This is a genomic window from Paenibacillus sp. FSL H8-0048, from assembly GCF_038002825.1.
Taxonomy (GTDB): domain Bacteria; phylum Bacillota; class Bacilli; order Paenibacillales; family Paenibacillaceae; genus Paenibacillus_AQ.
This window is the reverse complement of record NZ_JBBODF010000001.1, coordinates 3,629,306-3,744,648: the sequence shown is the minus strand read 5'-3', so window position 1 is coordinate 3,744,648 and position 115,343 is coordinate 3,629,306. Positions and strand designations below refer to the sequence as shown.

Here is a 115,343-nt window from a genome sequence, read left to right as displayed (position 1 = left end):
AATCGCGGATTCCGCTCTCCCCCTGCAAGGGAGTCGGACGTTCGAAATGCTGGACCAGCGTGACAAGGAAGCCATGGGCCTCCAGCACTGCCGCATACTCTCCGGCAGTAGGGAAATACCACGGATTGCGGCCCTGCGGCTCATAGCCATACGCGGCCAGAGCAGTCTCGGTCGCATTCACTAGCGCGGCAACGTTGCGGTAGCCGCCGAATTCGGCAACGAACCGCCCGCCGGGCCGCAGTGCACTTGCTACCGTTACCGCGACTGCGTGCGCGTCCCTCATCCAGTGCAGCGCAGCGTTGGAGAACACGGCATCGAAAGGCTGACCAGTCCGGTAAGTGTAGGCATTCTGGGCGCTGAGATTCAGCTGCGGATACTTGCTGCGGCCGCGCGCGATCATCTCGGGTGACAGATCGATGCCCACTGTATCCGCTCCAGCTTCCGCGATCTTAGCCGTCAGATCGGCTGTCCCGCAGCCGATATCCAGCACGCGTTCACCGGGCTGCGGCTGGAGCAGCGAGAGGACATCGCCGCCCAGCCTGGAGACGAAATCCAGTTTGTGATCATAAGTGTCTGCCTGCCATTGGTTATTGGAAGCCGGTTGATTCATATACTTCCCCTCCTTATGAGTTCAGTATAGGGCTGTATGGCTTATAAATGAAATATATAGTTGCTATACGATTAATAAGTATTTCCTATAAGCATGCTGCCAACAAAAATAGACCGCAAGCCTCTGTAAGGAGGGCGGTCTATTCTCTCATATCATAGTAGCGGAAATTAATATACAAGCACGCCTGCATCCAGCACGGACTTGTTCGCCACGGAATTGCCAGTCAGGAATACCTGCTGCAGCTTGGGCAGCTTACTCAGAAGCTCTATATTGGAAATTGCATTGTTCTCCAGATGAAGCTCCTCGATAGCCTGCCATTTGCCCATGAACGCAAGAGAAGCCAGGTTGTTGTCCTGCAGAGTGAAGGAACGCAGGGCAGACAGGTTCGCGAAGTAAGGCATGATCTGGTCAACCTCACTAACGGAGTCGTTGTTCATGGAGAAGTATGGGCGGTCCAAGGTCAAATGCTCAAGCACGCTGTTCGCTGCCGCTGCGGTCTGCTTGAAATTCAGACGGCATTCCGAGCACACCAGCGTGTTCACCTGGTTCAGGCCGAATAAGGCATCGCTCTCTGAATACAGCGAAGAATCATAGATGCTTAGTGTATTCAGACGGGGCAAGCTGTCCAGTGCACGAAGCTGGATGATGTCGTCGCTCCCCCAGAGGGACAGCTGTGCAAGCTCCGGGAATTTCTTCAGCTCAGTCATGCCCAGCTCCCCGCTTCCTCCCCGGAGCGTCAGGTCCGTTACCGCTGGCGCCTTCAGTCCGGAGAGGAAGGAGGTTGGAATATCCAACCGTTTGACGCCCGGTAAGGTAAGTGCGTCTGGTTGCTCGTAATAACCGTACAAGGTGAATTCCCGCAGCGAGGACAGGCTATTCACGGCCTTTACCGAGCCAAGCTTGCTTAAGGAAGCCAGCCGGAGGCTGGTAATGGAGGTTTTCCCGGCCAGACGCTCCAGGCTGGAGAAATTCAGATTCTCGATATCCAGCATCTGCAGAGCAGGCATGTTCTGCACGAAGTCGATTGACTTCACATTGGACAAATAGGAAAGCTTAAGCTCCTTAAGCCCGGTTAGCGCATAGAGCGGCTGCAAGTCTGTGGCCTCACTGTGATAGATAGCCAGAGAAGACAGCCCGGTCATGGACGACAACCACCCGAGGTCATTGACGAAGGTAAGGGACAGGGACTTCAGCGGCAGCTTGCTCAGCAGATGCAAATCCGTTATAGACTCATCCACATAAGTAATGGACAAAGAGCTTAGGCTAGGGAATTCCAGAAGCAGGGCCACTTCCTGATTACTGCGCAATTGAGTGGACAGCTCCGTAATCTTGGATTTATCGCCGAAGTAGCCGGAGAAGGCGCTGAAGGATTCGTTGAAGGCGCCGCCATAGCTTTTTAATCCGGGAATATGGGCAAAACTGATTTGATCCGTCTGGTCAATTTCGTAGGTCCCGTTCAAGTCCAGTGCCGTCAGCCCCGTGAAGGCTTCGAAGTCCCGCTGATCGATCCGCTGGGTATTGAGCCGCTTATCCTGGATCACATAAGTGAGCTTCTCGGCCTGTGCATCGCTGAAGGGATCGGAAAAGCTGTAGGTGAACTGCCAATGGTCATTGTCTGAATGCTTCACCGATAAATACCGCAGTCGGGCAATCTCCTCTTCGGTCGGCATGGCAGAGCCTTTGCCCAGGGTCTCCCGCAGGAAGGTAAGCAGGACCTCGCTTTCGGGCATCGTCCGCGCAGACAGATCAGCCTTGGTTGCCTGCTGCGGGGAGCCGAGGCTGTAATACAGATATGTACCGATAGCGCCCCCCAGCACCAGCAGCAGGATCAGCATCAGCCTAATGGGGATAGAGACGGAGACGGGTGGCTTCGGCGCGGCCGCAGGAGGGGGTGTCCCGTGATAATGGTTAATGGTCTGATCTACATAGTAGACATTATTTTGCTTGAGCAGAAGCTCGGTCTGGCAATAGGGGCACTTGAGAATCGTACCTTCCTTGTATTCAATTCGTCCGCTGCAATTGGGACAGTTCAACGGAATAAATGCCATGGGCAGCCGCCTCCTTCATGATGTAATGAACTTATGGGAATTTACGTGGGTTTGATTGATTTGTTCCAACATTCTCCGGCTCAGCCTATCGCGCAGGTGACGTTTGAAGGAAGTAATGCCTTTGTTGTCTTCCACAGCGTAGCAGCTTTCGAACCATTGCGCCATCTGCATTTCGATGCATTGATCGAGCAACTCGTATTTGTCCCCGTAATGCGAATATTAAGATGCCAGAGCGCCAAAAAAATGCCTCTTACAGAATGTAAGAAGCAATCTCAGGTTTATCCTGAGTCAATCTGTGTTCCCGATCATATCGCGAAGAATATCGTAGGCAATAGGTAGGGTAGTAAAGCCGTCGCTATCCAGAAAATGTCCGCCGTGTTCCACCTCGTGGAAAGCGGCATGAATGACTTGTGCTAATTCCTTGCTGAGTGCGACTGGCACAATGGGATCATCTTTGGAGGCAATCACTGCACGTCTGGAGGCCAGCGCAGCGGCCTCGCTGTAGTCGATCTGCTCCTGTGTGAACTCATCAAGCATTGGCAGGCCGGGTAACGGCTTAGTGAAGCCGGACACGAGAACCCTGCCACATCTAAAAGTAACACTGTTCCTAGTAGGATGGCATACACGATCCATAAGCTCGGCTCCCCCCCATAAATAATAAGCACCCAGAGTCAGACTGGTTAGTGCAATGGCGCTGTCTGCGGCGATCATGGTGAGCTTGCGGTTCCACCGGTCAAGCCAGACGCCGATGAACGGCCCCAAGAGAGCCTGCGGCAGGAACCCGGCCAGACCGGCAAGCATCAGTACACGGGCCGACCCCGTCGTCTCGGTCAGATGCCAGATGATGGAGAATTGAGCCATCGCAGAAGTTAGTATCGAGAAGATCTGTCCGCTGAAGATGAAGGCGAACGTCTTTTTCCATTGCGAATTCATAAGTTTGTACCCTCCCTAATAAAGACAGACCCAAGTCCGCATAGGGGCTTGGGTCTGCAACAATTACATGATGGGACAGTGCCAAACCGTGCATAGTGAAACAAGCCGTAGCGGATCGCAACCGATGTCCTTTGCATCAATGTACCCGTCTTCTCGTAAACAGCCACCCGCCAGCTACAAAAACAAGATATAGCAGCAGGTTGAAGCCGATGCCCAGCAACAGAGAATCGTTCAGCAGCAGGGTACGGAAGAAGGAGGCCACGTGAACCCGGAGCTCCGGGATGGCTGTTCCGACCGGAATGGCGGCAACAACCAGTACAGACAGCAGCCAGCCTGCGGGGGTGAAGAATCCCGAGACCAGCATACACAGCAAGGCCATAGCCATCAGGTAAAAGGCTGTTTGATACAGAAAGGAACCGGCAAAGCCATAGTCGTTCCAATGAAAGGCGGCGATCAGATCCGTGACGTTATCGTAATTGTGAAAGACAAGGACCTGCAGGGCGAGCCATAGAGAGTTCATCAAGGCAACGCCTGCCGCCCAGACGGCAAACACGGTATGTATCCCCCTATAATATTGCATCCGGCTGGCGCCCAGATGAACAATCCGTTGGTAATAGCTCAGCGGCAGCGTGATGGCGAACAAGGGCAATAGAAGAATAAGCAAGTTGCTCTCCGATAGACGGGAGGCACCCATCGTATCTGTCAGGAAGGTAATTATCAGTTCTGTCGTCCGGCCAAGCACGATAATCACCGGAACCAGCCAGATATATAGTCTAAGCAGTCTGTAGGTTGCTTTAAGATGAACGGTCAACGCACTCAATCTAGAGACCTCCCTCGATCAAATACAGGAATAGCTTTTGCAGACTCAGCGCTTCGAGCGATATGTCCTGCTCACGGGCCAGCTTTTTATCCTTGTCACTCAGCTTCTCGTACAGAGCGGCAAGCGTGCCTCTTCCATAGTCCTCGCGGTAGATCACCCGTTTGCCGGATGTATAAGAAGCTACAGCCTCCGAATGTCCCCGGATCAGATAAGCCGACTGGAGGCATTGCTCCATATCCTCCTGAAGCAGGAGGGAGCCTGACTCAAGGATAATGACCCTCTCTGCGACCGGCGCGATCTCGTCAATCAAATGCGTGGACAGCAGAATCGTGCGCGGATGATTGGCGTAATCCTCCATAAGTGCCTTGTAGAACCGTTCCCTCATCAATACGTCCAGGCTTAGTACAGGCTCATCGTATAAGGTTAACTGCGCCCGGCTGGCCAGTCCGATTACATTCTGGAGCAGCGACCGGTTCCCGCTGGAGAGCTGCCGGATCTTCTGGTCCTTATTGATTAGGAAGAGGTCAAGGAGCTCGCGGGCATACGACCCATCCCACCTGGGATAAAAGGCTGCTGCGGTCTCCAAGGCTTCGATGACTCTCGCTCCCCCGAAGTGCCGGTAGTGATCGCGCACATAACACAGATCCTTCGGTAATTCTCCCCTGCGCAGCCGCTGTCCGCCGACCTCAATCGTGCCGGAGTCTGCGGCAATTCCGCCCGCAATTGTATTCAGTAAAGTGGTTTTGCCAGCCCCATTGCGTCCAAGTAACGCGTAAATGACGCCGTCTTCCAGCTGTAAATCGAGCGCCCGCAGAGCCGGAGCAGAGCCGAAGGATTTGGTTAGACGGCCGCAAGCTAATGCTATACTCACGGATTTCAGTCCTTTCTCAGTTGTGTGATCATGTCGATGATATCGCCGGTGGTCAGCCCAAGCTTGTCGGCTTCGTTCAGCAGCTCAGACAAGAGCTCTTTGGTGAACCGCTCTCTTCGTTTTAAATGAATTTTCTCTTTGGCATCGGCCGCGACGAACATGCCGAGCCCTCTTTTTTTGTACAGAATCTCTTCGTTGACTAATATGCCAATCCCCTTAACCACCGTGGCCGGATTAATCTGAAACAGCTGGGAGAACTGGGCAACCGAAAGAATCTGCTCGTCCACCTGAAAGGTGCCGTTCAGAATATCATCCTCAATGATATGGGCGACTTGCTGGAATATCGGTAGATTATCGTCAAAAGTGATGGTCATGGCTTCACCATTCGTCCTCTTAGTATGTTACTCATATAACATACCACCATAAAGGATGGACAACCAATTGTCAATCCACAGAATTATAGCTCGAGATGAGCCGTGGAGGCTCATATTGACAGCTTGAACTTTCATGTATTACAGTATGCTACATGAGTAACATACTAACATACTGAAGGCGTAAATAACAGCCCCAGTCATGCGGTTGTAGACCTTTCAGAGAAGCAGAGGGGATGGAAGCAGCAGTGAATAAGCTGATAGAGTTCAAGAATGTAGCCAAAGAGTATCAAGTAGGGGAGGTGACCATCCGGGCACTTGACGGTGTAGACTTCTCCATATCGGAAGGGGAGTTCGTCGTTGTACTGGGAGCCAGCGGAGCCGGCAAAAGCACCATTCTTAACATTCTGGGAGGTATGGACACGGCTACATCAGGCCAGGTTCTTGTCGGCGGCCAGGAGGTCACAAAATACAGCGAGAAGAAGTTAACCCGCTACCGGGGGGAGAAGGTCGGCTTTGTGTTCCAGTTCTACAACCTCATTCCCAACCTGAATGCACTGGAGAATGTCGAATTTGCTGCTGAGGTGTGCAAGGATCATCTGGATGCCAAGGAGATACTGCACAAGGTGGGGTTAAGCAGCCGGGAACGAAACTTCCCGTCCCAGCTGTCCGGGGGCGAGCAGCAGCGGGTAGCGATCGCCAGAGCCGTTGCCAAGAATCCGCTGCTGCTGCTCTGTGATGAACCCACCGGGGCACTTGATTATGTGACGGGCAAGGCCGTATTGAAGCTTCTGGAGGACTTGAACAGGGAGACGCATAAATGCGTCGTGCTGGTCACACATAATTCGGCGATTGCCCAGATGGCGGACAAGATTATAAAGGTGAAGAGCGGCAGAATCGAAAGTATTACGATGAATGAACACAGACAAAGTGCTGAAGGGATTGAGTGGTGAGATGAAGCTTCTGTTCAAGCTGTTCCGGGATATCAGACAGTCGTTCGGGCAGTTTTTCTCCTTCGTGCTGATTGTCGCAGTAGGTGCTTTTTTCTATACAGGACTGGCGTCCTTAAGCAATCATTTGAATGATTATACGAAGGCTTATTTTGCAGAACACACATTAAGCGATTTGAAACTTTATTACGCCAAGCTTCCGCCGGAGAGAATCGCCGCGCTCAGCCAAGTGGAGGGCATCCATAAGCTGGAGGGACGGTATACCTTCAATGCCACGGAGGCTTTTGACGGTTACCGTTCGACACTTAGGATTCACTCCATCCCTGAGAATAATGAAATCAACACGCTGGCGATGCTGGAGGGAGGACTTCCGTCCGGGACAAACGGGATTGTACTGGATTCCCGTTATGCCGCCGAGCATGACTACGGAGTTGGAGACCAAGTGACGATTCGCGTTCAAGACCAAGAGCTGACCCTCAGGATCAGCGGCTTAGGGGAGAATGTGGAGCATGCCAAAAAGAATGAGACACAGGATCATAAGCATGAGGGGATTGCTTACGTCAGCGAGGCGGTTATCCCAGAGGTTACAGGCACCTTCTTCTATAATGAACTGCTGGTGGATGCCAAGGAAGGCTACGATGTGGATCAAATCGGCAAGTCCATAGAGGAGAAGTCCAAAGGACTGCAATATCTGAGCCAAGAGAGCAAGGAACGTTCGTTCAGCTATTCGCGCCTGAAGGCCACGCTCCACAATAACGGGTTAATGAGCAAGGTCATTCCTCTGGTGCTCTTCCTGATCGAAGCGATAATCTTATTCCTTGCTATGTCGAGAATAATCGATTCCCAGCGGAATCAGGTCGGGATCATGAAGGCACTCGGTGTAAGCCGGAGCAGTATCATGCTTCATTATATGGGTTATCCCGTGCTGGTCGGGGCTGCAGGCTCGATTCTGGGATATATCCTGTCGGCGGCTGTATTTGTGCCTCTTATTGCGGTATCGAATGCCAGGTCCTTCACCCTGCCGGGTATACAATTTGACCTGTCGGTCGGATTGATCTTTCCGCCCATGCTCGTCTCCAGTTTGTTCGGGATGCTCGCTTGCTATTTCAGCGGAAGGAGCCTGTTGAAGGAAAGTGCGTCACGGGCCATGCGCCCCAAGCCGCCCAGATCCATACGGCCTATACTCATCGAGCGGATTCCGGGGCTCTGGGGGCGGCTGCCGTACAGGTACAAGCTGATTTTGCGGAATATTTGTCTGAACAAGGTTAAGGTGCTGGCAAGCTCGGCCGGGGTGATGGTCAGTACGGTGCTGTTAATAACCGCCTTCGGCACTCAAGTCTCCCTGCAAAAGGTAGCCGGCCAGTTTCAGCAAGTGTACACCTATGATCTTCGTGTCGATTATAAAGCAGGGGAGGTCTTGGCAGGACAGCCTCTTCCTTCAGGCATCAAAAGTCATTATGCGTTATCCTCTTTCCCGATTGAACTGAACAAGAACCAGCAGTCCGAGAAAGCGGAGCTGATTGTCACGGAGCGGGATAACCGGCTCATTCATTTCTATGATGACAAAGACCTTCCCCTGCAGCTGGAGGACCATGGTGTACTGGTGCCCAAATCGTATGCCGACCACTATAGTATTGCGAAAGGGGATACCATAAACATTGCATTTTCGGCGCCAGAGCTGGGGAACAAGGCGGTAGAGATGAAGGTGCTTGGCATTTCTACACAATACTCCAGCCCGGCCTTTTATATCACGCCAGACTACTTGGCAAGCTTTGGGATCGTGTACAAACCATCCACCCTGCTGGTGGAGGCTGATTCTCCGGGAGGTCTAATCGATATTCGGAGTGAGTTCGGCAAAGATCCAAGAGTGGAAGCAATATCAGGCAAGGATGAGCTGGAGAAGGAAGGCCGTTATATTTTGCAGCAGAACAGCTTTGTCTTCATTATGTTTATTGTTTGCGCAGTGATCCTGTCCTTTGGCGCGATCTACACGATCTCGTCGATCAATATGTATGAGCGGAACCGCGAGCTGGCGACGCTCAAGGTATTAGGCTATTACAGGAATCAGATCAACCGGCTTATTTTTCGCGAAAATATAATCATTACCACGGTAGCCGTCATGTTCGCCCTGCTTATCTGCGGCTATGTGTATGAACTGGTGGTACAAGCGTTATCCAGCACTCACCAGCAAATCCCGGATCAATTAGGCCTTGCCAGTCTCTTGATGTCGGTTGCGGTTGCGTTCACGCTTACCCTTATGGCTAACCTGCTGCTTAGACGCAAGGTGACCCGGATTAACATGATCGAATCGCTTAAGGGCCTGGAATAGCGGAGTTACGAACCCCAAGCCGGATATGCTATAGTGGGGGGAATGAAGCGGCAATTGAAACCTAAGAGTTAACGGAGGGCGTACAAGATTATGGCGAATCCACTCTCGAATAAGAAGAGAATACGCGGCTGGAAGCGCAGGGTGAAGCAGATTGACCAGTGGAAAAAATGGTTCATGCATCTCGACCTGGAGGAGCTGCAAACCACGCAGCGGGATTATGTGAAGCTGTGGATTGACCCCTTCTACCGGTTGAACCGGCGCAATCCGCCGGTGTGGTACTCCCGCCTGCTGCTGGAGGCGATGATCGAGGTGTATCATTCCTGGTCCCGGCAGATGGCGAGTCTCAATGAACCCTTTTATCTGCGAATCTGGTTCTATCATCCGAACTTCATCCAGTCGCAGATTGTGGTCGCCTTCCGGGATGCGCTGCATTTCTACGATACTACCTTCGAGGCCGGAAGCGGGAGCCAGACGTTCCCCTGGGAGTTATACGGGACAGTGCCTGGTCTCCAGGATTTCATCTGGGAGCCTGCCGTTGAGCCGGAGCCCTACTGTCTGCCCGGACAGCCACAAGCGAAGGCGGCACAGGTGTGGTTAGGCAGGGTGGGCAGCTACCAATCCCCCGGAGTTATGATATAATTTAGCTTTATTACGGCCGGATAAGGATGATCCCGGCATGCATAGAGAGGTATTTCATATGATAAATAATTTCTGGCGTGAATTGCCACGCCCTTTCTTTATACTGGCCCCGATGGAGGATGTGACGGATGTGGTGTTTCGTCATGTGGTGAGCGCGGCGGGCCGGCCGGATGTGTTTTTTACGGAGTTCGTCAATACAGAGAGCTATGCTCACCCGGAGGGGAAGCAGGCGGTGCGGGGGCGGTTGACCTTCACCGAGGATGAACAGCCGATGGTCGCGCATATCTGGGGGGACAAGCCGGAGTACTTCCGGAAGATGAGCATCAGTATGGCGGAGGAAGGCTTCAAGGGCATCGATCTGAACATGGGCTGTCCGGTAGCGAATGTAGCCGAGAATGGCAAGGGCAGCGGACTGATCTGCCGCCCGGACACCGCTGCGGAGATCATTCAGGCGGCGAAGGCCGGAGGACTGCCTGTCAGCGTCAAGACCCGGCTCGGGTTCACGGAGGTGGATGAATGGCGGGGCTGGCTGACTCATATTTTGCAGCAGGACATTGTGAATCTGTCGATCCATCTGCGTACGCGGGAGGAAATGAGTAAGGTGGAGGCCCACTGGGAGCTCATTCCTGAAATCAAGAAGCTGCGGGATGAGATCGCGCCGCACACCCTGCTGACGATCAACGGCGATATCCCGGACCGGGAGACTGGCCTTAAGCTGGCCGCAGAGTATGGGGTGGACGGGATTATGATCGGGCGCGGGATTTTTCATAATCCGTATGCGTTCGAGCAGGAGCCAAGGGAGCACAGCAGCAAGGAACTCCTGGATCTGCTTAGGCTGCATCTGGATCTCCATGACCATTATTCAGCGCTAGAATCACGTTCCTTCAAGCCGCTGCCCCGCTTCTTCAAAATTTACGTCCGCGGCTTCCGCGGCGCGAGTGAACTCCGCAACCAGCTGATGAACACGAAGTCCACTGGGGAGGCGCGTGCACTGCTGGATGAGTTCGCCAGCAAAGAGCAGGATGGGGGCGAGGAGCTTGGGAGTTAAGGGAGGGCATATGCGGAACTTTATGATTTTTGGAGCAAGCAAAGGCTTGGGAGAGGCCTTTGTCAAGGCGCTGCCGGTGCCGGGCGATCAGGTCTGGGTGGTCTCCAGAACCTGCCCGGACAGCCTGAAGCTGGAGGATGGGGTGCAGCGGACCTGGATTGAGGCTGACTTGGCGAAGCCGGATGCTGCGGGGCGGATTGCAGAATCATTGAACGGCGTTCCCCTGGACGTATTCATCTATAATGTTGGCGTCTGGGAGAGCAAGGGCTTCAGCGATGACTATGATTTTGAACAGGACGATCCGGCTGAGATTGCCAGCATCATTAACATCAATGTGACTTCTGCGATAACATGCATACAGAAGCTTTTGCCGAATCTGAAGCAGTCTGCGCACGCCAACATCTTCTTCATCGGTTCCACGGCAGGCCTCGATCATAATGACTATACCCAGGTCTCGTTCACCGCGTCCAAGTTCGCTCTGCGCGGGATCGCCAATGCGGTCAGGGAGCATGTGAAGCCTTACGGCATCGGTGTGACTGTCATCAATCCCGGTGAGATAGCCACGCAGATTCCATTGGAGGCTGGGGTGGAGCCCGTCTTGTCCGCCTATAACGGCGCGCAGATTCCGCTTCAGGATGTCGTGTCCCTGGTGCAATGCGTCATGAACCTGTCCAAAGCTTCCTGTGTGAAGGAGATTAATATTCCGGCGATGCTGGATTCGAATGCGTAGGAATGCACTCAAGCCTATCATCATCAACGGAAACACGATGGTTCCGTTTCGTAAAATATTCGAAGCTTTAAATATGAATGTCCAATGGGATTCCAAAACCGGAAGAGTTACGGCCCAAACCACAGAAATAACGATTAAAATGACGGTGGATAGCCTATAAGCTGGATAATGTGAACAAGATTGCAACTATAGATACTAAATAAAATCTTGTGTGATAGTAAATAGGCCGTTTCCTTTAGGGGGCGGTCTATTTATGTTCTTGAATTCCGGCAAGTTATGCTACATTGTTAGATATCCCCAGTTCGTAATACTTCCGCCATGGTCGGTACTTCCAATTTGGGCGATTATAGACACAGAAGCTTAAGAGGGCATGGAGGACGCTGCAGCACCATCGCGGTGATCCCGATCATAGGAGGTTGAACGATAATGGCTTATCAGAATATTGACGGTGTGCGGGTGTGGGGGAAGCCGGACGAAGGAGCCCTGGTGCAGGCCCGGATGTGTGCGGAGAATGGCAACGTGGTGCAGACCCTGCTCATGGCGGATCACCATAAAGGCTACAGCCAGCCAATTGGCGGGGTTGTTGTGTACGATGGACAGATCTCTCCGTCTGGCGTGGGTTACGATATCGGATGCGGGAATAAGGCGGTGCGGACCGGCTTGAAGATAGAGGAGCTGCGGCCGCGACTCTCAGGGGTCATGGACGAGATTGCCCGCAGAATCTCCTTCGGTGTAGGGCGGGTTAATAACGAGAGGGTGGACCATGAGCTGTTCGATGACCCGGATTGGGCGGTGTTCAAGGCGGTGGGCAGCGGAGTACATGATAAGCTCAAGGTCCTGGCGCAGAATCAGCTCGGTACCGTCGGCAGCGGCAACCACTTCGTAGACATACTAGAAGAAGACGCAACCGGCCGGGTGTGGATCGCCAACCATTTCGGCAGCAGAGGGTTCGGGCATAAGACAGCGAGCGGGTTCCTTAACCTGGCAGCAGGCAGAGATTTTCTGGCGAATGCCCCCGGGGAAAAGATGGATCAGCCGCCCGTCCTGCTCGACCTGAACAGTGAGCTGGGCGATATGTATTACAGAGCGATGAAGCTGGCCGGGCGTTACGCCTATGCCGGAAGAGACTATGTCATCCAGCAGGTCTTGGCGATTCTGGGAACGGAAGCAGACCTTGCGGTGCACAATCATCATAACTATGCCTGGAAAGAGACGCATGACGGCAAGGAAGTCATCGTTGTCCGCAAAGGAGCTACTCCTTCCGCACCCGGCCAGATGGGCTTCATTGGCGGCAGCATGGGAGATATCTCCGTGATCGTTCAAGGCAAGGACAGCGTGGAGAACCGGGAGGCCTACTACAGCACCGTTCACGGAGCGGGCCGAATCATGAGCCGGACCCAGGCCGCAGGCCGGATGAACTGGAAGACCCGCACCCGCAGCGGCGGCCAGATCACAACAGCGCAGATGTTAGCTGCGGTCCGGGAGTTCGGCGTAGAGCTGCGCGGCGCGGGGACGGACGAGAGTCCTTTTGTCTACCGGAAGCTGCAAGAGGTGCTGGACGCGCACGCCGGGACTATTGAGGTTATGCATGTCCTGAAGCCGGTGGGCGTATGTATGGCTGGCGCGGATGAATTTGATCCGTATAAGGATTGAGAGGAGATTCATGTGCGTCATAATAAGGAAGATGAACAGCTTATCATCAAGCCGAATTCGGCTACACTGGATGAAATCTTATCCCGTATTACCCCGGATAATATCCATAAAGAGGTCTCCACAGGCGGGCAACAAGGACGGGAAGTATGGTAACATAGAATTTCAGGAAGAGGCCGGCAGGCCTTTTCCCATTTTTACGGAGGTGAATACATGTCCTGGAGCAAACTCAAACAACAATTGGAGGGCTTCCTCAGCCCATCCTTAGAAGGACGGGTAGAGTACCGGGCGCCCGCTTACCGCTATTCGCCGGATAAATCAGGCACCTGTTATATTACGGTGGACAAGAAGAACATCCTCAGCATGACCGACAAGTCCAGCCCCATCCGCTGGTACTCGTCCGAGCTGGAGGTCAAGAATGACCCGGAGCTGCATATTTCCGTCACCCATGAGGATATTGAAGCAGTCAGACTGACGGCCAAGGGGCCGATCCCTGAGGACCGCCTAGTCATTATGGCCCGAAGCCGCTTAACCACTGAACATGCCAAGGCACTGATGTTGGCCCAGGCTGGCCTGACGAAATCGAATTTCATTGTGGTGGCGAATAAGTTCCTGGTTACTCCCATTGAGGAGAGCCTGGAGAGCAGTGATATAGTACTGAATATCCTGGCTCTGATGGACCGGAGAGTCGGGCGGAAGCGGATCGAGGGGATGGCCGGGAAGATGCAGCGGAGGCATCCGGCGGTAGAGTATTTCTATTGTTTGCGGCGCGGGGCACGATGATGGTTATAGCCGCAGCCGTTAGCGCGATTCGCTGGTTCAGCGTTTCCCGGCAACCAGCATATATCCGGCCCCCCGGACGGTAATGATCCGCTCGGGATGGATAGGGTCGTCCTCGATTTTTTTGCGCAGATTACTGATGTGGACCGCCACCGTTCGCGTATCCTCCAGGCTCTTCATCCCCCAGATGAGGTGAAACAGCTTATCGACAGTGACCACTTGATTCACGTTCTGTGCCATGTAGGAGAGCAGGCTGAATTCTTTTTTCGACAGAAAAATCGTTCTGCTGCCCATATGGACAGACTGTGCATAGAAATCCAGCGTTAGTCCCGGCAGCTCCAGCAGCTGTTCTCTTCTGCCTGAGGATATCCTGCGGAGATGGGCCTTGATCTTGGCCATGAGTACGCCCGGACTGAACGGCTTGGTTACATAATCGTCCCCGCCATACGATAAGGCGCTGATCTTCACCTCATCCTCCTCTTGACTGCTTAGGAACACAATCGGCGCATTCGTGTAATTGCGTGCGTTCTTGCACCAGTCAATGCCGTTCTCATTCGCCAGCAGCACATCCAGCACAATCAGGTCCGGGTTAAAGGATGCCAGCAGCATCATAGCATCGGCCCCGTTGTGGCAGGATGAGGAGTCGAAGCCCTCCCGCTGGCAGTATAGCTGAACAATCTCGCAGATATGGGGATCGTCGTCAACGATCATAATTCGGTATGTGTCCATTCTATTGTCACCTTCCTGCATCTCAGATCAACGGCAATATGACCCGGAAAATCGACCCCGTCTTCCCGTCGCTCTCCGCCCGGACACTCCCGCCATGCGCTTGCACAATTTCCCGGCATATCGCGAGCCCCAGCCCGCTGCCCTCCACGCCCATGTCCACCCCCGGCCGGTCCACCCGGTAATTGCGGTCGAAGATCTGCTCCAGCTGCGCTGGAGGAATACCTATACCGGAGTCTTGTACGCTGATTACCGCAGAGCGGGTATCATTCACCTCGTCCACGGTTAAGGCAAGACGCACCAATCCGCCGTCAGGCGTGAACTTCATCGCGTTCGACACCAGATTGAATAACGCCTGTTCTAAGCGTTGTGTATCGATCCGGGCAACAGGCTGGTCCGCGCTTGAAGCTTCCGTATCCCCGATGTTCAGAGCGAAATCCAGCCCCGCATCCCGCACCACCAGCTCATATTGCTCATAGAAGCCGCGCAGGAACTGCATCACCTGAACCGGCTCTATCCGGTATTCCACTTGCCCTGTCTCCAGATGGGACAAGAAGCTCAGCTCCCCGATCATGCGGTTGATCCTTATCGTGTTATCACGGATATACCTCAGGTATTGTTCATTGTGCTCCGGCTTCACCCTGTCTATCACCGCCTCGACATAACCGAGCATACTGGACAGCGGCATCCGCAGATCATGCGTGATGTAGGCCAGCAGCTTCTTCCGGCCTTCCTCGGAATGCAGTAACCGCTCATACGACAGGCGGAGGTCCTCATGGGCGACGGATAAGGCACGGGTGCGCTCCAGCACAATCTGCTCCAGGTTGGCATTCATCCCGGTCAGCTTGTGGTTGGCCTCCTGCAGCTCCCGTGCAATCCGCTCTTCATTCGTTGCTGCCCGCGTGAATCTGGAAGAGAGCAGCAGCATCTGGGCAACCGTGAAGATGAGCAGTCCGAACGGGGAGGTATTTTCGATGGGCGACCATTCGTTGTAATACAGGAAATCGTTGACCACCGTAGCCAGAGCCACCACCGACACCAGCAGGAAGATCAGCGCTCCCTCCATCCGCCGCAAGGCCGCATGAGCCAGCCCCACCATCAGATACACCATATGGAGAACCACGACGACACCGATCAGCACCAGCATCCGGGAATAGACGAGGGCAGGGGTCACCACAACCACCAGACAGAGTGCGCCGGTGACGATCCGGGAGCCATAGCGGAACCACCGCGACACGTAATCCGGGAAAATGCACTCAAAATACATCGTGATCACCCATCCGCCGAGGCATAGGATCAGATACTCCAGCTTGAACTGCAATTCCCATGGAAAGTGAGGCAGCCACTGGGTAAGCATAAGCTCGCCGTTCAGCAGGGAGCGGATCGCGAACATCACAGTGAACAGGCCGAAGTATAGCGGGGCCCGGTCCTTACGGCGTAGCATGAACAGCAGGAGATGATACACGCCGATCACCAGCAGGCTGGCCGTGATGAACATATCGGCAGCAATCTTCAGATGGGTCCGGACCGTTAACACATTACTGCCGCCCAGCTCGATATCCTTGGTGATGCCGCCCCGCTTATGATGGAAGTTCGCTACTTGCATCACCAGCTCCACCGTGTCGCCTTCAGGCTGGAAGAACACCAGTCTCGTCGCCAGAATCGGTGTCATGCCCTCCTTGTCCTGATCCACCACACCGACCTCTGTCAGCAGCTCTCCGTTCACCCATAATTTATACGCATGAAAAATAGTAGGCAGCCGCAGAGCCAACCGCTCCTTACTATCCTGCTCACTAAGCCGGATCACCAGCCGGAAGGTGGCATAGCCTTCGCCCTTCAGCGCATTACCGTCCATCGGGTAGCCTAGCCAGGAGCTGGGGATGTTGATATACCGGTCTTGGTCGGCTGGTTGTCCGCCTGCCATCTGGCCTCGTATATCCTCGGGTGAGAGCAGCTTGTGCCAATAGAAGGCCCATTCTCCCTGTAGCTTCAGCGGATTCTGATAGATAGAGTTGTGCGTTAGATCCAGAAGGCCTTCTTTGCTTCGGGGCTTGGGGGCATCCGGCGTTGCAGACAGGATGGCATAGCTTGCGATCAGCCCGATAACTACGACCACAGTGATTTGTAACCAGATATTACGAGAACCGGACCTTAGTATACCCCTCATCATGAAGCCGACCCCAATCTACAAAATTCGTCATTCTTAAGCTCATTGCCTTAATGATAGCATCATTGCCGAAAATTGTGTGAAATTGCACTATTTAAAGTTTTCTTTTCTTGCCTGAACAGGCTGAATTCCCGTGTAGAATGCGAGGTAAGGAGACGGGAATGTCGAAAATTGTAAGGTTCTCGGGGTGTTTTGAAAGATACATGATTTATGGAATGAATTAGAAAATCGGTAATAAAATATAGTACCCTGTGGATGGCCCTTGAAGGGGCCTTTTTATATTATGTTTTGGGGGCCCCCGCAAAGTACCTGAGTAAGCATCGAAGCTTAGCATCACTTTGTGGGGCAGTTTGCGGGGAAACGATCTGAGGAGGCTTGGCTATTGTATACCAAAGTGTCAGCTAGAGCTGTATCCCTGTTAGCCGCATTCGTATTACTGCTCTCCGTGTTCTTCACCGCCTTACCGAACGCAGATGCAGCCGCGAGAGGAGCGTGGTCGCCAAACACGGCCTATGCGGTGAATGACACCGTAACCTATGGCGGAGGTACATATACCTGTCTGCAGGCGCATACGTCCCTCACCGGCTGGGAGCCGCCGAATGTTCCTGCACTATGGAAAAGCGGCAGCACCACCACACCGACACCAACGCCCACAACGCCACCGGCAACGAATGGGGCCATCTTCTATGCAGACAGGGATTATGGCGGCAAGGCTGTTACCCTGGGAATAGGCAATTATGTGCTGTCCCAGCTGAACAATGCAGGCATTCCGAATGACTGGATGTCCTCGCTCAAGGTACCCAGCGGCTGGACGGTAGAGGTGTATGCAGACGATAACTTCGGGGGCACGAAGTGGACCTATACCTCAAGCTCCTCCTGGGTCGGCGACAGTGTGAATGACAAGATGTCTTCGGTCAAAATCTACACCGGTTCACCGCCCGCAACCGGCGTCACCCGCCCCTCCGAGGTGCCCAGCCAGATCTGGACGTATGCCATGAATGTAGACAATAAATTCGGCAAAGGGGGAGATTTCGCTCTACTTCTGAGCGCGGTGATCAAGAAAGAGAGCAGCTTCGGAGCAGGTCTGCCGGGCAGCCCGTCCGCCGGTGACGGCTTGATGCAGGTCGAGCCGAATACACGTGCCGCGTATGCCTCCCAATTCAGCGCCAAATTCGGCCGCACCTATAATCACAGCAGCGAGCAGGATCAGGTAGCCTTGGGCGGACTGATTCTCGATGAGAAGATCTCCAGATTCGGCAACATCTACAACGGACTTTTACACTACAACGGAGGCGACAACTGGTATCCAGGCGCCACCGATTCTTACGGCCGCCCGATTCTGGCGGATCAGTATGCCAATGCTGTGTACGGGACGTATAAGGGGTATGGCGGGAAGAACTGAGGGAGTACCTTTCTTCCTTTATACATCAACAAAGACGCTCGGGAATTTCCCCGCAGCGTCTTTGTTATTGTATAGGCGAATACAATGGGCTGCTGCGATGAGGAATGGGCCCCGTGCCCCGCAGCCAGCAACATTTTTAGAGAAATCCTGCAAAAATTGCAACAATACTCCTCAATAGAAGTGGTCTACGTCGAAATCCTGCACGAAATGTAACAAAGTCAGCGCTAACTTGCTCTCTGCACCAGAATTCCTGCAAATCATGCAACATTGTACCCACAGCTAGTGATAGTTATAGAAAATCCTGCAAGATGTGCAACAATGCTCTTGCCCTTAGAAGGAAATAAGACACCCGAGGGCTTCACCAGCTTATGATATACTTGGGGGTGAATGTCAAAACGATATCATGATGAATGAGCAGACAAGGAGGTTAACCTTATATGCGTAACCGGAAGGTTTTTTTAACACTTAGAATTATAATTACCGTTCTTCCTATTGTCCTGTTGATCCAAAATTATGGTACCACCATTCGCATCTGGCTCCATCCTGTAACCACAACGGTAGGGCAGGTAGCCCCCATTTTGCCTAACAAGGAGATTACTACCCTGACCTTCATTCCTGGAAATGACGCAGAGAGGGAATTCGAGATTACCCGCGATGATGATCTTAGCGATCTCATAACCCGTCTTTCCAGCCTGCAAATCAAGGAAAAGAACAAAAGTAACCAAAAAGAGCCGGATCAATTCGACTCCATATTTTTAAGCGTCCAAGGCGGCCTAAGAGTGATTCTGGATGTCTCCGAAGATAAGAAGGAGCTGCTTCTGCTGAGAGTTAGCAAGGATAACACCACCACCCGATGGTATTCTGTCCTTAACCAGGAGGAGATGGAGCAGATCGTCAGCTTAATTATGGAGAAGAAAACAAATTGAGCATGAGCTAATATAGCCTTGCTATTCCCAATAAGACACGCCGCTGAAGAGGAACGATTCATTGTTTAAGTAGGCCTTAACCTCTCTACTGGCTAATTTACCAATATGTCCAGGCAGCCATTCCTGCCAGTCCGGCAGACCCAACCAGAAATTCATCGTCACCAGTTGTGCTGCAATGAAGAAGCCCTCTAACCGCTGGGTATAGTTATCCGGTAACGGATGGTGCTTGGAATAAGACTGAAGCAGCTGTTCTCTGAACGAAGGATGGATGTAGGAGAACGTCCAGCCCAAATCCACTAAGTAATAACCGAACCCGCAAGCGCCGAAATCAATGGGCCGTACTTCTTGTTCAAGGAACACCAAATTACTTGGAATCAGATCAGCATGAATCATTCCCCAATTACTGGCGGTCCGCTCCATAGAATTCATCATGTGAATGACCCGCTCCCCGGCTAGCCGCAGCAGCTCCACATCACCCGCACTAAGCAGTCCGGCAGCCGCATGTTCCTTCAGCGTATCAAGGGCTTGCAAGATCCGGGAGCCGTCGAAGGCCGGGCGTTCAAAAGCATCGGGGATGCTCCAGTTCGAGGCTTGCTTATGTAGCTTGCCGATCAATTCACCTATGGCTCAGGCATCTTCTATAGTAGGAATGAAAGGCTTCTGCTCACTCTCCACCCATCGTAACAAAGTACAGTGAGTATGGTTCACATCCGTAATGAATTCTCCGCGAGTATTCTTGCAGGGTGAAGGCAGAGTCACATCGGTATCCAAGGTTAAGGCTTCCAGCCAGACCTTCTCGGATTGAAGGACTTCCCGCTCCCTCATATATCAAAGTATATAGGAACGATAACATAGCTGTGCACAGGCGGGAATGGAACGGTTGATTCTATTCGTTTTTTATTGATAGGATGAGAATGAAGTTTAGTTGAAGGTAGTGAGGACGCAATGATTGATTTTCTTAGAGATAAGAGTATAAAGGCCTTTCACGAAATATCTGAGATCGCAGAGCGTCCAGATTTACTTTTTTCCAATGACAAACAGCAGTACCAAGCCGAGGCCCGTTATAACTTCTACACCATTCAGAGATTGAACAAGCTGATCCGAAAAGACAAGCTCTCGCTAAATGAATTCAAGCAGCTCATAAGCTTCATTGAAGATTCCTGGTCCAGCTATTTGAGCCGTCTCTATCCAGGGAAGCCGTTTGTGTTCTATTGTTGGGGGGATTATCAGATTCCCGCGTTCCGGGTCTCGGTCGTGTCCTTTTATGAAGGGGTTGACCTGCCTTTCGGATGTGTACTGGAGAAGGTGAATGACATCAGCCAAGTGCTATCGCATTATGTGGATATAGTGAAAGCTGGGAGCATCGAAGTGTCAGAGGCAGAAGAGGAAATGAGCAGTCCAGAGTCAGACAACAACGATTATAAGCTTATGGTGTATTCCAAGAGAATGATATGTTGAACTGGAAAAGGGGACGGTGATGATCTGATGGACATCCATAACTGCAACCTGAATATCTGGGCCCATCTGCCGGATGAGATTTGGACGAAAGTAGCTAATATATATGAGTCGATGCCTGGTTGGCTGGGGTACACAGACGGAATTCCGTATTGGTACGGGCAGGAAACGGACGAGAGGTTCATAACGGCGTCCGTTGAGCCGAGCGGCTTGTCGTTCTACGCCCAGATGCAGACGAGCGAGTGGGATTCGTGGATCGGAAAGTTCAAGGCGGAAGCGACGAGGGTGCTGGGGTTTGCAGTGGGGGAGCCGGAGGATGAGGGATTTCATGTGAATTTCGAATAATTCTGCTCGGCCAAAATATTAAGGTCCCCCATAAGGAGGATAATGACATGTCTGTTCCCTCAGTCTCTAAGCCATTCCTGTGGTGGTGCACCGTTTTGACGGTCATTATCCTCTTGGGTGTTATTGCCTACCGGACAGGGTCCGCATGGTATCACAACCACCAGCTACGCAAGGATTTCTCGGCTACGGCAGCAGCCAGTCCCTATCAACAAGGCATTCCGCTGGAGCAGATGGATCTGGGCGCGTAAGCTCCTATTTTCCCGGTATCTCTGGAGAGCCTGCCTATGTGATAACGCATTTCATACAAGCGCCTGTGTCTCTGCAATAGTGAGATTCCAAGCAAGGATACGGCGGTGGCTCTACATATCCCCAAGGGGACGGTCATTGAAGCCATTCCGCAGCATTCCCCGGGGTCCTCATTCTATGAGTTAGGGTACGGGTATACCAGCTATCCTGCGTATGAGAACGGATGGCGGTATGTCCGGCCGTTCAAGACGGAAGAGGCGGCAAGTTCGTAGATAGCATGAGAGTGTTCGCAACATAGCCCCTCCAGGCAGATTAGACTTGGAATCTCATGAGTTCATGGTTCCGGTTACGTCTGCTGAAGGGGCTATTTGTTGTTAGTGTGAATGATCTTACTGCCTGCCGCTTATTTCAGCGCCCCTTCAGTCAGGCCAGCCACGATATAGCGGTGGAAGAAGAGGTAGACGATAATCATCGGGAGCGTAATCATCGCCAGTGCGGAGAACAGCAGCTTATAGTCGGTCATATAGCGGCTGGAGAAGGCCAGCAGACCTACCGGAATCGTCTTCAGGGAGTCGTCCTGGATATACAGCATAGCCAGCAGCAGCTCATTCCAGGCATTCAGCGCAGAGAAGATCCCCACGGTAGCCATATTCGGAATCAAGAGCGGAAGGATGATTCTGCCGTACATCCGCCAGTCGCCGCAGCCGTCAATCCGGGCAGCCTCCAGCAGCTCTTTCGGGATCGAGTCCAAGTACGCCTTGAGCAGGAAGATGGCCAGCGGCAGTCCGGTGCCGATATAAGGGAGAATTAAGCCCATATAAGAATCCTTCAGATTCAGCTGCTCAAAAATATAGCTCTGCGCGATGAAAAAGGATTGCAGCGGCATGAACAGTCCGAAGACGAACAGCAGCATCAGCAGGCTGCTGCCGCGGAAGCGCAGCTTGCTGAAGGCGAAGGCTGCGAGGCTGGCGAAGAGCAGAATACCCGCAACGGTGACCGAGGTGACAATTACACTGTTGCTGGCGTAGGTGCTCATATTGCCGACCGTCCAGGCTTTGGACCAGTTTTGCAGATGAATCTGCTCCGGCAGCGCGAACGGAGAGGAGAAGATCTCCCGGTTCTCCCGGAAGGAAGAGAGAATAAGCCAGAGAATCGGGTAGGCATAGAAGCAGGAGATGACGATCATGAACAGATAATACAGGATATGCGGGAACGGTCTGCGGCGGGCGGCTTCCCCGCTGTTATAGGATTGTTTCTTGATATCCAGGGCCGTGGTCGTCAAGGGATACACCTCACTTTCTCATAATGTCGCAGTTTACATGCTCCGGGTTCCCCGCTAATACTCTAGGACACCGTCGTCCTTCTTCTTCATTTTTCCGGCCACCAGCCCGATCACCGCGATTACAATCGTCATAATGACGGCCAGCGCGGAGCCGTAGCCGATGCTCATATGGGTGAAGACGACCTTGACCAGATAGGTGGTCACGATCTCGGTTGAATTGTAAGGCCCCCCGTTAGTCATGACATAGAACAGATCGAAGGACTGGAAGCCGGTGAGCACACACAGCATGATGCCTGTCTCCACCAGATTGCGGATCATGGGAACTTTGATTTTGAAGAAGATCTGTGCTTCCCCTGCGCCGTCCAGATAGGCCGATTCGTAGACTTCTTTGGAGATGCGCTGGATTCCGGAATAGAAGATGGTCATATAAAAGCCTGCATACACCCAGCCGGAGACGATACAGATGGCATACAGCGCGGTATCGGGGTTGCCAAGCCAGACACGGGTCCAGCTCTCCAGGCCGATTTTCTCCAGCAGGATATTAATGAGGCCAAAATCGGAATTATAGACGAACTTCCACAGGTAGGAGACGACAATCATCGGCAGCATGACGGGGACGAAGAAGGCTAGCCGGAATATTCCGCTGCCCTTGCGGCCCATCGTGATTAAGCCTGCGAGTCCGAGTCCGGCAATGACCTCGACCAGGACCGTAGCAACAATATAGATCAGCGTGTGTCCGTAGGAGTTAATGTAGACCTGGTCCTGAAAAGCGCGGATGTAATTGTCGAAGCCGGTGAAACGCATCGTGCCGATCCCGTTCCAGTCGTAGAAGCTGAAGACGAAGGTCATCAGCACGGGGACCAGGACAACGAAGCCAAACAGCAGGAGGGCGGGAGAGATGAACAGGTAGGGAGAGAGCTTATTGCTTCGGCCGGACATGGGGCCACCTCCAATTCTTTATGTACAAGGTAGTACATAATTTCCGTTTTCGGGATGAAGCCGCCTTGCGGGCGGATTCACCGTTATTTTTTCAGAGGGGCAATGGTGGTCTCCAGCTCAGCCAGAGCAGCTTCAGGGGACTCCGCGCCTCCGATAACCTTAGAGGTGGCCATATTAAGCGCGTTGGCGACCTCAATGGAATAGCCGGTATCGGGCGGCGACACAAGCACCGGGGCATTCTCCATCAGATCGTTCAACTCCAGCGAGAGCGGAAGCATGGTCTCCTTGTCGATCCCGTCCTTGGTAATCGGCACAGCACCGGCGTCAGAGAGCTTTTTGGAGGATTCGGGGGAGCTGTACAGCTTCATGAATTCGATGGCCTCGTCGATCAGCTTGGAGTTCTTATTGACCACCATTCCGTTCAACACGCCGATGACGCTCTCCTGATTGCCCTTGCCGTCCGGCATGGCCGGCGTATTGAAGTAGCCCAGCTCAAGGTCGGGGGTTTCTTCCACTGCGGTTGCAGCCAGCCAGCTGCCGATCGGATGCATGGCACCGCTGCCGTTCAGGAACAGCATATCCGCTTCACTGTCGCTTGCGGCAGTAATGTTCTCATTAATATAGCCCTTATCCCAGAGCTCCTTCACATAACCATAGGCTTTGGCGAAATCAGGGGAATTGAACGGCTGCTTGAGCTGCATAGCCTCGCTGTAGGCGTCCTCGCCCGCAACGCGTGAGAGGATATGGGCAACCCAGTTGCCTGCTGTCCACAGATCGGAGTTGCCAATCACGAGCGGGGTGATGCCTGCCTGCTTAATAGTCTCGCATACCTTCAGGAATTCCTCCCAGGTGGCTGGCGGCTGAAGGCCCAGATCATTGAACACCTTTTTACTGTAAAAGATTACGTTCGTCACATCGCCCGCAGTAGGAATCATATATGTCTTGCCGTCGATCACCATCCCATTGAAGGTCCCTTCGGCGAACATATCCTTCAGTCCTGAGCTCTCGAGCTGGTCTGTAATATCTGCGGCATACCCGTCCGTGACTCTGGTCTGCAGACGCTGTCCGGCCCATTCGAAGTACAAGTCAGGAGCGTTCTTGCCGCTTAGTAGATTGGGCAATCCAATCGTCTGATACGTGTCATCGTCCTGATAGTTGAATTCCACCTTAATCCCCTGATGCTGTGCCTCGAACTCCTTGCCGATCGTCTCCCAGACCTTGATCAGGCCTTCGCCGGGCGAGCCCATAGCAATCCGGAGGGTTTCCTGCTTAGCACCGGACTCGCCGGTATTGGCTGAGCTGTCATTAGAGGCTGCAGAAGAGCAGCCCGTCAAGGCGGTAACCAGCATCGTTGAGACCAGTGCAATCTTCCTTTTGTTCATTCGTTCATCGCTCCTTCGATTTGTATGGGCCAATAAGCTGATGCGACTACGCGATTCCCTCTTCTTCCTGTTTTTCCTTTCGCATTCACACTCCCGTATGTAATATTACTTGACTCAATAGAGTGAGGTATCCCCGGTTTGGTCTAAGATTTGTTCGGAATAAGTAATTTGTAGTAACAATATAATTTTCATTATTAAGTATAGCCAAGGACCTGTCAATTGTTTTTTAGGCGAAAAGACAGAGGGAATTCATTTTTAAGCGAAAGTGAAGTAGGATAGAACTCTTCCTTCGAAAATTATGTAAGCGTAAACAACGTTGATATCACAAAGAAATATACGATGTTATGGGAGGATGTGGAAAATGGGATCGGCTGCAGATCACCATTTCATAAATGTGTTGACAATTTGTTATGATTAAAAATAGAATGTGTGTAAATGTTACTACAACAACATCGGTAACCTTACATGGGGGTGACATTGGTTAGGGCTATTCTGGAGCTGGCTTTATCGCGTTAACGATTACACTTTGAGGAGGAATGCATATGAAGTTCAGATGGAAGCAGATGCTCGGAGTATTCGCCGTCGTCTCGTCCGTGGCATGTACAGTTGTATCCACGGTATCGGCAGAAGCCGCCGAGAAGATTCCTGCATGGGCCGCTGAGGAAATGGCCTCGTGGAAGGAGATGGGGCTACTGAAGGGGAATCCCGATGGCCTTGTGCTCCCGAACGAGGGAATCCGCAAAACAGAATTCGCCGCGTTGATTAACCGGATCTTTAATTTCAGTGAGGAGAGCGGCCAGAGCTTCAGCGATGTTCCTAAAACGGCCTGGTACGCCTCTGACATCAGCAAGGCAGTCGCAGCCGGTGCTCTTGTCGGCGATGGCGGAGGGAAGATCCAGCCGCTGGAGATCCTGACCCGGGAGCAGGCGGCGCTGATGCTCAGCAGAGTATTCCATGTTACAGCATCAGGAAATTCATATGCCCCGTTCACAGATGACGCCCTTATTGCCGGCTGGTCCAAGGGGGCGGTCTATGCGATGAAGGAGGCCGGTTATGTAGCGGGCACACCGCAAGGCGCATTCCAGCCCAAGAAGGCATTGACGCGGGCCGAGGCAGTGAAGATGATGAACAATGCCATGGGAACCCTGGTGGCAGACGGGGGAGAGCATTCAGGCATCTCCGGCAGCAACCTGATCGTTAACACAGCGGGAGGTACGTTATCTAATCTGAAATTATCTGGGAATGTATATATTACTCCCGGCGTTGGCGAAGGGAATCTGAGCCTCAACAACGCAGCAGTTGAAGGCGTCGTCTACATCAACGGCGGCGGTGTGAACAGCATTACGCTGACAGACAGTCAAGTGGGCAGCATTGTGATCAGCAAGCCTGCTTCTCCGGTAAGAGTAATCCTCAAGGGGAAGACCACTGCCGGGAAGATGGATGTAACCTCGGGTGCCAGAATTGTTAATGAATCCGGCCAGCCGGTTAGTACCATGAACTTGCTTACGCGGGCTTCCGATGCTGTCTCCGTGTCAGGGGATGTCAATGAATTGAATGTAACTGCACCGGCGGGCTTCACGCTGGAGAGCGGCCGGATTGGCAGCTTCAACCTCTCCCTTAAGGCAGGCGGCTCAGCGATCAAGCTGAACAAAGGCAGTGTTGTCACGAAAATGACCTTGAACGGTGCCGCAGTGATCACCGGTGAAGGGACAATCGCCGAAGCGGTGGTCAATGGAGAAGGGGTGTCTTTCCCGGTCAAGCCGGACAAGCTGACGGTCAATGCTGCCAAGGTAACGATAGGCGGACAAGATTATGACGCTTCAGGACAGCTCGTCAATTCTGCGGCCGGCAATCCGGGAGGATCGGGTTCAAGCGGCGGCACAGGAACTCCAACTCCGACCCCAACCTCATCTCCGAATCCAACCCCTAGCCCGGGTACGGGGAATCCAACGCCGACACCAACACCAACGCCGACACCAACGCCGACATCAACGCCAACACCAACACCGACGCCGACGCCAACGCCAACGCCAAAACCAACACCGACACCAACACCGACACCAGAGCCCAAAGCTGTCGAGCTGTACACCTATACGGAAGCATTAAGCTCGTTCAGCTCCACAGGAGCAGAAGGGCTGGCCAAGCAATACCTGACCTTCCTTCAGGACCCTTCCTACAATCCTCCGATCGCTAACAAGGATGTGGTCATGCCGGACCTTGTGAATGCCGTGACTTTTGTTAACTATGAATTTAATATCAAGCCTTCCATATTCGCTTCGATGCGGGGGATTAATACCTCTGTTCTAGACAAGACCCGGACTTATTTATGGATTGGAACAGACAGCGGAGTCACCAGAATTAATCTCGCCACGAATGAAATGACCACTTATACCGCTCAAGGCAAGCAATTGTACGATGACAAGGTGCTGCTGCTTTTGCCGGATGAGAATACGGGGGTACTGGTGATCACACGAACCGGCGTATCGCATATCTACCAATAAGGAAAGGGGAGCTTACCATGGACAAGATGAAAAGAACGGGCATGAAGATCACGGGTGGACTGCTTGCTCTAACATTATTCGTATTGCCGGCGGCGCCCGTGCTTGCGGAGAAGCTGCCTGGCTCGGCGTACTCTCCGGTTCAGCTGGAGGCTGTGCAGACCAAAGAAATGACCTATTACAAAGCCGGATCGGCTTCTATCCCGGGCAACATTGAATGGGTCACCGATGCTTCAGCACTCAAATTCCTGCCGCTCTCGGTCATCGGCGATGTAACCAGTGTGGTTCTGGACGGGGGAGTCTACTGGATTGGAACGGAGACCGGCTTACAGCGGGTGGACTTCAGCGCAAGCGACACCAAGGATATTGTGCAGTATATGGCTGGACCAAGGTATCTGTATGGCGGAGACGATCATGTGACGGGACTGGCCAGTGACGGTAAGAACGGCATTTGGGTCCGTACGGCGAGCGGGGTCACGCATATTGCGATGCCGGAGAAGACGCTACATGATAAATCGTTTATCTATGAGGATCTCGTGCAGTCGATTCTGGACCGGCGCGGCATGGTTCATGGCGCGGGCTTCACCTTCACAGAGACGGACAGCACGCTGGATGCGGTCAATTACAACTCCGCGACCGGAGTGTTCACATCCACGCCTACCACCAGCGATAATGACGGTCTATGGACCGCGATGTATGCGATGGGCGAAATTTTCCGCTATAAGGCATTGCAGGAGCAGTACGGAACGAGCCCGGCTTCAGAGGAGCAGGCCGAGATTGCCGCGGCCAGAGCGGCAACGCTTAGAGCGACCAAGGCTGTACTGCTGCTCGATTATGTCTCCGGCCGCGGCAACGGGTTCCCGGCACGCTCGTATATGCTGACCAGTGAAGCCAGTGCGGCTACAGTGGATAATTCAGTGTATGGCTACCAGTCCCAGAACGGCTTCTGGTTCCAGAACTTCGTCGGGCCGGACATGATCAACCCGAATGGAATCATTCCAAGCATGCAGCGTGGCGACGGAGTTGCGCCGATCGGCTATTCCATGGTCAGAGTAACCAAAGACGCAGAGAACAAAAAAGGCTCCACCCTGTTCCCGAGCGGAGGCACGGATGTGCTGAACTACAATGGACTTGGCCTTAGCCAAGCTGCCATTGACGAGCTGAACCTGACACGTCCCGAAGGCCAGAAGCTGGGGATTGATATCAAGACCCGGGTTGGAACGTCCGTAACCGGCGCAGTGTATCAGGTGCTGCCAGTCATTACGGCTGCCACGAACAATAATGACGCCAAGGAAGACAAAACAACAGGCCTTCATAATAAGCCGTTGTTCCAGCTGACAGCTCCCGTATATGAGCAGATTCCGTCATTCTTCAATGATCTGTTCCCGGAGAGCGCCATTGTGGACGGCCATATCGACATGAACCAGATTGTGTATAAGGCCGATACTTCGGCAGATGAGGTGGATGGCCATTATGCCATGTTCTATACCGCCTATAAATATCTGATCGGGGACAGCACCGATCCTGAGCTGCTTGAGCTGAAGGCCCTCATTGAAGAAACGACGCACCGCATGACCGAGCTGATCCTGAAGGACGACCACTATTACATTGAGGACGCTACCGGCAAATCAACACAGTGGTCCAGATGGTTCGCCAAATACTTCAACGACAGTGTTGGGACCATGGAGCGGCAGGAACAGTGGAAGTCCAAGATTGGGGTCGATGAGAATGGGGATGATGCGCTGTCCTACGGCTACGAGGACGGTCCGCTCAACGCACTGCAAGTCATGGCTGCACTGAAATCGGCAAGCTATATTGTCGCAGAGAGTTATCCGGCTGATTCAGCCAAGTATGAGCTGGCGTATGAGCAGGCTTTTGAAGGCAGCTACAGCAAGGAAGAGCCATATATCAACGGTAAGGGCTACATGGCGATGGCGCAGGAATATATTGAGCGCAGGCTCGTCCGCCAGGCAACCAATGCTTACAGCGAGAACGATAACCAGCCGGTAACGATGGACAATGTGGGAGCCGACACTAATACCAATGCTACGCTGCATAATGACTGGACCCAATATATCAATTATTCGGATGAAGAGCTGGGCTGGTTCCCGGTGTTCATCCTGGTGACTCTTGAACAGGATGCAGACCGGCATGCGCAGATTGTAGCCGCCTATGACCAGTGGTACTCCAATGAGGTGCGGGAGGAGAATCCGTTCTACACCTTCCTCTACCAGCTTGCGCACCCGGATAAGACCGATGTCGATCTGCAATCGGCGGTCCGCTTCCTGTACCGCTTCCCGGAATTCCAGATTGAATTCCCGGTGCAATGGGACCGCCAGGATGTCCTCTATATTGAACCGGGTGACCGCGATGATTATAAACAGACGAATTACGCACTGGCTCCGGATGAGCGGCGGATCATTAAGCATAACTCGAATCCGTTCGAGAATGACAGCCAGACGACCGGTGCCAATCCGGGGTATAACTACCGTTCGGGCAGCATTGAGGCGGGTTCGGTGTTCACGCTGCCCTACTGGCTGGGGAGATATTTCGAGATTATTAAAGAGTAACAGGGGTTACTGAACTGGAGGTAACGGAGCCGGAGTGCCCCATGCAGGGGTGCTCCGTATGCTCTCTGCGCTAATGCCCGTCCGTTCCTGCTTCATCCAAACTGCCGCTCAATCGTATAGCTGGGGAAGTCTCCCCGGAATACGCCGAAGCTGTACTCCAGCGGCGAGCCGTCAGCCAGATAAGTAAAAGTTCTCACTTGCAGGCAAGGAGAGCCTTCTTTGACACCCAGCAGCTTGCTGGCGGTTTTGTCCGCGAGGACCGGCTTCAGCTGCTCCACAGAGCGGTGGGCCTTCAGGTTGTACTCTGACTCCAGGAAGGAGAAGAGCGAGCCGTCCTTATAATCATTGATGAGCCCGGGTGCCAGATCCCAGGCGATATAAGTGGTCTCGTACAGGAGCGGTTCATGATCGGCGTAGCGGAGCCGCAGTAACTGATTGACCGGAGCTTTGATAGGAATATTCAGGAATTCATTGAGCGGGATCTCGGCAGGCGTCACCTTGGCTTCGATAATCTTACTGGTGGGCTCCTTGCCGCTCATCAGCACATCCTCGGTGAAGCTGCGCTTCTGGTTAAGCTGGAGCTCCTTGCGTTTGACGAAGGTGCCCTTGCCCTGGTGCCGCTCCAGAATATCCTGCATCTCAAGCTCGCTGAGCGCGAGGCGGATGGTGGTCCGGCTGGCGGAGAACATCTCGCATAATTCAGCCTCGGTGGGAAGCTTCTCTCCGACGGCATAGTGGCCGGATTGAATCTGTTTAAGCAGTTGTTCTTTAATATTGAAATATAATGTATTATTAGTTCTCTTTGTCATTACAAGTGTCCTCCGATGGCAATTTGTTATATTATATCACGGAACAAGAGCCGGAGAAACTATTGTGTAACAACTGAGATTTCAAGCTGAAGGAAAGCTATACGTGCAATGTCAGCGGAACAAAGAGAGGGCATTTGTAGGAACAATGTCTGCAATTATGACTATTAAAATAACAATGGACCAATCAGGAGTGGAAGCTATGTATCTAGCAGGTGTAGACGGCGGCGGAAGCAAGACCATCGCTGTTATCGCCGATCATAACGGCAGGATTCTGGGGTCGGCAGTGACCGGCTGCGGTAACCATCAGATTATTGGAGTGCGGGCGGCGGTGCTCAACATTCGCGGAGCGCTGTTCGGTGCACTTGCAAAGGCAGGGGTAGGCATCGACCAGCTCGATCATGTGCAGTTCGGTCTTGCGGGCGCTGACCGCAGGCCGGATATGGACAAGCTATATCCTGAAATCAGCAGTCAATTAGAGCTGCGGAGCTGGGATATCGTCTGCGATACGTTCGAGGGGCTTCGTGCCGGGAGCCCGGATAACACAGGGGTGGTGCTTGTCTGCGGTAGCAATACGAACGCGGCCGGCCGCAACCGGCTTGGGCAGACGGTGCAGATAGGCGGCTTCGATACCTTGTTCGGTGACCGGGCCGGCGGCTTCTATCTCGCGGCGCAGGCGTTCAGCAGAGCGGTGCGCTGCTGGGACGGAAGGGAGCCCTACAGCGAGCTGGTGGAGCGGATACCGCAGAGGCTGGGTTTTACAAGCTTCGAAGAGATGGTGGAGCGTTACCTCGATGACGAGGTGACTGCGGCTCCGCTGGAGCTATCACTGGTCGTTCATGAAGCGGCAGCGGCGGGGGATTGGCTCTCCCGCCAGCTGCTTACGGATATGGGCAGAGAGCTGGGGATCGCTGCGGCGGCTGTCATCCGCAGGCTGGGCGGCTTCGAAGACGAAGCGGTGCCGGTCGTCCTGACCGGGAGCATCCTGCAATCGGGCAGAAGTCCGCTGCTGCTGGATGCACTGCTTGAGGCAGTGTGGGCGGAGCATCCCCGCTGCACACTGGTCATTCCGGAGCTGCCGCCTGTGTTCGGTGCCGTGATGCTGGCGATGGACCGGCTGGGTATCTCTGTAACCGGTGCAATACTAGAGCAATTCAAGAGAGACGGAGGAAATCACAGATGAAGAAGAAGCACTTGAAGCTTGCAGTGATCGGAGGCGGTTCCTCCTATACGCCGGAGCTGGTGGAGGGCCTGATCCGGTATTATGATGAATTTCCCGTTGCGGAGCTGTATCTCGCCGATATTGAGGCAGGGGCGGCTAAGCTGAACATCATAGGTGAACTCGCCCAGCGGATGATTGATGCCAGCGGCAAGCCGATCCGGCTACATACCACACTGGACCGGCGCGAAGCGATCCGCGGTGCGGATTTCGTGGCCACACAGATCCGTGTCGGCATGCTGGATGCACGCTCCAGAGATGAGAAAATCCCGCTGGCCCATCATCTCATCGGCCAGGAGACCACCGGAGCGGGCGGCTTCGCCAAGGCGCTGCGCACCATTCCGGTCATCCTGGACATCTGCCGGGATATCGAGGAGCTGGCGCCGGAGGCGTTCATGATTAACTTCACCAATCCGGCCGGTATCATTACGGAAGCGGTCTCCAAGCATTCCCGGGTCAATTCTGTGGGGCTATGCAATCTGCCGATCAGCACCAAGATGCAGATCGCTGAGCTGTACGGAGTTCCGCAAGCAGAGATGTTCATTGAGATTGTCGGCATCAATCACCTCAACTGGACGACCCGGGTGATGATGCAGGGGGAGGATGTGACGGAGGACTTCCTGAACAAGCTGGCCGGAGCCAAGGGGCCATCCATGGCCAACATCCCTGACCTGGAGTGGGATTCTGAATTCATTCAGTCCGTGGGTGCACTGCCTTGCCCGTATCACCGTTACTATTATATGAAGGAAGAGATGTACCGGGAGATCTCAGAGCATTATCAGGAGACGGGCAAGACACGCGCCGATGACGTGAAGGAAGTGGAAGCCGAGCTGTTCGAGATCTACAAGCAGCCTGAAGTCAACAGCAAGCCGGCGCAACTAGAGAAGCGCGGCGGCGCCTACTATTCAGAAGCCGCAGTTCAATTGATGAAGTCGATCTATAACGACACCGGCGACATCCAGACCGTCAATGTACGCAATCAGGGGATCATTCCTGAGCTGCCCGCCGATGTCTCCATCGAGATCAACTGCGTCATCAAATCCGACGGCCCGCACGCACTCGCCCCCACCAAGCCCCTCCCTCCCCAGATCCGGGGCCTGCTCCAGGTCGTGAAGGCGTATGAGGAGCTGACGATCGAGGCCGCCGTCAGAGGAGATTACGCCTCTGCCCTGCAAGCCCTCACCATCCACCCCCTCGTAGGCGACGAGCACCTCGCCAAGGAAGTGCTGGCCGACATTCTGGAGCAGAATGCTGATTACCTGCCGCAGTTTCGGGTGCGGGTGAGATAGAGGATTAGCTTAAAAAAAGGAACAAAGACGCTCGGGCATCCCCCGCAGCGTCTTTGTTTATGGGTTAGTATTTAATAATATACCACCCGCTGAATGTTGAATAATTCAGACCGTTACCATAATTGCGATCAGCAGTTTGTGGATTGCGAACCGAGTTGCCGCTTGCATCTCTGAAATCAATGGCAGTCAGGCCGCGTTTGTGTGACCAGCCTCCGTCAGCATCTTGTCTATACCAGTGATAATCATAATTCGGTGCAATGACTAAGGCTACTTTGTATTCCCTATAACCTGGGACCTCGCTATAAGAAGAACTACGAAGAGATTTACTCATATAAGGCATGTCAGCTTTTGCTGCAGTAATTATGCTGTTTGTTGTTAAACTTGAAAAAATATTTCCTGCCTTTTCACCCGGTTGTAACTTATGGCCTGAATAGGTTGAGGTATTCAACATATACGCATAGCAATTCGCCTTATCTGTCAATGGGGCCCAAACACTTGTATTATAAGGATGTTCGTATCCGCCAGTTACCATGGTTTCAAGTCGTTGAACCTCTGCGGATTTATTGGAGTCCTGTTTAGGCTCAGAAGCATTCTGAGGGTATTGTGTTTCATTCATTGGTATTTCACTGGCTGGTAAAGCTGTTTTGCTGAATGTGGAGGTAAATCCAGCAGGTCTGTAATTGACTTGCAGTTGTACTTCTTCAGGCAAGCTGTTAAACCACTCTAACCATTCTTTTGGATCAGGATTAAAAGATGCTAAAGGGTCAACAGATGATTCAAGCTGATGTATTGAAACATTTTGGGAATTGATTTCGTTAGTATTAGTGCTTGCTAATACTGGGGTCGTAAGCAGAAATACCATTACAACAGCTGTGAGCAAGGAAAGTAGTTTTTTCATTCAGAAACCTCCTGATTTTTTAACACACTTGACTTGCAGTTGTTTACCATGCCCCCTTTGTTCTATTATTAGTGTGTTTTACATAAATATGGTATAATGATTACCAAAATATATCCAGTAAAATTATGGAAGAAACGAGGATCGATATGAACATATCCAGATGCTTTAAGCTTTCGATGACATTGTTGTTCGTATTAATGTTCTGTGCAGCCTGCCAAAATAAAGAGAAAGAAGATGTAAGGGAATATATTTCATTGCATGAATTAAAGAGCTTGTCTGAGAAGGGCTCCTCACTAAGCTGGAATGATTTCGACAAATATCCGTTCGAAGATATCGGCTCAGGATTGTATATTAGAAAGTACAAAATCGAAGGGGAACGGCAGTTGCTGGTCAGGGGGAAGAGTCTTGATAACCCGCCTGAGCAAATTACCATTATTGAATCAAATGGTACAGAGCGGGAGTTCACACCAGAGATTGTGAGCGAAATGGAAGATGTGAAGTGAAATTCTATAAGGAGTATGGGAGATGAAGGACAAAGACGCTCGGGCATTCCCGCAGCGTCTTTATTTTTGCGCTTGTGCCAAGCCCAGGTGAAAGGTCATTCCCAATACGGCCCAGCTAGAAATTCATGGTCTCCAGCTGTGATACAATGAAGAAGACTTCTAACCGTTCAATATAGTTATTCGGTAATCTATGAGTTGCACAATTCATTAATTGGGTTGTAGAAGGAAGCGATATAGGAGGTTAAGATGGCACTAACACATGAGTTTTATCTGATTCCTGCTATAGAAGATGCAGAACACTTGTGGAGGAATATAGCTAATCACCCGAAAGTCGTGGATAGTGTGGTCATACATGACGACATTATTCTGTACATAAACGATACCATGAAATGGATTCCAAGCAGAAATCCGGCGTTACCAGGAGCGCCGACAGGTGCCGGGATTAACTATTATGGTGTGACTCTTTTCAATCAGCATTCGGCGGCTGCCCTGCACAGGATATTCTCCGCTTGGAGAGACCTATTCCTGAATTCACCACAAGTATTAGAACTTACCGGAGAATTCTATACGGTTGAGGGCGAAGCGCAGTCTGGGCAGTATGAACGATTGATCTACGAGCGGGATGAGGTCATTGAGCAGTTTGCAAAGATGATTTCATTTGCGGATAGGCTGGCTGAAGGCGGGTACTATTTGTATCATTGTGGGATTTAGCTTTGCTTGTTATGGTGAGTCCATAGATAACTGAAAGCAGGTGGAAGCATGAACGTAACTCAAGCGATAAGCTTCATTGATCAGGAATTATCTCAGACGTTAAGTGATTATCAAGACTGGTTTAATTTGGAGTTCGATGTGCTGTCCTATAAACCGCAGGTTGGATGGAGTATTGAACAAGTATTGGAGCATGTAACCTTAACTAATCACTTTCTGTTGATTCTCATTCGTAAAGGGAAGCGGAAAGCTATTGAACTCTCCAAAAAGAAAGATCTGCCGGCAGTGATTGAATCCCGTCCAATTAATCTTCAGGAGCTTGATGCAATAGCGAAGCATAAGGCTTTTGAATGGATTAGGCCAGAGCATATGGAGCCTACAGGAGATAAAGAATTAGGGCAGATTAGAGCATTGCTGGAAGAGCAGATTAGCGAATGCAGAGAGCTTTTGAAGGAGCTGGGAAACGGAGAGGGGCTACTCTATACAACCACAATGACGGTAAACAACCTGGGGAAGCTTGATGTTTACCAATACATCTATTTCCTGTGCCAGCACGCCAAGCGGCATATTGTGCAAATGCAGAAGGTTATGGAGGAGTATACAGGGTAGACTGGGGGATTTATCATGAAGAGAATCAAAATGCTACTCCTGGTAATTGTTCTGATGGCTTGCACCTTAGGATTAGTTGGATTGAAAATATTCAAAGACAAAACAACGAACGAAGTAGAAACTTACTTAATAGAAGAGCGAGGGTATAACCCGAATGATATAAATGAAGTTTATACTCAAATTGGTAAAGCTCCTCTGGTGAGTACAACCGTTATTTTTGATGATGATCGAAGCTCCAGATATTTTTATCGTAAAGAAAACGGAAGGATCTATCAATACAGTAGGGCTCCCGTTCAAGGTGTGGATGATGGAACAAAACAATATAAGCATATTGAGGAGTGAAGAAACGAGGCCTTTCGCGAAGCCGATCAGATTATCCGCAGTACTTCCAATAGAACCTTAAGCATACAATAGAATAGGATGTTAAATAACACCTTCACATGAGGGTGTTATTTGTTTCAAAATATTTGTACGGAGGAATATCATGAAAAGATTAATAGGGTTTTGTCTATTATTACTATTGACCGCTTGCTCTAATTCTCAAGAAACTAATACAACAAAGAAGGATATTTCCTTTGCAGAGATTAAATCCTCTCAAAGTAATGCAGCGCCTATTATAAAATGGAATGATCAAATTTAATTAATAACTGACGAAAAAGTATCTGCCAGTGAAGTTGAGTTGGAAATCGGAACAGTTACCAGTTACTCTATTACAGGCGAAGCAATAACACCGAACAATTTATCGAATTATTATGGTACAGGCACACCTTTTTTCATTATTAAAGGGAAAGACGAATTAAAAGAACTAGCGATCCAGACTAGTAAAGAAACCTTTGTGAGAGCAATAGTTCCTTTGGCAGTTACCAACTCCAACTCCAATTCTGATTTTCAACTCTAATATGGTTCTAAAACAAAACTACAAAACTATCAGGCGAACATTGAAAAATCGGGAAGTGAAAACTTTATCAAAAACTAGTTTTAAGACACACCCATATCCAAGTTCATGGTTTTCTCAAACCTTAAGGGTCATGAGGGTCAATGAGGACGTTATACAAGAAGCTTTTATCAAGCTAATTTCCGAGACCCCTTTGTTATGCACCTTGAGCGGCTATAAGTTACCTCTTATGTCGTAAACACCAATAAGTTGTTTATATTATGGCTACATGTAGGATAATTAGCTGATTTCTAATGACAAAATGCCATAATAGATCAATTTCATATTAGATTTTTACTATTCTACAAATTATTACAATTATTTTGATTAGGATGTGATAACATATGTTTGTATAAAATTTGGAGGAGGTAATAATTTGTGGTAAAATACAGTAAAGTATGGAGTAAGTGTTTAGCCGCTTCAATTATCTTATTTGTAGCAATGCAATTTCATGCCGAAACAATTTTTGCTCTCCACTCGTCTGATGCTAAGACGTCTGTCTGGGATGTCAAAACGTCTGGTCTCAATGTAAGAAGTGGTCCCGGAACATCTTATCCAATCATTGCTCAGGTAAGTTTGGGAACTGATTTGGTTAACTATGCTCCTAATGGTGTTAGCAGTGGGCCTACCATTGCAGATAACCAAGCATGGTTAAGGAATTACTATCCAAATGCCAGTATTGGATATTATGCAAACGCTGCACTGGGTTGGTCTGCTTATTATAATACTACAGGACCAACAGTGTTTAACTACCATGACGCTTATGTTGCGAAAACAAGCCGAGTTACCTGGCTATATAACGGTGCAGAACCTAATTTGGGTAATCCTTTTAAAGTTTTTCCTGCAAATTATTACTTACAAAACTTTGATCGAGAATTAAAAGCAAATCCGGTTAATCCAAACGCATGGAGAGTAAGAGATGAAAGTGATATAGGTTACGTTAATGGCTGGGATTTAAAAGCAGAATAGAAAAGGAGGAACTCTTAATGAAAACTAAAAAGGTAGTAACTTTTTTGATTATTCCATTAGCATTTGTAGTTGCAACCGGATATTTTTATACTGGTAATTCAAATGAGGTAAGTGCACAGAGTATAGTCACATCTGCAGCAGATAAAGCCGTTACAAACAGCAAAATTGAATATATAAAAGAAACCTTATCTGACGGATCTTACACAGTACGAATCCGTGATAGGGAGAATCTTACCGAAGTAACCGAAGAGTATCGGAATGATAAACTTCATACTAAAATGATAATTGAAGATAAAGGGAAAAAGATCACTTCAATTGGTCGAGATATTGAGACAGGCAAATTGGTGGGGAGAACCTGGACCATGCCGGAGACCTTGTCTGCTGAGAACGAAAAGCTACTTGAAATTTCTTTGCTTGAAAAACAAAAAGAGGAACTTCAAAGCAAAAGTTGGACAGTTGTTGAGCCGGACTCTCGTTCCTTGACAGATGAATCTGATTTAATACAAGCAGTCACAGAAGATGATCAACACAAGGAAATAGTAACCATTGATGAAGAAACCGGACTTCCCATCAAAAGAGAAATTTTTGTGAAAGATAAAGATGGTAATATTATCGGGAGTCAATCTTCTACTGAGGAGTATAAATATCTTGACTCTGCCCCAAATAAAATTCATAGTTTAACATCTGGTGAAGAGGTTGATATTCAAGGAATAGAAGCACCTATTGTTGAGGATAAGGTTCTTGGGGGTTAATGATTTTCTTTAGCAAGTAGAGAGGAGGAGCGTCCAAAGCCATTAAGGCTCTCGGACGTTCCTTTTTTCTATTTCTCCATAAATAAGCAAAAATGCATACAGGAAATTCTGAATAGAACTATGCGATATTGAAACACTCCTCATTTATAAGGGAGAGTTCAGAGGGGAATCAACAACCGGTTCCCTTTTTTAGGCTTTGCTATGCTATCATTATTCCATACAGAGAAATTGTGGGAAATTCAATTTGACCAACTGGGTGGAGGTACACATGGACGAACTAATGCAGAGAATCATTCAATTCCGTGACGACAGGGACTGGAAGCAATTCCATGACCCCAAGGATCTGGCGCTCTCGATCACGCTGGAGTCTAGCGAGCTGCTGGAGCTTTTTCAATGGAAGAACAGCCAGCAGGCTATAGAGGAACATTATTCCGACATGAAGGACGAAATCGCGGATATTCTCATCTACACACTTACGCTCGCGCATGATCTGAATATCGATGTTAAGGCTGCGATCCTCCAGAAGATAGACAAAAACGCAAAGAAATACCCTATATCCAGCTCCAAGGGAAGCTCACACAAAAGCACACAGCAGTGAATGAATAGGGGAGAGCTCTATGATTATCTATGAATCGACCAAGCAGCAGTTTATGGATGATGTGACCGAGGATACGATTGCGGTAAAGATCCATAACCAGTACGTCCAAAAAATCGGCAGAGCCGCCATGGGCGAGATCAACGCCTGGAACAATTCCATGAACTATCTATATAAAGTACTGAACACCTCGGACATTCCAGATGACGCAGGAATCGCGATTGAATATAGAATTCCAGCGACTCCGAGAAGAGTCGACTTCATGATTACAGGCCTGAACGAACAGGATCAATACTCTGTTGTCATCATTGAGCTTAAGCAGTGGACAGAAGTGGAGACAGTTGAGGATGCAGATGGACTGGTGCAGACCTATTTTAACCGGACCAAGACTAGAACGTCGCATCCATCTTACCAAGCGTGGTCTTATGCCAGGCTGATCAATGATTATAATGAGACCGTGCAGAACGAAGCTGTACAGCTCTATCCGTGCGCTTATTTACATAACTACATCCAAACCGACAACGATCCCTTATTACACCCAGTCTATGACCCATACATTGAGGAAGCGCCGATTTTCTCCAAGGGAGATGCACTGAAGCTAAGAGGGTTTATCACCACCTATATCAAAAAGACCGATAGAACCAAATCGCTGTACCTTATCGAGCATGGCAAAATTAAACCCTCCAAATCGTTGCAGGATTCACTCCTCAGTATGCTCCAGGGTAACCAGGAATTCATTATGATTGACGATCAGAAGGTCGTCTATGAGGAAGCTTTAAGATTAGCGAAGCAGGCCCAGTCGGGCAAAAAGCAAGTCCTGATTGTCGAAGGCGGCCCGGGAACAGGCAAGTCGGTGCTTGGCATTAATCTGCTGGTAGAGCTTACCGCCCGGGAGCTCGTCTGCCAATATGTGACCAAGAATAGCGCCCCGCGTTCCGTATACATGAAGAAGCTTCAGCAGAACGTGAAGAAGTCGGTGATTGATAACCTGTTCAAGGGCTCAGGCGTGTATTATGAGGCATTACCCGATGAATTCGATTGCCTGATTGTGGACGAGGCGCACCGCTTAAATGAGAAGTCCGGCCTGTTCAAAAATAAAGGGATCAATCAGACGATGGAGATCATCCGTGCTTCCCGGTTCTCCGTATTCTTCATTGATGAATATCAGAAGATTGCTATGCACGATGTAGGCAGCAAGGAGCAGATTCGACACTATGCGGAGCAAATGGATGCGGAGATCACGGAGCTAACCCTGGCGTCCCAATTCCGGTGCAATGGCTCGGACGGATATTTGGCCTGGCTGGATGATGTGCTTGAGATTCGGGAGACAGCGAATGCCGACAGCTTCGACTTCGAGTATGACATCCGGCTCTACGATGACCCGAATAAGCTGCGGGATGAAATCTTCAGCAAGAATCAGATCAATAACAAGGCCCGAATGCTCGCCGGCTACTGCTGGGATTGGAAGACAGACGGCAAGAATAATCCCGGCGTTCACGATATTCAATTAGAGCAGTACCAATTCTTCATGAGCTGGAACCTGAGCAACACCACCACCTGGGCAATCGACCCGGAATCCATAGGGCAAGTAGGCTGCATCCACACCTCCCAGGGCCTGGAGTTCGACTATGTGGGCGTGATCATCGGCGAAGATATGCGCTATGAGAACAACCGGATCATCACCGACCCCTTCAAGCGTGCGAAGACGGACAAGTCCCTGTCAGGCTTCAAGACCCTGTACAAAAAAGACAAGGACGAAGCCCTCCGCATAGCCGATCAGATTATCCGCAACACCTACCGGACCCTAATGACCCGGGGAACGAAGGGGTGTTATATCTACTGTGTTGATCCTCATTTGAAGGCGTACTTGCAGAGACGGTTGGCTTTGCAGGGGGCGGTGGTGGGTTGGGGTGAGGTCTATTTAGGGCGAAAGAGAGTTATTATTGATTTGAAAAGATGGAGAATCGGATGAATGGAGTGGGTAACTCCGGTCCAACAAGTCTGTCCTCTATTTTGGTATAGATGTGGAAAATGTCTAGGAGCAAATTGAAGCAGTAACTGGAAGATTCTCCTTGTTGCCATGGAGATAGTATATACCGGAGGATCGGATAATCATAATTGCGAGAAGCAGAAGAAATACTGAGAATGCAAGGCATTAATTTAAGATTATTAAGGATCAAGGAGTAATGGATGATTTAAATCAAAAAGCCTTTATAAAGATGATCCCCAAAATATCTCTATGGTGCTCCTTATGCGGTTACAAAGTTAAGATTATATCGGCGGTCCTTGTTTTTAGTATGAGAATTTAAGGACACCCTAGATTTTTCGGTTTGGGATATTTTATTATCATGGTATTTTTATAAGAAATTTTACTGTCCAGGTTATTAAAAGGAAATAAATAACATTTAACTTGCCTAAGAACGTAGTATAATTAGGATAAAGATTATTTAATTAACGATCATCAAGATTGGTGAATTTTAATTGGTGAATTTTAAATGAAAAGAGAGAAAACGCGAATGAACATTCTTCAATATGAATCAAAAATTTGGGCTACTGCGGACCTTCTTCGAGGAAGCGGTATTAAAGAATCTGAGTGGCCATCGTATATGATGCCCTTTTTTGCACTAACTATGATTGAAAGTAGACTTGTTAGGATGTTTGATAATTTAAAAGTTGAAATCGGTGAAGAAGCTTTTGCCAATATAAATAAAAATGATCTTTACGATATGATTAAAGATCAAGGGCAAGGATATAACATTTATATTTTCGAGAAGAATCAAACCCTCACTGACATCTGTAAGAACGATAAATCCTTTGAAATTGATTTTGATGCCTACCTGCATGGATTCGATGGCGAAACTAAAGACTTGCTTGGTGTGGATGCTACAGAAGGGGAAAAGTTCCTCGATATAAAAGGAGTTATTTCTAAGCTTAAATCAAAGAAAGTGTTAATGGGATATACCAAGTTGTGGAGTGAAGTCGATCTTAAGCCGTTTAATAACTCGGAAATCACTACACTAGAAGAGCACATCAAGCGCAAATGGGCAGATATTTCGGCGGAAACGGCAGGGGAGCAGTACACTCCAGACGATGTGATTGCTCTAATTGCCGAAATTATTGCGTCTAAAATCGAAGAATCTGACAAACTTTTAAAGATATACGATTGTACCTGCGGCGGTGGAAACTTGCTGTTCGGGGTAGAAGACCGTATTAATGCCAAATTTAAGCGCCTGACACAAACCTTTGGACAAGACTGGAATGATGCACTTTATGCTCTTGCTAAGATTGAAAGTCGTTTTCGACCCGATTCAAAGATTGAGCATGGTAATACTTTAGTGGATGATAAGTTCTATAATGAAGAATTTAATGTTGTTATTGCCAATCCTCCTTATGGTGTGAGTTGGAAAGGCTACCAGAAGGATATTGAAAACGATAAGACGGATAGATTTAAATTTCTACCTTCTATATCTGATGGTCAATTGTTGTTCATGCAGCATATGATTTCCAAACTCGATTCATTCGGTATGGGTGTCGTGGTACACAATGGCTCTACCTTGTTTAGTGGTGACGCTGGCTCAGGTGAAAGCAATATTCGTAAATGGATGCTCGATAGCGACATTGTGGAAGCAGTCATTCAATTGCCAACTGACGAGTTTTTTAATACGGGCATTTATACCTATCTATGGGTATTGAATAAAAATAAACAGCCCCAGCACAAGGACAAAGTGATGCTGATTAATGCCAGTGAGAAATTCAAGCCATTGAAGAAAAGTAAGGGCTCTAAACGCAAAGAAGTGGATAAAGAAAGCCGTAAACAAATTGTTGACACACTAACGCAATTTCAAGATACCGATTTCGCTAAAGTGTTCGACAAAGAGTTTTTTTACTTTAACAAACAAGCGATTATGCTTACTAACGTAGACGAAGATGGTATCAGTTTTGAATCAAAGCTAAAAGCAGGCAAGACTAGTGAAAAGCTTAAATCGACGAAACTTAGCAATGGAGAACGCGAGCTTACGGAGTTTGTAATCACACATTTTAATGTTGACCAATATAGTTCCTTAGCAGATTTCTTTGAAAAAGATATCAAGCCATTTATTTCCTCTTTAGATTACAAAGAACAGTCTTTGGTTATCAGCACCGATTTGGCGAGATATTGGTTTGATTCCGAAAAAGAAACTTTGATAAAAGAAGTGAAAGGCAAACAAGAGTCATTAGGCTGTGGCAAAATCGTTGTGAAATCTTTCTATAAAAACGCTAATAAAACGCAGAAGGAAAGAATTGAAATCAGTGTGGAAATCATGCCTGATTACCAGAAGGACTATGAGATCATCCCCTTCCATAGGGATGAAATAACCAATAAAGAAGTAATTGCAGCCTTTATGGCCAAATATATCACCAAGCCTTTTGCTTACTTGGAAAATACTGTAGGTGTTGAATTGAACTTCAATAAAATCTTTTACAGTCCAGAAAAATTGAGAGAAGTGATGGATATTTTAGCTGAGATTAATACGATTGAGAATGAGTTGAGGAAGCTGGAAGAGGGCTTAATCATATGATGAAACAAAATTCGGAAAGATATGACGATTATAAAGATAGCAAGGTAGAGTGGATTGGTGAAATCCCTCTTCAGTGGGATGTGGTTAGAAATAAGGATATATTTGTGGAAAGAGGTTGTCTCAGTGTTTCTGGAACCGAAACACTATTAACCGTATCTCACATTACGGGAGTTACTCGTCGTACTGAAAAAAATGTGAATATGTTTATGGCGGAAACAATGGAAGGTTATAAGCTGTGTAAAAAAGGGGATTTAATTATAAATACAATGTGGGCATGGATGGGGGCATTAGGTACAAACAATGAAGATATTGGTATATGCAGCCCTGCATATGGAGTTTATAAACCCCGAAAATATAAACCTTATAATCATCGATATTTTGATTATTTATATAGAATCCCTAATGCAATAATGGAAATGACAAGATATTCTAAGGGGATAGTCTCTTCTCGTTTAAGACTTTATCCAAAGGACTTTTTTCAAATCAAAACAGCTTTGCCTAGCTATGAAACTCAAAAGGCAATCGCCGTTTATTTAGATAGTAAGACCACGAAGATTGACAGGAAGATAGAGTTGCTTGTCGAGAAGGCGAACCAATACGGCAGGCTTAAACAATCACTTATTAACGAAACTGTTACTCGTGGTTTGGATAAATCCGCAGTGATGAAAGATAGTGGAATTACATGGATTGGGGAAATCCCAGCTCATTGGAAAATTGTAAGAATCAAAGATATAGCGGAAAGCGTTAATGGCGGCGCATTTAAAGATGATTTAAGTGATTCTGGTATTCCCATAATAAAAATAAAACAATTGACATTAAATTGCGAAGCCACTGACTTTTGTAAACCGAATTCAAAGAAAATAACAAAAGGAAATTCTATAAAAGACGGTGACCTAGTTTTTTCTTGGTCAACCTTAATCGCTCCATTTATTTATCGGGGAGAAGATGCTCTATTGAATCAACATATCTTTAAAATAAATCATTCTAAGAAAATTAATAGAAAGTGGCTATATTTTAAACTTAGTCAATCATCACAGAGCTTGCTTGCATTTGCACACGGTAGCACTATGCAACATATATTAAAGTCAGATTTTGATAACCTTGAGATTGAAACTCCGCCACTTCCTGAGCAAACAGCCATCGCCAATTTTCTAGACGAAAAAACAGCGCGTATAGACCGTATCGTAGAAACCATATATTTTCAAATAGATAAACTCAAAGAACTTCGCAAAACATTAATAAATGATGTGGTATTAGGTAAAATTAAGGTCACTAAGGAAGGAGCAACAGGATGAACGAACTTCATTTGCAGGATAAATTTCTGTTGCCCTTTTTTAGAGAAGACCTTGGTTATCGCGAAGTGAAGGCAAATACTGTGACAAATGAACTAATTATAGAAGAAGATTTGCAAGAGTTTATTTCTCAATCCGAATTAAATAAGAAACCTTACGAAATTCTGCTAAGAAAATACAAAGGCGATAAGATTAGGCTACTTAAGGATTTGATTGAACTCATTAAGGATCGTAGCGGCAGTAGCCGCAATATGGCATTATTTATTAACGCAAATAAATCGATTACTTTACAGGGAATTAAGCTACACCTCTTCTATACTGGAGATAGTGTAATCCATAACAATGCGTTGTTTGATGAGAATATTTTTTCCGTAGTGCAAGAACTGCCATATAAATTTCATTATGAAGGGACTCAGGTATTCTCCTTTCGCCCAGATCTTGTGCTGTTTGTGAACGGGATATATTTGGGCTACAGCGAACTGAAGTCTAATTACACCAACCAGAGCGCTAGCAAGAATGGCCGTGGCAAGGTGATTAAAGACTATTTCGAAGCGGTTAAAATTTATCATCAGCATATTGATAGCAGTTATATGTTAAGTGAAAAGGAGAAAGAATCCTTACGTAAAGACTTTTTGAAAATCTTTGAAAAAGCCATTCATATCACCACGACAGATATTGAAGAAACGTTCGTTATACGAACGCTCTCTGAATATTTTGAAGAGATTCTTGCCACTTGCCGCGAAGGTAAGTTTGATCGTGAAGAGATCGAGAAGAAAGCCAAAAGCGTGTTTAAGCCGTATCCACTTCTGAATCCCTATGCAGAAAAAAAAGAGAAATTGAAAGAGTTGTTTACTGCTCTCTATGGGAAGGGATTTATTGAAAAAGAAATTCTCTACTACAATTTTATCGAGCGCGATGTCTTCGTTACGAATAATGGCAAAGAGCTAAAGAATGAGCAAGGGGTTCTAATTTCTCCACGGCCTAAGCAGAAATTTGGAACGGATAAAATTATGGCTAAGATTGATGAATTTCTTACGCATGAACAGGATGATCAATATTTTGAAAAATTGTTAGAGAAGCAGCTTGTAGGCGTATCTGAGGTGAAGAAGAAAGAATTACTTGAGAAACGTAAGGCGTATTCAAACAATAAAAATGTATACTCCCTCCTGATGCAGTATGCTGCTGGATTCGGTAAATCCAATATTATTGGATGGTCCGCATTACAGTTGAAAGACTTGCGCAGAGATGGACAATATGTATACGACAAAATCATGATTGTGGTGGATCGCTTACAGCTTCGTGGACAAATTGATTCTAAAATGCTTAACATGAACATTGATAATCGGATGTACGTAGAAGCAAACAACAAAAAAACTTTCTTAGAGGCGTTGGCTTCCGATACTCGCCTAGTTATTGTGAATTTACAGAAATTCGGTTCTGTACGTGAGATGCTCGATACTGAGGTTATAAATAAACTTGCTCATATGCGTATTGTCTTCCTAATTGATGAAATTCATCGCTCCAATAGTGGCGACCAGCATGAAGAGATGATAAGTATATTTGATGAGTTACAATCTCCGTTTGATAATCATGTGCAACTTGCTGGGACAACTAAAAAGAAGAATTTGATTATCGGGTTTACAGCTACACCTGATGATCATACGCTTGCGCGTTTTGGAGAATTTAGCGGTTATGCAGAAAGCGAGAAACTGTGGCGACCGTTTGACTCCTATACGATGAAGGAAGCGATTGAGGATGGGTTTATTCTTAATCCGCTCAAGAATATTGTACCAGTAGCGTCCAAAATGTTGTTTGATTTGCCAAGCAACCTACTGGAAGGCTTTACGGAGAAAGAATATAAAGACGCTCAGAAAAAGCAAGTTTATGAAAATCGTGAACGAATAGATGCAATCGCTAAATATATTGCAGATCTGCTCGTTAAAGACGTATATCGTCAGATCCGTGGAACAGGTAAGGCTATGTTAGCAGTGCATTCCATTAAAGCTGCAGTAGCTTATCAACAAGCAGTGACCAAACATTTTAGTACCTTGGTTCAAGAAGAGAAATATAAAAAGTATGCCGAAGCTCCGATTCACGTAGTTTACTCTAACAACCAGGATGAACAAAGTGCATCAGGTCTTAATGGAGGCTTAAGTGAAGAAAAGGTATTGGAAAGTTTTGCGCTGAAAAAGAATGGTTTAATGATCGTAGTAGCCAAGCTGCAAACGGGATTCGATGAGAAGAAGCTACATACGCTATTCTTGGATAAAGAGATTAAAGGCATCAGTGCAATTCAAACGATCTCCCGCGTAAACCGGACCGCCAAATATAAGAATGACTGCAAAATTGTTGACTTTTCCTATAATAATGTAAATGTGCAAAATATCAAAGATGCATTCGAGCATTTTTCAGATGTGGTCGTTAGTGATTTTGACCCCTTTGGCGACAAAAAAGTACTAGATATTTTGCTTGTCGAGCTTAGAAAGTCATATACCTATGACAAGTTTTTTACCGTGTTCAACTCGATCTACAAAGATCAATCAAAAAGGGATGATCCGGAGAGTTATCTGGATTTGGAAAGTAGCTTAAAGAAGTATATTGATGCTAATCCTCAGCGTACAGCTGATACTAAGGCTAAGGCTGCGCAGTATTTTACAATCCTAAATCGCATTGAATATGTGATTGATCTGGATGCTAAGTATAGCGAGTCCAGTTTCTTATTCTTCTTGCGTAAATTCAATACACTCTATAATATGATGCACCGTAGTGAGGATATTAAAGATCCGATAGAGGTTTATTTTGACAATCAAATCGGCATTATTGAAGTAGAGACGGGAGCACCCAAGGAAAAAAAGAACAAACCTACTAAAGTAGCTGAAGGTAAGGAGAGTTATGGTCCTCATCAATTTGATATTTTGGCTATCATTGAAGCTCGTAATGAGTTAGAGGCTAAAAAAGGATCTCTTATTCAAGAGTTTGAATCAAAGATAGAGGATTTTTTCCAATATGTACGAAGTGCTAATGAAGGTTTACGTTTAATTGTGAAAATTCATTCTCACGTTTCTGAGGAAGAAATCTATCACGACTTTGCTGTGATCTATCGTCGATACAGAGCACTAAACCGTCAAAAAGTTGGGGACTATTTCTTTAAAGAAATGGATGATTTAGTAGACAAGTTGTGTGATGATTTCGAGAAGGTAGTTTCAAAATAATATCCTGTTCATCAAGCATCTACGAGTTTTTGTTCAACTACGCATAGTTCGACTTTTCAAAATAATGGGCTCTTATTTTAAATGGAAAAAAGATAAATGATACTTGGTTTAATTATGATGGAAATTAAATAGAGCCAAATTCTTAATTGGCTAGCCCCTAAGAGAAGAGTGGACAGTCTATGATCCAGCATACAGTGCATTTAATGCTTTAGTTTGGGAGTTATAGATCGAGTGAGAAATTAGTGTGAAGTGCCCTTTCTTCAATGAAAGGGTATTGTTTTGTCTTAACAAGGGAACGAAATAAGTACTATAGTAAGGAGCGGAAATTGGTTTCATGAGTATCTTTAACAGAACATCTAGATTTAATGTACTCTTTCTATCAATGCTCCACGATATTCAGAATAGGTTATGTTTTGATCACATTGAGATGAGAATAGTTTTTCACCTACAAATCAATTGGGAAATCATCGTTTCATTATAGAAAGTCAATAGGGTTGAGGATCGCGTTGTAGCATTCTGTCCTTATATCATCTTGGGACTGGATATTAATAATATTTTTTAAGTTACTATTGCATCAAATACATAAGAATTATTCATTCTAAAGCAAATGTTCTTATGGGCTTTCCAATTCCAATAAAACATTTCATCATTTTCGTTGTAACTTGCAGTGAGTCTGTTGAAATTTAAAGCTTGTGAGAATTCTTTGCGTACTAAATCAAATTGAGATTCTTCTAGCCACCTTTTCCAATGAGTGGGTAAAAAATCTTTATTATTGTTAAGGGAAGTTGATAATGAATCGGAAAACATTGATTCATATTCCATTTTTCGATATAAATATATTTCGCCTTCTTTGTTAGAAGTAATGATTAAAGCATGATCTGAATAAAAGTTAAAAGCTACAATTGTGGCAGAAGTCTCTGTTTTATAGCTGTTAGTGTACTGCTGAATTAACAATTGAGTAATATGTTCTTTCATAAAGTTGTCAGGTTTTTTGTTGAAAATTTTTTCACTTACAGTAAGTCCAGGCATGTCAAACCTCCTTAAATAAGCCGAAACAGGAACGTTAGTTCCTGTTTCGGCTTATTATAACATTGTAATCCATAAAATGGAATGCTATTTTTTTCTTCCCGTCAATTTTCTTGTAATATTAGAAGTATCTAAAATAGAATAACTTCTTGCTGCAATTTCTACATCTTCGAGTTTTTCATCAATATATTCTTTAGTAATTACGATTTCATCAGTTGAGAAGATAGCAGCTAATTGTTTGTAGAATATATCCGGTACCTTATCTACTTTATTTTTATTATATATAAATTGGTCATATAAATAAGATAGGTCTTTTGAGTTAATAAAAACTGGTTTTGTATAATGGCCTTTAGCAATTTCTTTACGGATAAATTTAGCCATTGCTTGTACTTGACGTTCTCTAAATTTGTTTCCAACAAAAATGTGAGATGTTAACTCTCCCGAAGAACAATAAGTTGATACATCAACTAATTCATTGAGAAGCTTAATATAGTGAAGAGCTTTACGATTTTCAGAAGATCCTAGCTTGTATCCAGATCTATCTAATGTGAATTTGCAGTCGTAGGTAAACCCATGTTTGTGCTCGACAGACATTACTCCGCTATTTTCTTTGTATTGAATAGTGAAAATTCCCTCTGGAACAGTTGAACCAGAATATTCCTTCCCCCATTTTTCAGAGTTAGGGAATAAGTGTTTAATAAGTGTATAGACGTCATCTTCAAGCATGTCTTCATCATATATTTCTTTAAGTTCAACAGTTTTATCTCCAATAAATGAGAGGTTTTTAGTAGCTTTAGTAGCAGCAGAAACGACTTGATGATGTGTGCGTTTTTCCAAATCATTAAGATATTCCTCGAAAATCTCATGAATTTGAGCCTTCTCTTTATAAATATATAGCTCACCAAAAGTAACTTGTTCAATTGTATCAAGAGCATAGCGGTTACTTGTTTGCTTATCAATCCCATAACATACAATAAGTGTGGGAACTAGCTTCTTTTCAATCCATTCCAGCGTTTTTTTTGATAATAGACTATCTGTAACGAGTAATTGATAAGGGCGGTTTTTGTATGAGAATCGCTTAAATGTAAATTCTTTTTTCTTGAACTTTTGATTGGATATTTTCGCATTTTTAAAATTTTCATGTTTATTGGTTAGATCATCTATTAGTGAATAAATGAATTTGTAGATATTATCGCTATTCGGATTTAATTCTTTTATTATTTTTTGATAAATGGGCTCATCACATTCAGGACATATCGAACTACCATTATCGTTTTTTGCAAGCAATTTAGTATCATTTGTTGTGAAACTACAATGTGAACAACTGTAGGAAACTTCTTCAGTTTCATCTATTAGCTTTGAAAAGCGTAGTTTGTCGTAGATGTCTTTGTGATCATTAGTAATTTGGTTAATGTTCGCAAATCTAAATATTTGATCGACTTTAAACGCTTCCCCACCATCAAATTTGTTTTGTACTGGTTGGTCAAGAGGGAAGCCGAATTTCATAAAAAATTTCTTTTTAATTGCACTTCTGGTTTGTTCACTTAAACTACTATCATTAAGTTTGAATATAACACTACCATCTTCAAGGGGAATTGAAAGGATTGATTTTGAATGTTGTTCTGAGCGAAAATTTATCTTTTTAATGTCTTTTAGGTTATAAAGATTAATTATTCCCCTTCTAAATGCATCATTAATACTAGGCCAGATATCGCTGCCTTTAAGTTGTAACTTCACATCTGGGGATTTAATCAGCAATGAATTAGAAAATGTAATAGAGTCAATGGTGAAATCTTCCGGCTCCTCATCTACTACAGGAGTACCTTCTTTAAAAAGCTGAACTACATCATCGATTTTGTATTGAACGAACAATTCGTTTTCCATTTTACGCAGTGCAGTATTAAATTCCTGGTCAAAATACTTTTTAATGCCGAAAACGTCATTGTGTGGTGCCTTGACCTCCAAGGATTGTTTTTTTATATCAACAGAAAACATTATCTGATCTCGATCTTTGATGCGCTTGTTCTGATCATATCCAGGCTTCTTGGAATCCTTTATTTTTTTATAAAGGAGATATATGGTCTGTTTTTCACCAACATCACAATGTGCGACAACTCTGTAATCATTGCTATATCCGGAATTCTGGCGCATAGTGTCTACAAGTTTCAAGTGAAAATTGTGGTCCTGGCTTAGTTTATTTCGCATATCAGTTAATTTTTTCTCTGCAATATAAAGATCACCAGAAGCTTTTGTCCTCCATTCATGAAGGACGAAAATCTCAAACAACCAGTTAGAATCTGTATAGAATAAAATAATAAGTTTTATTAGTGGAGAGACGGATGAGAATGAATAGTCAGGCAGCTTTAATTTGAAAATTTCATCAATGGACTTTTTCTTTCTTTGTAGAAAATCTTTTAAATATAAAAAATTAAGGAAATCAGAACGTTCACTTAGGTTTTGTTTCCATTTTTCAGCCTCGTCAAAGTTAGAAAGTTGAAGTATGGATTGTAAAGCTTCTATATCTGTAGCATTAAGAGAGGAAGTGAAAGCAACTTTGTCGGTTTCACTATAGTTCTCTTTGATTCTTTCATGACTAACAAGTAATTCATCCCAGTAAGCTTCTGAAACAGCTGGCTTGTCCTCAATATTTAATGAGTTCGACATGAATCTCATTCCTCCACAATCAAATTCTCCAAAGTTGCGTTAAAAACTAAGGGGCGTATTTCCTTTATACTATAATTATGTAAAAAAACCAATGATTTTAGTTTCTTAGCTATGCTAAGGCAATACACTCAGGAATAAAATTAAGCATGTGACATTCTACATGTCTTAGCGGCATAAAGCACAGTGGAAATGTTGAATGGGCTGCTTCAAAAGACAGTTCATTTAGAAATGCGCTGAAGTTTAGGATTTACCACATAGGTAAGAGGAAATTACTTGATAAAACTCTTTTAAGACTGCCTGAGTCGGAAGTGCTTCATTAGTATGTTAAGTTACGTACTTATAAGTACCGAATCTCTTACAGCATCAGGGTCCACCGCAAGAGCCTATCATTTACGCCCGTCTCCTTCCGGCAACTCCCTAATCCCCAAATAACCAGCTTTTTTGCAATGACACCTCCTAATCTTGGCAGAATACAAGTAAACTCGTTGGGGTGAGACTTCATTCGGAGGTTTGCAACTTAGCGCAACGTTTTTCCTGTAGACGATGAATAGATATTCAAACATTTATCATTTTATTTTATGTAAATTCGATATTCGCATTAAAAAAATATTTTCATCGTATACAATGGGGCTAATGGTGATGCCGAAATGAAGCATCGATAAGATTCAAAGGTGGAAAAATTCAATGTATTGTGAGTTGTATCCAATTGAGGACTCTGGTTAATAATAATGGGTTTCCAGGAAAGTGAGGATGCAATGCGCAATCTGACGCATAATTATGAGGAGGAGAAGGCACGGAGCCGAAGAGTTGATGATTTTTTAAATCAGATTTATCAAGAAAAGAACGGATATTCATAATAGTACGTTCGTTTAAACTTCTGTCTTGGAGGAGATATTGTGATCTTTCCAGCATGGTTTATAGAAACTATTCAATGTCGTTTGGTCGAAGTCAGTGCATTAATTGAACATCAATCTGAGCCTAGACTAGCTTTTGATGAAGAGCGAGAAGCTTTTCAAGCATTATTTTCTTCTATGGATATTGTGCATAGGCCAGAATTTGAAAACTGGGAGGATAAGCTTTCTATAAAGCAATCCGTTCTTTATGAACGCCTATATCTTCAAGGACTTAAGGATGGGATGCAGCTTGCACATGCCTTTAATGCTCCTTCTGCTCTCTCGGAGTAAGCACATAGACAACATAAACATATTCACGTTTGGGCTGTTCATACGACAGTCCTTTTCTTATGCTCTTTTTGGCAGGGAATCCTTCCCATATTGTCGAATTACCATACATATTGTAAATCCTTATGACTGGAGTTAACCGAAATGATCAAACAACTACGAAGCTGGTGGAAGGATACAGAGATTCCTAAGTTAATCGGGCGTAAGAAAGTAGATTTTTCTATCTTTCGTGATGGCACTCATATTCCGGTGGAGTTTCATCCGGATTTCTTAGAAGCTAATCAAGGTCAACAGCCTACTCTAGGTGAAGGTATAAAGGTTAAGCTCATCTATGAAGATCGAGAATACGAAGCCAAGCTATTTAAAATAGATCAAGCATCCGCTAGCCGGGAAGCTCTTCAGCTGCGCTATAACGGAAACCAGAGGTTGAAGGATTTTCTAATTGAAGTCTTCGCTCATTCTTACTCTTACATTATGCAAGAAAGAGAAAATCAACAATCCGATGTGGATGTGAAGAAACCCCAAGTTGTCGTCCCCGAAGATCAAGCGGAATACATAGATTTCTATGCGACGGGTGTTCCTTTTGAATACCGTCTAGAGTTCATTACCTATCAGCCGAATCCTAGTGTGTGGTGGGTTAATCAGGGGACTTCTATTCAGGCGGAGAAGGAAGAGGGAATTCTGTGGGCGCCTCTACTGAATACACAAGGGCGTAAACTCTATCACTGGGAGACGATGAAGGAAGTTCAGGAAGGCGATATCGTTCTTCATTACTCGAACAAAGCTATTCGTTATGTAAGTCAGGTTACTGCTGCGGCAGTGGAAGCTCCTAAGCCAAGCTCCATGGCGAATACAGGTTGGCAGGAAGAGGGACGGCTAATTCGCACTACTTATGTAGAATTGATTCCGCCCATTGCGTTGCAACAATTCAATCAGCAAATCATGCAATTAAATATCACCCAAGGACCGCTCCATACTGGAGGCGGAGTCAACCAGGGATATCTGTTCCGTTTCTCAAGACAAGGGCTTCAAGTACTTCAATCGCTCACGGCAGAAGTGAATTGGCCTGACTTCGCTATTCTAGATCAAGAAGAGGCTGCCTCCAATATGGAGAGCCTATGTGAGGTGATTCCTATTTTGCCACCATCAGATACTAGCATTTCAGGTTTTCTCCACCACATCCAATCCCACATCCGCCGCCAGGGCTTCTTTTTCCCGGAGCATCTGATCGAGAATTTCTACCTGTCGCTGAAGGCGAAGCCGTTGGTGATTCTGGCGGGGATCTCGGGGACGGGGAAGACGAGGCTGGTGAAGCTGTTCGCAGAGGCGCTGGGGGCGACAAGGGATAATGGGCAGTTCCGGTTGATTCCGGTGCGGCCGGATTGGAGTGATCCTGCGGATCTGCTGGGGTATAAGGATCTGTCGGGCAGGTTCCAGCCGGGACCGGTGATGCAGGTGTTCGTGGAGGCGCGGCAGCCGGAGAACCGGCATCAGCCGTATTTTATCTGCTTGGATGAGATGAACTTGGCCCGGGTGGAGCATTATTTCAGTGATCTCTTAAGTGTGCTGGAGACGCAGGAGTGGCAGGAGGGGGCGATTCAGACACAGGCCCTGATCTCTCCAGCGTTGCTTGGGAACCCTGAGGATGAGCGGACCTACGGCGGCCATGGCATCCCGGAGAATGTGTTCCTGATCGGGACGGTGAATATGGACGAGACCACGCACCCTTTTAGCAAAAAAGTCCTCGACCGCGCCAGCACCCTGGAGTTCAATTACATCAATCTGCAGCAGTATCCGCAAGAGGCGGCTCAGGCTGAAGACGTTCCTGCTGCGCTTACGGAGCTGAATCATCTGTTCGTCCGTTCGGATTATCTGAAGCTGGCAGATGCCTACGAACCTTATCAGGAGCTTGTGGTGCGGACGACCGGGAGGCTGGTGAAGATCAACGCGCTGCTGGAGGATATTCATGCTCATGTGGGGTTCCGGGTGCGGGATGCGGTGTGCTTTTATATGATCTATAACGAGCGTTATGGCCTGATGGATGAGGAAGAGGCGTTCGACTGGCAGCTGCTGCAAAAGATTCTCCCGCGCATTCAAGGCAGTCACTCCTCGGTGCGCCGGGTTCTGCTGAGCCTGATCAAGGAGGCCATTGGCAATGGGACGAGCTTATCGTTCAATATGGAATCGCTTATGGAGGATGCATCGCCTCTCTATCTGGCCTGGGCTGGCGGGAAAACTCCGCCTGGGCTGAAGCATCCGCAGAGCGCTCGCAAATTGGCGTATATGCTGAGGAGGCTGGAGGAAGATGGATTCACCTCATACTGGCTCTCGTGACCAGGCGGTAGAATTGCTGCGGGTGGAGACGGAGCTGTTCACGCTGTATCTTCAGGGGAAGCCCTATCATCCTACGGTGGAGACGTTGCAATTGCATCGTTCCTCAGAGCAGGAGTGGGTAGAGGCTACGCTTGGCATCACTTGCTCGGAGCGGCTGGGTGAGGTGCAGATTAAGGTGTTCTCGCCGGAAACGTATGGGCTGGTGGAGTGGGTGCCGGGGGAGACGGCTTTTCCTTGCTTTTATGAGACGCAATCTTACGAGCTGGTGGTTCAGCATAAGCAGGTGGAGAGTCTTACGTTCTATCATGAGAATGTGCTGCTCCGGCAGGCGGTGAAGCCGCTGGGGGACTCGATTCTGGCGGGCGTGCTGAACTTCAGGAATGAGGTCGGGCTGACGGAATGGGAGCTTCGGGGAGCGGGGAGGGTGCTGCTGCGGGTGGAGATGGAGATTTTCCCGTCGAAAATGGATTACAAGCTGGACTACCAGAACATTCTGCATGAGGTGAATGCGCAGATCTATAATCTGGCCTTCGACTTCCTGCGCCGGACCTACCAGCTCACCGGGCTGCGGGAGACCCCGCATCAGAGCCTGACGGAATTCTTCACGATCCTCCAGCACATCTTAAGGCAGCTGCTGGATGCGGTTGAGCGGATTAATAAGAACCCTCACTATGCGCTGCTCCAGGAACGAAGGCTCATGGATGCGGGCCGGGTCAAGCAAGCTGGAAAAGAGAACATCCGCGAGCTCGCCAAGCACCCTGAACGGTTAAGGGAGGATGCGAAGCACGGGTTCCTGACGATCGGTAACCGCAGCTACACGGCCACGCATCTCATGGAGACGCGCAGGCGCCTCGCCTATGATACGAATGAGAACCGCTTCGTCCGCTGGATGCTGGAACGGGTTCGCGGGAAGCTGAAGGAGCTGAAGCTCCGCTGGAGAGAGAATAGCCGAACTTCAGACCCCTTGCTGATGGCAAGACTGGATTCCATGCTGAAGCAGATGGACCGGGTGCTGCAGATGGATTTTGTGCGTGAGGCGGGGGTAATGAAGCAGATGTCCGTAACATTGGTGCTGCAAATGGCTCCTGGGTACCGTGAGGTCTACCGCTTCTATCTCATGCTGCTTAAAGGCCTGTCGATCCAAACCGATCTTCTCCGGCTATCCATGAAGGATGTCGCGCAGCTCTATGAATACTGGTGCTTCCTGAAGCTGAATCAGCTGCTGGGGCAGAAGTATAAGCTGGTGAAGCAGAATATCATCCGGGTGAACCGGAGCGGAATCTTCGTCACGCTGGACCGTTCGCAGAGCGCAAGGATGGTCTATGAGAACCCGGTGAACGGGGAGCAATTCATCCTGTATTATAACGCGATTCCGGGTACCGATCAGACGCCGACACTGAGCCAGCGGCCGGATAATGTGCTCACCTTGAAGAAGAAGGATGCGGGTCAGGTGAAGGAGTACAAGTATGTTTTTGACGCCAAGTACCGCTTGAATCCTGCCTATCCAGGCACGCCCTATGAGAGAAGGTACAAGCAGCCCGGACCGGAGGAGGACGACATCAACACGATGCACCGCTACCGGGATGCGATTGTGTATCAGGAGCAGAGCTCCGGGGAGTATGAGCGCAGCATGTTCGGGGCGTATGTGTTATTCCCTTATACGGATGAAGAGCGGTTCAAGAGCCACCCGTTCTACCGGAGCATTGAGCTGCTCAACATTGGTGCTTTTCCGTTCCTGCCTAATGCCACAGGTCTGGTGGAGCAATTCCTGGATGAGATCATCCGCGACAGCCCGGAAAAGGCCTACGAACGCTCCACACGCCCGCGCGGCACGAAGGAGTATTATGCCGATAAGCTGGCGGGGAAGAATGTGCTGGTGGGATCGGTGCGGGGGCCGGAGCAGGTGGGGGTGGCGTTGCGGAACGCTTTTTATCATATACCGCTTAAGAATCTTGCCAGCCAGAAGTTGCTGACCCAGATCGAATACATCGCGATGTGCCAATCCCGCAAGAAGTTCATTGATCCGCCCAAAACCGGGATTCACTGGGTAGGCAAGGTGGCGGATTGGAAGGTGCTGCGGCGTAAGGAGATTACCGAGGTTCCTTGCAGGCCGGGTACGGAAGAGGAATTGTATGTCCGGTTCACCATTGAAGAATGGAAGAGGTTAGCTGATCCTATCGCGTTAGGTGGGCAAGGGATCTATACAGTGCTCCATACCAGCAAATACATTCTCGACCGTGCTTTGGAGCTTGCCGAGCTTCGGCTGGAGACGGAGGAAGCGATGCGGGAATGGCGGGAGAAGCGCCGCAAGGGTAGAGTGAAGGTGAAGCTGGATCATGAGGAGTATGTGGATTTGGGTCGGGTGGTGGAAGTTAGGAATATATAACGGAGATCTGGAGATTGCAGACTCTAGGTCATTCAATTCATTCACTATAAAAGGAGAGATGAGTTATGAATCAACGCCATCGTCCATTCTTGCGGCTAGCTATGAAAACCCTGATTATGCTGCTATGCGCTGGTCTGCTGCCACTCGTAAACACGGAGGCTTCCGCGCAGGCTGCACCGGTAGTAGGGAATCAGATCAGGCCGCTGCTGCTCAACAACCAATATGTGCTGTTTCCAGGCAAGCTGGCGCCCTATATCCAGGCAGGTAATTTAATGGTGCCGGTTCGTGCATTTGCAGGTGCGTTGGGTGCACAGCTGACCTATGATGCTGCCACCAAAAGCTCCACGATCTCGCTGCTTGGGGAGAGTGTGGGGAAACTGCGGGCGGGTCAGGCCACAGCGGTAACCAAAGATGGAAGTAAAATAGCGCTGGGAGTGTCCCCGCAGTTGCGGGATGGCGTGCTGTTTGCGCCGATGAACCCGATCCTTACCGGGCTGAAAAAGCTGAAATGGGAGAACATGTCTAACGTGCTTAACCGCAATGTACTGATAGTGCAGGGCCGGGGTGACACGGTGCTGCCGCAGGCCAAGCCGTGGCAGAGCGTGACTCCGTTTGGAGATGTGCCTGGGGAGAAGCATAATCCTTTTTACCCTACACTGTTGACACAATCTGCTGATGGGAAAGGCTTCCGGCTGGCGCTGAGCGTGATTAACGCTTCCGGGTTTGTCATTGCCGGGGATGCATCCAGCTTGGAGTTCGTGGCTGTGAACAGCCAAGGCCAAGCCGTCGTCCGGCAGCTTCCCGGTCCCTCGAAGGAGACGCCTAAGGCGGGTGCACTGTCATTCACCATTAATGTGCCCACAGCGCCGGATTATGTGATTTTCAATTCAAGGATCAAGTAATAAACACAAGGAGGCCAGGCCTGCCATGGACAACCAGGAACATATCCAGAAGCTGCATGATGAACATAGAAAGGAAGGGTTATCGGCTAAGCCAGAGGCGCGTGTGATACGTTTCTATGAGACGGATAAGCCTTATGGCTGCTTTTCTAATTTTGCGAAGTATCCGATTCTGTTAAAGGGCAAAGAGTGGGCGACAACGGAGCATTATTTCCAGGCGCAGAAGTTCGCAGGAACCGGGCATGAAGAGGAAATTCGTCTCGCCAGTACGCCGATGATCGCCGCCAGGATGGGACGGGAGCGGAACCGGCCGCTGCGCCCGGATTGGGAGGAATGTAAGGTGCAGGTGATGCGTGAAGCGCTCATGGCCAAGGTTGAACAGCATCCTGTAATCAAGTCTATCCTGCTATCTACCGGAGATTGTACCCTTGTTGAGCACACTTCGAATGATGCCTATTGGGGAGACGGCGGGGACGGGCAAGGCGGTAATATGCTGGGCAAGCTGCTGATGGAGATTCGGGACGGCCTGGAGAGATAAGCAGTCACCGGAAGCTCTTAAGGAGTACGATGGGTATTTCAGTAGATAACTTCATACATTTTCTTACTTTATGAACTGATTTGTGGTATAGTAAAGGCAGAAAAAACGTAGAATACAAAGAGAGCCGTGCGCTAACACGACTCTCGGAGCAATAGCCGCTTTTAAGGGCGGTGGCTTCAAAAGGATATCCATTGAAATAGGACGCTTACCTTTGCGTGGGGCGGCCTATTTCTTTTTGTGGAAAGAGAGAATCAACACAACCAGAGTCGCGAATGAAATCATTAGCGTCAATGCTTGGTATACCTCCACAGGCGTCACCTCCCTTCGGGGAAGTTAGCCGGCCGCCCATATAAGCCTTTCTATTGCTTCAGCGATTATACCATGTATGGAAATATTTGAATATACGAACAGCGCAGACTCTTCTAGTGGATCTCCCGGATGAGTAGGCTCAGACTAATGAGAAGTTTAGAGAGAGTAGTACAATAGGCAGAAGAAAGTATAATGAAAAAGAGAGCCGTGCTCGATACACTACTCTCGAAGCAGTATCCACTTTTAAGGGCGGTGGCTCGGTAATAGGTTTAGGCAGAAATAGACCGTCTCCTTTGACCAGGGTGGCCTATTTCTTTATGGGGAATTAAGCAATGCGATAATGAACATGCCGAACATGAACAACAGGGATTACGAATGGAATACACAAACCGAATCCCTAACCAAGCTCAAAAGCAGGCTTCCCACCTGCCTTTGGGCTTTTTTTCATTAATTTAGGAAATTACGGTTTTCTTCCAATGTGGATAAGTGTCTTGGAGCATGCGCAGGATGACTATATTCTGGAATGACTTCACCGAACACAATGGGCTGCGTGTGGTCATCTGGGCCGGAGACGGATAAGGTCGAAAAACCGACCACATTCGGTACAGCGGAGGCGCGATGGCGGGATAAGGTCGAAAAACCGACCACATTCGGTGCAGCGGAGGCACGATGGCGAGATATGGTCGAAAAACCGACCACATTCGGTACAGCGGAGGTGCGATGGCGGGATAAGGTCGAAAAACCGACCACATTCGGTGCAGCGGAGGCGCGATGGCGGGATAAGGTCGAAAAACCGACCACATTCGGTGCAGCGGAGGTGCGGTGGCGATGGCGTAAAGTAAGTTGTGTACCAAGATTTGGAGTCTAGTCAGACACCAAAAAAGTAGGGTATCCTCGGGATTGCGAAACCACCAAGGAGGAACCCTACCAATGAATATTTTACCCGAAAGTTCTCTGAATAATCTATTTGAAAAACTTGTTAAAGATTTTGTGAAAGACAACATGGAACGCCTGTTGCGCGCCGAAATCCAGGGGTTTATGGAGAGTGAAGAAGCCGGTGCCAGCAATAGTCGCAATGGCTACTATACGCGAGACTTACACACGAAATACGGCCATATCGAGGATCTTCAGGTGCCCCGGGACCGCCAAAGCCTTTTCCAGACGCAGATGTTTGAGCCGTACCAGCGGCGGGACGGATGGTTAGAAGAGGCCGTCATCCAAATGTACAAATCGGGCATGGGTACGCGGGATGTGGCCCGGTTCATTGAAAGTATGTTTGGCAGCCACTACTCCCCCACCACGGTCAGCAATATTACGGCTACGGTGCTAGACGATATCCACCAGTGGCAGAAACGGCCCCTGAGCAAACGGTACTCCGTAATCTACTTGGATGGGCTGTACGTGAAGCTGAAACGGGGCACGGTTCGTGGCGAAGTGGTCTACTTTGCGATGGGGATTGACGAGGAGGGACAGCGTCAAATTCTCGGGTTTTACGTGGGCGGCCAAGAGAGTTCGAATGGCTGGCGGGAGGTACTCAAAGACCTGTACGACCGCGGAGCGCAGGAAGTCCTGCTGGGTGTGTTTGACGGACTACCGGGGCTGGATGCGGCGTTTAAAGAGACCTATCCTCAGGCAGATGTACAGCATTGCGTAGTGCACAAAGTGCGGGCCACGTTCCCTAAAATCCGGATGGAGCACAAAACTGATGTCCTTGAAGCGTTGAAAACCGTATATACCGCACCGGATGAAGTGGTAGCCCGGGCTAACTTTGATACGGTCAAAGCGAAGTGGAACAAGCTATATCCGAAGGAAATGAGGTCCTGGGAGGAACAGTTATCCACACTCCTGACGTTCTACAAGTATCCGGAATCGATCCGTAAAGCGATCTACACGTCGAACCCCATCGAACGGATGAACAAGGAAATCCGCAAGCGTCTGAAACCGATGAACAGTCTGACGAACATGGATGCGGCAGAGAAAATCGTGTACCTGGAGATGCTGGAATACAATGAACGTCATGCAGGGCGGGTCGCCCAAGGCTTTGGCATGGATGCCGTTAAAAAGAAGCTAAAAGAGCTATTCGAAACACGCTATCCCTCTTTGCCCACACCGGAAGAGACATAGCAGAGAAATCCAGTTTCTGGGGGTCGGGGTTCCCCCTCCCCCCAGAAACACTACACCCCAAGCCGTAACCCCGGGGAGGTACTTCTACTCTCTTACACAAACTTCTTGACGCTACCGCGGTGGCGGGATAAGGTCGAAAAACAGGCATGACAAGACAGAGACCTTGTCACCCCCAGGAATGAAAATAAGTGGGTGGCATCCGTCGCATCCATTCTAAAAGAGGCTGTAGTCGTCAACACTACATATACAAATCAAAGGGCGGAAACGGTTACTGGGATACACCCCGTGCGAAAAACTGTTCTATTGCGCTTTTCGAGCATCGCCTATTGTAGCCCCCAAAAGTACGTGTATTAAATTACACTCACTCGAGCGCATGATTTGTAAGCTGACGATGGAGGATGATTGGAATGGATGCTGTACGTATGTGTTGCGCCGGTCTGGACGTGCACCAGGAAACCGTTGTGGCCTGCGTGTTGAAAGGACCGATCGAACAGAAACCCCAATGTCACCTGAAAACCTTTGGGACGACAACCAAAGAATTGCTAGGCCTGCAAGATTGGCTGAGTGAACAAGGCTGTCGGGAGGTGGTGATGGAGAGTACGGGCGTGTTATGGAAACCGGTATGGAACATCTTAGAGGGCAGTTGTGATCTGGTCTTGGCCAACGCCCAGCGGGTAAAGAATACGCCGGGTCGAAAAAGTGACATGCAAGATGCGCGCTGGTTAGCGCAATTGCACCGTTGCGGGCTCATTGAAGGCAGTATGGTGCCCGAACAAGACATCCGGGATTTGCGAGACTTGACCCGTTACCGGAGTAAGATGGTGCAGGCGGTGACGGCGGAGAAAAACCGCATTCACAAAATCCTGCAGGATGCCAACATTAAGCTAACCACCTTTATGTCCGATCTATATGGGGTTTCGGGACGGGGCCTGCTCCAGAAGATCATGGACGGCGAGGTCATCGACGAAGGGACCGTTAAAAACCTGGTCAAAACCCGTTTGAAAAAGAAAGTTCCGCAGTTGCTAGACGCGCTCAATGGCAAGTTGCGCCGTCATCACCGCGAGATGATTCGAGACCACTGGGACCACTTGGTCTATTTGGAGAAAAGGATCACGGAGCTGGAAGCTCGAATCGAGGCGAAGGCAGAACCGTACCTGGAGGTGATTGAACAAATTGACTCCATTCCAGGAATTGAGCGGACGTCTGCCGTGACCATCTTTGCCGAAGTGGGGCCGCATGTCGCGGAAATGTTCCCGAGTGATGCGCAGTTTGCATCATGGGCGGGGGTGTGTCCAGGGAACAACGAAAGCGCGGGAAAGCGAAGAAAGTCAAAAACGATGCAAGGGAACAAGCATCTGAAAGGGGCCTTGTGTCAGGCGGCTTGGGCGAACTCTCGCTCCTCGAACCGGATCGGCCAATTTTTTCGACGAATACGTAAGAGAAGAGGCGATAAAAAAGCAAACGTCGCCACCGCGCATTTGCTGATTCGAATCCTCCATGCCCTGATGCGGGAGAAGAGGTCATACCAAGAAATAGACGTCTCACTAGGCGATGAGACGTCCAAGAAAAACACGTTAGATAGGTACGTGAACTATATCCAGCAGTTAGGATATAGCGTGCAATTAAATCCTATCCAATAGTCTTCCCTTTTTCAAAAAAAACGAAACGTTTTTTTGGGGCGGTGGGTCTTTTTTTGTCAAAACCCGTTCTGCTGCGCATTTTCCGGTACTTTTATTTTCGTATTAAACCGACCACATTGGTGATGCCGCAGGCGTGTTGTCCATGCCTCTTCCCCCCCTCTGGAAATTTATTCTTCCATCGTAATACTTCCGCCATGTTCGTTCCGCCTGATCTAAGCGATGATAGATCCTGTAGATAACGCCGGGCGCGTTCATCCTACATCCGGTTCTTATCCGGGCGGGCGTAACGAGGCGGGGATCTCTGGCGATCCCGCAGTACCGGCATGTATGTTACGGTATCCTGTACGGTCCGACTTCGGTAAGAGCAAACAAGGGGTTCGATTCCCCGATCGCCTTCACAGCGATGTTGGTTACACTACTCGATTTCCATCGAGCGACTATTGAAGCACAATCAGAGTAACGAAACCAATGGACAGAATCCCTGGCGGCTGGCATAGCGCTACTGTGGCAGGGCTTTGTAATCCGTGGATACCGGCAGCAGGGAAGCTTGCGGAGACTGGGGCAAGGACAGAAGAGAACGAAGGCTGGCTGAAGGTTGGGTTAGTCTCAGGTATCAAGAGTCCTCCCGGATCTCCCGGCAGAGCGGCTGTCTCAAGCGTGATTCCGTCCGGGTCCGCAGCGGGATTCTGTCATCCATTGGTCAACACATGAAGGGGGTAATACATACAATGTTGAAGCCAATTACAATTCAAGCGGACCAGCGCGGTCTGCTCTTTCATAAGGGAAGTTATGTGAAGCGGCTGCTGCCGGGAACCTACCGTTATTTCTCCTGGTCGCAGCACACTGTGGTAGTAGTGGATATAACTAAGCCTTTTAGCGCTGGCGGGAAGGACCTGCAGTTGTTCTTACAGGATGATGAGCTGCTGCGGGAGCTGGATGTGGTTCGGGTACAGGATCATGAGCTGGTGCTGCACTACGAGGATGGCCAATTCATGCAGGTGCTCAAGCCGGGGGTGTATGCGTTCTGGAATCTGCTCAAAAAGCACACCTTCGTCCACACCGACATCCGTGTGCCGGAGCTGCCCGCCGGAATCGACCGCTCGATCATCGCGCGGATTACGCCGCACCTGCAGAGCTGCGAAATTGCCAGCCACGAGCTGGGTTTCCTGTTCTATGATCATACGCTTCAGCGGGAGCTTACGCCGGGGAAATATTACTTCTGGAAGGGACCGGTCTCGGTGCTGACCAAGAAGGTCGATCTGAGACAGCAGCAGATGGATCTGCTCGGCCAGGAGATGATGACCGAAGATAAGGTTACGCTGCGCCTGAACTTCGTCTGCCAGTACCGGATCGTAAGTCCGCACCGTGTGCTGGAGCTGAAGGATTTCGAGGAGCAGATTCACATCCAGCTTCAGCTCTTGCTGCGGGAGTATGTCGGGACGCTGAGATTGGACGATCTGCTGAAGCGGAAGGAGGATGTGGCGACGTTCATCCTGGACCGTATCCGGGAGAAGGAAGAAGAGTTCGGGGTGCGCTTCCTCGGGGCGGGCGTGAAGGATGTCATTCTGCCGGGAGACATGAAGGAGATCCTGAACACCGTACTGCTCGCTGAGAAAAAAGCCCAGGCCAACCTGCTCACCCGCCGGGAAGAGACAGCCTCGACGCGCAGCCTGCTGAATACGGCGAAGCTGATGGATGAGAACCAGACGCTGTTCCGGCTCAAGGAGCTGGAATTCCTGGAGAAAATATGCGATCGGATCGGCTCCATCTCGGTTACAGGCGGCGGTGATCTGCTGGAGCGGTTGAGCTCGCTGATCGGCGCAAGTAAATAGACAAGAATCGCCCTCCACACGGCTCAGCTTATGAGCCAGTGGAGGGCGATCTTTTTAACAGAGGAGCTGCTTCATCTGTACGATTCCGCTTAATCTACTCCACCAGCCCCGTTAAATACCCGTAATGCTCTGCTTCCATCTTGTCGAGAGGGATGAAGCGGATGGAGGCGCTGTTGATGCAGTAGCGTTTGCCGCCGCGGTCCGCAGGACCATCGTCGAAGACATGACCCAGGTGGATATCGCCGGATTGGCTGCGCACCTCGGTGCGTTCCATGCCGAAGCTGGTATCCGTGTCGTAGGTGACTACCTCCGGGGCAATGGGCCTCGTGAAGCTGGGCCACCCGCAACCGGAATCATATTTATCCTTGCTGGAGAAAAGCGGCTGGCCGGTGGCGATATCGACATACAGGCCAGGCTCGTAGTTATCCCAATAATCGTTGCTGAAGGCACGCTCCGTGTCATTATTGACGGCTACCGCGTATTGATCGGCAGTTAACCGCTCCTTCAGTTCTGCGTCGGAAGGGCGCGGGTATTGGGCCGGATCGATCACCGGCTCTTGCTCATCCAGAATACTTAAGTCAATGTGGCAGTATCCGTTCGGGTTCTTCTCCAGGTAATCCTGATGATATTCCTCCGCCAGATAATAGTTCTTCAGCGGCAGGACTTCCGTTACGATCTTCTTGTCATACTTCGTCTGCTCCGCAGCTACGGCCTGCTGGATGATGGCTGCATCCTCCGGGGACGAATAGTAGATTCCTGTCCGGTATTGAACGCCTCTGTCATTGCCTTGCTTATTCAGGCTGGTCGGATCAACCACTTTGAAATAAGACTCCAGCAATTGCTGTAGCGTTACCTGCTTCGGATCATACTTCACATGCACAGTCTCCGCGAACCCCCGGTCCCCGCGAATGACATCTTCATAGGTTGGACTCTCGCCTTCCCCGTTGGCATAGCCGGAGGTGACATCCTGAACCCCTTGAATGCGGGACATATACGCTTCCACTCCCCAGAAGCAGCCGCCCGCCAGATACAGGTTACGCAGATCCTTGTCGGCTATACTTGTGGTCGTGACCGCTGGCACCGGGGCGGCGGCTGAAGCGGAGTCTATTCCGGCGAAGGTGTCCTTAATCTGTTCATTGGAGGCATGGCCCGGGAGGGACTTCACCAGCAACCCCTCTTCATCGATATAAAAAGAGCTGGGATATGCCCGTACCTGAAACTCCTTAGCCCATGTCCCATCCTCATCCAGCAGCACGGTCAGATTGTCATACGACTGCTTGTTGAACCATTCCGTGAATTCCTTGGCGGATTTCTCGCCTTTGTAGCCGGGGGTTACTATCGATACCACCTGGAAATCCTTCTCCTGGCCGGCCAGCGTGTTCAGTTCCTCTAGACCAGCCAGACAGATGGAGCACCAGGAGGCCCAATATTTCACATAGACCTTCTTGCCCTTCAGGTCCTCCAGCTTGAGTGAATCGCCCTTCAGATCGTTCAAGGCGAAGGCTGGTGTAGGCTTCCCCTTGCTCATGGCTGCGGCAGAGTCTGCCTTGCCTGCTCCTGCATCAGGCTTCGCGCCGCATGCGGCCAGGATCGACAGCAAGCCGCCAATCACCAGTATATATCCCATCCACTTCCATGGCTTCTTCATGCCTGATTCCTCCTCCCATTATTGAATCCAGCCGACAATCGTATTCAGCTGGTCGGTCATTAGCAGCAGTCCCATCCCGATAAGCATAAGCCCGGAGGCTATCTTGATGCCTCCCATGTATCTGTACAAGCGGCGAATCCGCTGCAGCAGATAGTCTGAGAAGACGGACATGATCAGGAAGGGAATCGCCAGACCCAGCGTATACAGAAGCATGAGGAATCCTCCATAAGCAGGGGAGCCTTCCCCGGCGGCGATGCTGAGAATGCCCGCCAGTACAGGGCCGATGCAGGGCGTCCAGCCGAAGCTGAACGTCAGGCCGAGCAGGAAGGCTCCGATATAACCGCCTTTTGTCACACGATTGCTGGATAGTTTTTTTTCGCGTTCCAGCCAGGGCAGCTTAATGAATCCCGTCTGATAAATCCCGAATAAGATAACGATGGCTCCGCAGATGGCAATGAACCTGGAGCTTGAAATGATATTGCCCAGGGCCCCGGAGCCGAAGCCAAGTAGAATGAAGACCACGGACAGTCCAAGAACAAACAGCAGAGTCCGCAGCATGAATACAGAACGGAAGCGGAAGGAGCCGGAGTCAGCCGCTCCCTGATTCGTACTGCCTGCTATGCCCCCGGACAAGTAGGACACATAGACCGGGAGCAGCGGCAGGATACATGGTGCGAAGAACGATAACAGCCCGGCACCAAATACACCGGACAAGAATACAAAATCACCAGCCAAATCAGTCACCACCTTGTGAGATACGGCTTACTGGACGCTGCGCCTATCGGCTGGTATACATTGGGATCGTAAACCAGAAGCAGCTCCCGGCGCCCTTGCTGCTGTCTACGCCAATCTCGCCGCCATGCAGCTCGACAATCGATTGGGCGATGGCGAGGCCGAGGCCGAGGCCGGCGCCGCCGCTATTTTTGCTGCGGGATTTATCGATCCGGTAGAACCGTTCGAAGATTCGTGAGGTCTCCGCAGCTTCGATCCCCTGGCCTTCATCTGTAACGGAGATTCGCAGGAACTGGCCTTCCTCGGTAGCGGATAACAAGATGGTCCCGTCCACCGGAGAATGTTGAATGGCATTCTGCAGCAGATTGGACAGCACCCGCTTCATCTGCGAAGTCATCATCAGAGCGGCAGGTAATTTATCCGGCAGATGAATCTCCACGTTCAGCTTCTTCTCCGCGAGATGGAACGAGAAGCTCTCCAGGGTACTGATCAGCAGCTCATCGGCATGGGATGGCTGCGGGTCGAAGCTCCCGCCGTTCGCCTCCAGACTGGATAGTTCAAATAAGTCATGGATCAGGCCCGCCAGCCGCTTCGTCTCCAGCCGGATCGTATTCAGATAACGCTGAAAAGTCACTTCGTCCTTAATCACATCATCCTCCAGCGCTTCAACGAACGATTGGATGGAGGCGAGAGGAGTCCGCAGATCGTGGGAGACATTGGCAATCAGCTCCCGGCGGGCGGATTCGGACTGGTGCAGATGGTCGAAGCTATCTTTTAACTTACTGCTCATTTCATTGAATTGCCGGGCCATCAGCTTGAACTCCTGCGGACCGATTAAGGGGACCACGGTGTGGAAATCCCCATCGGCAATCCGCACCGTCTGCTCGGTGATCCGGGCAATGGACTTCTCCACCGGCCGTGTCAGCAGATGCTGGAGAACGAAGGAGAACACGCCGATCCCGGCCGTGATGCCGGACAGATAATAGAACTGATCAATCGTGAGCAGCATTTTGGAGTAGCTGACGAATAGACAGATCAGCAACACGCCGATACCTGTGAGACTGGACAACAATAGATACGTACGCAGTTTCATTAGATGCCATCACCCGCAAACTTATAGCCTATGCCCCAGACCGTCTTGATATATTTCGGGTCGGAGGGCGTCTGTTCGATCTTCTCCCGTAATCTCCGGATATGGACGGTCACGGTGGTGGTATCCCCTTCATAGCTGAAATCCCACAGCTTGCTGAGAATTTGAGTCCGGGAAAAGGCCTGGCCGGGATGGCTCGCCAGCAGGTAGAGCATCTCGAACTCGGTAACGGTCAAGTCAATCGCCTGCCCGTCAATCTCCACGATGCGCTTCCCTACATTAATAGCCAGCCCTTCGTACTTAATCGTGTGCTCCGCAGCGGTAGCGGGCGAGGCCTGTACAACCCTCATCCGGCGCAGAATCGCCTGCACCCGCAGTACGAGTTCCCTTGGACTGAAGGGCTTGGTCAGATAATCATCCGCCCCCATTGTCAGCCCCATGAGCCGGTCCTGCTCCTCGCCGCGCGCCGTCAGCATGATGATCGGGAGATCATCGGTCTGCCGGATCTCGCTGCACACCTCCCAGCCGTTCTTATGCGGCATCATCAGATCGAGCACCATCAGGCTGGGCGGCTGGCTGCGCCAGAGCTCTAACGCCTCCAAGCCGTCCTTGGCAGTGGTGACCACATACCCTTCCCGTTCCAGATACCTGCGGCACACATCGGTAATATTCGGATCATCATCCGCGACCAGCACTCGTTCATTCATCCTAACCCACCCCATATCCGTAAAAATCCATTTGATTCCATCATATCATATGGCGGGGGCACTGCTCCGTCTGCCTTATTTCATAGCTTCAGCAGGCTTCATGTACATGGTCACTACCGTATCCGCCACATAAGTGCTGCCATCGTAAAGTGCCGGAGCCATGCTCAGGTTGACTGTTTTACCGTCGACCATCATTTTTTTCGACCCGATCATGACCTTAATCATCTTGCCCATCGGCTTTATGCCGTCATCTATCATCTTGCCGTCATCCGTCATCTTGCCGTCGTTCGTCATCTTGTCCATATACATCAGCGAGACGGAGCGGTCTTTGCTGTTCCATTCAATGCTGTAGCCGTACATCATGGCCGCCTGTCTTAGGTTCATCAGTTCCATGCCGTCCTTCTTCATCGTCTTGATGCCTGCCGCTGCGCCGGAGATGCCCGACACTGCCAGAGAAAGTGCCAATACTGCCGCCATCATGAACCGTTTGCCTGCTTTGCTGTTACCCATGCTAATCACGCTCCATTTCTTTGTAGTGGTTACATGGAACAGAATAAACGGGAGAGCTTACGATTCTCTAAGCGAAATCTTACGATTGTATTACGGCAGCGCAAAAAGCGTATAACTTCTTCCTATAGCCAGGTATCAAGTTTAAGTGTTACGTCCCTGATCGTTCTCCATGCTAGAATTTATACACAAAGACAGAACAGTGGAACTAGAGGAGGACTAATCATGTGTGATAGATTTCAGATCGTAGGCAGCCTGCTGCGCCCGGCGGAGCTATTAGAATATAAGCAGCAAATCGAACACCGGGACGATATCAAGTATCCTTTTTACGAGGACTTCCAGGGTTATGAGCAGTGTGAAGCGAAGGCGATTCAGACGGTAGTCGGGCAAGCGAGCGAGAATGGGCTGACCATTCTGACGGATGGGGAGTACTCCAAGTCGATGTGGCATCTGGACTTCGTGTGGGGCTTCCAGGGGATTGAGCGCTATATCGCGCCTCACGGGTATTTCTTCAGAGACATTGACGGCACCTCCAAATATGAGACGCGAAAAGACATCGGCCTCCGCATTACAGGCGAACTGGGCGGCAAGAATCACCACTTCCTTCAGGCTTACCGCCAGCTTCAGGAGCATGCCGGAGACCGGGAGACGAAGCTGTGCGTGCCTTCACCGTCCCATATCTTCGGAGAGCTGTCCTGGTCGGATAACCTTGGCGGCGAGGGTGCAGTGTACCAGAACCGCGATGAGCTGAAGGCCGGTCTGGTGACGGCGTATAAGGATTTTGTTGGGGAATTCGCAGCCGCTGGCGGCAAAATCCTGCAATTCGACGACTGCCTCTGGGAGCTGTTCGCGGACGATAATCCGAATTCGCCATTTACCGGTGAGGCAATCAACCATGAAGAAGTACAGAGTCTCGCCACAGAGTTCATCGACATTAACAACACCATTATTGATTACGGACATAGCTTGGGGCTCCTGATGTGGACCCATAACTGCCGCGGCAATTATGATTCCCGGAATATGGGCGGCGGCTCTTATGTGAAGATTGCCAACCTGTTCCTGAAGCAGCTGAAGTATGACCGCTTCTTCCTGGAGTGGGACGACGAACGCGCGGGCTCGCTGGAGGCACTTGCCGTGTTCAAGGATAGACCGGAGACGGAGATTGTACTTGGCTTGCTGTCTTCCAAAACCAGTACGCTGGACGATGAGACCCGTGTCCTCCGCATGCTGGATGAAGCGTCCACGATCATTCCGAAGGAGAGATTACTGCTCTCCCATCAGTGCGGCTTCGCCTCCTGCGACGGTGGGAATGAGCTGACGGAAGCAGAGCAATGGGCGAAGATCAGACAGGGGCAAAAGATTGCCCAGGAATATTGGGCTTAACTTCATTAATAATTAGCAACTGTTCATAAAAAGCAAGCCCGTATCTGGTAACCGGATGCGGGCTTGCTGCTGTTTAGGAGTTTCTCTGAACGAGGAGCAGATGGAATGTATATGAAAAACCGAATAGAATGTGACGGGCGAAGGTACCTAGGCCAATTGTATGCGGAAAACCGAATACAATGGGGGCTGCTGCGAGAATCGTCGCGCCATCTCCACAGCCAGTAACATTTATAGAGAAATCCTGCAGGAAGTGCAACAATACTGCCTCATAGATACGGTCTATGCTGAAATCCTGCAAGAAATGCAACAAATTCAGCGCTAATCTGCTCTAAACACCGAAAATTGTGCAAATAATGCAACATTGTACTCCAGCCAGTAATAGGTAAGGAGGAATCCTGCAAGAAGTGCAACAATTCGCTATACAAGCGGCTGGTGAGAGAAGGCATCAGCATCCTTCACCCGGCAGGGTGATTTCCTCATGTTCCCGTCTATATCACCTGCTATATAAACACCCTAATAGCAACCCATGTCGCATTTATCCGGCTGCAATGTCGCAAAAGTACATGGAAACAGAGGCAGCAGATCGGATATACTCGCTTTAACAATTATGATAATGAAAATCATTATCATATACTACATAACAGGGGGAGTCAGCGTGAACAGAGCAACACAGAAACAAGAGGCCGGCAGGAAGAAATTTGCCGCCCCAAAATTAGGACTATTCATGGTATGGATGCTGGCGCTGGTACTGGTAATGACAGCTTGCGGATCTGGAGGAGGCGCTAATGCAGGTGCAACCGCACAGCCGTCTGCGTCAGCGGAGCCGTCTCCATCGGCTGAAGCACAGGCGCATACATCGCCGGAGGCACAGGCTACAGCAGCCTACCCGGTTACCCTTAAAGATATGAAAGGTGAACATACGCTGACGGAGAAGCCGAAGGTGATCGCTGTACTTGACGTGAAATTCGCCGATCAGCTGATCGCGCTTGGAGAGAAGCCGGCAGGCAGCGTGGTTGCCGGAACCAAGGACGAGTTCCCGGAATATCTGAGTGCTCAGATGGAGGGTGTGAAGGTCCTGGGTACACGCGATGAGCCCAATCTGGAGGCAATTGTGTCGCTCAACCCGGATCTGATTCTGATGACAGATTTTCAGGAAGAAGCTTATGAGAGCGTAAGTAAAATTGCGCCTACTATTGTCCTGGACTTCTATGAGGATTGGCGGGATACGCTGGCTACCATCGGTACAATTACAGGTAAGCAGGCAGAGGCCGAAGTGGTGAAGAAGGCCTATGAGGACAAAATCACCGGACTGCGTGAGCAGCTGTCGGCGAAGCTGGGCGACGAGACGGTAGCGCTGATTCGTCCGAGACCGGAAGGGATTCGGGTACATGGTCCCGAGCACCGTACGGGAAGTATTTTGTATGAGGATCTGGGATTAAAGGCACCTGCGTTCGTTCAGGCGATCAAGGATGATACCTCGGTTGAAATATCGATGGAGACTGTCTCTGATATCGGGGCAGACCGCTATTTCCTGCTCTCCGATGATCTGTTCGCCAAAGAGGCAGAGGCTCTGGCCAGCAGTCCAATCTGGAAATCCCTTGATGCAGTGAAGAATAACCGTGCCTATGATGTGAATTCAACGCTCTGGATCGCGTATTATGGTCCCCTGGCGATCAATATTATTGTAGATCAGGCCTCGGAAGCGCTGCTTGGAGCTAACTGAGATGGACCTCTATCTGTCGTCGGCCCTCTGGAGGGAACTGGCGGAGGATTACCGGATGAGGCTGGGGGAGCCGCCGGCGGACAGCATCCGCACCATCGCTCTGAGTGAGCTGCAGGACGAAGCGGTATGCCGCGAATATGTTAGCTGGCTTAAGGATTATATCGGTGCGCCGGACACGCAGGTTGCCGCTTCCATGCTGGCCAAGCGGATCGGCTATCTGTGGATCGCGCCAATAGTGACCGCCATGACCGTTCATAATCGTGAAGTGTTCTTCCCGCTGGACAGAAGCTTCCTCTATCATCCGGCTTCTATAGAAGAGACGACCTTCCCTTTCCTGGCGGTGGACGGCCTTCAGTCATCCTCACTGGCGGGTGATCGGGGAGTGTGGCGAGAAGCTGTTGTACAGGAGAATTTTGCGGTACGGCTTGCACCGCTGCTGCAGATGCTTGCCACCGTTGGACCCGTCTCCATGGCCGTGCTGTGGGAGAATATTATGGTGCGTATTGCTCCGCTGTATGCGCCCGAATCAGGTCAATCCAGCGAAGAAAGGCTGTGGATTCAAGAGGACTTTTCGTTTCTGACCCGGACGGCTCCCGGCGCATTGTTCGGCGCAAGACGTAATCCGTTCACCCGGTTCACCGAGGGGAATGACGAGGCTCCGGTTGCGAAGAGCAAGCGCATTACGTGCTGCTTTTACTACCGGATGTCGGGGGAATATTGCAGAAAGTGCCCGAAAATTGACAATGAGAATGAATCTCAATTAAAATGACAGCAGGTCTATCCGTTTAGCAAAGGATACTGTTGTCAGGAGATGAGAGAAATGCCGCAACAAGAACAGGCAAGTCTATGGAGCGATACGGCGGTCAAGATGCTTGATGTGTGCAGTGGTACGGTTCCGCCCGGTGGTAGTGTGAGCGAAACGGAACTGGCGGCAAATCAGCTGCTGCTGGCCATCGGCGGGCAGGGAGGGCTTGTGATGAATGGTGAAGGCTGCCATGTCCAGGCCTCTTTTGCTTGTCATGCCGTCAAGGGATCAGCCTACACTCTGAGTGCGGGATCAGACAACATTCATTATACAGCTATTAGCTACAAAGCCATTCCTGTGGCGGGAGCCGCCCATGTGCTCTTCCCGCAGCACAATCACCCGCTGCGGACTTCGTTTGTTCATCATTCTGCGCCGCCGGCGGAGCTGCATATGACAGCGGAGAGAATTGCAGCCAAATGGAGCCGGGGAGAAGGGCTGGAACGCTTCTATGCCAATGCGCTGCTGCAAGGTATGCTGTGCGAGCTTATTATGGAGCATGAACGTGGTCAGGGCGGCAGAGAGCCGGATATGGTGGGGGTTGTTACCGCCTATATCGAAGGGCATTATCGTCAGGAGCTGGGGCTTAAGGAGCTGGCCGCACTGGCCGGATGCGGCGTGCGGCAGCTCCAGCGGCGGTTCAAGCAGGAGAAGCGGCTCGGCCCGATGGAATACGTGATTCAGCTGCGGATGCAGAGCGCAGAGCGGATGCTGCGTTACACGGACGCTTCCATCGGCGAGATTGCTGAGCGGACAGGCTACCGCGACATGTATTATTTTAGCAGGGCGTTCAAGAAGCATTATGGAGTTCCTCCACAGCTCTACAGGCGTACTGCTGCTTCAGCTCCAGCTGCGCTCTCCGCTCCTTCGGGGAGGACAGAGCGCTTGGCCTCCCCGCACGGATCAATACAGGGCCCGGTAATCCCCCATCTGCGCGGCGAATATCTTGTCACCTCTGCTCCGCAGCGGATCGCCGTGCTTGACGTCCAGTATGCTGACCATTTACATGCCCTGGGGATGTCCCCCGCTGGAAGCGTAGGCTTCGGAAGCGGGGCGCTGAATTTCCCGCCGTATTTCCGGGAGAGATTAACGGCAACGGAAATGCTCGGCACGTATGAATACCCGGACTTACAGGCTGTAGAACGGCTGCGCCCGGATCTGATTATCTGCACCGAGGTGCATGCTCCGCACTATGAACGCTTAAGCCGGGTAGCACCTACGGTTATGTTCAAGCGCAATGAGAGCTGGCAGACAATTCTGCGCCGGTTCGGCGAACTGACAGGCAAGCAGGAGGAGGCAGAGCATATTATTGCTAATTATCTCCGCCGTACAGCTTTGCTGTCCGCAGAGCTTGCTCCGGTACTCGCGGGTAAAAGCGTGGCACTGATCCGTCCGCGCGAGTCCATCGTCCGGGTACACACGGCTTCTCACCGTACAGGCGCTGTGCTGTACCGCGACCTTGGTCTGCCTGCTCCGCGATTTGTGGCCGAACCCGCCTCCGACACGGCCTATCATATTTCCGTGGATAGACTTCCTGCAGTGCACGCCAACTACTACTTTTTGCTTAGCGGTGAGAGGATGCAAGAGGGGATATCGATGACAGAACAAAGCGTGAGGGGCATGCTAGGTGCAGACCAGCGGCAGCTTATATACCCGGTAGATGCGGCTACCTGGATCGGCTGCTACGGACCGACTGGCATCAACTGCATTCTGGATCAGGTGGCCCAGGCCTTACTGGCTTGAGCAGATCACGGCTGCGAGAACGGCCGCCAATCACATCTCCCGATCATACTTGAACCGGTAATAGACGCCGTACCCAATCGTGAACAGGTAGCCGAATACCAGTAACAGCACCACGGTGAGATCGGTCTCCATTAAGGCAAGAGCCAGCATCAAGGCCCCGAACACAAACACCATCATGTCATAGGCCTTCGCCTTCGCCCGGTTGGCAATGGTAACATTACGTTCATCGTTCTTGTTGATCTCTACCTGCTTGGCGGCGGCAGGGTTACTCTTCAACGCTTGCCGGCTCATGATCTCTCCCACGCCACTTCCGAACATGCCGGAAGCAAGCCCGATACAGACATAGGGCAGTGTCCGCAACACCCCCTCCGGCTCATGAACCGTTCTAATAAGGTACAGACTGCCTGCCAGCAGGACTACACCTGTAATAACCAGAAGATAAGCGGTGACGGATTTCTTCATGAATTCTCTTCCTCCTCATAAATAAAAATCTCCTCGATGCTCAGTCCGAAATAACGGGCGATCTTAAACGCCAGCAGGATGGACGGATTATAGCGGCCGTTCTCCAGTGAACCAATCGTCTGCCTGGATACCTCAAGCGCTGCTGCTAATTCCTCTTGCCTGATCCCGCGTTGCTTGCGTAGTTCTTCCAAACGGTTGTTCATGGAATCACTCTTTTCATGGAAAGTTAACTTTACATGGAGAGTGTATCTCAGGATGATCTAAATGTAAAGTTAACTTTCCGTTATTCGATGAATCGAGAGGTTGGTCACTCCCCATATACGAACATCCGTGCTACAATATTCCTTGTGAATATATGGAAGGCGGTGGGGCTGTGACTCCAGGGCAGTGGGTGTTCAAATTCATACGGATGCACAAGCTGGTATTTGTATGCGGTTTCTTAGTAACTACGTTAATGACCTTAGTGAACCTGATGTATCCGTTCCTGGGCGGACGGCTGATTAATATCGCTTTTTATGACCAGAATCTGAAGGCCTTCCTGAAGCTGTGTCTGATCTATGCCGGAATTCTCCTGTTCAATCAGTTCATTGTGGCGACGCTGAACAATCTGATCTCCTCCCAGCTGATGACGGGGTTCGTGTTCGATATCCGGCGGGCGCTATTCCGCAAGATTCTGCATCAGAAGGGGAAGGATCTCTCCGGGATGTACAGCGGTGATCTGATCAGCCGGATGAACCGCGATGCCAAGGACATTATGAATCTGCTCTTCTGGAGCGGACTGTGGGGGTATTCCAATCTGCTGCATATCGTGTTCGCCGTGGGCTTCATGTTCTATTATCATGTCCTGCTGGGATTGTTCACGGTGGTGCTGGTGCCTGTCGTGTTCTTGGCTTCGAAATATTTTAAGCAACGGGCGCTTAGCGTGAACCGGGATATGGCGGCAGAGCAGGGGAGGCTCTCCTCGTACTTATTTGAAATTGTGGCCAATATGCGGGAGATCAAGCTGCTGAATGCCGGGAGGCGGGTAACCCGCACCTATCTCAGAAGGACCGTCTCTATCCATCACAAGCATGTGGACAATGGAAGAATTGAAGTAACCACCGAGCGGGTGAACGCATTCATCACGCTTGCTGCACAGCTGCTGCTGTTCATCATCTGTGCCCGGCTGATTGTGAAGGGGCAGATGCAGCTTGGTGTTTTTGTGGCTGCCGCCAGCTATTTCAATATGGCTGTGACTTACTTCAGCTCGATAAGCGGCAAGATTACCGATACCTGGGGCCAGAGCGTGTCCTTGCAGCGTGTGGCGGAACTCCTGAATGAACAGGAGGAGGACTACAGAGAAGACCTTCTGCCCACACTGGTTAAGGAGGGGACGATTGAATTTCGCAATGTCAGCTTCGGATATACGAATGAGAGGCGGGTGCTGGACGGGTTCAATCTCCGTGTGGAGGGAGGAAGCATCGTCGGCATTGCCGGAAGGAGCGGAGCCGGGAAAACAACGCTCGGAAGCCTGCTTTGTAGCCTATATCCCGTTGACGGCGGCGAACTTCTGATTGATGGCCGCAACGTGAACGAATATAACCTGCACAGCTTGCGGAGTCAGGTGGGTGTGGTTCATCAGGAGACGGTTCTGTACGATAACACGCTGCGGTACAATCTGTCTTTTACGAATAACCGTGATCAGGACAGTCTGTTACTCGAAGCACTTAAGAGAGCTGCGCTGCATGAGCTGGCCCAGAATCTCCCGGACGGACTCGACACAGTGCTGGGGACTTCCGGGCAGGAATTATCGGGCGGCCAAAAGCAGCGGCTGGCTATTGCACGAATCCTGGTCAAGAATCCGAAAATTCTGGTCTTCGATGAAGCGACTTCGTCCCTCGACAGCAAGAATGAGGCGCTGATCCGGCAGATGACCGGTGAGCTTGGGCTAGACCGGACGCTGATCATCATCGCCCATCGGCTGTCCACGCTTAGAGGCTGTGACCGGATTGCAGTGCTGGAGGATGGAAGGGTCACAGGCTACGATACGCACGAGGTGCTCATCAGAAGCAACAAAACATACATAGAACTATTTAGCGAACAATCTGCAGGAGGCGAAGCGGTATGACCATGACAAGATGGGCCGCCTATAAGGCGCTGACTCAGGGAATGGAAGGTGTCCGTAAGCCGCTGCTGGCGCTCGCACTGTTCAAGCTGTGGAATCTGGTCTGCGGACTGCTCCCGTTATTCCTGTACTCTATGCTCGTCAACCGCGTGCTGGTAGAGAAGCGTATGAATGAGCTATGGCCCGTTATCGCGGGATATCTGGGAGTATTCCTGCTTACAACGGCCGGGATTGCGGTCAGCAGGCGCTACGCCAACCAGTTGCTCCTGAAGTATGACCTGAGGCTTAAGCGCAAGCTGCTGAATAGAGTGAGCAGCCTGGATTATGAGGAGTATAGCGGGTACAGCATTGGTGATCTGAAAAGCCGGATCGAGCAGGATTCAGCCGCCGCCGGACGGTTCTTCACGGTTCATCTGTTAGATTTCAGCTACGCTGTCCTGTATGCTGCTGCGCTTGCTGTGATCCTTGTAAGCTATGACTGGCGGATTGCCCTCCTTAGCTTCGTCTTCGTTCCGGTCTCCCTGCTGACAGTGAATGTCCTGGGCGAGAAAACAAGGAAGGCGGGGGAGGAGCTGTGGAGGCTGCAGAACGGGTACGAATCCTTTTTACATGGGAGTCTGCAGAACTGGAAGGATATTAAGACCAATAATCTGGAGGAGGCCCAGCTAAAAGAATTGAACGGGCATTATGCAGCCATCCGTCCGGTGTGGTTCCGCAGCCAGCTCTATCAGCATCTGGGCGTTACGTATTCGTTCTTCACCAAGAACTTCATTACCCAGCTGTTCATCTATTTCATTGGCGGACTCTTCGTGATTCAGGGCTACTCGGAGGTCGGTGTGCTGCTGGTGTTCATCAGCTTCTACGGGCAGTTCTTCGGGTTCATCGAGACGATCAGCAATGGCCTGATGAATTACAAGAATGATTCGGTGAATATCAGTAAAGTGATTGGACTGTTGCAGGCAGAGGCGGACCAGCGGCCTTACAAGCGCATTAGCGGACAAGAGATTGAGGTTCGAAATTTGCAGTTCCGCTATGAGGGGAAGACCTCCTTCGCACTGGACGGGATTTCTTTCTCGGTGGGGAAGGGGGAGCATCTAGCCATTGTGGGGCAGAGCGGCAGCGGTAAGTCAACGCTTGCCAGGCTGCTGACTGGACAGATGAAGCCTCAGGGCGGGAGCGTCCGCATCGGCGGCACGGATGTGCATGCGGTGAACAGCGGGAGTGTGGCGGCCAAGGTGAGCATCGTGGTGCAGGAGCCTGTTCTGTTCAATATGACGATCCGGGAGAACCTGCTGCTGGCTGGGGACGGGGCGACGGAAGCAGAGCTGATCGCCTGCTGCCGCAGCGCCAATATCTATGACTTCGTTGCATCGCTCGAGCAAGGGCTGGATACGGTTGTCGGGGAGAAAGGAATGAAGCTCTCCGGGGGCCAGAAGCAGCGGCTGTCGATTGCGCGGACACTGCTGCAGAAGCGGGATATTATTATTTTCGATGAAAGTACAAGCGCCCTGGACCCTGAGAATGAGAGCGGCATTAGGAAGGAGCTGAAGCGTCTGTCTGCCGGAACTACCATGATATCGATTGCGCACCGCCTCTCTACGGTTCAAGACTGTGACAAGGTGCTGGTTCTGCAAGCCGGGAAGGTGTCAGCCTGCGATACCCATGCTAATCTGCATGGCCGGAATGAAGCCTATGATCTGCTGTTCCGCAGCCAATACGCCGCCTTAAGCAATACCACAGAACTTGTTCATTGACGGCGTCTCCGCCCGGTAATATATTAAAATTAAGATTTAAGTTGTCCGTGACAGACTGTAGAGGAGAAGAGATATGAGCCCGACCCATGTGTGGATACCTGTCGTATTTTATTGGCTGCCGATGCTCTTCTTTTTCTACATGGGAATGGATGTGCTGCTGCGTAACCCGCGGAAGGTTGAACATCGTCTGGTAAGCGCTACGATTCTGTGCTATTTCCTGATGTTCCTGGAGGAGTACTTCCGGTATATGCTGCCGATTGAATATAGTCCGGTGCTGGCTGCGGTCTGGTTCGCCAATGTGGGGATCTTCATTCCAGGGCTTGGCTTCCATCTGATTGCCCGGTTAATCGGCCTGCAGAAGCGGATGTCACGGCCGTGGTATCCTTATCTGTTCCATATCCTAACGCTGGCGATCCCGGCAGGACTTATTGGTCAACGATCCTATACCTCTGCCCAGTTGTTCATGGTATCCGGGGTCTGGAAATGGCCGTTAGCCAATTCTGCCTACTACGGGACCTTAACGGCAAGTCTGCTGCTTAGCTTCATCCCCATCGTCATGCTGCGCAAGGCGCGCAAATGGAGTGCCTCCGATCCTGACTATCAGGAGCATGACGGTATCTTCAAGCTGCTGGAGTACGGCTCCTGGGTGACGTTCCTCTGGGTAGCAGTATTCGGCTATTTCCGCTTCAATGAAGTGCTGCCGCCTTATACGTATATCTACGGAGGACTGATCTGGTGCTTCGTGCTGCGCCTGTCCATGCAGAGGTATGAGTTCCTTAATCATGCGGGACAGCGCTATAAAAAAATGTTCCAGATTAACTCGCAGGCTGCGCTGCTTGTCTCGTTGTCCGGGAGCATCATGGAAGCGAATCCGAGTGCCGGCAGGATGTTCGGCCGTCTGCCCCTCGGGAAGGCAAACCTTGCCGATCTCGGCGGTGCTGAGATCGTGACGAAGCTTCAGGCGCAAGAGGATATCGGCGAGCTGGAAATGGTGCTGCACAGCGGGGACAGTCAAATCGAGGTGATGATTAACGGGGATTACGTAACCGTGGATCATGAGCCTCATGCCGTGCTGCTCATCCGTGACATCCGGCTGCGCAATCAGCATGTAAGGCAGATTGCCTTCATGGCCTATCATGATCCGCTTACCGGGCTGCCGAACCGCAGACAATTCTACGACACACTGGAGGAGACTCTTGCGGAAGCAGAGCGCAGCGGCGGGGAAGTAGCCATCCTGCTGCTGGATCTCGACCGGTTCAAGCAGGTGAACGACCGCTGGGGGCATGAGGCCGGAGATCAGATGTTATGCAAGGTAGCGGGCATGATCCATCAGCTGGTTCAGCCGGACGGGCTGGCGGCCCGCTTCGGCGGTGACGAATTCGTGCTGTTCTGTCCCGTGGGCGGGGACGGGCTGGCCGCCGCAGAGCTGGAGCACCGGCTGCTGGCGGCGGCTGCACAGGCCACGCTGGATTATGAAGGCGAAGAGCTGAAGATCGATATGAGCATCGGCTTCAGCTTGTATCCGCAGGACGGAACGGCCCCGGACGCGCTGCTGCGTCAAGCTGACAGACGGATGTATGCGATTAAGCGGGGAGAGGCGGAGGGTAATCATGAGATTTGAGCTTGGCGGGGGGAAGGATTTCATTGAGGAGACTGTGCGGCAATTCCTGTCTGATAAGGCAAGGGTCCTTGATATCGAGAGCACCCGATTGCATTCGGGCTATCAGGCTGTAGACTTATTCCGGCACCGGATTCTCGTGGAGAGTGAAGGCAGACAAGAGTACAGCTCTGTGATTACCAAAATGGCAAGTGGAAATGAACGCCGGGTAATGAACCGGTTATTCGATCAGGGGGCTAATGTCCCTTTTAATAAAGCGGGTGATCTGAATTCGGACCATCGGGCGCTCCTGTGTATTCAGGATGTAGATTATAAGACGAATTATCAGAATCTGGATATCGGGATGCTTCAGCACAAGGAAATGCAAGCACTGGCTTATATTCATAACCGTAATCGTGGATTGCAGGAGGAGTTATCCTGGCTCCCCCGGATTAACCGTGCGTACATAGAGACTATAATTGATGGAGTATGGCGGCCAGCATGGGAAGAGACCCAGCACAATGAACGGTTCGTGGAGACGTTCGGGACGTATATATCTGAGGTCAATGCCATATCGGAGAAGATCGTGGACGAGCTTGAAGCCCTCTGGAAGGATGAAGCCACTCACACGCTTATACATAATGATCTAAATCCCGGAAATGTACTGGTACACAATAATGATGACGTTATGTTTATTGACTGGGAAGAAGCGCGGTACGGCTCCCTGTTCCTGGACATCCCGATGCGAGTTGACCGGTCTCAAGCTGGAGAATACCGTGAAGTGCTGGCTTCGCTGGGATGGGTGCTTCCTGCAAATACGTTCGAACAAAGATATCGGGCCGCTTCGCGGTATCTCGGCCTGCGTTATATGACTTGGAGCTTGGGGGCTTGGCTGCAGGACTCTGGTACTGAGGGCGGGCTGCGGCGATATTTGGATATGGTTATTGTGTAGTTGGTATGTTTTGATGTAGGTGTAGCCTTTTCTGTTCAATGGCAGAAAAGGCTTTTTAACATTTCATAGAAGTAGAAATATGGAATTTTTGTGTAATTTATTACATTTATTGATTTTTTATGTATGATTGTAATAGGAGGTAATCTCATTTTAGTTAAGATACTCGTTAATAGTTTTGTGCCTAAGTCTTATGAAAATTAGGAGGGGTATTTATGAAAAAAAGTTTAAAAATGTTTTCTGGATTCTTGGTAATTATAATGTTATTTGTTTTCGCATTCCCGGCAAATCAAGTAAATGCTGAATCGAACCCTTTAGCATTAGAGAAGCTGGCACAATTAAGCAGTGATAATCTACTGGATACCCTCGTTGATAACGGGCTGATCTTGCCTGAGGCATTAGAACAGAATGAATACACTGAGAATGCTGTGAAAACAATAGTTGCTGACATTGAGCGGGGAGTAGTAAGCGCGGACCACATCCCATATAATTATACAGAGCTAGCTGAGTTAACTAGGAGGATTCTCAATATCTCATCCTCAAGCAGCTCTGCTAAAGCAAGCTATTCATTAGTAAATAGCACAGTGATAGGATCATGGTCGAACAGTTATACCGGATATAATTGTTATGGATATTCTATTGGAATGCATGTATTTCAAAATCCGGGCTATCATTCCAATCAGGGTTTCAGCATGAGCTTACCTATAGCTAGTATGGCGGACTTAGTTGTTGATGATTTGAATGCTCTTGGATATTGGGGTTATAAAACAACCACAAAACCATCGCCACTAGCTAATTATCAAAAAGTAGTTGCTATTAGAAAAGGCAGCGTAGATTATCATTTTATGAAAGGTGATCTATCAGGTAACGATTGGACACATAAACCTGGGGGGACCAATCCTTTAAGATGGAATTATTCGTCCCCAGGATATACCACCTGGACAAATGAATATTCTGTAAATAATATAAGTTACCCAGGGGACATAACATACAATAGCTCAATTTATTATATTATATATTGGGCAAAAAACGGTCCTGGGCCCCAACCTAACAAGATGGAGCCTGCAATCTGATTTTTAATTTTCTATTATCCCAATTGAATAGAGGAGGTGCTGAATATGAGATTCAACAAAATCAAAGTTGGCAGATTAAGTTGGGGATTTATTTATGTAGTCCTTATGCTGGCTCTGATTGGCACCGGGTGCTCGCTCAATACGGAGGAAGAAGTGAAGGAACTGAATACTGTTGATGTGCCTGCAGACGAAATAATTGATATTTCATGGAATGCAGGGTGGTCGCCAGCAATCAGCGTGACTCCAGGCATTCTGTTTGAGCTACGCGGCAATGATGATGTTATCTATGAATTATCTGGGGACACTGCTTACTTATGTGTTGATGCTGGGGGGAAGCTCGAAAGCCTCAGCAAAGGAGGGAACATAAAGAAATCTGGAGATCGCTTCTACTGGAACTACCTCTACGGAGACCCGCAGAAACAGCCTGGTGATATTGGAGACTCATGGATCAGCATTATCCGCAAGGAGGAAAATTATCGCACCGGCTGGGTCTTGATTAAGATAACCTCAGGAACAGACAAGACAGCAGAGAGGGAGAATGGATTGTTCAAAGCTGAAGTTATGGCAAGCCTGGAATTTCCCCAACAGGACGGTAATTACCAGGTAATCTCGGATAAGAATCTGCTGGACCTTGAAGCCGCCTACAAAAAATGAATAAAACTGATAAATAAAACCCCTTCTGGCGAAGGGGTTTTATTTATCACCAACGTTGAGAATTCACCTCCATTGAGGTGAGGCGCTGAATCGGAATTTTCAACTGCATGGAGAACGTACGTGCTATAATTAAGGAAGCTATTGCCTGACCAATTCATTTCATAGGAGCTGTGTCACATACCATGATCAAGAAAGAAGCCGCACATATACGCAAGCAGTTCAAGATGGACCATGATCAGCTGAATCTGTACGATATTCTGAATGTCTATATTATGAAAGAAACGAACGAAATCTACCACTTCGAGCGCCAGCCGTTCGCCATGCTGGAACGCGAGAAGCAGGAGCTGTATATGAGCAACTTCCGGAAGCTGCTGACGGGCGAGCTGGATCAGAAGCTGTTCGAGCTGAAGTTCCTGGAGGAAGCGGAGGAGCCGTCTCAGGTGATGCTGCACCAGGGACTGATCACCGGTGACCCGGAGGAGTGGCAGGACCTGATGCTCATGCTGGTGGACAAAATGCTGGTGGACGCCAAGTATGAGAAGGATGCAGTGGTCACGTTCGTGCGGGGGCAATACTTCCGGCCGACCAAGGCGCGTAATGACGAAGCCGAGGAGACCGGGAAGGACGAGGTCTTCGCGCATCCGTTCATTCTGTGCAGCGTGAATTCCACGGAGCAGCAGCGCAAGACGCTTTTATTCGATTATGTGGAGCGGGAGTTCAAATACAATATCATGGTTGATCCGATCATCAAGCTCAGCACGCCGGAACAAGGCTTCTTCTACCCGAGTGTGACCGACAACTATTCGGATATCAACCGTGTGCTGTACTGCACGGGAAGCGCGAATAACCCGAACCCGCAGTTCATTGAGCAGGTACTGAATGCGGAGCGGTCGGTGACGGCGCTGGAGGAACGGTCTATTTTTGAAGACATTGTGAAGGAAGTAGCGGGCGAACAGATCGATGTGGCGACCATTGCCCAGGTGTACGAGGAGATTCATCAGGTGATTGAAGACAACGCGGAGGAGGAAGAGCCGCCGAGACTCGATTACCGCGATGTGGAGCGTGTGCTGAAGGCCAGCGGTGTGGAGGATGTGACGGCGGAGAAGGTAGAGCGTGCATTCGAGACCATTGTAGACAATAAGCACTACGAGATGAAGGCCAGCAGTGTCATCCCGAAGTTCACCTCCAAGTCGATCAAGATCGATACGAAGGTCGCGTCCATCACGATCAGCCCGCAGGACCTGAGATATGTACGGCAGGTGAACTACCAGGGCAAGCGCTGTATCATGATTGAGATTGATGAGGATGCGGTGATCGAAGGCTTTACGTTGCTGACGGAGAACTTATCCTAATTTTGAAAAAGGGCTATCCCGATGTCTCCTCAGAGAGCGGGGAGCCCTTTTTGTGTAGGGCCGGTACGAGAGCGAACGGCCCAACCTATGCCCATGAAAATGAGTAGTAAGAGTTTATCGCAGGTTGTACCAAACGTATTTTCACAGAAAACCAACCACAATTGGACCGTGTGCGCTGGGTAGGCGAAATGTAATCGGAAAAGCGACTAGAATCTCCTGCGCTAGGAAGAGCTTCCGTATTTCTCCCAGACCGCTGCATATTTCTGCTCCCAGATTGCCCAGCGCTTCTCGGCGCCGTATTTCGCTTGGAGCTGCTTCAGGTACTGCTCCGCAGTCTCAGTATCCCCTGTATCCAGCAGGAACCCGAAGGTCTCCTCACTTAAATGCAGTGCTGTCCGCTGCATATAGTATTCAACAATGGCCCTGGCATCGGTTAAGGTGTACAAGAATTGAAGCCCCTGATCCAAGTGGAGCAGCAGGTCTGCCGTGAACTTGTCCACATCTACCTCCGGCGTCAGGAAGTAGCGTTCCGGGGCGGCGGGGACGATTTGGTTGATTCGGGCATAGAAGTGAGCCAAGCCCAGAGACTTAGCAGGCCTATATTGCGCAAGCTCTTCGGAATGAAGATTGTAATTCACATAGAAGCTGAGTTGCTTGTGTGTATTGTACTGGTATTTCTGAATATTGATTTTATAGCTGAACTGACCCTCTGTTTTGTAGAAATTCAGATCTTTTGTACGATAGCCCTGTGCGGAGAAAAAAGGCTTAACGTCCTGCTTGATGATCTGCTTGAACAATTCCTTCATATCTAACAATTCCTGCATAGTAAGTAATCCTCCTTCACTTGGGGTGATCATAGACTGCATATTATAACATGTCGGCTGACAGCTATAATGTACTATAAACAAGATCGCCTCAAATGACTTCTTTCTGGGTAAATATAGAATAGGAGGCAGGAAAGGAGAAGGAAGTAAGTGATGAAAAATCTTAAAATTCTGCTGGGTGTATTTGTATTCGCCGCCGTTATGGTAGTGCTGTTCGGGTGGGGAGGGCCTATTGTTCTAAAGTTATTCCTACATAATGATTATGCGAGAAGTGTTATCTTGCTGGTGGTGTTCAGTCTGGTTGTGTTCGGTAAGCGGATGAACTGGTCGAACGGTCTGGTCATTGTTATTGCCTTGTTCTCCTTCTTCGGCATGTTCATCGACTCGGCGGGCAATCCGGTCTATAACAAGCCGCTGGAATGGATCATCTCGCCGTTCGGACAATTGCAGGTGGACCGGCATGTCACTAATTATGCGCCGGGGCAGTTCTCCATTACGGAGAACGTGAGCATTCTGAAGCCGGACGGCGAGGTTACGCGCCTCAGTACCGTATGGTTATACCTGTACCGCTTAGCCCAGTATATGGTGCTCTATTCGATTGTCGGCACCTTGCTCGCAGCGGTCCGGGGAAGTAAGCCGGAGCGCTGGCCGGTGCCTGCCGCGACCGTAGACGAGACGTTGACACCGCATATGGAGCAGCAGGTAGCTGCAGAGCTGAAGCGCCGGGAGGCTGCAAGCACTTCACTGAAGGTCGTTCCCGAGGAAGTTCAGGAGCATGTCCGGCAGCTAAAAAAGGATGGACAGCTCATTCTGGCCATCAAGCTGGTCCGTCAGCATACGGATATGCCTCTTGGTGAAGCCAAGCGGTATGTGGAAGAAATGTAGAGGATTATTTAGCAGCCCGTTCTGTGCCATCGGCAGAGCGGGCTTTTTTGATAGAATTTATATGTTTTGGGGTCCCCGCAAAGTACCTGAGTCACCACCTACGCTAAAGCCTCACTTTGTGGGGTTATTTTGCGCGTATTTGCGTCTTTTCACATCATGCAAGGACTTAATACACATTTATTAGCGAAAAACCTGAAGATATTTTGTCGAATTAGTTAACTAAATCGCGAAAAATGTCGATAAACCAGTATGGAAAACTAATGCTTGCTAATGCCGGGCATGTGCAGAGCGTGTGCAGCATGTTCAGAGTTTTGCGGAAGCGTTATCAATATTATGGAAATGGTCATTCGACAAGGAGGAAAGCGATGTTTAAGAAATTGGGGAAGATCGGGCTGGCTGTGGTATTGGTGATTGGGCTGCTGCCCATGATGTCACTCCGTGCCTATGCGGCGGTGGCGTCATTCAATGAAGCGGCTGATTTTGTCATTGAGCCTCCGGTTACGTATTCGGCGGGCAAGAACCTGGCGGATGCGCAGGGTCTACAGGATGGAAGTACGGCGGTGCTGCTGAATTCATTCGTCTATCAGGGGAATTCTTACACGGCCTCTAATTTCTTAAGGGTCTATAACAGCGCAGGAACGCTTTTAACGGACGTTAACCTGGGCAATCTGATGGACACCTATTACAAAATGACGTATGTGAGTATGCTTGCGCTCAATAACGGCAATCTGCTGATTATGTATAGTAAAAGCGACTCCAGCGAGTACAACCTGCAGCTGGGCACAGTTACCGAGAGTACACCAAATGCCTATTTCATGGTGCTGGATAAGAACGGCCAGAAGGTGACCGGCCAGACCCGGCTGAATACCTTCAGTGCGGCCAGTCTGCCGCAGTTAACGCGCTTTATATCTGCGGCTGAGCTGTCTAACGGCGATATCGCTTTTTCCTGGCAACGAAATGATAATGTAAGCACGGTTACCCGCGTATTCACTGCTGCCGGCGTACCGGTGTCAAGCGAAACCCTGCTGGTAGATGCTAATGCGAGCATGTCTTACGTAGCTGCCGGTGACGGCGTGTATATGGCGGCTTACAACTCAGGACCCTCGAACGATAATATCTATCTGCGGTTATTCAATAACAGCGGAAGCCCTATAACCACGATTAATGTCGGGGCGAGAACGAATGAGAAGCAGCTGTATCTGTCTACGCTGAGCAACGGAAATTTCATGTTCAGTCAATATGCCTGGCAGACCGGAATCACGAGTGTCTCCTTATATGACAATGCAGGTGTCAGCCAAGGCGGATTTACCGTAAATGGTTCTCTGGGTGAAGCATCGGCTGCTATGTATAAGAAAGGCACACTGCCGGGATTCGTTACGGTAAGCACGGACGCTGCGTCGAATCAGGCTATTAATGATGCCTATAACTACGGCACAGAGTGGTCGGGGACCCAGTACGCCTACCTGAATTACTATGACAATGACGGGACCCTGCTGTACACAACGGATCAGCCAGTGGATTCGGCTCCTGCTGTATTTCAGGGATACGATGAAGACAGCTGGATGTTCAATGTGGAATATTATGCGAAGTTCGCCGTATATCCGGCCTTCGGCGACAAGATTGTTTTTATCACAACAGATAATACAGATGCCACTCATTACCGAATCACCGGCAAGCTGTTCAACAGGGTGGCCTTAACTCCGGTTGTGCTGCAATCGGCTGTAGCGGACGGTGTGCCGGGAACCACTACTTCAACGAAGATTGACCTGACCTTTGATGCTGCGATTGCCGGATTGACAGCAGACGATATCACCATTACAGACGGCACAGGCTCTGCGGTAAAAGGGTCCCTGAGCGGTTCCGGGACCGCTTGGAGCCTGGCGCTTACTTCAGTGACCGGCGAGGGCGCTGTATCCGTGGCTGTGAATTCGCCAAGCGGATATACGGTTAGCGGTTCGCCGCAGACAGCAACTGTATCGCTGTTCAAGCCAGCGCTGGAGCCGACACCGGCAGCGGTGATTGACTACGCAGCCGAGCAGCTAAGCGGTCTGACGGCGAATGGCACGTATACTGTGAACGGTACGGCGGTAACCGCGACTGCGGCTGGTACCCTGGCGCTGGAGCAGAGCTGGCTGGGTGAGTCTCTGAGTATTGTGAAGCAGGGGAATTCTACGACAACTGTAGACAGTGCGGCGCAGGTGCTGGTCATTCCATCCCGTCCCGCGGCGCCAACAGGTGTGACGGCAACGGATGAACTGGCGATAGATGCGGACAACGGTACACTTGAGAATGTGACTTCAGCGATGGAGTATAAGCCAAGTACCGGTGGAGTATGGACCGATGTGTCCGGTTCAACGGTGACGGGACTGGCTCCGGGTACGTACGAGGTCCGTGTGAAATTGACGGCGTCGTCTTTTGTATCGGAAGCGCATAGTGTAACGGTGAATGTGTATGTGCCAACGGCAGAGGCTACCCCGGCAGCGGTGATTGACTATGGGGCCGAGCAACTGAGCGGTCTGACGGCGAATGGTATGTATACCGTAAACGGTACATCGGTAACGGCGACTGCGGATGGTACGCTTGCGCTGGAGCAGAGCTGGCTTGGAGAGTCCCGAGTATTGTGAAGCAGGGGAATGCATCAACAACGGTAGACAGTGCGGCGCAGGTACTGGTCATTCCATCCCGTCCGGCAACACCGGCTGGTGTGACGGCAACGGATGAACTGGCGATAGAGGCGAACAACGGTACACTTGCGAATGTGACTACTGCGATGGAGTATAAGTTAAGTACCGGGGGAGCATGGACGGATGTGACCGGTACAACGGTAACGGGGCTTGCTCCGGGTACGTACGAGGTCCGTGTGAAACGGACGGCGTCGTCTTTTGCCTCCGAAGCGCATAGTGTAACGGTAAATACTTATGTGCCAATGGTAGAGACAACCCCGGCAGCGGTGATTGACTATGGGGCCGAGCAGCTAAGCGGTCTGCTGGCGAATGGTCTGTACACGGTGAATGGTACGTTATCGATACAGGCGGATTCGGCGGGCAAGCTTGTGCTGGATAGCTCTTGGCTGGGAACCACCCTGAACCTTGTGAAGCAGGGAAATGCGTCCACGACGATTAACAGTGCGGCGCAGACCTTGACCATCCCTGTTCGTCCGGCAGCACCTTCCGGAGTAACAGCAACGAATGAGACGGCGATTAACGCGAAGAACGGTACGCTTACGAATGTGCCTCCGGACATGGAGTACAAGCAAGGTGCCGCAGGCGTATGGACGGATGTAACAGGTACAACGGTGACGGGGCTGGCTCCGGGTACGTACTACGTCCAGACCAAGGCGACTTTGACGGCTTTTGCCTCGGAAGTACACAGCGTGAATGTGGTTGCGTATGTAGCGGTACCGGAAGCCACACCAGCAGCGGTCATTGATTACGAAGCTGAGCAGCTGAGCGGTCTGACGGCAAACGGTACGTATACACTGAACGGTACGTTGACCGTAACAGCAGATGCAGACGGTAAGTTGGCGCTGGATAGCGCTTGGCTGGGCAGCTCCCTTAGCCTAGTGAAGCAGGGGAATGCGTCAACTACTATAGATAGTGCGGCGCAGGCTCTGACTATTCCTGCCCGTCCGGCAGCACCTGCCGGAGTTGCGGCAACGGATGAGACGGCAATTAACGCGAAGAACGGTAAGCTCACGAATGTAACAACAGCCATGGAATATAAAAAAGGTTCAGCAGGCGCATGGACAGATGTCACAGGCACTAGCGTAAGCGGGTTGGTCCCGGATACGTACTCTGTCCGTACGAAGGGGACGGTTACAGCTTTTGCCTCGGAAGCACAAGCTGTAACGGTAAATGCCTACGTACCAACACTGGAAGCCACGCCAGCAGCGGTCATTGACTACGAAGCTGAGCAACTGGGCGGTCTGACGGCAAACGGTACGTATACACTGAACGGTACGTTGACCGTAACAGCGGATGCAGACGGCAAGCTGGCGCGCTGGATAGCGCTTGGCTGGGCAGCTCCCTGAGCCTGGTGAAGCAGGGGAATGCATCCACAACTATCGATAGTGCGGTGCAGACCCTGACTATTCCTGCCCGTCCGGCAGCGCCTGCGGGTGTAGCTTCAACGGACGAAACAGCGATTCATGCGAAGGATGGCACGCTCACGAATGTGACAACAGCCATGGAATACAGAAAAGGTACAGCAGGCGCATGGACAGATGTTCCAGGCACCACCGTCACAGGCCTTGCGCCAGGCGTGTACACTGTCCGCACGAAGGCGACAGCAACGGCGTTCAGCTCAGCTGCAGTGGAAGTGACAGTAGTCTCCTTTGCATCTGAGGCGGAAGCTACGCCTGCGGCGGTGATTGATTACGCCGCTGAGCAATTGACAGGTCTGATTGCAGAAGGGGTATACACTATAAATGGTACGGCTGTAACGGCCACCACGGATGGAACGCTCCTGCTAGACAGCAGCTGGCTGGGCAGCGTGCTGAATATGGTGAAGACGGGCAACGGGGTGACCACTACCGATAGTGATGCGCAAGTGTTGAGTGTTCCCATGCGTCAGGCCGCTCCAGTCGGAGTAAGTGTAACGGATGTGACCTATAACGGGGCTAACGACGGAACACTGCAGAATCTGACTGGCCTGATGGAATACCAGATGGGGAACACAGGGGCTTGGACAGAAGTTACAGACACTACGATTACCGGTCTTGCACCGGGCACGTACTATGTGCGTGTGAAGGCTACTTCAACGGACTTTGCTTCTGCTATTGCTCAAGTGATTGTGCATGATTCGGATGCCGTGATCCCGGCGGCTCCAGAAGTGGTAGCGGATGATCTGAACAATACGATTACGGGCCTGGACACCAGCATGGAATTCTCCGTGGACGACGGACCATACGTACGTTATGACGGAACGAACCTGCCGGACCTCAGCGGCGAGCATGCCGTGAAGGTACGGGTGGCAGCCAGCGGATCGGTTCCGGCGGGACCAGCAACTGCGCTGACTTTTACAACGAATGTTCTGATCCCTGCCGGGGACTTGGCTGTAAGTGCCAGTGATCCGGGTGGTGCAGAGAGTAACGGCTATACACAAATCAAGGTTACGCCTGTACCGGCTGAAGGGCATAAGCTGCTGTATAAGAATTTTGGTGCTGGCAGCATCATCGTGCCGAATGTGGGAGATCTTCTGAATGGATACACACTTGTTGGCAGTGAAGGGCTGATTCCGGCAGCCGATGGGGATACGCTTGGCATTGCTGAGGTAGATGGGGAAGGCAGGGTGGTAAAATACGGCAGCGTTATTGCAGTAGTTGCGGTGACTACTCCGGTAACACCAACTCCCGAGCCAGTCAGCCCGGGAAGCGGAAGCAACCCGAACAGCGGGGCTCCTTCCGGGAATCCGGCCAGTACGGTCACCGATGTGATTGTCCTTGTGAACGGCAAGGAGGAGAACGCGGGTAAAGCAACGACCACGACCTCCGGTAACGTTAGAACAACGACCATCGCGGTAGATCCGGCCAGATTGCAGGCGAAGCTGGATGCTGAGGGGAACGGGGCTGTAGTAACTATTCCGATGATGCTGGATTCAAATGTGATTGTCGGAGAATTGAGCGGCCAGATGATCAAGAATATGGAGAATGTGGCGGTCACCCTGGTGCTTCAGACCAGCAAGGGCAGCTATACGTTACCTGCATCACAGATTAACATCGGCGCATTGGCCGAAAGATTAGGTAACGGGGCTAAGCTGGAGGATATTACACTGAGAATTACCATTGGTGACGCTTCGGCTGCCATGAATCAGGTGGTTACTGCTGCGGCAGACAGAGACGGCCTTACCCTTGCAGCACCAGCCCTGGATTTCACTGTTACAGCTTCTTCCGGGACCTCAACAGTAGAGTTGAACCGGTTCAATGCTTATGTATCGCGGACAGTGGCGTTGCCGCAGGGGGTTAACCCGAACCGGCTTACAACAGGTATCGTTGTTGAACCGGATGGAACGGTGCGTCATGTACCAACCCGAATCATCCAGAAGGATAGTAAATATTACGCAGAGATCAACAGTCTGACGAACAGTACCTATTCAGTGGTCTGGCATCCGCTGACGTTCGCGGATGTGGAGAAGCATTGGGCGAAAAATGCGGTGAATGACATGGGCTCCCGTCTGGTCATTAACGGGGTTAGTGAATCCACGTTCAACCCGAACGCCGACATCACCCGTGCCGAATTCGCAGCGATCATCGTACGCGGTCTGGGCCTGAAGCTTGGAGAGGGAACTGCGAAGTTCGCAGATGTTCCGGCGAATGGCTGGTATGCAGCAGCAGTTGGTACAGCGTCCGAAGCAGGTCTGATCAACGGCTTCGAGGACGGAACCTTCCGTCCCGGAGACCGGATCACACGCGAGCAGGCCATGAATATCATCGCCAAGGCGATGAAGCTGACCGGTCTCGCCGAACAGACCGGCACGGTGGACACCGCAGGCGTGCTTGCAGGCTTCACGGATGCAAGCCGCACGGGAGCCTGGGCGAAGGACAGCCTGGCGCTCGCAGCCTCCGCCGGCTTAATCACCGGGCGCGGCGGCAATAAGCTGGAGGCGCAGGCTAACGTCACCCGCGCAGAAGTGGCGGTGCTGATCCAGCGTCTGCTCCAGAAGTCGGAGCTGATTGACTAACGCATTAGACTAAGATATTCGAATCAGAAAAATCGGATTCAGACATTGTGCTGAATTCGCTTTTTTTTGACCGATGAAGTTTAGGGTTTGGCGTATAGCCAATTAGGATAAGGCTCGATCTGGACCTTGGATAACCTGTGGGGAGGGAGATAGCAGGATGGCGGGTGGAAGCAGTTGGATTTTATACAATTGGCACAATCACTAGAATTAGTTGCTGTTTTTCCACCTGTTTGCGTACAATCCCCGGAAAGCGATAAATTAAGATACGTTTGTCCACTTGCTGATTACCCGGGCGATTGGAAGCCTTGTATTTGCTATAATTGGCTATAACAGAATCTTCAGGAGAGGGGCATGGTAGCGTGTTCATAGTTAACGTAGAAGCAGCAATCTGTAAGGAAGATAAGTGGCTTATGATTACACGGAGTACCAAAGAGGAGCATGCAGGAGGGACCCTAGCTCTTGTAGGGGGAAAAGTGGATATGGAGGGCAACACGCTCGAAATCCTCGAACGGACGGTGAAGCGCGAATGCGAGGAGGAGGTTGGCATCGTGATCAAGGATGCGGTTACTTTTGTGTATAGCTCCTCCTTCGTAACTGAGGATGGGCACCATGTCATCAATATGGTATTCCTATGTGAATATGAGAGTGGTACAGCAACTAACAGAAGTCCGGATGAAGTGGAAGCCGTCCATTGGCTGACCTGCGATGAGATCATGAAGCATCCCCAGGCTCCTCCCTGGACACAAGAGAGTATTCGAAGAGTAGCGCTGGCAAGAAAATAACCTGCGCTCACACCCAACCCGTGAACTCCAGAATACTCGCCTTCGCCGACTGTGCCTCCGACTGCGTACCCTTGCGCCATTCCTTGGGGGAGACGCCCATCAGCTTGGAGAAGCAGCGGTTGAAGCTGGAGATGGAGTGGAAGCCGACCTTCTCCGAGATCTCCAGAATGGAATCCTCGGTGCTCTTCAGCTGCTTGCAGGCTTCCTCAATCCGGGTGCTGCTCAGGAAATCCAGGGGGGCGGTGCCCATGATGTCATGGAATTTGCGGCGGAAGTGGGTGGTGCTTAAGTGGCACAGCTCGGCCAGATCATTAATGGTCATCGGCGTCATATAGTTCCTGGTGATATACTCCAGCGCAGGGGAGATTGCAAAATCGCCCTTCAGGCTATGCCCGGCCTCCTGGCCGCTCAAGGCTTCGTTCGTAGAATGAATGCGGAGCAGCTCAATATACAGGGACAGCAATAAGCCGTACGCACTCTCCTGATAGTAAGGCTTCTGCTGCTGCAATTCGCGGACGATGGAGGTAGCCAGCGTATAGACCAGGGGGTGTTTGTCCCTGCCCAGAATACAGTTCGCTCCTTGCACTGCCCAGAGATTCGGCTCGAAGCCGGCGTAGGCGCTCTTGAAGGAATGCTGAAACAGCTCCTCCGGCGAGAAAAACAGATAGGACCACAGACTGGCCTCACCCGGAGAGCTGTACGTCGTATGGGGCAGATACCGCGGCAGAAAGGTCACATCTCCGGCGGCAAAAGGCACGTTCTCGCCCTTAATCTCCATAATCCCGCTATCCGAATAGCAGATCCCGATCTCCAGATGGTTGTGGAAATGCAGGTGCTCGCTCTTGATATCGGAGATCTTCCAGCGTTCGCCGCTGAGCAGCAGGACAGGGAAATGGATCGGCAGGCTGTAGTGGCGGTACTCAATGACGGGTTTCTTTTTTCTGGGCATCTTCAGCAGCTCCTGTCCTTCTTGCGTTAGAATAGGATTGAAGAATAAAGGGTCGAAATTGCGCAGTTTTGATGTGAATGTGCTTAGATGTAGAACATTTTACTGCTTACAATAAATTATGTAAAGCGCTTGCAAGCGGATGGACGGATGATAACTGCCTTCAAGAGACGCAGGGAACAGAGAGGGGAATACATATGCTTCAAGTTCAATATAACCGGGAAGAAATCTTAAGTGTAATCGATAAAGTGGCAAGGAAGACACTGGCGATGGATTTAACGTGGGAGTGGCCTTGCGGCGTTGCCTATTACGGGGTGTCCAGAGCCTACCAGACGACGAGGAACCAGGAATACCTGGACCAGCTGGTGAAGTGGGTGGATGAATATATTGAGCTGGGGCTGCCCGCCTTTACGGTCAACACCTGTGCGATGGGCCATATGCTGATCACGTTGTACGAAGAGACCGGGGACCAGAAGTACTGGGATATTGTGTTGAGTAAAATCGGCTATATCCGGGAGAACGCGCTGCGGTTCGGGGATCATGTGCTGCAGCATACCGTCTCGGTATCCAATGACTTCCCGGAGCAGGCCTGGGCGGATACGTTGTTCATGGCGGCGTTCTTCCTGCTGCGCGTGGGCAGCAAGCTGGAGGATCAGGAGCTGATCCAGGACGCGCTTAACCAGTATTACTGGCACATCAAATACTTACAGGACCCAAGCACCGGCCTCTGGTTCCACGGCTATAACCATGTGAAGCAGGACCATATGTCCGGGCTGTACTGGGGCCGGGCGAACGCCTGGGGAGCCTATACAATGTCGCAGGTGAAGCCGCTGCTTAAGGAGTGGTACCTGTACCCGCAGTGCATGGATGTGGAATGCTCGCTGCGGGATCAGCTGGCGGCGCTGAAGCTGGTGCAGACGGAGAACGGCCTGTGGCGCACGCTGCTGGACGATGAGGAGTCCTATGAAGAGGTGTCGGCGTCCTGCGGGGTCGCGGCGGCCATGGTGAATAACGGCAATCCGCTGCATACCAAATATGTGCAAAAGGCCCTGAAGGGCATTCTGGAGAACATCACGGAAGACGGACGCGTATTGAACGTATCGGGCGGTACGGCTGTCATGAAGGACCGTGAAGGGTACCGCCATATTCCCAAGGACTGGACTCAGGGCTGGGGCCAGGGCCTCGCGCTTGCATTCCTGTCGGATCTGCTCAAATAGGAGGAATTTACGTTGCAGACACCATCTACAGGCTCCACAGGAGCTTTTACCCTGCCGGGGGAAGCCGGTTATGAAGCACTGACCCTGAAGCTTGCTGAACGCTGGGGGGCCGATGTCATTCGTGACAGTGACGGCACTCAGTTGTCGGAAGAGATTATCAGTGCCGGTTACGGCATCTATTCGACCCTGTGCATCATCCGCGACCATAATGCTTGGGCGTTGAAGAACCCGGACAAGCTGCAGCAGACCTTCCTGATTACAAGCCCGAAGGTGGCTGTGCAGGATTACATATCCATCTATCTGCTGGAGGATTTCTTCGCGGAGCAATTCAGGGTGAATGATTCCCGTGAGGCGTTCAAGTACTGGCAGGTGTACGACCGGACAACCGGGAAGGAGGTGCCGGGGGAGCAGTGGAACTACGACCGGGAGTCCGGCAATGTGGTGCTGACCGGCATTACGCCTTGGCATAAATATACGGTCAGCTTCATGGCCTACCGGATCTGGGAAGAGATCTCGATGTACAACCACACGACGAATCATTGGGACAAAGAGCATCTGATGCAGATCGATCCGATGTATCCTGAGACCCGGCAGTACCTGCTGGACTGGATGGAGGACTGGTGCGGGAAGCATCAGGCGACGACCGTGGTCCGCTTCACCTCCCTGTTCTACAATTTCGCCTGGATTTGGGGCCGCAGCGGGCAGAACCGCCATCTGTTCTCGGACTGGGGGTCCTACGACTTCACGGTGAGCGCGCGGGGCCTGGATCTGTTCGCGGAGCAATACGGCTATTCGCTGACCGCAGAGGATTTCGTGAACGGCGGCAAATACCGTGTCAGTCATATTCCGGCGGAGCAGCGTAAGCTCGATTATATGGCTTTTATCAACGATTTCGTCATCGGGTTCGGCAAGCAGCTAATTGACATTGTGCATAAGCACGGCAAGCTGGCATATGTCTTCTACGACGACAGCTGGGTGGGAGCAGAGCCGTATAACGACCGCTTCGGGGAGTTCGGCTTCGACGGGATGATCAAATGCGTGTTCTCGGGCTATGAAGCCAGACTCTGTTCAGGGGTGAAGGTGGATACGCATGAGATCCGGCTGCATCCGTATCTGTTCCCGGTTGGCCTGGGCGGAGCACCTACCTTCATGGAAGGGGGCGACCCAACACTCGATGCGAAGCAATACTGGATTAACATCCGGCGGGCCCTTCTGCGTGAGCCAATCGACCGGATCGGCCTGGGCGGCTATCTGCATCTGGTCGAGCCTTACCCGGATTTCTGTGCATATATTGAGAAGATTGCGGATGAATTCAGGGAGATCAAGGAGCTGCACCGGCAGGGGAGACCTTATCACATCAAAACTAAGGTAGCTATTCTGCACTCGTGGGGCAAGCTGCGGTCATGGACCCTCTCCGGCCACTTCCATGAGACGTATATGCATGACCTGATTCATATCAATGAGGCCTTGTCCGGCTTGCCGGTGGAGGTGCAGTTCATCGACTTCGGGGATGTCCGCCAGGGTATCTTGCAGGATGTGGATGTGGTGATTAATGCAGGCAGTGCCGGTTCGGCGTGGAGCGGCGGGGACTACTGGAAGGACAGCCAGGCGGTGGATGCCTTGACGGAGTGGGTGTATAAGGGCGGTACATTGATCGGGGTGAATCAGCCTTCCGCCGTGGACGGCTACGATCATTACTTCCGGATGGCGCATGTTCTCGGGGTGGATGAGGACACCGGCGCACGGGTAGCGCACGGCAAATGGGCTTATGAGGTTCAGCCAGTGCACGGTCTGGTGCCGGATGGTGTCAGTCTCACGCCAAAGAACGAAATCTATCTGACGGACGGGGCTGCTGCGGTGGTCCATGAGGCAGAGGGCAAGCTGGCCCTGACTGTGAATAGCTTCGGAAGAGGGAAGGGCATCTACCTGCCGTCCTTGGCCTTCAACTGGGAGAATACCCGCCTGCTGCTGAATCTGATCCGCTACGCCGGCAATGAGCTGGAGGAGACCCGCTACCTCCCGGATAACCTCTACACCGAGTGTGCGTATTATCCGCAGAGCAAGCGCCTGGTTGTGATTAACAATAGCGACCAGCCGCAGCAGACCACCATCGAGACGGACTACGGTCCGCAGGTTGTGGAGCTGGAGGCTTTTGATACGGTGATTCGGGTGATGGATAGCAATTGAATCATTATCATAATTATGATAACATGGCGCTAAAAGGAGGGGGGGTTAATGCCACAGATTCGGCCCGTATCCGACTTGCGCAACCATTTTGCTGAAATATCCCGGATTGTTCATGAGAATAATGAGCCTGTTTTATTAACCAAAAATGGTTATGGGGATATGGTAGTGATGAGTATCGAACAATATGAGAATATTCATATCATGAAACTTAAAGAAGCTGAGCATGAAGCCGATACCTCTAAGGAGCGCTATAGTCACTCTGAAGTATTTAATAAATTGCGAAAGCAGATTCGGATTAAATCAGATCAATAACGCCCTGCCAAGGCGTTTTTTATTTGCGTGAATTTGCGTGTCCAGGCACGCATCATTTAGCCGAGGAAGTAAGAAGAATTCTGCAAGAAATGCAACAATCTTGCCCCATAGAAGCGGTCTATCCCTGAAATCATGCACAAAATGCAACAAATCCAGCGATAACTTGCCCAAAACACCAAAAATTGTGCAAATAATGCAACATTGTAATTTAGCTAGAAATAGGTGTGGAGGAATCCTGCAAAAAGTGCAACAATTCTCTCTACAAGCGGCCAGTGAGAGAAGGCAGTAGCAATGAGCTTGCGGCACCGGATGCAGCTAATGATCTGTTGGATAAGTTTGATGAAGCCATTGCCAGGTTAGAGTTATTTCCATTCTCAGGTCCGGTTGCCCGTAGCATGAATGGCTTAAAGGATGAATACCGTTCTCTGGTTGTGGAGAATTACATCGTGTTCTATGTTGTATTAGATGATATTGTTGAGATTAGACGGGTGCTTCACGGGAAGCGCAAGTATGAAGATCTGATGTAATATATATTCAGCCGGAGGAATGCCTATGCCAGGGTCCGACCGCTTCAGACAATCTATCGCCTTCATCGAGGAGCATCTGCATGAGGAGATTCCGCTTGAACAAGCTGCGCAGGCCGGATTCACCTCGCTGATGCAGCTGTACCGTGACTTCTATACCTACACCGGCCACTCGGTCAAAGAGTACATCCGCAAGCGCAGGCTCTCGGTGGCGCTCGGGATGATCCGAAGCTCACAGCGTCCGCTTGCCGAGATAGCATACACCTGCGGCTACAGCTCGCAGCAAGCCTTATGCAAGCATGTGAAATCAGCCACAAGCTTAACCCCGTTAGCCTATCAAAAAAGTTCCGCCTGCTATTTCTTCCCCAGATTCGACAGTGAAGCCGTCCGGCAGGTAACCGTCAGCACAGAGCTCCTTCCTGCAACCCTACATATGAAATTCTATTCAACCAGGCACAGCGGCATTGAACAGCAAGCACTGGAATCGTTATATGCTCTTCTCCCAGCCTACCAGGGCAGACTCTTCGGGCGGGACGGGCAGCCGCAGGGCGGCTTGTTCTGTTATGAGCTTGCGGTGGAGCATGACCCGGCCCTGCTGAACAGCTTAACCGGAAGTATCTTCCGGGAGCTTGCGGTTGTCCCGGCACGCAGCTTCACCTGTGCCAAGCTGGCGGTCCGAGGCGATGAGGCTGAGATTGGACGGGCCTGGGACTATCTGTATCTGAAGTGGCTGCGGACCAGCATGTTCGAGCAGGCTGAGGAGCGCTATGGGGAAGAGTATATCCGCAAGGGCTGCGAGGTGAAGAAGCTGATTCTGTATGTGCCGGTGAGGAAGCGGACGGATTATGACAAGATCAGTGTAAACTTCAGTGAAGGCCTTGAATTTCTGGCTGCATCGAGGGAAGGGGAGCAGGCGGAAGAGGAGGCAGCAGCAGCCGTGATGAGTTATTGCTCACGTTATCATCCTGAGGTACTAAGAGCGGCAAGCATGTTCTGCGTTATCCAGCACGGCGGCCGCTATACCTGCGGAGTCCGGCTGGAACAAGGGCAGGCGATAGCGCTGGCCGGAGATAGCGGCCTGCAGATTCTGCAGGCTCCCGAAGGCAGGTATGCGGTGCTTGAGAGCAGCAGCTATGGGGACCGGAGAATGTTTATCACGCTTTTGGAGAGCTGGGTAGAGGAGAGCGGGTGGAGCAGGGAGGGGACGCTTGCTTTTACAATCTATGAGACAATAACCCCGAATCGCCCGGATGCCATAACGATGAGCGTGTGGATGAAGCTGAAAGATGTTAAGAAGTGATAATATTTACGAACCGCGGGCTACTATACTTGAGCTTAACCAGGAGAGGAGCTGACCTATGAATCTGAGCAAGCAAGCACTGCCGCAGCAAGCAGCTGAAGGCTATAGTCCCCGTGTGAAGCCGGTAATCCTGAGAATGGTGGAGGAGCTGAAGCAGATGGAGATGTTAAGTGAGGTTCATGTAGTGCAGGTTACGGAGCTGTGCAGCATTGTGGACAGGCCGGAAATGATGGTTGTGGGAATTGCGCTGCCTATATCGTATGAGAGCCGGGGGTATGGCGGGTATTATGATTCCGGGCAGGCGGGCAGTACGATTAATGATTACTTTTATACAAAAAAGCTGGCGGCAGAAGGAGAGATTGCACTGCTCTCCAGTCTGATAGAGCACCAGATTAAGGGCCGGGAGATCGTTACAGTACGCACCGAGGTTCAGGGGGATGGCAACTACAAAGTGATTGTGGGCATGGAGGTAAGCAGCTTCGAGGGGCTGCCTGCACATTTGCCGGAGTATACGGAGACGCTGACCGTACCCGCTTGCCGGTATGCGAAGGTTCTGATCAATGAATCGAAGAACGCCGGGCGGACCGGCTACGAGGAACGGATGCACGCCGATGAATATTTCGTGGGTGAATTCCGCAAGGATACAAGCTATGTCTATAATCCCGCCGGCCTCAGCTTCAATACATATGACCCGTCCGGTGAGATTCTTACCAAATACGAGCCGGTGATGCTGCCGGGGAATACGGCCGAACAGTTCGGCTCCCTGCGCTTCAAGCCGGTAACGCTGCCGGAGATGAAGATTGCCTGCAGCATGACGCTGCCGGAGGATGAGGAGTTTGTGATCACCAAATATTTCGGCGTGCAGGATCAGGTATTCGCCACCGGGTCCGCCCGGTATTATCTGCATGACTATTACGGGTTCCCGGTGAACGGCGGGGAGGAGGGGAAGGTGAATTCCTGCTTCGGCACAAGAGTCAGCAGCTTCGATGGCCTTCCTGACAGCGTGGAGAAGGTGACGGTGCCCGGGGGAATTTATCTGCATATTACCCAGCTTGAGGTGAACGGCGACAATCCGGGCATCCCGTACGATGCCGCGTTCAATCATCTGGAGGAGCTGTACCTGAGCGCCCACCCTGAGTATACGCGTGACTGGAGCAGGCATGTGATTGCCCGGTTCCGCCAGGCGAACTGCGCCTCTGTCTTCGTACCGCTTGCTGCTGAATAGCTTGGCCGGGGGCCGGCGGGGAGATAATATGATAGTATAGAGGTACATTTATTTTCCCGTAGGGGTAGAAAAGAGCGTATCATGAGAATCATCATTTCACCTGCCAAAAAGATGAAGACGGACACGGATTTCCTGGAATCCCGCCAGGCTCCGCAGTTCTTAAACGAGTCACAGACGCTCCTGGCTCTGCTTCGTAAATTGAGTTACGCAGAAGCCAAGGCGCTGTGGAAATGTAATGATGCTATTGCTGCGCTGAATATGCAGCGGATTGAAGAGATGGACCTGACCCGGAACCTGACCCCGGCGATCTTCGCCTATGAGGGCATCCAGTACCAGTACATGGCGCCGGGGATTTTTCAGACGGAGGAGCTGGACTATCTGCAGCAGCATTTGCGGATACTGTCCGGGTTCTATGGGATCGTCCGGCCGTTCGACGGGGTGGTCCCTTACAGGCTGGAGATGCAGGCCAGGCTGGGCGGGCCGGGCTTCAGTACCCTCTATGAGTTCTGGAACAGAAGATTAGCGGACCAGCTGTTCGCAGAGACTGACACGATTGTGAATCTGGCCTCCAAGGAATACAGCAAGTGTGTCTCTCCCTATCTCAGCAGCGGTGTCCGGATGGTAAGCTGTGTATTCGGGCAGGAGATCGGCGGCAAGGTAGTGGAGCGGGCGACACTGGTTAAGATGGCCAGGGGCGAGATGGTCCGGTTCATGGCGGAGCAGCAGATTACCAGCGTGGAGGAGATTCAGGGCTTCAGCGGATTTGATTTCCGGTATGAAGCGGACTTGTCGGATGAGAACACGTATGTGTTCGTTCAAGCCAAGCAAGACAAAGAGTAGACTGATAGAGTGAGCAGTATAGAGGGTAATCTTGAAGATGGTGGAAGCACCGGATTCGGGGTTACCCTTTTGTTTGAAATATAAGAATTTATAGGTTTCACTCCATAACTTATCCTTATATTTCTCGCTGAAACGGTACCGTCCTTCAAAAGGACGGCAATGCCGTTTCCACTTGTTGCGGGTGAAAGCTTGCTTTTTGTAAAATAAGGAAGAACTCAGAACAGATCCAAGAGGAGGACGTATGACTAGGAGACGAGACCCATTGAATAAAGAGCGCTTACTGGGGGAGCTGGATGCCCTGGGGTATTCCGATAGAATCAAAGCAATCACAAGACTAGGCCGCGATCATCTGGGGTCCCCGGAATACTCACAGTTACTTAACTCCTTACTTGGGGGCGGGGCTTATGAAGCACGGCTGGCCCTGATGGGGGCGATCGCGACAATGGATGCGCCAGTGATTCTGGCGGGGCTGAAGCACCCCATGGCCAGCATCCGTAATATGGCTGCGGGTCTGCTGCCCAAAGCCGCTTCAGCCGAAGAGATTGAACGCGAGCTTCCGCAGCTGTCACAGGATTGCCGCCGCAAGCTGCTGCGTACGGTAGCCCTGATGAACCGCCAGGAGGTGGCGGAACGGCTATTGCCAGTGGTACAGGCCCGCTGGGGCGCGGGCGAGGCGGCGATTGTGCTGCAGGCTTGCTCTGCGGCAACCGTCCGCGCGCGGCTTGCTGAGCTGGGGTACGCCATTCAGGATTGGAAAAAGCTGTCCAGCCGCCATCTGGAGGTGGTCGCGGAGTATTTCACCAGAGAGCTGGAAGCGGCCCCGCTAAGGGCTAAAGGGCTGGTGTGGTCACAGTTCTCCTCCGCGATGGAGCATTTGAGTGTTCATAAGCCTGATCTTATGCTTGCCTATGCGGTGAATCATGGGCCGGCAGACATGCTGCCGCCTGCGCTTAAGGCGAATCTCGGCACACTGATGCGCCTGCGACCAGGCGCGGTGTATGAGCTGCTGATCCGGACGCAGGTGCGTGGTGAGCTTATGACTTATGGTGTGCCTGAAGCTGTGCTCAAGCGGGCGAAGCTCCTCTCCATGAATCAATTGTCGCAGCTTGCCAAGCTGCTGGCGGACGAGCCCTACCATGTGGCGCGGCTGCTGGAGCATCTTGCGCCTTCTAAGCGCCAGGAGATTTTCGATGCTGCATATGAGGAGGAGAAGCGCCGGGAGCGGGTTTTTCCGGAGAGCCTGCTGTATGTATTGCCGCATGCACTGCGTGAACGGGAGGCTGCCCGGATGCTGGGCCTGCGTGAGATCAGGGAGAACCGGGAGAGCACCCTGCGCATCACCGCCGCCCGCCCGATTCTTCAGGTCAGAGAGCAGCTGGAGCAGGCAATCCGGGTATCGAATGCAGATGAACGCGCTACGGCGCTGATGCAGCTGATCCGCAGCACCGTTCTGGCAAGGCAAGGCATGGAGGCTACACTGCTGACCTTAGGCCGTATCCGTAATGATCAGGACCCGGTGCGGGGGGCGGTGTTCAAGGAGCTATCGGAGAGTCCGGCGTCTGTGTACGAGACTGCCCATATCCCGGCGCTTACTGTGCTGGTAGACAGCGTGATTGATGCCAGAGACACCTCCTACGGAACGAGGTACTCTGTGCAGCAATTGGCCTTCTCGATTCTGCGCCATCAGGCGGCGGAGCCGGACGGAGAGCTGTTCAAATTCGCGCAGAATACGCTCCAGAAGCTGGCGAAGCAGGACGGGCAGTTCTCCCTGCCCTCCCTGGCGAAGAACATGCCGCGGGGCGTGGAAGAGATCATCTTTGACAGTATCTATTCCTACGCCGCACAGGCGGGCAAGCGGGAGAATTACAACCTGGTGCTGAGCCTGGCGACTTCTTTTGGGAAAAGGGGATACAGCATCGTCAAGCTACAGCAGCTCTTACGGGAAGCCACCCGGGCCAAAAACGAAGGAACCGCGATCCGGGCAACCCGGCTCTGGCTGGAGCCGCTGCTGACGCGCGATGAACGGGTGAAGGAGCTGCTGGATGCAGATCCATCGTATATCACCATCCGCGAGGTGTTCTTGCATCTGCACCTGAAGCGTCAGGAATGGCTGGACCCTTATATTTCGGGGGCTGCGATCAAGGGAAAGTTCCTCTCGGGCAAAACGGTCTATCCTGTTCCGGCTGCGGACGGATTCTACCGCTGGCTGCCCCGCCAGCAGGAGGCGTACGGTGCTCTCTTAAGCACAGTCGCAACGGGTGCGAAGTACAGCCTGTTTGAGCGTTCCAGAGCGATCAGAATTATGGCAAGTATGCCGGATGGGAATCCGGAGCGGCCGTATGAGCTGGTACAGGACAAAGAGGTGGCTGTGGCGGAGGCAGCGCTTCATGCCTTGTCCCTGCTGGAGGAGCCGGAGAAAGCCCTGCCCGTGCTGCTGGAGCATCTGGATAGCGACCGGGCCCGTGTAGCGATGTACTCCATCCCGAGGTGTATCCGTCGGGTCCGTCCGGCGCTGCTGTCCCTGGTGCTGAAGGAGCTATTAGACCGTGAGAAGCTGAAAATTACCGTCCGGAAGGAAGCCATCCGCCTGCTTGGTGCGTATAGAAGTGAGGACAGCCTTCCGCTGCTGTTGAATGAATTTGCGAAGCCAGCTGTGCATAAGGATGTGGTGATTGCTATAGGGCATGCTGCCAGAGGGCTGCTGGATGATGAACGGAGCTGGGAGCTGCTGCGTGCCATCGCTGCTTCTCCAGAGCGTGATATCGCAGTGAGCTTGTTGTCCCAGCAGCCTGCCGGGCTTCCGCTTGCTTGCAGACCGCGCTATCTGGACTTAATCATAGCCATTGCCGCTCACCCGGATGAATCCGTCAGCAGCCAGGCTTATAGTTTCATGAAGTGGTGGACAAGCGGTTATGAAGGTGCCGTTGCAGAGGCTGCCGCTCAGGCAGTTGCGGGTCTTAAGAACAGCTCCAGCTGGGAGTTCGCGATGTTGACCTTGATTGAAGCTGCCCGGGACGGTATGGTGAATGCAGCTGTAGCCGATATCTGCCGGGAGCTGGCGGCAACGCCCGTGACGCAGGAATGGAATGCAGCGGCGGATAGAGACCTGCCGCACCGGCAGCGCCTGCAGGTACTCGTCAAGCAGTTAACCGGTCTGCCCAAGAGTACAAGGGTACAGCTTACCCCATTGTACCTGGAGCTGGCCGATACGCTGGCCGCCGATGAGACGTTACAAGAGCTTGTCTTGACCTTATATATCGCAGTGATCGATTGGAGTAACACAGAGGAGGCGTCCGGGTATGTGAAGCGGATCGCGCAGGGAATAACCCGTCAGCCGCAGCTCTTGAGCGAGTTGTACCGCGGGCTTGCCGCCAGCCTGGAGAACAGCGCCGGATACTGGACACCGGAGACATTGCTTGAGATTGTGGATGTTCTGCGGGCAGAACCGTCTTACGAGGCTCCGTATCTCGGACTGTCCTTGCTGGAAGCGGCGGGAAGCGCACTGCGCTGGAGCCCGGAACCGTCGGAGCGTCTGCGGGAGTACAGGAATTATGCGAATCCCGCAGTCCGCACACAGGCGCTGAATATTTGGACGGCGAGGGAATCCCGGCTGTTCATGCTATAACCGCATATGCAGGATGGGCCAAGGCTTGCCTTGCTCATCCTGTTCGGAGCGGCCGTAGACCCGGAAGCCTAAATGTTCATAGAATCCGGCAGCATTAAGAATAAATAAGAATCGAGATGAAGCGATATGATGAACCGTCAGCGGCTGATCCGGTTTGGCGGAATGGCGTTTATTGGTTCCGGCCTGCTCTTTTTGGCCCAATATCTGTTCCTTAGACCGGTGCCTGCTCCCCCGCTGGAGGATGCTGCGCTCTTATCATGGCTGAGCGAATGGCGGTTCCAGCTGTCGATGGCAGACGAGGTCTTGTTCTTCGCTGCGGTACTTCTCATCCCCTCCATCGCGGCATTATACCGGCTGCTGGTGCAGGTGAATCCGGTCCTGACTGTGTTTGGCTGCGGCCTGCTGGCGGTTAGCGTTCCTGTCTATATCGTATTGGTTATTATTCTGGGGAGGCTGGTCTATCCGGTATATGGGATTGAGCTTACGCCGGAGAGCTACAGGCTGATTATCAGCTTCTATTACGGGGGCGTGCATTGTGTTGCATTAGTCGTTGGAATCGCAACGATTCTGCTGAGCCTTGTAATTTGGAAGAGCGGACTGGGAACATTCACGGCAGCTCTCGGGCTTCTGACCGGCGTGTTTGATCTAATCGGCTCCTATCCATGGTTACTTGGTGAGGGAATGATCCTGATCTCCCAGTTACTGTTCGCCGGCTGGTTCGTCATGCTTGGCGTTAACATGCGAATGATTGCGACAAGAGGGACCGATTAAGGCCATCGGCCCAAAAGATTAATGACGGGCCTTCCAATTCTTGATACAATAAAACTACATACGTGAAATTATTCACAATAAAAGCGGCTAATGATTGCTATAACGGGTGTGATTGCATATTATATGTATAAAATTATAAAGTACATTTGTAAAAGTGAGGGGGATTCGAATGGCGACACATCGCTTGAATAGTATGGAAGTTAAAAAGATGAACCGGAACGCCATTTACCGGTACCTGTATCACCGTGAATCCACTTCCATTCAGGAGATTGCACAGGCGCTGGGTCTAAGTCTCCCGACCGTGACACAGAATCTCAAGGAGCTGCAGGAACGGGGGCTGATTGAGGAGACCGGGCTGTATCAATCCACCGGGGGGCGTAAGGCCAAGTCAATGGCCTGTAACAGTGTGGCGGGATATGCCGTCGGACTGGACATTACCCTGAATCATGTGGGGATTGTCGTCATTGACCTGAGCGGCAGAATGATTAAGAATGTCAGGAAGCATTATCCGTTTGCGAATGAGGAGACCTACTTCCAGGGGGTAGGCCAGCTGGTGAAGGAGTTCGTAGAGGCCTGCCAGCTGGACCGCAGCCGGATCCTGGGAGTGGGCATTGCGCTGCCTGCGATTCTATCCGGGGACCGGCAGACAGTGAGCTATGCTACAGTCATAGATTTCAAGGGAGGCAGTGTCCGGCGGTTCGCCGAATACATCCCTTATCCCTGCGTTCTGAGCAATGATGCGAATGCGGCGGGACTTACTGAACTGTGGGGTGAGCAGGACATACACAATGTGGTCTATCTGTCCCTTAACAATAGCGTGGGCGGTGCCATTATAGTCGGTAACCAGATCTATGCAGGCCAGAACCACCGTAGCGGAGAGTTCGGGCATATGACGATTCTGCCTGAAGGGCGTACCTGTTACTGCGGACAGAAGGGCTGTGTAGATGCCTATTGCTCGGCGAGAATTCTCTCGGATAGTACAGGGGGGAGCATTGCGGAATTCTTCCGGCTGCTGGGAGAGGGCAAGGAGGAGCAGCAGGCCATCTGGCAGGAGTATGTAGGCTATCTGGTGATTACAGTGAATAACCTGCGGATGCTGTACGATTGCGATGTGATTCTCGGCGGCTATGCCGGGGCTCATATGGAGAAATACATCGATGAACTTCAGACACTGGCAGCGCGCAAGAACACCTTCGAGCAGGATGGCTCCTACCTGCGGGTCTGCAAATATAAGCTGGAGGCCACCGCTGTGGGCGCTGCCCTGGAGCTGGTGACTGAATTTATCGCCAGCATCTAGATTCCGGTTGATTTTACCCTAATGCAATATCTGCTTTCCCCGCTCCTCCGGAAGAGGGACGTTGCTGCAATCGCGGCCTTGTCCTTCTCTGGGGGAGTTTTTGTTGACTTCATCCCAATTCTGTTTATAATCTTATTTAAACTGTTTTATAAAAGTATATTATTATTGGATGGCTGGAGAATGAATGCAGAAGCCTGGGAATAACAGGAGTTTTGCTAAGAGTGTCTAAGGTCCCTGAGGAGGAGAAACAGATGAAGAACAGAGCCTTTTATATGACGGAACTGCAAAAAATGCAAATGAAGGACATCGATATGCCCGTAGCCCGGGAGGGCGAGGTTATTGTGAAGCTGGAGGTTGTCGGCATCTGCGGATCGGATGTGCATTATCTGGAGCATGGCCGGATCGGTGACTTCGTGGTGAATGGGGACTTCATTCTCGGACATGAATGTGCCGGTGAAGTGGTGGAGCTGGGGCCGGGCGTGAAGCATTTGAAGGTGGGGGACCGGGTGGCGCTGGAGCCTGGTGTGACCTGCGGCCAATGCGAATTCTGCAAAAGCGGCAAATATAATCTGTGCCCGGATGTACGTTTCCTCGCTACGCCGCCGTACCATGGCTGTCTGATGGATTATATGGCTTACCCCGAGAACATGGCCTTCAAGCTGCCGGATAATGTGTCTTCGGAGGAGGGCGCGCTGGTCGAGCCGTTGGCGGTGGGGCTTCATGCTGCGGCGCAGGGCGGCGTTAAGCTGGGAGACCGGGTTGTGATTCTGGGAGCGGGCTGTATCGGGCTGGTCACTCTGCTGGCCTGTAAGGCTTACGGGGCTACGGAGATTGTGGTGGTGGATATCATTGAGAAGCGGCTGGAAGCGGCAATGAAGCTGGGAGCTACACGGGTGATCAACGCCAGACAGGAGGATGTGCTGGAGGCCATTGCGGCCTGGACCGGTGGCGCGGGCGTGGATAAGGTTATTGAGACGGCAGGCAGCGAGCATACGGTGAAGCAGACGCCATATCTGGTCAAAAGAGGCGGAACCATCGTCCTGGTCGGCCTTGCCGCCAAGGATATCATCGACTTCGACTTCATGCAGATTATGTTCAAGGAAGCCGGCATCCAGTCGGTCTTCCGCTACCGCAACCTGTATCCGGCGGCCATTGGAGCCATCGCGGACGGCAAAATCGACGTCAAAGGCATCGTCACCCACGAATTCGAATTCGAGGACACGCAGCGAGCGTTCGATTACGTGATCGACAATAAGGAGGATGTGGTCAAGGCCGTTATTAAGATGGGGTAGAGGGACGATAGAGGATTGGTTAACAGATTAGCAATGGACGAATAGTGACAAGTGAGTAAAGCTGAACAGTACAGAGCTGCCCCGTTGGGGCGGCTTTTTTGGCGTGAGGAAGAGCATTAGTGCACCTGATTTCGGCAAAAGTAGGCCGGATGAGCAAATATTTGTCCGCCACCGGCCACTGCCGAATTTCCCCGAATTTTCACCACATATCTCCCAGGAGGTTACAATCCGCTTAATTTCGACCCATTATTTCCATAATATCAATAAAAATTGGGGGTTAATCTTTAGTTTGCAGAGAGTAATGTAAACGCTTACTGGATATAATTTTCTCGAAAGGAGGACAAGTAAATATATGGGATAACCATCAGGATAAGTTATATCCTACGGGAAGAAGCAAGCTGCAAGCAAACACATTATAATCGGGAGGTATTAATTTACAATGAAAAAGAAACTTCTTACGGTATTAATGACAGCGGCACTGAGCTTCAGCGCGTTCGCAGCGACTGCAGGCGCAACAGATTATTGGCAAAACTGGACCGATGGCGGCGGAACTGTGAATGCGGTTAACGGAAGCGGCGGGAATTACAGTGTGAACTGGTACAATACCGGGAACTTCGTAGTCGGCAAAGGGTGGACCTACGGCACGCCGAACCGGGTAGTGAATTATAATGCAGGGGTGTTTGCGCCTTCCGGCAACGGCTATCTGACCTTCTACGGATGGACCCGGAATGCCCTTATTGAATATTATGTGGTAGACAACTGGGGAACTTACAGACCAACCGGCGATCATAAAGGCACGGTGTACAGTGATGGCGCCACTTATGATATCTATCGTACTATGCGTTACGACGCTCCTTCCATTGACGGAAATGCTACGTTCCCGCAGTACTGGAGTGTAAGACAATCCAAACGGCCAATCGGCAGCAATGTCCAGATTACGTTCAGCAACCACGTGAACGCCTGGCAGAGCAAATCGATGTATCTGGGAAGCAACTGGTCATACCAGGTACTGGCCACCGAAGGCTACCAGAGCAGCGGCAGCTCCAACGTAACTGTGTGGTAATAGACAAGCTGACAGGCGTCTTGCCGTTCCGGCAGCGGCGTAAGTTCAGCTAACCTTTGACAGGGCTAAGGCCGGCCGGGTGGACAAGCTGCCGGCCTTATCATTTTCACACACTGAACTGCGCTAAGGTCCTGTACCTTGCCCATCTGCTCAAAGGAGAGGTATTCATGAGAAAACCATTAATGATTCTGATTCTATGTATGGCAATCGCGGCTATAGCCAGTGCTTGCTCGCAGGAGAAGCCTGCCACGGATGAACGTTTGGTGCGTATAGAAGGCGGTACTTTTAAAAATACGAAATCCAATTACTACGGGACAGAGATGACCCTCCCGGACTTCTACATCGGTAAATATGAGGTCACCCAGCAAGAGTGGCTGGAAGTGATGAAGAGTAACCCCTCGCAGTTCCAAGGAGACAAGCTGCCGGTGGAGAGCGTAACCTGGTATGATGCCGTGGAGTACTGTAATGAGCGGAGTGTGAAGGAAGGCCTGGCCCCCTACTATAATATAGACAAGAATAAGGTCGATCCGAATAATACAAGTGACCGGGATTTCATAAAATGGACTGTAACGGCCAATGAAGGGGCGGACGGTTACCGTCTGCCGACAGAAGCCGAGTGGGAATATGCAGCAGGCGGAGGCCAGATGAGCACAGGCTACCCGTATAGCGGAAGCGACAACCCGGAGGAGGTAGCCTGGTACTGGAGGAACTCCGGCGATCAATTCCTGACCGGGGACTGGACCTGGCCTGCGATTGAGAACAATCATAGCCAGCCGAGAAATACCGGCCTCAAGCAGCCCAATGAGCTGGGACTCTACGATATGTCAGGCAACGTAAGGGAATGGTGCTGGAATTGGTACGGGGAAGCGGATTCGAATAGCAAGACCGGCTCGGTCCGGCTGGTGAAGGGCGGCGGCTGGATCGGCGGGGTGGATAATACGGAGATCTCCTTCCGCGGCCAATTCGATCCAAGCAGCCGGGGGAATGACCAGGGCTTTCGTGTGGTTCGTGCTGTTGCTGACAAGTGATTCACCCGTTCGTATTCAACAGGAACAGAATAGTTTAAGCAGCAGGCCTTCGGGAAGCTTTTCCGGCATGAGCGCATCTGTGGATGCGGCGGCTGGAGAGGACCCGGAGGTTTTTTGGTGTCTGAAGCATCCTTTCAACTAACATTCAGATTCACTATGTATACTCCGTATATGGATTAAGGCACATGCGAAAGACTCGCCGGACGCTGCCAATCAGGAGGGTATCATGGTAAAAAGAATCCAGCAAATCGTAACAATCATCCTCGCCTTATTCATTGGGCTGTTCATTGCTTCATCCTTCTTTCTCCGGGCAAAATATAGCTATTCCGTGTATGGAGACCGGGCGGTGCTGGAAGGGCAGCAGCCGCTTGTGTTCCTGCTATGGATTGTAGTTGTTCTGGGATTGGGCTTCGTGCTGTACAGACTCTCCCGGAGGCTTGAAGGGTATAGCCGGGCCAAGGTTATTCCAGCTGTTCTGCTGTTATCTGGTGCCATGCAGCTCGTGATTATTTTTCTGTTCACCCGCATGCCTACGGATGATTCACAGACGGTGCTGTCCCTGGCCTGGGCGATGCTCTATGACAAGGATTATTCCTCCTTCCAGTCAGGCGGATACCTGTACATGTTCCCTTTTAATTTCTCCTTCGTGCTGTATTTGAAGACGCTGCTGCTTCTATTCCCGGACAATTACCTGGTGATCAAAAGCTTCAACATTCTGTTCACGCTCGCCACCACGCTGGTCATCTATCTGCTCGCCCAAGAGCTGAATCCTAAATCAAGCAGGAAGGACTATGGCCTTCTGATTATCGCTGCGGCCTATGTTCCGGCATTGTTCATGAGCAACTTCATCTATAATGATGGAATTGCCACGGCTCTGCTCACCAGCGCGCTCTACTTCGGAGTCAGGTTCATCCGCAGAAGATCCATGAAGGATATGCTGTTCGCGGCAGTACTGCTTACACTTGGTAACTACTTCCGCAGCATAGGTATGATCTTCCTGATTGCCATTGTTCTCAGTCTGCTCCTGAACCTGCGGGCGATTGGCGTGAAGAAGGTCATTGCTGCCTGTGGCATAACCCTGCTGCTGTGGGTTCTTCCTGCCTGGATTCAGAATACGGCGCTTCAAGCCACAGGCATTGTGGACGAATCGCCGTCCAGCAATTCTGCTCCGGTGTACATGTGGCTGAACATGGGAATTAATCTGGAGACACTCGGGTTCTGGGATGACCGTGAGAGCTATAATATCTACCAGCAGGAGGCCGGCTATAATAAGGCGGAGAGTGTAGAACTGTTTAAGGACTCTATCCGCAGCAAGCTCTCCGGCGCGACCTTAACTGAGCTTGCAGAAATGTATTATAAAAAGCTGGTCTGGACCTGGACGGAAGGGACATATCAGATGGAGCGCTACGGGATTGGAAATGAAGCCGCCTCCTCCACTGGCGGGAGGGGCGGCATGGTGATGGGACACTACAGCTATTCCACAGCCGCAAGCAGACTGTTTGAATGTGATTCCATATACCGGCGCGGCTTGCTGTGGGCCTTATATGTCCAGAATTTCCTGATGTACATCTTCATTCTGATCCGGTTAATCCGGGGACTGCTTGCTAAGCGTTTCGCGGAGACCCCCTCCTTCTGGTGATTCTTGGCTTCATCGGGTTCTACCTGCTCTGGGAGATTAAGTCCCGGTATCTGTATCCCGTGTATCCGCTGCTGCTTGTCTTGTCTTACCTGGGTTTCCAAGATGCCTATAGCCTGCTGACCGGCAGAAGGAGGTCTCATGATGCGGAATAAGAAATACTATATCACCTTAATTATTAGTGTGCTTATTTGTTCGCTGCTGCTCACTTCCTGCGAAGCAATCACTGCCCAGAATATTACCAGTGCAGACTTCAATTCCCGGCCCGGCGGGTTCCCCGGCATGAACGGCGGCGGCGCCAACTTCAGGGACGGGAGCAGGGGAATGAACCGGGAAGGCACTGGCAAGAGGGGGATGCAAAGGCCAGACGGGAGGGCAGACAGCACGCAATGATTGCGAAGCAGTGGACGCTAACCTGTTATCCCGCTATCCCGCTATCCCGCTTTGTGATGCTGCCACTTTGTCACTCTGCGAGTCCTTCAGGACAATGCTTTTTCCACTTCCGGATCTTCCCCCGGAAGGTCTTGAACGGAGCGGCAGAATTAATGTGAATCCACCGGGCCATCGGCCAGTTCTCCTTGGCTCCGGTCCACTTACGCGCGCCTTGGATGAACAGCTCCTCCTCCGTCAATGTGCTGATCCAGTCCAGCCACTGCTGCTCTGATTGCCGGAAGAGTTCACGCAACTCAGACAGAGAATACTCCGCATATTTACTGTAGAAGGACTGATACAACCCGCCGAGCTGATTCCACTTGTAATCCGCAGCAGGCATGGAGAAGGTCTGTCCTTCCAGCTCACTCCGGTCCCAGCTCCTCACCAGCTCCAGCCAGCCCAGCTGATAAGCGATGATCTCGGCTGGGGTTTTGTCCACCTCAGGAATTCGCGTATCCTTATATGTATTGTTAATTCCGTCATACTCGGCATCCAAGAGCAGGTACAGATTATGGATCGTGTCGATCAGCTCCTGCCGGGACGAGTATTCATAGCTTGCCATAACAATCACTCCTTTCCTCTGGTTATACCACAGGGTTGTGACAACAGTCTGTCCAGTTTACAATATTTGTACAGTATTGTAACACGAAGGAGACAGGGGGTTCAGTGATGAAGGAGCAGTATGGGGAGAGGATCAAGCAGGTCATTGCCTACATAGAAAATCACAGCAGCCAGCCGCTGCGGCTGGATCAGCTGGCGGAGATCTCCCATTTCTCCAAATATCATTTCACCAGAATATTCACAGCCTTCACGGGCATGACGCCGATGGCCTTCGTAACCAGGAAGCGTGTCGAGCAGGCCATGGTGCTGCTTAGCCGGACGAATCAGACGATTCTGGAGATTGCAGGGGAGAGCGGCTTTGAATCGGTATCTGCTCTGAATGTCCATTTCAAACGGCATTTCGGCTGTACCCCCAGCAGTACCAGGAATAGCAGGCAGAAACATAGCAATTTCCCGTCACTCCTCAGCAATAAGCAGGCAGAGCCGGCCGCCCCGGCGGAATACAATAAAGCAGAAGGTAATCCGCTGTTAAGGAGGGCATGGGACAGTATGGTGGAACTCAGAGAAATTGCAGAGGTTGAGGTCGCTTATGTCAGGCATATTGGAAGTTACATAAACACGCATAACGCATGGGACAAGCTAA

Annotated in this window: 101 protein-coding genes (2 of these 101 running past the window's edge); 74 read left to right on the top strand and 27 right to left on the bottom strand. The window is 50.5% G+C overall.

Annotation, left to right across the window (positions count from 1 at the left end):
• The 6 genes from NSU18_RS15865 to NSU18_RS15840 form a co-directional block, all read right to left on the bottom strand.
• Window positions 1–610: the 5' portion of a class I SAM-dependent methyltransferase gene (locus NSU18_RS15865; protein ID WP_341149501.1), read on the bottom strand. The gene continues 167 nt to the left of window position 1, outside the view; 610 of the gene's 777 nt are visible here — the first part of the coding sequence; the start codon lies at window positions 608–610; the stop codon falls past the left edge of the window.
• Between the two features lie 167 nt (window positions 611–777).
• Complete coding sequence (locus NSU18_RS15860) at window positions 778–2,658, bottom strand: leucine-rich repeat domain-containing protein (protein WP_341149500.1); 1,881 nt, start codon at window positions 2,656–2,658, stop codon at window positions 778–780.
• Window positions 2,659–2,946: 288 nt separating this feature from the next.
• Complete coding sequence (locus NSU18_RS15855) at window positions 2,947–3,591, bottom strand: alpha/beta hydrolase (protein ID WP_341149499.1); 645 nt, start codon at window positions 3,589–3,591, stop codon at window positions 2,947–2,949.
• Window positions 3,592–3,727: 136 nt separating this feature from the next.
• Window positions 3,728–4,411, bottom strand: a complete 684-nt coding sequence (locus tag NSU18_RS15850) for a hypothetical protein (RefSeq protein WP_341149498.1) — start codon at window positions 4,409–4,411, stop codon at window positions 3,728–3,730.
• A gap of 1 nt (window position 4,412) precedes the next feature.
• Entirely contained in the window at window positions 4,413–5,282 is an 870-nt protein-coding gene (locus NSU18_RS15845; RefSeq protein ID WP_341149497.1) for an ABC transporter ATP-binding protein, read from the bottom strand.
• Window positions 5,283–5,287: 5 nt separating this feature from the next.
• The gene (locus NSU18_RS15840) at window positions 5,288–5,656 is read right to left on the bottom strand and encodes a GntR family transcriptional regulator (protein ID WP_341149496.1); all 369 of its coding nucleotides are present in this window, start codon (window positions 5,654–5,656) and stop codon (window positions 5,288–5,290) included.
• A 245-nt stretch (window positions 5,657–5,901) separates the two neighbouring features.
• On the opposite strand from NSU18_RS15840, the gene NSU18_RS15835 reads away from it, so the two are divergent.
• From NSU18_RS15835 to NSU18_RS15795, 9 genes are all read left to right on the top strand, one after another.
• On the top strand, window positions 5,902–6,606 hold the full coding sequence (locus NSU18_RS15835; RefSeq protein ID WP_341149495.1) for an ABC transporter ATP-binding protein: 705 nt from the start codon (window positions 5,902–5,904) through the stop codon (window positions 6,604–6,606).
• A gap of 1 nt (window position 6,607) precedes the next feature.
• The gene (locus NSU18_RS15830) at window positions 6,608–8,932 is read left to right on the top strand and encodes an ABC transporter permease (RefSeq protein ID WP_341151052.1); all 2,325 of its coding nucleotides are present in this window, start codon (window positions 6,608–6,610) and stop codon (window positions 8,930–8,932) included.
• Window positions 8,933–9,022: 90 nt separating this feature from the next.
• Window positions 9,023–9,571, top strand: coding sequence for a hypothetical protein (locus NSU18_RS15825; RefSeq protein ID WP_341149494.1), 549 nt, complete (start codon window positions 9,023–9,025; stop codon window positions 9,569–9,571).
• Between the two features lie 58 nt (window positions 9,572–9,629).
• On the top strand, window positions 9,630–10,619 hold the full coding sequence (locus NSU18_RS15820) for a tRNA dihydrouridine synthase (RefSeq protein WP_341149493.1): 990 nt from the start codon (window positions 9,630–9,632) through the stop codon (window positions 10,617–10,619).
• Window positions 10,620–10,629: 10 nt separating this feature from the next.
• The gene (locus tag NSU18_RS15815) at window positions 10,630–11,349 is read left to right on the top strand and encodes an SDR family NAD(P)-dependent oxidoreductase (protein WP_341149492.1); all 720 of its coding nucleotides are present in this window, start codon (window positions 10,630–10,632) and stop codon (window positions 11,347–11,349) included.
• A complete protein-coding gene (locus tag NSU18_RS15810; protein ID WP_341149491.1) occupies window positions 11,342–11,509 on the top strand; it encodes a copper amine oxidase N-terminal domain-containing protein in 168 nt (55 codons plus the stop codon). Before NSU18_RS15815 ends, NSU18_RS15810 begins: the two co-directional genes overlap by 8 nt.
• A 266-nt stretch (window positions 11,510–11,775) precedes the next feature.
• A complete protein-coding gene (locus NSU18_RS15805) occupies window positions 11,776–13,002 on the top strand; it encodes an RtcB family protein (protein ID WP_341149490.1) in 1,227 nt (408 codons plus the stop codon).
• A 12-nt stretch (window positions 13,003–13,014) separates the two neighbouring features.
• The gene (locus NSU18_RS15800; RefSeq protein ID WP_341149489.1) at window positions 13,015–13,155 is read left to right on the top strand and encodes an AbrB/MazE/SpoVT family DNA-binding domain-containing protein; all 141 of its coding nucleotides are present in this window, start codon (window positions 13,015–13,017) and stop codon (window positions 13,153–13,155) included.
• 57 nt (window positions 13,156–13,212) lie between these two features.
• Complete coding sequence (locus tag NSU18_RS15795) at window positions 13,213–13,782, top strand: SF0329 family protein (RefSeq protein WP_341149488.1); 570 nt, start codon at window positions 13,213–13,215, stop codon at window positions 13,780–13,782.
• 36 nt (window positions 13,783–13,818) lie between these two features.
• On the opposite strand, the gene NSU18_RS15790 is transcribed toward NSU18_RS15795, so the two are convergent.
• Both NSU18_RS15790 and NSU18_RS15785 read right to left on the bottom strand, forming a co-directional pair.
• A complete protein-coding gene (locus NSU18_RS15790) occupies window positions 13,819–14,508 on the bottom strand; it encodes a response regulator transcription factor (protein WP_341149487.1) in 690 nt (229 codons plus the stop codon).
• Window positions 14,509–14,530: 22 nt separating this feature from the next.
• Complete coding sequence (locus tag NSU18_RS15785; RefSeq protein ID WP_341149486.1) at window positions 14,531–16,675, bottom strand: sensor histidine kinase; 2,145 nt, start codon at window positions 16,673–16,675, stop codon at window positions 14,531–14,533.
• A gap of 379 nt (window positions 16,676–17,054) precedes the next feature.
• On the opposite strand from NSU18_RS15785, the gene NSU18_RS15780 reads away from it, so the two are divergent.
• The gene (locus NSU18_RS15780) at window positions 17,055–18,074 is read left to right on the top strand and encodes a carbohydrate-binding protein (RefSeq protein WP_341149485.1); all 1,020 of its coding nucleotides are present in this window, start codon (window positions 17,055–17,057) and stop codon (window positions 18,072–18,074) included.
• 500 nt (window positions 18,075–18,574) lie between these two features.
• On the top strand, window positions 18,575–19,000 hold the full coding sequence (locus tag NSU18_RS15775) for a hypothetical protein (protein ID WP_341014533.1): 426 nt from the start codon (window positions 18,575–18,577) through the stop codon (window positions 18,998–19,000).
• A 21-nt stretch (window positions 19,001–19,021) separates the two neighbouring features.
• On the opposite strand, the gene NSU18_RS15770 is transcribed toward NSU18_RS15775, so the two are convergent.
• A complete protein-coding gene (locus tag NSU18_RS15770; RefSeq protein WP_341149484.1) occupies window positions 19,022–19,615 on the bottom strand; it encodes a phosphotransferase in 594 nt (197 codons plus the stop codon).
• A gap of 330 nt (window positions 19,616–19,945) precedes the next feature.
• Here NSU18_RS15770 and NSU18_RS15765 point away from each other — a divergent pair, with 330 nt between their 5' ends.
• From NSU18_RS15765 to NSU18_RS15750, 4 genes are all read left to right on the top strand, one after another.
• On the top strand, window positions 19,946–20,458 hold the full coding sequence (locus NSU18_RS15765) for a hypothetical protein (RefSeq protein ID WP_341149483.1): 513 nt from the start codon (window positions 19,946–19,948) through the stop codon (window positions 20,456–20,458).
• Between the two features lie 27 nt (window positions 20,459–20,485).
• Window positions 20,486–20,800: a hypothetical protein gene (locus tag NSU18_RS15760; protein ID WP_341149482.1), complete on the top strand. Its 315-nt coding sequence runs from the start codon at window positions 20,486–20,488 to the stop codon at window positions 20,798–20,800.
• A gap of 47 nt (window positions 20,801–20,847) precedes the next feature.
• Complete coding sequence (locus NSU18_RS15755) at window positions 20,848–21,048, top strand: hypothetical protein (protein WP_341014526.1); 201 nt, start codon at window positions 20,848–20,850, stop codon at window positions 21,046–21,048.
• Window positions 21,049–21,153: 105 nt separating this feature from the next.
• Entirely contained in the window at window positions 21,154–21,318 is a 165-nt protein-coding gene (locus NSU18_RS15750) for a hypothetical protein (protein ID WP_341149481.1), read from the top strand.
• A 131-nt stretch (window positions 21,319–21,449) separates the two neighbouring features.
• Here NSU18_RS15750 and NSU18_RS15745 read toward each other — a convergent pair whose 3' ends face one another.
• From NSU18_RS15745 to NSU18_RS15735, 3 genes are all read right to left on the bottom strand, one after another.
• Window positions 21,450–22,328, bottom strand: coding sequence for a carbohydrate ABC transporter permease (locus NSU18_RS15745; protein ID WP_341149480.1), 879 nt, complete (start codon window positions 22,326–22,328; stop codon window positions 21,450–21,452).
• A 54-nt stretch (window positions 22,329–22,382) separates the two neighbouring features.
• Window positions 22,383–23,267, bottom strand: coding sequence for a carbohydrate ABC transporter permease (locus NSU18_RS15740; RefSeq protein ID WP_341149479.1), 885 nt, complete (start codon window positions 23,265–23,267; stop codon window positions 22,383–22,385).
• A gap of 83 nt (window positions 23,268–23,350) precedes the next feature.
• A complete protein-coding gene (locus NSU18_RS15735; protein WP_341149478.1) occupies window positions 23,351–24,649 on the bottom strand; it encodes an ABC transporter substrate-binding protein in 1,299 nt (432 codons plus the stop codon).
• 542 nt (window positions 24,650–25,191) lie between these two features.
• Here NSU18_RS15735 and NSU18_RS15730 point away from each other — a divergent pair.
• Both NSU18_RS15730 and NSU18_RS15725 read left to right on the top strand, forming a co-directional pair.
• A complete protein-coding gene (locus tag NSU18_RS15730) occupies window positions 25,192–27,150 on the top strand; it encodes an S-layer homology domain-containing protein (protein ID WP_341149477.1) in 1,959 nt (652 codons plus the stop codon).
• Between the two features lie 17 nt (window positions 27,151–27,167).
• Window positions 27,168–29,717 (top strand): hypothetical protein, encoded by a 2,550-nt coding sequence (locus NSU18_RS15725; RefSeq protein ID WP_341149476.1) that lies wholly within the window; start codon window positions 27,168–27,170, stop codon window positions 29,715–29,717.
• A 92-nt stretch (window positions 29,718–29,809) separates the two neighbouring features.
• Here NSU18_RS15725 and NSU18_RS15720 read toward each other — a convergent pair whose 3' ends face one another.
• Window positions 29,810–30,526: a GntR family transcriptional regulator gene (locus NSU18_RS15720; protein WP_340756997.1), complete on the bottom strand. Its 717-nt coding sequence runs from the start codon at window positions 30,524–30,526 to the stop codon at window positions 29,810–29,812.
• 199 nt (window positions 30,527–30,725) lie between these two features.
• On the opposite strand from NSU18_RS15720, the gene NSU18_RS15715 reads away from it, so the two are divergent.
• Both NSU18_RS15715 and NSU18_RS15710 read left to right on the top strand, forming a co-directional pair.
• A complete protein-coding gene (locus NSU18_RS15715) occupies window positions 30,726–31,706 on the top strand; it encodes an N-acetylglucosamine kinase (RefSeq protein WP_341149475.1) in 981 nt (326 codons plus the stop codon).
• Complete coding sequence (locus tag NSU18_RS15710) at window positions 31,703–33,031, top strand: 6-phospho-beta-glucosidase (RefSeq protein ID WP_341149474.1); 1,329 nt, start codon at window positions 31,703–31,705, stop codon at window positions 33,029–33,031. Before NSU18_RS15715 ends, NSU18_RS15710 begins: the two co-directional genes overlap by 4 nt.
• Before the next feature lie 64 nt (window positions 33,032–33,095).
• On the opposite strand, the gene NSU18_RS15705 is transcribed toward NSU18_RS15710, so the two are convergent.
• A complete protein-coding gene (locus tag NSU18_RS15705) occupies window positions 33,096–33,929 on the bottom strand; it encodes a hypothetical protein (protein WP_341014512.1) in 834 nt (277 codons plus the stop codon).
• 254 nt (window positions 33,930–34,183) lie between these two features.
• Here NSU18_RS15705 and NSU18_RS15700 point away from each other — a divergent pair, with 254 nt between their 5' ends.
• The 13 genes from NSU18_RS15700 to NSU18_RS15640 all read left to right on the top strand — a co-directional run bounded on the left by NSU18_RS15700 (window position 34,184) and on the right by NSU18_RS15640 (window position 48,062).
• The gene (locus tag NSU18_RS15700; RefSeq protein ID WP_341014511.1) at window positions 34,184–34,432 is read left to right on the top strand and encodes a hypothetical protein; all 249 of its coding nucleotides are present in this window, start codon (window positions 34,184–34,186) and stop codon (window positions 34,430–34,432) included.
• A 246-nt stretch (window positions 34,433–34,678) separates the two neighbouring features.
• Window positions 34,679–35,143 carry a hypothetical protein gene (locus NSU18_RS15695; protein ID WP_341149473.1) on the top strand — a complete coding sequence of 155 codons (465 nt, stop codon included), beginning with the start codon at window positions 34,679–34,681 and terminating at the stop codon, window positions 35,141–35,143.
• Between the two features lie 48 nt (window positions 35,144–35,191).
• A complete protein-coding gene (locus NSU18_RS15690) occupies window positions 35,192–35,749 on the top strand; it encodes a DinB family protein (RefSeq protein ID WP_341149472.1) in 558 nt (185 codons plus the stop codon).
• A gap of 15 nt (window positions 35,750–35,764) precedes the next feature.
• A complete protein-coding gene (locus NSU18_RS15685) occupies window positions 35,765–36,091 on the top strand; it encodes a DUF3139 domain-containing protein (RefSeq protein WP_341149471.1) in 327 nt (108 codons plus the stop codon).
• Between the two features lie 142 nt (window positions 36,092–36,233).
• Window positions 36,234–36,389 (top strand): hypothetical protein, encoded by a 156-nt coding sequence (locus tag NSU18_RS15680; protein WP_341014503.1) that lies wholly within the window; start codon window positions 36,234–36,236, stop codon window positions 36,387–36,389.
• Window positions 36,390–36,428: 39 nt separating this feature from the next.
• Window positions 36,429–36,647, top strand: coding sequence for a hypothetical protein (locus tag NSU18_RS15675; RefSeq protein ID WP_341149470.1), 219 nt, complete (start codon window positions 36,429–36,431; stop codon window positions 36,645–36,647).
• Window positions 36,648–37,061: 414 nt separating this feature from the next.
• The gene (locus tag NSU18_RS15670; RefSeq protein ID WP_341149469.1) at window positions 37,062–37,652 is read left to right on the top strand and encodes an SH3 domain-containing protein; all 591 of its coding nucleotides are present in this window, start codon (window positions 37,062–37,064) and stop codon (window positions 37,650–37,652) included.
• A gap of 17 nt (window positions 37,653–37,669) precedes the next feature.
• Window positions 37,670–38,404 carry a hypothetical protein gene (locus NSU18_RS15665; protein ID WP_341149468.1) on the top strand — a complete coding sequence of 245 codons (735 nt, stop codon included), beginning with the start codon at window positions 37,670–37,672 and terminating at the stop codon, window positions 38,402–38,404.
• Window positions 38,405–38,672: 268 nt separating this feature from the next.
• Window positions 38,673–39,002 carry a nucleotide pyrophosphohydrolase gene (locus NSU18_RS15660; protein ID WP_341149467.1) on the top strand — a complete coding sequence of 110 codons (330 nt, stop codon included), beginning with the start codon at window positions 38,673–38,675 and terminating at the stop codon, window positions 39,000–39,002.
• A 19-nt stretch (window positions 39,003–39,021) separates the two neighbouring features.
• Window positions 39,022–40,971 (top strand): DUF2075 domain-containing protein, encoded by a 1,950-nt coding sequence (locus NSU18_RS15655; protein ID WP_341149466.1) that lies wholly within the window; start codon window positions 39,022–39,024, stop codon window positions 40,969–40,971.
• A 523-nt stretch (window positions 40,972–41,494) separates the two neighbouring features.
• Window positions 41,495–43,558 carry an HsdM family class I SAM-dependent methyltransferase gene (locus NSU18_RS15650; protein ID WP_341149465.1) on the top strand — a complete coding sequence of 688 codons (2,064 nt, stop codon included), beginning with the start codon at window positions 41,495–41,497 and terminating at the stop codon, window positions 43,556–43,558.
• On the top strand, window positions 43,555–44,853 hold the full coding sequence (locus NSU18_RS15645; RefSeq protein ID WP_341149464.1) for a restriction endonuclease subunit S: 1,299 nt from the start codon (window positions 43,555–43,557) through the stop codon (window positions 44,851–44,853). The genes NSU18_RS15650 and NSU18_RS15645 overlap by 4 nt, the downstream gene beginning before the upstream one ends.
• Window positions 44,850–48,062: a type I restriction enzyme subunit R domain-containing protein gene (locus NSU18_RS15640; protein ID WP_341149463.1), complete on the top strand. Its 3,213-nt coding sequence runs from the start codon at window positions 44,850–44,852 to the stop codon at window positions 48,060–48,062. The genes NSU18_RS15645 and NSU18_RS15640 overlap by 4 nt, the downstream gene beginning before the upstream one ends.
• Window positions 48,063–48,620: 558 nt before the next feature.
• On the opposite strand, the gene NSU18_RS15635 is transcribed toward NSU18_RS15640, so the two are convergent.
• Both NSU18_RS15635 and NSU18_RS15630 read right to left on the bottom strand, forming a co-directional pair.
• The gene (locus tag NSU18_RS15635) at window positions 48,621–49,091 is read right to left on the bottom strand and encodes a hypothetical protein (RefSeq protein WP_341149462.1); all 471 of its coding nucleotides are present in this window, start codon (window positions 49,089–49,091) and stop codon (window positions 48,621–48,623) included.
• 84 nt (window positions 49,092–49,175) lie between these two features.
• Window positions 49,176–51,752 (bottom strand): hypothetical protein, encoded by a 2,577-nt coding sequence (locus NSU18_RS15630; protein ID WP_341149461.1) that lies wholly within the window; start codon window positions 51,750–51,752, stop codon window positions 49,176–49,178.
• An 896-nt stretch (window positions 51,753–52,648) separates the two neighbouring features.
• Between NSU18_RS15630 and NSU18_RS15625 the strand changes: the two genes are divergently transcribed.
• The 5 genes from NSU18_RS15625 to NSU18_RS15605 all read left to right on the top strand — a co-directional run bounded on the left by NSU18_RS15625 (window position 52,649) and on the right by NSU18_RS15605 (window position 59,090).
• Window positions 52,649–52,936 (top strand): hypothetical protein, encoded by a 288-nt coding sequence (locus tag NSU18_RS15625; protein ID WP_341014488.1) that lies wholly within the window; start codon window positions 52,649–52,651, stop codon window positions 52,934–52,936.
• Window positions 52,937–53,443: 507 nt separating this feature from the next.
• A complete protein-coding gene (locus tag NSU18_RS15620) occupies window positions 53,444–55,267 on the top strand; it encodes an McrB family protein (protein ID WP_341149460.1) in 1,824 nt (607 codons plus the stop codon).
• The gene (locus NSU18_RS15615; RefSeq protein ID WP_341149459.1) at window positions 55,239–57,653 is read left to right on the top strand and encodes a restriction endonuclease-like protein; all 2,415 of its coding nucleotides are present in this window, start codon (window positions 55,239–55,241) and stop codon (window positions 57,651–57,653) included. Before NSU18_RS15620 ends, NSU18_RS15615 begins: the two co-directional genes overlap by 29 nt.
• 65 nt (window positions 57,654–57,718) lie before the next feature.
• Window positions 57,719–58,555 (top strand): copper amine oxidase N-terminal domain-containing protein, encoded by an 837-nt coding sequence (locus NSU18_RS15610; protein WP_341149458.1) that lies wholly within the window; start codon window positions 57,719–57,721, stop codon window positions 58,553–58,555.
• 25 nt (window positions 58,556–58,580) lie between these two features.
• Complete coding sequence (locus tag NSU18_RS15605) at window positions 58,581–59,090, top strand: NADAR family protein (protein ID WP_341149457.1); 510 nt, start codon at window positions 58,581–58,583, stop codon at window positions 59,088–59,090.
• Window positions 59,091–59,315: 225 nt separating this feature from the next.
• On the opposite strand, the gene NSU18_RS32405 is transcribed toward NSU18_RS15605, so the two are convergent.
• Window positions 59,316–59,399, bottom strand: coding sequence for a putative holin-like toxin (locus NSU18_RS32405; RefSeq protein ID WP_367272796.1), 84 nt, complete (start codon window positions 59,397–59,399; stop codon window positions 59,316–59,318).
• A gap of 930 nt (window positions 59,400–60,329) precedes the next feature.
• On the opposite strand from NSU18_RS32405, the gene NSU18_RS15600 reads away from it, so the two are divergent.
• The 4 genes from NSU18_RS15600 to NSU18_RS15585 all read left to right on the top strand — a co-directional run bounded on the left by NSU18_RS15600 (window position 60,330) and on the right by NSU18_RS15585 (window position 64,995).
• Window positions 60,330–61,523: an IS256 family transposase gene (locus NSU18_RS15600; protein ID WP_341149456.1), complete on the top strand. Its 1,194-nt coding sequence runs from the start codon at window positions 60,330–60,332 to the stop codon at window positions 61,521–61,523.
• A 407-nt stretch (window positions 61,524–61,930) separates the two neighbouring features.
• On the top strand, window positions 61,931–63,163 hold the full coding sequence (locus tag NSU18_RS15595) for an IS110 family transposase (RefSeq protein ID WP_341148273.1): 1,233 nt from the start codon (window positions 61,931–61,933) through the stop codon (window positions 63,161–63,163).
• 468 nt (window positions 63,164–63,631) lie between these two features.
• Window positions 63,632–63,874, top strand: coding sequence for a hypothetical protein (locus tag NSU18_RS15590; RefSeq protein WP_341149455.1), 243 nt, complete (start codon window positions 63,632–63,634; stop codon window positions 63,872–63,874).
• Window positions 63,875–63,891: 17 nt separating this feature from the next.
• On the top strand, window positions 63,892–64,995 hold the full coding sequence (locus tag NSU18_RS15585) for a slipin family protein (RefSeq protein ID WP_341149454.1): 1,104 nt from the start codon (window positions 63,892–63,894) through the stop codon (window positions 64,993–64,995).
• A gap of 94 nt (window positions 64,996–65,089) precedes the next feature.
• Here NSU18_RS15585 and msrAB read toward each other — a convergent pair whose 3' ends face one another.
• The 5 genes from msrAB to NSU18_RS15560 form a co-directional block, all read right to left on the bottom strand.
• On the bottom strand, window positions 65,090–66,643 hold the full coding sequence (gene msrAB, locus NSU18_RS15580) for a bifunctional peptide-methionine (S)-S-oxide reductase MsrA/peptide-methionine (R)-S-oxide reductase MsrB (protein ID WP_341149453.1): 1,554 nt from the start codon (window positions 66,641–66,643) through the stop codon (window positions 65,090–65,092).
• Window positions 66,644–66,661: 18 nt separating this feature from the next.
• The gene (locus NSU18_RS15575) at window positions 66,662–67,387 is read right to left on the bottom strand and encodes a cytochrome c biogenesis CcdA family protein (RefSeq protein ID WP_341151051.1); all 726 of its coding nucleotides are present in this window, start codon (window positions 67,385–67,387) and stop codon (window positions 66,662–66,664) included.
• 34 nt (window positions 67,388–67,421) lie between these two features.
• Window positions 67,422–68,468 carry a sensor histidine kinase gene (locus NSU18_RS15570; protein WP_341149452.1) on the bottom strand — a complete coding sequence of 349 codons (1,047 nt, stop codon included), beginning with the start codon at window positions 68,466–68,468 and terminating at the stop codon, window positions 67,422–67,424.
• Window positions 68,468–69,172, bottom strand: a complete 705-nt coding sequence (locus tag NSU18_RS15565; protein ID WP_341149451.1) for a response regulator transcription factor — start codon at window positions 69,170–69,172, stop codon at window positions 68,468–68,470. The genes NSU18_RS15570 and NSU18_RS15565 overlap by 1 nt, the downstream gene beginning before the upstream one ends.
• 75 nt (window positions 69,173–69,247) lie before the next feature.
• On the bottom strand, window positions 69,248–69,682 hold the full coding sequence (locus NSU18_RS15560; protein WP_341014478.1) for a stalk domain-containing protein: 435 nt from the start codon (window positions 69,680–69,682) through the stop codon (window positions 69,248–69,250).
• A gap of 222 nt (window positions 69,683–69,904) precedes the next feature.
• Here NSU18_RS15560 and NSU18_RS15555 point away from each other — a divergent pair, with 222 nt between their 5' ends.
• The 4 genes from NSU18_RS15555 (at window position 69,905) to NSU18_RS15540 (ending at window position 75,330) form a co-directional block, all read left to right on the top strand.
• The gene (locus NSU18_RS15555) at window positions 69,905–71,062 is read left to right on the top strand and encodes a 5-methyltetrahydropteroyltriglutamate--homocysteine methyltransferase (RefSeq protein WP_341149450.1); all 1,158 of its coding nucleotides are present in this window, start codon (window positions 69,905–69,907) and stop codon (window positions 71,060–71,062) included.
• Window positions 71,063–71,717: 655 nt separating this feature from the next.
• Window positions 71,718–72,785 (top strand): ABC transporter substrate-binding protein, encoded by a 1,068-nt coding sequence (locus tag NSU18_RS15550; RefSeq protein ID WP_341149449.1) that lies wholly within the window; start codon window positions 71,718–71,720, stop codon window positions 72,783–72,785.
• Window positions 72,772–73,554, top strand: coding sequence for a (2Fe-2S)-binding protein (locus NSU18_RS15545; protein WP_341014474.1), 783 nt, complete (start codon window positions 72,772–72,774; stop codon window positions 73,552–73,554). Before NSU18_RS15550 ends, NSU18_RS15545 begins: the two co-directional genes overlap by 14 nt.
• A gap of 51 nt (window positions 73,555–73,605) precedes the next feature.
• Window positions 73,606–75,330 carry an AraC family transcriptional regulator gene (locus NSU18_RS15540; RefSeq protein ID WP_341149448.1) on the top strand — a complete coding sequence of 575 codons (1,725 nt, stop codon included), beginning with the start codon at window positions 73,606–73,608 and terminating at the stop codon, window positions 75,328–75,330.
• 30 nt (window positions 75,331–75,360) lie between these two features.
• Here the strand turns inward: NSU18_RS15540 and NSU18_RS15535 are convergent, their stop codons facing one another.
• Both NSU18_RS15535 and NSU18_RS15530 read right to left on the bottom strand, forming a co-directional pair.
• Window positions 75,361–75,792: a DUF6442 family protein gene (locus tag NSU18_RS15535; RefSeq protein ID WP_341014472.1), complete on the bottom strand. Its 432-nt coding sequence runs from the start codon at window positions 75,790–75,792 to the stop codon at window positions 75,361–75,363.
• The gene (locus NSU18_RS15530; RefSeq protein ID WP_036693024.1) at window positions 75,789–75,995 is read right to left on the bottom strand and encodes a helix-turn-helix transcriptional regulator; all 207 of its coding nucleotides are present in this window, start codon (window positions 75,993–75,995) and stop codon (window positions 75,789–75,791) included. Before NSU18_RS15530 ends, NSU18_RS15535 begins: the two co-directional genes overlap by 4 nt.
• A 152-nt stretch (window positions 75,996–76,147) precedes the next feature.
• On the opposite strand from NSU18_RS15530, the gene NSU18_RS15525 reads away from it, so the two are divergent.
• From NSU18_RS15525 to NSU18_RS15495, 7 genes are all read left to right on the top strand, one after another.
• Entirely contained in the window at window positions 76,148–77,899 is a 1,752-nt protein-coding gene (locus NSU18_RS15525; RefSeq protein WP_341149447.1) for an ABC transporter ATP-binding protein, read from the top strand.
• The gene (locus NSU18_RS15520) at window positions 77,896–79,650 is read left to right on the top strand and encodes an ABC transporter ATP-binding protein (protein ID WP_341149446.1); all 1,755 of its coding nucleotides are present in this window, start codon (window positions 77,896–77,898) and stop codon (window positions 79,648–79,650) included. Before NSU18_RS15525 ends, NSU18_RS15520 begins: the two co-directional genes overlap by 4 nt.
• 73 nt (window positions 79,651–79,723) lie before the next feature.
• Window positions 79,724–81,271 (top strand): GGDEF domain-containing protein, encoded by a 1,548-nt coding sequence (locus NSU18_RS15515; RefSeq protein ID WP_341149445.1) that lies wholly within the window; start codon window positions 79,724–79,726, stop codon window positions 81,269–81,271.
• Window positions 81,261–82,199, top strand: coding sequence for a phosphotransferase family protein (locus NSU18_RS15510; protein ID WP_341014468.1), 939 nt, complete (start codon window positions 81,261–81,263; stop codon window positions 82,197–82,199). Before NSU18_RS15515 ends, NSU18_RS15510 begins: the two co-directional genes overlap by 11 nt.
• Before the next feature lie 212 nt (window positions 82,200–82,411).
• The gene (locus NSU18_RS15505) at window positions 82,412–83,269 is read left to right on the top strand and encodes a hypothetical protein (protein WP_341014467.1); all 858 of its coding nucleotides are present in this window, start codon (window positions 82,412–82,414) and stop codon (window positions 83,267–83,269) included.
• A gap of 45 nt (window positions 83,270–83,314) precedes the next feature.
• A complete protein-coding gene (locus NSU18_RS15500) occupies window positions 83,315–83,923 on the top strand; it encodes a hypothetical protein (RefSeq protein ID WP_341014466.1) in 609 nt (202 codons plus the stop codon).
• A 182-nt stretch (window positions 83,924–84,105) separates the two neighbouring features.
• Window positions 84,106–85,275: a DUF4317 domain-containing protein gene (locus NSU18_RS15495; RefSeq protein ID WP_076158698.1), complete on the top strand. Its 1,170-nt coding sequence runs from the start codon at window positions 84,106–84,108 to the stop codon at window positions 85,273–85,275.
• A 221-nt stretch (window positions 85,276–85,496) separates the two neighbouring features.
• On the opposite strand, the gene NSU18_RS15490 is transcribed toward NSU18_RS15495, so the two are convergent.
• A complete protein-coding gene (locus NSU18_RS15490; RefSeq protein ID WP_341014465.1) occupies window positions 85,497–86,099 on the bottom strand; it encodes a DUF4304 domain-containing protein in 603 nt (200 codons plus the stop codon).
• Window positions 86,100–86,252: 153 nt separating this feature from the next.
• Between NSU18_RS15490 and NSU18_RS15485 the strand changes: the two genes are divergently transcribed.
• The 5 genes from NSU18_RS15485 (at window position 86,253) to NSU18_RS15465 (ending at window position 94,444) form a co-directional block, all read left to right on the top strand.
• Window positions 86,253–86,984, top strand: coding sequence for a hypothetical protein (locus tag NSU18_RS15485; RefSeq protein WP_341014464.1), 732 nt, complete (start codon window positions 86,253–86,255; stop codon window positions 86,982–86,984).
• Between the two features lie 365 nt (window positions 86,985–87,349).
• Complete coding sequence (locus NSU18_RS15480) at window positions 87,350–89,608, top strand: hypothetical protein (RefSeq protein WP_341014463.1); 2,259 nt, start codon at window positions 87,350–87,352, stop codon at window positions 89,606–89,608.
• Complete coding sequence (locus NSU18_RS15475) at window positions 89,605–91,014, top strand: hypothetical protein (RefSeq protein ID WP_341014462.1); 1,410 nt, start codon at window positions 89,605–89,607, stop codon at window positions 91,012–91,014. Before NSU18_RS15480 ends, NSU18_RS15475 begins: the two co-directional genes overlap by 4 nt.
• A gap of 5 nt (window positions 91,015–91,019) precedes the next feature.
• Window positions 91,020–93,662, top strand: coding sequence for an S-layer homology domain-containing protein (locus NSU18_RS15470; RefSeq protein WP_341014461.1), 2,643 nt, complete (start codon window positions 91,020–91,022; stop codon window positions 93,660–93,662).
• A 359-nt stretch (window positions 93,663–94,021) separates the two neighbouring features.
• Window positions 94,022–94,444, top strand: coding sequence for an NUDIX domain-containing protein (locus NSU18_RS15465; RefSeq protein WP_341014460.1), 423 nt, complete (start codon window positions 94,022–94,024; stop codon window positions 94,442–94,444).
• 7 nt (window positions 94,445–94,451) lie between these two features.
• Here the strand turns inward: NSU18_RS15465 and NSU18_RS15460 are convergent, their stop codons facing one another.
• Window positions 94,452–95,393 carry an AraC family transcriptional regulator gene (locus NSU18_RS15460; RefSeq protein WP_341014459.1) on the bottom strand — a complete coding sequence of 314 codons (942 nt, stop codon included), beginning with the start codon at window positions 95,391–95,393 and terminating at the stop codon, window positions 94,452–94,454.
• A 194-nt stretch (window positions 95,394–95,587) separates the two neighbouring features.
• Between NSU18_RS15460 and NSU18_RS15455 the strand changes: the two genes are divergently transcribed.
• The 16 genes from NSU18_RS15455 (at window position 95,588) to NSU18_RS15380 (ending at window position 114,100) form a co-directional block, all read left to right on the top strand.
• Window positions 95,588–96,607, top strand: coding sequence for a glycoside hydrolase family 88/105 protein (locus tag NSU18_RS15455; protein ID WP_341149444.1), 1,020 nt, complete (start codon window positions 95,588–95,590; stop codon window positions 96,605–96,607).
• Window positions 96,608–96,619: 12 nt separating this feature from the next.
• Window positions 96,620–98,794: a 1,3-beta-galactosyl-N-acetylhexosamine phosphorylase gene (gene gnpA / locus NSU18_RS15450; protein WP_341149443.1), complete on the top strand. Its 2,175-nt coding sequence runs from the start codon at window positions 96,620–96,622 to the stop codon at window positions 98,792–98,794.
• 48 nt (window positions 98,795–98,842) lie between these two features.
• Entirely contained in the window at window positions 98,843–99,106 is a 264-nt protein-coding gene (locus NSU18_RS15445) for a type II toxin-antitoxin system Phd/YefM family antitoxin (RefSeq protein ID WP_341149442.1), read from the top strand.
• 272 nt (window positions 99,107–99,378) lie between these two features.
• Window positions 99,379–99,633 (top strand): type II toxin-antitoxin system RelE/ParE family toxin, encoded by a 255-nt coding sequence (locus tag NSU18_RS15440; protein ID WP_341014455.1) that lies wholly within the window; start codon window positions 99,379–99,381, stop codon window positions 99,631–99,633.
• 25 nt (window positions 99,634–99,658) lie between these two features.
• Window positions 99,659–100,930 carry a helix-turn-helix domain-containing protein gene (locus NSU18_RS15435; RefSeq protein ID WP_341149441.1) on the top strand — a complete coding sequence of 424 codons (1,272 nt, stop codon included), beginning with the start codon at window positions 99,659–99,661 and terminating at the stop codon, window positions 100,928–100,930.
• A gap of 58 nt (window positions 100,931–100,988) precedes the next feature.
• Entirely contained in the window at window positions 100,989–102,155 is a 1,167-nt protein-coding gene (locus NSU18_RS15430; RefSeq protein WP_341149440.1) for a GyrI-like domain-containing protein, read from the top strand.
• A gap of 81 nt (window positions 102,156–102,236) precedes the next feature.
• The gene (gene yaaA / locus NSU18_RS15425) at window positions 102,237–102,995 is read left to right on the top strand and encodes a peroxide stress protein YaaA (protein WP_341149439.1); all 759 of its coding nucleotides are present in this window, start codon (window positions 102,237–102,239) and stop codon (window positions 102,993–102,995) included.
• A 262-nt stretch (window positions 102,996–103,257) separates the two neighbouring features.
• Entirely contained in the window at window positions 103,258–106,620 is a 3,363-nt protein-coding gene (locus tag NSU18_RS15420; RefSeq protein ID WP_341149438.1) for a HEAT repeat domain-containing protein, read from the top strand.
• Window positions 106,621–106,746: 126 nt separating this feature from the next.
• Window positions 106,747–107,391 (top strand): hypothetical protein, encoded by a 645-nt coding sequence (locus NSU18_RS15415; protein WP_341149437.1) that lies wholly within the window; start codon window positions 106,747–106,749, stop codon window positions 107,389–107,391.
• Between the two features lie 193 nt (window positions 107,392–107,584).
• On the top strand, window positions 107,585–108,688 hold the full coding sequence (locus tag NSU18_RS15410; protein ID WP_341014449.1) for an ROK family transcriptional regulator: 1,104 nt from the start codon (window positions 107,585–107,587) through the stop codon (window positions 108,686–108,688).
• Window positions 108,689–108,939: 251 nt separating this feature from the next.
• The gene (locus NSU18_RS15405) at window positions 108,940–109,980 is read left to right on the top strand and encodes an NAD(P)-dependent alcohol dehydrogenase (protein ID WP_341014448.1); all 1,041 of its coding nucleotides are present in this window, start codon (window positions 108,940–108,942) and stop codon (window positions 109,978–109,980) included.
• 439 nt (window positions 109,981–110,419) lie between these two features.
• Window positions 110,420–111,043 (top strand): glycoside hydrolase family 11 protein, encoded by a 624-nt coding sequence (locus NSU18_RS15400; RefSeq protein WP_341014447.1) that lies wholly within the window; start codon window positions 110,420–110,422, stop codon window positions 111,041–111,043.
• A gap of 167 nt (window positions 111,044–111,210) precedes the next feature.
• Window positions 111,211–112,071 (top strand): formylglycine-generating enzyme family protein, encoded by an 861-nt coding sequence (locus NSU18_RS15395; RefSeq protein WP_341014446.1) that lies wholly within the window; start codon window positions 111,211–111,213, stop codon window positions 112,069–112,071.
• A 226-nt stretch (window positions 112,072–112,297) separates the two neighbouring features.
• Window positions 112,298–113,710: a glycosyltransferase family 39 protein gene (locus NSU18_RS15390; protein ID WP_341149436.1), complete on the top strand. Its 1,413-nt coding sequence runs from the start codon at window positions 112,298–112,300 to the stop codon at window positions 113,708–113,710.
• On the top strand, window positions 113,707–113,862 hold the full coding sequence (locus tag NSU18_RS15385; RefSeq protein WP_341149435.1) for a hypothetical protein: 156 nt from the start codon (window positions 113,707–113,709) through the stop codon (window positions 113,860–113,862). The genes NSU18_RS15390 and NSU18_RS15385 overlap by 4 nt, the downstream gene beginning before the upstream one ends.
• Entirely contained in the window at window positions 113,852–114,100 is a 249-nt protein-coding gene (locus NSU18_RS15380; protein ID WP_341014444.1) for a hypothetical protein, read from the top strand. The genes NSU18_RS15385 and NSU18_RS15380 overlap by 11 nt, the downstream gene beginning before the upstream one ends.
• A 70-nt stretch (window positions 114,101–114,170) precedes the next feature.
• On the opposite strand, the gene NSU18_RS15375 is transcribed toward NSU18_RS15380, so the two are convergent.
• The gene (locus NSU18_RS15375) at window positions 114,171–114,701 is read right to left on the bottom strand and encodes a ClbS/DfsB family four-helix bundle protein (protein WP_341014443.1); all 531 of its coding nucleotides are present in this window, start codon (window positions 114,699–114,701) and stop codon (window positions 114,171–114,173) included.
• A gap of 107 nt (window positions 114,702–114,808) precedes the next feature.
• On the opposite strand from NSU18_RS15375, the gene NSU18_RS15370 reads away from it, so the two are divergent.
• Window positions 114,809–115,343, top strand: partial view of an AraC family transcriptional regulator gene (locus NSU18_RS15370; protein ID WP_341014442.1) — the 5' portion only. The gene runs 383 nt beyond the window's last position; 535 of the gene's 918 nt are visible here — the first part of the coding sequence; its start codon is at window positions 114,809–114,811; its stop codon lies off the right edge, out of view.

Excerpts from the sequence above, each read along its gene's own strand:
- NSU18_RS15485 (WP_341014464.1), top strand. The coding sequence starts at position 86,253 with ATGAAAAATCTTAAAATTCTGCTGGGTGTATTTGTATTCGCCGCCGTT.
- NSU18_RS15825 (WP_341149494.1), top strand. The coding sequence starts at position 9,023 with ATGGCGAATCCACTCTCGAATAAGAAGAGAATACGCGGCTGGAAGCGC.
- NSU18_RS15585 (WP_341149454.1), top strand. The coding sequence starts at position 63,892 with ATGTTGAAGCCAATTACAATTCAAGCGGACCAGCGCGGTCTGCTCTTT.
- NSU18_RS15395 (WP_341014446.1), top strand. The coding sequence starts at position 111,211 with ATGAGAAAACCATTAATGATTCTGATTCTATGTATGGCAATCGCGGCT.
- NSU18_RS15610 (WP_341149458.1), top strand. The coding sequence starts at position 57,719 with ATGAATCAACGCCATCGTCCATTCTTGCGGCTAGCTATGAAAACCCTG.
- NSU18_RS15565 (WP_341149451.1), bottom strand. The coding sequence starts at position 69,172 with ATGAATGAACGAGTGCTGGTCGCGGATGATGATCCGAATATTACCGAT.
- NSU18_RS15855 (WP_341149499.1), bottom strand. The coding sequence starts at position 3,591 with ATGAATTCGCAATGGAAAAAGACGTTCGCCTTCATCTTCAGCGGACAG.
- NSU18_RS15645 (WP_341149464.1), top strand. The coding sequence starts at position 43,555 with ATGATGAAACAAAATTCGGAAAGATATGACGATTATAAAGATAGCAAG.
- NSU18_RS15415 (WP_341149437.1), top strand. The coding sequence starts at position 106,747 with ATGATGAACCGTCAGCGGCTGATCCGGTTTGGCGGAATGGCGTTTATT.
- NSU18_RS15490 (WP_341014465.1), bottom strand. The coding sequence starts at position 86,099 with ATGCAGGAATTGTTAGATATGAAGGAATTGTTCAAGCAGATCATCAAG.
- NSU18_RS15590 (WP_341149455.1), top strand. The coding sequence starts at position 63,632 with ATGGACAGAATCCCTGGCGGCTGGCATAGCGCTACTGTGGCAGGGCTT.
- NSU18_RS15520 (WP_341149446.1), top strand. The coding sequence starts at position 77,896 with ATGACCATGACAAGATGGGCCGCCTATAAGGCGCTGACTCAGGGAATG.
- NSU18_RS15595 (WP_341148273.1), top strand. The coding sequence starts at position 61,931 with ATGGATGCTGTACGTATGTGTTGCGCCGGTCTGGACGTGCACCAGGAA.
- NSU18_RS15860 (WP_341149500.1), bottom strand. The coding sequence starts at position 2,658 with ATGGCATTTATTCCGTTGAACTGTCCCAATTGCAGCGGACGAATTGAA.
- NSU18_RS15525 (WP_341149447.1), top strand. The coding sequence starts at position 76,148 with ATGGAAGGCGGTGGGGCTGTGACTCCAGGGCAGTGGGTGTTCAAATTC.
- NSU18_RS15555 (WP_341149450.1), top strand. The coding sequence starts at position 69,905 with ATGTGTGATAGATTTCAGATCGTAGGCAGCCTGCTGCGCCCGGCGGAG.
- yaaA (WP_341149439.1), top strand. The coding sequence starts at position 102,237 with ATGAGAATCATCATTTCACCTGCCAAAAAGATGAAGACGGACACGGAT.
- NSU18_RS15510 (WP_341014468.1), top strand. The coding sequence starts at position 81,261 with ATGAGATTTGAGCTTGGCGGGGGGAAGGATTTCATTGAGGAGACTGTG.
- NSU18_RS15685 (WP_341149471.1), top strand. The coding sequence starts at position 35,765 with ATGAAGAGAATCAAAATGCTACTCCTGGTAATTGTTCTGATGGCTTGC.
- NSU18_RS15410 (WP_341014449.1), top strand. The coding sequence starts at position 107,585 with ATGGAAGTTAAAAAGATGAACCGGAACGCCATTTACCGGTACCTGTAT.
- NSU18_RS15680 (WP_341014503.1), top strand. The coding sequence starts at position 36,234 with ATGAAAAGATTAATAGGGTTTTGTCTATTATTACTATTGACCGCTTGC.
- NSU18_RS15570 (WP_341149452.1), bottom strand. The coding sequence starts at position 68,468 with ATGAAACTGCGTACGTATCTATTGTTGTCCAGTCTCACAGGTATCGGC.
- NSU18_RS15840 (WP_341149496.1), bottom strand. The coding sequence starts at position 5,656 with ATGACCATCACTTTTGACGATAATCTACCGATATTCCAGCAAGTCGCC.
- NSU18_RS15380 (WP_341014444.1), top strand. The coding sequence starts at position 113,852 with ATGCGGAATAAGAAATACTATATCACCTTAATTATTAGTGTGCTTATT.
- NSU18_RS15790 (WP_341149487.1), bottom strand. The coding sequence starts at position 14,508 with ATGGACACATACCGAATTATGATCGTTGACGACGATCCCCATATCTGC.
- NSU18_RS15480 (WP_341014463.1), top strand. The coding sequence starts at position 87,350 with ATGTTTAAGAAATTGGGGAAGATCGGGCTGGCTGTGGTATTGGTGATT.
- NSU18_RS15495 (WP_076158698.1), top strand. The coding sequence starts at position 84,106 with ATGATCAAGAAAGAAGCCGCACATATACGCAAGCAGTTCAAGATGGAC.
- NSU18_RS15810 (WP_341149491.1), top strand. The coding sequence starts at position 11,342 with ATGCGTAGGAATGCACTCAAGCCTATCATCATCAACGGAAACACGATG.
- NSU18_RS15830 (WP_341151052.1), top strand. The coding sequence starts at position 6,608 with ATGAAGCTTCTGTTCAAGCTGTTCCGGGATATCAGACAGTCGTTCGGG.
- NSU18_RS15755 (WP_341014526.1), top strand. The coding sequence starts at position 20,848 with ATGTCTGTTCCCTCAGTCTCTAAGCCATTCCTGTGGTGGTGCACCGTT.
- NSU18_RS15660 (WP_341149467.1), top strand. The coding sequence starts at position 38,673 with ATGGACGAACTAATGCAGAGAATCATTCAATTCCGTGACGACAGGGAC.
- NSU18_RS15500 (WP_341014466.1), top strand. The coding sequence starts at position 83,315 with ATGAGATTCAACAAAATCAAAGTTGGCAGATTAAGTTGGGGATTTATT.
- NSU18_RS15640 (WP_341149463.1), top strand. The coding sequence starts at position 44,850 with ATGAACGAACTTCATTTGCAGGATAAATTTCTGTTGCCCTTTTTTAGA.
- NSU18_RS15720 (WP_340756997.1), bottom strand. The coding sequence starts at position 30,526 with ATGACAAAGAGAACTAATAATACATTATATTTCAATATTAAAGAACAA.
- NSU18_RS15655 (WP_341149466.1), top strand. The coding sequence starts at position 39,022 with ATGATTATCTATGAATCGACCAAGCAGCAGTTTATGGATGATGTGACC.
- NSU18_RS15455 (WP_341149444.1), top strand. The coding sequence starts at position 95,588 with ATGCTTCAAGTTCAATATAACCGGGAAGAAATCTTAAGTGTAATCGAT.
- NSU18_RS15515 (WP_341149445.1), top strand. The coding sequence starts at position 79,724 with ATGAGCCCGACCCATGTGTGGATACCTGTCGTATTTTATTGGCTGCCG.
- NSU18_RS15375 (WP_341014443.1), bottom strand. The coding sequence starts at position 114,701 with ATGGCAAGCTATGAATACTCGTCCCGGCAGGAGCTGATCGACACGATC.
- NSU18_RS15725 (WP_341149476.1), top strand. The coding sequence starts at position 27,168 with ATGGACAAGATGAAAAGAACGGGCATGAAGATCACGGGTGGACTGCTT.
- NSU18_RS15445 (WP_341149442.1), top strand. The coding sequence starts at position 98,843 with ATGCCACAGATTCGGCCCGTATCCGACTTGCGCAACCATTTTGCTGAA.
- NSU18_RS15505 (WP_341014467.1), top strand. The coding sequence starts at position 82,412 with ATGAAAAAAAGTTTAAAAATGTTTTCTGGATTCTTGGTAATTATAATG.
- NSU18_RS15695 (WP_341149473.1), top strand. The coding sequence starts at position 34,679 with ATGGCACTAACACATGAGTTTTATCTGATTCCTGCTATAGAAGATGCA.
- NSU18_RS15615 (WP_341149459.1), top strand. The coding sequence starts at position 55,239 with ATGGATTCACCTCATACTGGCTCTCGTGACCAGGCGGTAGAATTGCTG.
- NSU18_RS15795 (WP_341149488.1), top strand. The coding sequence starts at position 13,213 with ATGTCCTGGAGCAAACTCAAACAACAATTGGAGGGCTTCCTCAGCCCA.
- NSU18_RS15605 (WP_341149457.1), top strand. The coding sequence starts at position 58,581 with ATGGACAACCAGGAACATATCCAGAAGCTGCATGATGAACATAGAAAG.
- NSU18_RS15735 (WP_341149478.1), bottom strand. The coding sequence starts at position 24,649 with ATGAACAAAAGGAAGATTGCACTGGTCTCAACGATGCTGGTTACCGCC.
- NSU18_RS15635 (WP_341149462.1), bottom strand. The coding sequence starts at position 49,091 with ATGCCTGGACTTACTGTAAGTGAAAAAATTTTCAACAAAAAACCTGAC.
- NSU18_RS15560 (WP_341014478.1), bottom strand. The coding sequence starts at position 69,682 with ATGGGTAACAGCAAAGCAGGCAAACGGTTCATGATGGCGGCAGTATTG.
- NSU18_RS15530 (WP_036693024.1), bottom strand. The coding sequence starts at position 75,995 with ATGAACAACCGTTTGGAAGAACTACGCAAGCAACGCGGGATCAGGCAA.
- NSU18_RS15650 (WP_341149465.1), top strand. The coding sequence starts at position 41,495 with ATGAAAAGAGAGAAAACGCGAATGAACATTCTTCAATATGAATCAAAA.
- NSU18_RS15820 (WP_341149493.1), top strand. The coding sequence starts at position 9,630 with ATGATAAATAATTTCTGGCGTGAATTGCCACGCCCTTTCTTTATACTG.
- NSU18_RS15430 (WP_341149440.1), top strand. The coding sequence starts at position 100,989 with ATGAATCTGAGCAAGCAAGCACTGCCGCAGCAAGCAGCTGAAGGCTAT.
- NSU18_RS15540 (WP_341149448.1), top strand. The coding sequence starts at position 73,606 with ATGCCGCAACAAGAACAGGCAAGTCTATGGAGCGATACGGCGGTCAAG.
- NSU18_RS15435 (WP_341149441.1), top strand. The coding sequence starts at position 99,659 with ATGCCAGGGTCCGACCGCTTCAGACAATCTATCGCCTTCATCGAGGAG.
- NSU18_RS15705 (WP_341014512.1), bottom strand. The coding sequence starts at position 33,929 with ATGAAAAAACTACTTTCCTTGCTCACAGCTGTTGTAATGGTATTTCTG.
- NSU18_RS15400 (WP_341014447.1), top strand. The coding sequence starts at position 110,420 with ATGAAAAAGAAACTTCTTACGGTATTAATGACAGCGGCACTGAGCTTC.
- NSU18_RS15460 (WP_341014459.1), bottom strand. The coding sequence starts at position 95,393 with ATGCCCAGAAAAAAGAAACCCGTCATTGAGTACCGCCACTACAGCCTG.
- msrAB (WP_341149453.1), bottom strand. The coding sequence starts at position 66,643 with ATGAAGAAGCCATGGAAGTGGATGGGATATATACTGGTGATTGGCGGC.
- NSU18_RS15805 (WP_341149490.1), top strand. The coding sequence starts at position 11,776 with ATGGCTTATCAGAATATTGACGGTGTGCGGGTGTGGGGGAAGCCGGAC.
- NSU18_RS15405 (WP_341014448.1), top strand. The coding sequence starts at position 108,940 with ATGAAGAACAGAGCCTTTTATATGACGGAACTGCAAAAAATGCAAATG.
- NSU18_RS15630 (WP_341149461.1), bottom strand. The coding sequence starts at position 51,752 with ATGTCGAACTCATTAAATATTGAGGACAAGCCAGCTGTTTCAGAAGCT.
- NSU18_RS15765 (WP_341149483.1), top strand. The coding sequence starts at position 19,946 with ATGATTGATTTTCTTAGAGATAAGAGTATAAAGGCCTTTCACGAAATA.
- NSU18_RS15760 (WP_341149482.1), top strand. The coding sequence starts at position 20,486 with ATGGACATCCATAACTGCAACCTGAATATCTGGGCCCATCTGCCGGAT.
- NSU18_RS15535 (WP_341014472.1), bottom strand. The coding sequence starts at position 75,792 with ATGAAGAAATCCGTCACCGCTTATCTTCTGGTTATTACAGGTGTAGTC.
- NSU18_RS15740 (WP_341149479.1), bottom strand. The coding sequence starts at position 23,267 with ATGTCCGGCCGAAGCAATAAGCTCTCTCCCTACCTGTTCATCTCTCCC.
- NSU18_RS15815 (WP_341149492.1), top strand. The coding sequence starts at position 10,630 with ATGCGGAACTTTATGATTTTTGGAGCAAGCAAAGGCTTGGGAGAGGCC.
- NSU18_RS15785 (WP_341149486.1), bottom strand. The coding sequence starts at position 16,675 with ATGATGAGGGGTATACTAAGGTCCGGTTCTCGTAATATCTGGTTACAA.
- NSU18_RS15710 (WP_341149474.1), top strand. The coding sequence starts at position 31,703 with ATGAAGAAGAAGCACTTGAAGCTTGCAGTGATCGGAGGCGGTTCCTCC.
- NSU18_RS15730 (WP_341149477.1), top strand. The coding sequence starts at position 25,192 with ATGAAGTTCAGATGGAAGCAGATGCTCGGAGTATTCGCCGTCGTCTCG.
- NSU18_RS15690 (WP_341149472.1), top strand. The coding sequence starts at position 35,192 with ATGAACGTAACTCAAGCGATAAGCTTCATTGATCAGGAATTATCTCAG.
- NSU18_RS15600 (WP_341149456.1), top strand. The coding sequence starts at position 60,330 with ATGAATATTTTACCCGAAAGTTCTCTGAATAATCTATTTGAAAAACTT.
- NSU18_RS15715 (WP_341149475.1), top strand. The coding sequence starts at position 30,726 with ATGTATCTAGCAGGTGTAGACGGCGGCGGAAGCAAGACCATCGCTGTT.
- NSU18_RS15390 (WP_341149436.1), top strand. The coding sequence starts at position 112,298 with ATGGTAAAAAGAATCCAGCAAATCGTAACAATCATCCTCGCCTTATTC.
- NSU18_RS15665 (WP_341149468.1), top strand. The coding sequence starts at position 37,670 with ATGAAAACTAAAAAGGTAGTAACTTTTTTGATTATTCCATTAGCATTT.